We start from the raw sequence: 112,444 nt of genomic DNA, 5'->3' as shown, positions 1-112,444 counted from the left end.
CCTGGCGCTGCTCGGCGCCCTGCTCGCCGTCGCTCCACCCGCGCCGGTGCGCGCAGCGCCCGTCCGCGCGTCGGCCGCGCCCGTGGCGATCACCGAAGGCTCCGTCACCTGGGGCATCAAGGAGTCCTGGCGTCGCTACATCGGCGCGGGCAGCGAGGCCGCCGACGGCGCGACCGTGACCAGCTGGGTCGACAACATCGCGCAGGGCTTCACCTTCCCGGTCCAGTCCGGGAGCTTCGACGAGGCCACCCGTACGACGACCCTCGACCTGGCCGGTTCGGTCCACTTCACGGCCTGGTACGGCTACGACGAGCCGGGCAAGTACGCCCTCGACACCAAGTTCTCCGACCTGAGCCTGGTGATCGGCCCGGACGTGCAGGAGATCCGCGGCACCCATACCGGCTACCTGCGCGACGACCCGGGCGGCGACCTGCACGAGGATGTCGACGTCGTCCTCGCGCGGCTCGACGTCGCCGAGGCGACCACCGACTTCACCGGCGGCACGGCGTCGTGGAGCGACCTGCCCGCCGTCGCCGGTCCCGGCTTCTCGCTGTACACCGAGGGCACGCCCCTCGACCGGGTCGCCATCGACTACACCGGCCCGGGCGGCGTACCGGACCTCGGCGAGCACTTCGACCGCCCCGGCCTGCCGGTGCTCCGTGCGGGGGCGGAGTGGCTCTCGCGCACCAATGAGCGCTCGTCGCAAGGCGGTGCCCAGGCCCTGGAGGTCTCGGCCGGCAACGACGTCGTCTTCACGATCAACATCTCCCACAGCAACGCGAGGACCGTCTTCGTCACGGCTCACGACCCGGTGACCCTCGAGCAGGTCGGCGAGGAGTTCACCTTCCAGCCGGGCGCCCGGACGGCGAGCGCCAAAGCGCGCCTGGTCCACGGCTTCGACCCGGAGACCGACACGATCTTCTACCAGACCTTCCGCGGCGGACCCGAGTCCCGCGACACCACCGTCCACGCGGCGACGTGGGACCCCGGGGCGGGCCGGTTCACGACCACGGTCGTCGGGGACCTCGAGCCCCGTCCGGTCGGCGGCAGCGTCGACCTGGCCACCGGCCCGATGGTGTGGAACGCGGTCGCGGGCGAGCTCCTGGTGTCCCAGGCGATGCCCTATCCGGCCGCCGACGAGCTCGAGCCCGACAACCTGTTCCGGTTCCGCCGCGACGGCGCCGGCTGGTCGCGATCGGTCACACCGTTCCGCTACCCCGACGGCGGCGCCTTCGCCGGCATCACCGGCACCTCGTCCGCGCTCAGCGACACCGCGTTGCTGCCGGCCCGGAACGTCGGCGTCCTTCCCGACGGCAGCTACCTGGTGGCGACGGGCGCGACGTCCTACAGTCGGCCCCAGGGCGTGGGTCACTGGCCCGCGCTGCGGTTGAGCTTCGACGAGGGCGGAGCGGCGGTCGTGGAGACCGTCGAGGGCACCCTGACCGAGCCCTTCCCGGAGGAGCTCGGTGGCGCCTACTACGGATTCACCGACGTCAGCCCGGGCCCCGACGGCTCACTCGTCCTGCACGGGCCCGGCCAGACCCTCGAGGCCTACGCGATCGTGCGGCTCGAGGACGGGGCGGCGGTCGCCGGCGAGATCGCGATCGGCGAGGACATCCTGCCGCCGTACGGCTTCTCGTTGCTCGGCACCTCGATGGCCTATGACGGCCGGACCGGCCGGCACTGGGCCTGGGACCCGAACAACCCGGACGCCCGGCCGCTGGCGCTCGTCGCGGACGGCGAGGTCGTGGCGACGTACGAGGTGAAGGACTACGCGTCCTTCGGGTACTTCGACAATGCCTACCTGCGGGTCGCCGAGGGTGAGGCGGTGTACGTCCCGGTCAACGACCAGGTGAGCGGCAAGTTCGGCTGGCGGCGGTACGACGACCTGGGCCTCGCGCCGACGATCGAGACCCAACCCGAGGACGTCGCCGTCGACCTCGCACCCGGTGAGGCGACCGAGCGCGTCTCCTTCGCCGCGGAGATCGGGACCGGCGGCGACGCCGCTCTCCAGTGGCAGGCCCGCGGGCCGGGCGAGAGCCGGTTCGCCGACGTCGTGGGTGCGACCGGGCCGACCCTCACCGTGGCGGCCCGTCCGGCCGATGACGGGCGCACCTACCGGCTCGTGGTGACCAACGACGCCGGCCGGGTCGTCTCCGACGAGGCGCGGCTCGACGTGCGCTACGCTCCGCGGATCTCCGCCGACCTCCGCGACGTCACGGTCGCCGAGGGTACCGACGCCTCCTTCCTCGTCGCGGCCACGGCGAGCCCGGAGCAGACGGTCACCTGGCAGCGCCGCATCGGCGGCTACTGGCAGCCGATCGCCGCCGACGACGACAACGTCGTCGTCGAAACCGTCGACGGCACCAGCTCCTTGCGGGTGCTCGCGACGAACGTCGACCAGTCGGGCAGCCTGTTCCGCGCGCGCCTGGCCAACGACGTCGGCGCCGTCCACACCCGGGCGGCGACCCTGCGCGTCGACCCGAGGGTGAGCGTCCCCGACGACGGGCTGTCCCTCGACGGCGTCGTGCTGGAGTGGGCGGGCAGTGAGGAGCTGCAGGCCGCGCCGCCGTTCGGCGGGTCCAACTACCTCTCCGCCGGCGTCTCCGACGGCGACGAGGCGACCTACCGGGCCACCGACGGCGACGTCGCAGTCGTGCATCGCACCACCGACGGCGCGGAGGTCCCGGCGACCTGGGCCACGCGGGCCGCGCCGGTCGCCGGCGACGTGGACCAGCTGGTCCGGCTGTCCGGCGGGCGAGCCGACCTGGCGGCCGACGGCTCGGCGACGGTGCGCTGGGACGGCACGTGGAGCGTCAACTTCTACGGCGGCCTGGTGCCGTTCTGGCTCTCCGACCCCGAGCTCACCGTCGCCGCGGACGGCACCGGCGTGCTCACCGCCGACCTCGACGGCTATGGCTCGAGCAAGGAGCAGCCCGACCAGCGTCATCCGCTCGACGAGACGCCCGACGTCACGATCGCGACGTTCGGCGACGTCGAGATCGATCCGCAGGGTGTCGTCGTGGTCGAGTCCGAGTACGCCGGCGTCGAGGCGCTCCTGCCGGCCGGGGCGACCCCGCAGGATCGGACGTCGCCCGGCTGGGGAGCCTGGCCCCAGGGCTTCGTCGACTTCCACCTGCAGACCGGGCTGTCGTCGTACTGGTACTCCTCGGGTGGGGCGGCGGACGGCAAGAAGACGCCCCGGCCGTTCACGGTCGACCTCACCGGAGCCGAGCCCGTCGAGGGCGGCGGCCCGACGCCGCCCACCGACAGCGGCCCGGCCGCGAAGGTGACGCCGGGCGTGGACCTGGCGCTCCCCAGGAAGGTGCGGATCGGCAGGAAGGCCGTGGCGAGGGTGACCGTCACGCTGCCGAGCGGCGTGGCGTCGTACTCCGGCCAGGTCGTGGTCCGGGCCGGGGGCAGGGTGCTCGGGGTCGAGCGGGTCACGGTCGCGTCGGGCGGGACGGTGTCGGTCAGGCTCGGCAAGCGGGTGGTGCGTCGCCTCGGCCCCGGCCGACACTTCCTGACCGCCGCGGTCCGACCGTCGGCGACCAGCGTGGCCGCCACGAGCGACGTGGTCGTGCTGAAGGTCAGGGAGAAGCGGCGGCGCTAGCGAAGCGGCCGGCGAGCCGGTCGAGCAGCTGCCTGAGCTCGGCCGGCCCCTCCACCTCGAAGTCGCGGTCGAGGTTGGCCAGCACGAGCACCGGCCAGTCCAGGCTGTCGGTGTTCATCGTCATCCGGCAGGCGTGCTCCCCGCGGGCCTCGATGTCGCCCCAGCGGCCGATCACGCCGGCGACCTCCTCGGCGGGCGCCTCGACCAGGATGCTCACGTGGTGGCGCTGCGGCCGCTCGCGCAGGCCGCGACTGACGTAGCGGGCGGCGTCCCCGCCGGGGATCTCGCGGGGCCGGAACCGCTGTCCGGTCGTGGCCGGTACGCCGGCGACCCGGTCGACCCGGAACGAGCGCCAGTCCTGCCGCTCGCGGTCGTGGGCGACGAGATACCAGCGCCGGCCCAGGTTCACCAGCCGGTGCGGCTCGACCCGGCGCGTCGTGCTCGTCCCGTCGTAGGCGGTGTAGGCGAAGGTGACCACCTCGTCGTCGCGGCACGCCTGCGCGAGCGTGGTGAGCACGGTGGGGTCGAGGACCGGGCCACCGGCCCACGGCAGCCCCTCCGTCTGGGTCTGGAGCGCCCCCATGCGGCGGCGCAACCGCGGCGGCATCAGCGCGATCACCTTCGTCAGCGCCTGCAGGGTCGTGTCCTCGAAGCCGGGTACGCCGCCGTTCGCGGCCGCCCGCAGGCCCACGGCCACGGCCACCGCCTCGTCGTCGTCGAGCAGCAACGGCGCCATCGCCCCGCCCGCCCGGAGCTGGTAGCCGCCCGCGGCGCCGCGGACCGCGTCGACGTCGTACCCGAGCTCGCGGAGGCGCTCGACGTCGCGGCGCAGGGTGCGCTCGCTGACCTCGAGTCGCCCCGCGAGCTCGCCGCCGCTCCAGAACCGGTGGGTCTGGAGGAGCGAGAGGAGGCGCAGCATCCGGGCACTGGTGCTCATGGCGTCCAGATTAGGTCCGAATCAGGACAGAAACTGACCGGAATGCTCCCTAGCGTGGTCGTCATGGAGACGAACACGACCCACCGAGGCGGTGGTCCGGTGATCCGCACCGTCGGACTCACCCGCCACTTCACGCGCAACAAGCAGACGATCGAGGCCGTCCGCGGGCTCGACCTGGAGGTGGCGGCCGGCGAGCTGGTCGCCTTCCTCGGCCCCAACGGCGCCGGCAAGTCCACGACCCTGCGGATGCTCACCACCCTGATCGCGCCGACCTCCGGCACGGCGCAGGTGGCCGGCCACGACGTGGTCCGCGACCGTGCCGCCGTCCGTCGCTCGATCGGGTACGTCGGTCAGGGCAATGCCGCCGGCCACCAGTTCCGGGGCCGCGACGAGATCCTGTGCCAGGCCCGGGCGCACCGCCTGTCCCGTCGCGACGCGCGGGCCCGCACCGAGGAGCTGCTCGAGGCCTTCGACCTGACCGAGCACGCCGACCGGCCCGTCGCCCAGCTGTCCGGCGGGCAGCGGCGCCGGCTCGACGTGGCGATCGGGCTGGTGCAGGAGCCGCCGATCCTCTTCCTCGACGAGCCCTCGACCGGGCTGGACCCGCAGAACCGGGTCAACCTGCAGGAGCAGGTCCGCCGGCTCAATGTCGAGCTCGGCACCACCATCGTGCTGACCACCCACTACCTCGAGGAGGCCGACGCGCTGGCCGGCCGGGTGATCGTGATCGACCACGGCGAGGTCATCGCCGACGACAGCGCACCGGCGCTCAAGTCGGCGCTCGGCGACCTGGTCGCGATGGACTTCGGCTCCGCCGAGGACGCGCGTGCCGCGGCCGGGCGCGCGGACCGCATCGACGGCGCCCAGGTCACCGTCACCGGGGCGCACGTCGAGGTGCGGGCCGCGTTCGGCCGCGCCGCGGCTCCGGCGCTGGTCGCCGACCTCGCGGTCGCCGGTACGCCGGTCAGCCGCATCGAGGTGGTCGGACCGACCCTCGACGACGTCTTCCTCAACCTGACCGGGCGCAGCCTGCGCGAGACCTCCACCTCCCCGTCCCGACCCACCGAAGGAGCGGCAGCATGACCATCGAGATCGCCACCGACACCGACGGGGCGGTCGCGCCCACGACCGCGCCGCGGCGTACCCGCGTCGTGTCCCGGCCGGTCGGCGTCGTCGCCGACATCGGGAACGTGCTCCTGCGCGAGCTGCAGCCGGTGCTGCGCCAGCCCGCGTCGGTGCTCTTCGCCATGGTGCAGCCGCTGGTGTTCCTCGGCCTCTTCGCGCCGCTGCTCCCCGACACCGGCACCGGCTCCGCGTTGCAGTGGTTCGTGCCGGGCATCGTGTCGATGACCGCCCTGATGAGCGCGTCGTTCACCGGCGCCAACCTGTCGGAGGAGATCATCAGCGGCTCCTTCGAGCGACTGCTCGTCTCGCCCGTGCGGCGCTCGTCGCTGCTGATCGGCAAGGCCCTGCGCGAGATGGTGCCGCTGGCGCTGCAGACGCTCATCATCGTCGCGGTCGTGACGCCGTTCGGCTTCGACCTGCACCTCGACGGCGTCGTCGTGGGCGTGCTCCTGCTCGTCCCGTTCAGTGTCGGCCTCGGCGCGCTCAGCCTCGCCCTCGCCGTCGCGGCGAAGGAGCAGGCCTGGGTGTTCTGGACCGTCCAGCAGACCGTGATCTTCCCGCTCCTGCTGCTCGCGGGCGTGCTGCTGCCCCTCGACGGCGCCCCCGGCTGGCTGCGGGCCGCCGCCGACCTGAACCCGCTCAGCTACATCGTCGACGCCGAGCGCGCGCTCTTCGCCGGGTCCTTCCCGGTCGACACCGTGCTCTCCGGCCTGGTCGCGTCGCTGGTGGTCGGCGCGCTCGGGCTGGGGGTCGGCGTGCGGCGGATGAACCGTGCCAGCTGACCGCTGGGTGAGCGGCCGATCAGAGGTCGAGCAGGTCGACCGGCGTGATCGTCACCGCGAACGGCTCCGTGGCCGTCCAGGACTCCTGGGCGGCCACGCGGGCCGTCTCGACGTAGTGGCCGTCCTGCAGCGACCAGATCGTGAGCGTGGGCTCCTTCGGCTCGATGGTCCAGTAGCTCGGACAGCCGGCCGCCGCGAGGATCTCCTTCTTGGGACCGAGGTCGTAGCTCTTGGTCGAGGGCGAGTGGACCTCGACCGCGAGCAGGGGTGGCACGTGGATGCCGGACTCGGTGAGGTCGGAGCGTCGGGTCACGAGCACGTCGGGCTCCAGCACTGACCGATCGCCGAGGCGCACGTCGATCGGTGCGCCGAAGACCTTCAGGTCGCGCGGCGCCGCCGCCCGGAGAAGGACGAACAGCTCGCCGACGATGCCCTGGTGTCGCGGGCGCGGCGCCGGCGACATCAGCAGCATCCCGTCGAGGAGCTCATGCCGGTAGCCGTCGTCGGGGATCGCGTCCCGCTCCGCGACCGTGAACGGTCCCTCGCGCACGATCACGTCGCCGAGCTCGGTCGTCGGCGGGCGGACGAGTGTCATGGCTCCCATGGTGCCTCCTTGCCTCCATGCGGACCAGGGTGCAGGAGACCTACGACGGACGCGGACGCTCATCCACAGGGCTCAGCCGACCCACCGCAGCGCCCGTCCGTGACCGTGCGTCTGCGCCACCATCCGCCCGTCGATCCCGAGCACGAAGGTGGGGTGCTCCTCGGGGATCGGCGGCCCGGTGGCGGTGACGGACGGCAGCACCTGCTTGCCCTCGTTGCTCACCCAGTGACACCGGCCGGTGCCGACGAGGCCGCGGACGAGCGTGTCGAACTCGGCCCGGCGCGGCGGCGGGAGATAGGCGATGACGGCACTGTGGAAGACCACGACGGTGCCGTACGACGACGCCCGCTCGACCATGCCCGGCAGCTCCGCGATCAGGTCGCCGCGCACCAGCGTCGGCGGCTCGACGCGGGCGACCTCGATCGCGCGGACCAGCCGGTCCCGGCGCTCGTCCTGCTCGGGCCAGACCAGGGTCTGCAGCCAGTCGGTGTCGTCGGGGTCGGCGACGTCGAGGGGGTGGAGGTCGATGCCGCCGCGCCAGGAGATGTCGGGCAGCCGGGCCGGGAGCGGAGCGGGGCCCCTCACCCGGCAGGGCAGCCGCGGCTCGTCGCCCAGCAGGACCGGCCCGTCGTCCGTCGACCACGCGTAGCCCCAGCGGTCGGGATAGAGGCACAACCCGGCCGAGGCGCCGACCTCCAGCAGGGCCAGCGGCCCGTCGAACCGGGCGAACGCCGGCACGAGGGTCGCGAGCCGGCCCACCTCGTTGGTCTGCGTGGCCCGAGCCAGGATCGTGGCGCGGAGCGGACCGGGGTCGCCGAGGAGCGCGGCCCGCAGGGCGTCGTACGGGCCCGGGGCGGGCACGCCGTGGTGCCGGGCCGCGGCGAACACCAGGTTCGGCTGCTGCTTGAGCTCCGGCAGCGTCCGGATCCAGGCGAGCACCTCGTCGTCCTCGGCCACGGCGGCCGCCCAGTCGGCGAAGGTGGGGGAGTCCGCCGCCTCCACGGCGAACCGGCGGTAGGACTCCGCGACCTCGGCGTACGGCTCCACGAGGGGCGGTCCCGACCTCAGATGCGCGGCACGATGTCGCCGAGCAGGGCGCCCATCCGGGTCGCGGCCAGGCGGCCGGCCTCCAGCACCTCGGCGTGGTTGAGCGGCTCGCCGCTGAGCCCGGCGGCCAGGTTGGTGACCAGGCTGATGCCGAGGATCTCCATGCCCGCCTCACGGGCGGCGATGGCCTCGAGGGTGGTGCTCATGCCGACCAGGTGACCGCCGAGGATGCCGGCCATCCGCACCTCGGCCGGCGTCTCGTAGTGGGGCCCGGTGAACTGGACGTAGACGCCCTCGTCGAGGCTCGGCTCCACCTCGCGGCACAGCTCGCGCAGCCGCGAGGAGTAGAGGTCGGTGAGGTCGACGAAGTTCGCGCCGACGATCGGGGACTGGCCGGTCAGGTTGATGTGGTCGCTGATGAGCACCGGCGTCCCCGGCGTCCACGTCTCCTTCAGCCCGCCGCAGCCGTTGGTGAGCACGATCGCGCGGCACCCCGCCGCGGCAGCCGTGCGCACGCCGTGGACGACGGCGGCGACACCGCGGCCCTCGTAGTAGTGGGTGCGGCTGAGGAACACCAGCAGGTGCCGGTCGGGAGCGCCGTCCCGGCCGGGGATCCGGATCGAGCGGATCTTGCCCGCGTGGCCCTGCACGGCCGACGCCGCGAAGCCCGGGAGGGCGGTCACGTCGATCTCGGTGGTGTTCGCTCCGCCGGCGCCGTCGAGCGCGTCGGCCGCCGGCAGCCAGCCGGAGCCGAGCACGAGCGCGACGTCGTGCCGGGCGACCCCGGTGAGCTCGGCGAGACGGACGGCGGCCTCCTCGGCCAGGGCATACGGCGTGGGGGACTCGGTCACGCGCAGAGCCTACTCATCACCAGGCGGAGACGACCGACTCCGGGACGTAGCCGTGGCGCACCCGCTGCGGGTGGTTGCCGACGGGGAGATAGGCGAGCTCCTCGTGGGTCTCGGTCGACAGGACCGCGACGGCGTCGTCGTCGGACAGCGACACCCAGCAGGTCTCGTCGAGGCCCTCGGTCGTCCAGTACGGCTTGCCGTAGCCGTGGCCCGTCGTCGTCTCGTCGAAGTACGTCGCCTCGCCGGTCGCGGCGTCCACCAGTGCGGCGTAGTCGTCCATGGTCCCGGCCGCGCACAGGGTCTCGCCGTCGGCGCTGATCGACAGCCCGTGATGGGCGGAGTCGTTGACATAGGCCTCGCGGAGCATGCCGGGGACCCGGTTCTCCAGCCGGACGACGTCGACGACGGCGCCGGTGGCGGGCTCGGCGAGGCCGCCGAGCGTGTAGTCGCTGGTGCCGTTGAGGTCGGCAGCCTCGGTGTCGAAGACGACATAGCCGTGCAGGAAGGACACCTGGAGGTAGAGGAGGCGGCCGTCGGGGTGCACCGCGACCGGTCGCACCGCGCCGCTCATCCCGGGGTGACCGGCCTCGGCGAGCTCGTGTGCCAGGTCCCAGCGCTCGAGCACCTCGAAGTCGTCGGCGGCGACGTACTGCAGCCAGCGGTCGCCCTTGACGGCGGTCTCGAGCTCGGACCACGGGAGCCGGCCGAGCAGGCGGTCGAGGCCGAGGAGGTTGAGCCCGAGCCGGTGGAGGGGCAGCCCGAGGAGCTCGCCGTCGCGCGGGTCGAGGTCGTCGAGGGGCGTGTAGACGCGGCCGATGGAGGCGTGCAGGATCCGCTCGCCGTCCTCGGTGTAGTTGCTCTCGTGGGGCGTCTCGCCCGAGGGGAAGGTGCGCAGCCGGTCGCCGAGGCGGACGACCTGCCCGCCCGGGAGGGTCTCGTCGACCATGGAGTACTCGATCACCTGGCGCTGGGTGGAGTCGGAGACGAGCAGCCGGCGCCCGTCGTTGGAGATCTGCATGTGGTCGGTGCGGAAGCCGTCCATCTGCTGCTCGCGCACGATCGAGTCGGTCCGGCCGGCCGTCGCCTTCGCGATGTCGATCCACACGACGTCGGCGAAGCTGGGACGCGAGACGGCGAGGTACTTCCCGTCCATGGTCGTGAACATGTCGTCGACGTACTGGTTGTGGCCCTGGCCGGGACCGGCGTTGATCGCGAGGTAGAACACCGTCGCGACCGGGTCCTTGAAGATGTCGAGCGTCTCCTGGGTCTTGTCCGGGATCAGGTTGACGCCCCGCTTGAGCACCTCGAGCGAGCGGGCGTCGACGATGCTGGCTGTGCCGTCCCAGTTGTTGCCGACCCACATGACCGACCGCAGCCCCGGATCGGCGGGGCGGACCGCGACCGGCAGGTCGCGCGCGTCGTCCGGGGGCACCTCGCGCTCGGTGGCCCGGATGTCCCCGCAGGCGGCGAGGGCGGCGACGGCGATGCTGCCGAGGGTGGCGGAGAGGACGCGGGCGAGCCGGGCGGACGGGCGCATAACGTGACAACGGTTCAGGTTTGCTCGGGGTCACGCCTCCCCGTCTCGCCGGGTCGCGCCCGCGCGGCTCAGAGCCCCGTCGAGCGGCACGCGCGGTTGCGCAGCCCGGTGACGTAGTCCGCCGGCGCGTCCGCGGCCTCGGCGGCGTCGGCCAGCACGCCGAGGTACGACGCCGAGGGGAGTCCGCCCTCGTACGCGTCGAGCACGTAGGTCCAGGCGACGATCTCGCCGGCCATCGTGGAGATCCGCACCTTGGTGCGGCGGTACAGGCCGGAGTCGGCCGACTCCCACTGGTCGAGGTTCGGCTCGTCCTGCGGGCTCACGTCGTAGACCGCGACGAACACCGCACTCATCGGGTCCGGCGCGATGGTCGCGAGCGCGCCGTCCCAGCCGTGCTCCTCACCGCCGAACGTCAGCCGCCAGCCGGTCAGCCACCCGGTGGTCTGCAGCGGTGAGTGCGGACAGCGCGCGCCCATCCGCCGGGGGTCGAGGTTGGTGCCGTAGGCGGCGTACGACGTCACGGGGCTCAGGCTAGTGCGTGGCGCCGAGCGGAGTCGTCGCTGCCGCGTGGTGTCGGCCCCGGCGCTAGACCTTCGCGAGGATCCCCGCGTCGACCGGCAGCGCCACCCCGGTGATGTAGCGCGCCTCGTCGGAGGCGAGGAAGAGGACCGCGTTGGCGACGTCCCTCGACTCCACCCAGGGGACAGGCAGCGCGTTGGTCGCGGCGGACACCTCGACGATGTCGTCGCGCCCCGGTGCCTCCAGGTCGGGCCGGAACATCCGGAAGATCTCGTCGTTCATGATCATCGGCGTGTCGACCTGGGTCGGGTGCACGCTGTTGACGCGGATCCAGTGCGGCGCGAGCTCGTTCGCGAAGGTCCGCATCAGACCCGTCACGCCGTGCTTCGCCGCGACGTAGTGGGCGAGGTTCGGCGTGCCCTGGAGGCCGGCCGCGGAGCTGGTCAGCACGATCGAGCCACCCCGGCCGCCGGCGACGAGGTGGGGCACCGCTGCCTTGACGGTGTGCCACGTGCCGGTGAGGTTGATGTCGATCATCTCCTGCCAGGCGGCCTCGGAGATCTCGTGTCCGGGCGCGTAGCTCGCGATGCCGGCGTTGGCCACGACGACGTCGAGCCCGCCCAGCGCGTCGATGCCGGCCGCCAGCTCCCGGGCGAGCCGGTCGAAGTCGCGGACGTCGACCTGGGCCGCGTGGGCCCGACCGCCCGCGGCTCGCACCAGGGCACAGGTCTCCTCGAGGTCGTCCGGCGTCGCCATGGGGTAGCTCACCGAGGCGACCGGAGCGCAGATGTCGAAGGCGATGATCGACGCGCCCTCCTCGGCCAGCCGGACGGCGTGGGCGCGGCCCTGGCCGCGACCCGCGCCCGTGATGAGCGCGATCTTCTCAGCGACACGACCCATGGTCGTTCCTCCTGCGGGTGTCGGAGCGGGATGGGGGGATGGGGGAGCGCGGACTCAGCGGAGCCCGACGATCGCCTCGGCGATCGAGAGGTAGCGGTCGAGCAGCGGGTCGAAGCTCAGCGGCGCGTCGGGGCGGTACCACGTCGCCACCCCGGCGCACATCGACGCGATGGCGCGTCCGGCGTCGCCCGGATAGGGGGTGTGGAAGACACCGGCCCCGACGCCGCGCTCGATGATCTGGTCGAGCAGCGCCTGCAGCTCGTCGCGGCGGTCGAGGTACTTGCGCCGGTTGCCGGACTCGAGGCTGCGCAGCTCGCTGGTCGACACGATCGCGCCCTTGCGGCGGTAGACGTGGAACAGGAGCATGCTCGAGACCAGGGCGTCGAACTGCGCGCGCGGGTCGTCGTCGGCCTGCGCCACCGCGAAGCGGCTGCGCTCGACCAGCTCGTCGACGATGACCATCATCAGGTCGAACAGGATGTCCTGCTTCGACTTGTAGTGGTGGTAGATGCCCGGCACCGACAGGCCCGAGCGGTCGGCGAGCTGGCGGGTCGTCGTGCCGTGGTAGCCCTTCTCGGCGAACACGTCGAGCGCCGCGGCGAGGACCCGGGGCAGGTCCTGCTCGTGGTAGATCCGCCAGTCCTCGTAGGTGTCGGTCGGCAGCACCGTCGCGGCGGCGGAGTCGCCGTTGCGCTTGCGGGCGAAGTCGATGAGCCACTGGAGGGCATCGACGTCGTCGACGGCCCCCGTGCTCGTGACCCGCCGCGGCGACGTGCCCTGGAGCATGCGCTTGACCGGCACCTCCAGCCGCTTGCCGGTGCGGGTGCGGGGCAGCGCGGGGGCGACGATGATCTCGTCGGGGACGTGCCGCCGCGAGGTCCGGCCCGCGATCGTCTCCACGATGCGCGTGCGCAGCGCGGCGTCGTCCCGGCCCCCCTCGGTCACCACGAAGAGCGGCATCCAGTACCCGCCCTCCGCGAGCTCGACGCCGACGACGAGGCTGTCGAGCACCTCGGGCAGCGACTCCAGCGCCTCGTAGATCTCGGCACTGCCCAGGCGCACGCCGTTGCGGTTGAGCGTGGAGTCGGTGCGGCCGTGGATCATGATCGTGCCGCGGTCGGTGATCGTGATCGAGTCGCCGTGCCGCCACACCCCGGGGAAGACGTCGAAGTACGCGTCGCGGTACCGCTCGCCCTCGGGGTCGTCCCAGAAGGCGATCGGCATCGACGGCATGGGCTGGGTGATGACCATCTCGCCGGTCTCGCCCGCGGGCAGCCGGTTGCCCCGTTCGTCCCACACCTCGAGGGCGACGCCGAGCGCGGTGCCGCTGATCTCCCCGTCGTAGACCGGAAGGTTCGGGGCGCTGGCGACGAAGATGCCGACGATGTCGGTGCCGCCGCTCATCGAGCCGACCTGGAGGTCGGCCCGCACGTGGTCGCGCACCCACTGGTTGCTGCTGGCCGGCAGGACCGACCCGGTGACGCCGATCAGCTCGAGGCCCGACAGGTCCAGGTCACGGCCGGGCTCGATCCCCTCGCGGGCACAGGCCTGGAGGTAGCCCGGGCTGGTGCCGAACACGGTGACGCCGAGATCCTGCACGAGGCGCCACATCAGGCCGGTGTCGGGGTGGGTCGGGCTGCCGTCGAACAGCACGATCGTCGCGCCGTGGAGAAGGCCGCAGATCTGGGCGTTCCACATCATCCAGTTGGGCGTGGTGAACCAGAAGAAGACGTCGGCCTCGTCGACGCCCATGTGGAAGCCGGGGGAGACCAGCTGCTCGAGGAGCGCGCCGCCGTGCCCGTGCACGATGCCCTTGGGCCGCCCGGTGGTGCCGGAGGTGAACAGGACCCACAGCGGGTGGTCGAACGGCACGTCGACCGGGGCCGTGATCGGCTTGCTGAACCGCTGGAGCTGCTCCCAGGCGACGTCGCACGGCGTACTGTCGTCGCGCCGGACACCGCCGGTCTCGACCGAGACGACGAGGGCGTCGACGGGCAGCAGCACCCGCAGCTCCGCCACGGCCTCGCGGCGGTCCTGCTGCTCGCCCTTGAAGAGGTAGCCGGTGCCGGCGATGAACACCGTCGGGTCCAGCTGGCCGAGGCGGTCCATCGCGGCCGTCGGCGCGTAGTCCATCCCGGTCTGCGACCAGACCGCGCCCAGCGTCGCGGAGGCGAGGAAGGCCACGACGCCCTCGATGCAGTTGGGCAGGTAGGCCACGACCCGGTCGCCCTGCCCGACCCCGCGGTCCGCGAGCGCCCCGGCGACCGCGGCGACCTGATCGCGGAGCTGGCCGAAGGTGATCGACTCACGATGGCCGTCGTCGCGGACCAGGATGACGGCCTCCCGCTCGGCCGCCCCGTGCTTGAGCATCTCCCGCGCGAAGTTCAGCGTGGCGCCGTGGAACCAGCGGGCCCCCGGCATCTCGGTGGACGAGAGCACCTCCGTGGCCTCGGTGGCGAAGTCGACCCCGAAGTAGCGGGCGACCGCCTCCCAGAAGGGCGCGGGGTGCTCCGCCGACCAGGCCTGCAGCTCGCGGAAGTCACGCGGGTCGGCCAGGTCGACGATGCCCTCCGTGCCGAGCCAGCGAGCGAAGTCGACCACCCGCGAGCTGTCGATCTGGGCGTCTGTGGGCAGCCAGGCCGCCTCGACAGTCACGGTTGCGCATCCCCTCTCCATTGCCACATCTGCACGTGCGCTGGTCATCGGCGGTTCGGCAGCAGTGACCCGCGGGTGATCACGACGTCGATCGCAACAGCAAGGATAAGGACCCCGCCGGTCGCGAAGCTCTGCACTTCGGTGGACATGCCCAGGAGCTGGACACCGTTGTTGATCGAGCCGATGACGAGGGCGCCCAGCAGCGCCGCCCACACGGTTCCCCGGCCGCCGAAGAGGCTCACGCCGCCCACGACCGCGGCGGCGATCGCGTTGAGCATGAGCGGACCGCCGCCCGACGAGTTGGAGACGGCCAGCAGTCGCGAGGCCTCGACCATGCCGGCCACCGCCGCGCAGACGCCGAGCACGAGGAAGGAGTAGATCACCATCCGGGAGACGGGGATGCCCGCCCGCTGTGCGGCCTCGCGGTTGCCGCCGACGGCGTACAGGTGCGCCCCGTAGCGGGTCCGTCCGGTGAAGTAGGCCGCGATCAGCAGCATCCCGACCAGGATCAGCACCGGCAGCGGGAGCCCCGGTCCCTCGCTGAGGATGGCGACCGAGCCGAAGATGACCACGCCGCTGACGACGGCGGGCACGCCGACGGTCGTCAGCATCGACGACCGCGTGGACGACGGGGCGTCGGCGCCGCGCTCGCGGTGGCCGCGATAGCGGGTCGCGCAGAAGATCAGCCAGCCCGCCGCGCCGAGGGCGAGACTCCAGCCGGCGGGGAGGTAGGTCGACGAGATCTTGGCGTAGTCGGTGCCGGCGACGTTGATCGCGAACTCCGGCGGCAGCACCACGAGGAGGAGGCCCTGCAGGATGACCATGCCGCCGAGAGTGACGATCAGCGACGGCACCCCGAAGATGACCGCGAGCACCTCGGCCAGGACGAAGGCGACGCCGACGGCGATGCCTCCCAGGACGGCCAGCCACAACGGCCACTCGCTCTTGATCGCGAGCTGGGCCGTGACGGTGGCGCAGACCCCCGAGAGCAGCGCGGAGGACAGGTCGATCTCTCCGACCAGCAGCACGAAGACGACGCCCAGCGCGAGGATCGCGGTGGTCACGATCTGCAGCGTCAGGGTGGTGATGTTCCCGGAGGTGAGGAAGGCGGAGTTCTGGGAGTAGAAGTACAGCCAGATCAGCCCGAGGACCAGCAGCACCGGGATGCTGCGGTACTGGCCGCCGAGGCCCTCGACGACCCGCGAGAGCAGAGGGGTGCCGGGCTCGCTCGGGGCGCTCGGCGGGACGGTCCGGACCTGCTGCGTGCTCATCGGATGCCCTCGACGGTGAGCGGAGCCTCGTGGGCTCCGGTGATGGCGGCGACCAGGTCGCCGGACGTGTAGTCGCCGCGCTCGAACTCGGCGACCTTGCAGCCCAGCCGCATGACCACGACGCGGTCGGCCACCTCCTGGACGTCCTTGAGGTCGTGCGAGATCACCAGCACGCCGCGGTTCTGCGACTTCAGCCGCAGGATGAGGTCGAGCACCTCGGCCCGCTGCGTGACGCCGAGGGCGGCGGTGGGCTCGTCCAGCAGGACCAGGCTCGGGTCCGAGATGAGCGCCCGGCAGATGGCGATGCCCTGGCGCTGCCCGCCCGACAGCCCGCCCACCGGCGTGGTCAGCGAGCGGAGCTTCACGGCCAGGCTGTCGAGGACCTTCCTGGCCTCCACCTCCATGCGGTGCCGGCTCAGGGGGCGGCCGCGCAGGAGACCGCCGGTGATCTCCTGGCCGAGGAAGAGGTTGCGGACCGCGTCGAGGTTGTCGCACAGCGACAGGTCCTGGTGGACCGTGTGGATCCCCGCGCTCTGCGCCGCCCGCGGCGTCTCGAGGCGGACCGCCTCTCCGCGCACGCGGATCGCGCCCGAGTCGGGGTGCTCGACTCCGGAGATGACCTTGATGAGGGTGGACTTGCCGGCTCCGTTGTCGCCCACCAGGGCGACGACCTCCCCGCGGTGGAGCTCGAGGTCGACCTCGTGGAGCGCACGGACGCCGCCGAAGTACTTGGAGACCTGGCTCAGCTGCAGCAGCAGCTCACCAACGTCGGGCATGGGATTCCCTTCTTGGATGGGGCTGGGCGGGGTGTGGCCGCCGGAGGGGGCGGCCACACCCCGGTCGTGATCGGTCAGCCGGCCTTCGCCTGGCAGGTCGGCGTGCTCTCGGCGGGACCGCCGTCGCAGATCTGCTCCCAGGTGAAGATGCCGAGGTCGACCGCCTGCTGCACGACCTCGCCCGGGTCCTTGCCGTCCTCGAGGTGGATCAGCGTGGTGTCGAGCTTGGCCGTCGGGATGTCGTCGGTGCCGTTGTTGACCTCGTCCTGGACGAGGTCGGACGGCGGCTCCTCCCCGTTGATCGCCGCCAGCGCGATCTTGGCGGCCGCCTCGGCCTCCACGGAGAAGGCCTTGAGGACGGTGTCCTCCTGGTCGCCGGTCAGCATGTACTGCAGGCCGGTCAGCTCGGGGTTCTGGCCTCCGTAGACGGGGATGTCGACTTTCTGGCCCTTGAGCGCGGCGATGATCCCCGAGGCGTTGCCGTCGTAGAAGCCGAGGAACGCGTCGAGGTCGCTCTGCGTCTTGGTCAGGCACTGCTCGGCGGCCTTCTGGGCGTTGTCGGGCGCCCAGTCCTTGATGTAGTCCTCGCAGACGACGTTCAGGGTGCCGTCGTCGATGAGCGGCTGGAGGATCTCGTCCTGGCCCCGGAGCATCTCGGTCGTGTAGACGTCGCCCTTGTTGCCGTACTGGCGGGCCAGGTCGACCGGGCCGTCGCCGAAGGCGCCGCCCTCGACCCGGCTCTTGAAGTACTCGGCCTGCTGGACGCCGACCTTGTAGGGGTCGAAGATCACCTGGGCGTACATCGGCCCGTTGAGCGGCGGGTTCTCGTAGCCGATCACGGGGACCTTCGCGGCGGCGGCCGCCTGGAGCAGGCCGGCGCTCGTGTTGGGGTCGGCGGCCACCACGACGAGGGCCTTGGCCCCGGCCGAGATCGCCGAGTTCGCCTGCGACAGCTGGGTGGCGGAGTCGCCGCCGCCGTTGACGAACTTCACCTCGACGTCCGGGTCGAGCGCCTTCATGGCCTTCTCGAAGTCCGGGCCGTCCTGCTGGATGTAGCGGGTCGGGGTGGTGTTGGGCGCCATGAAGTAGACGAGCTTCTTGCCCGAGGACGAGCCGTCCCCGGAAGCGCCGCCGTCGTCGCCGCCGCAGGCCGCCGTCACCAGGCTGAGCCCGGCCACGATCGCGACGAGGCCGACCTTGGCCCGGGCCTTTCTACTGCCTTGCATCATTTTCTCCTTCGAGGGGACGCACCCGGCCGGGTGGCAGGGATGTCGCTGTCGCCCAGAGCCCCCGAGTCGACTCATGGGATGCGCCGGACCGCAGTGGTCAGGAGCGCACGTCGTGCAGGTCGGCGGTGATCTGGAGGGCGAGGTGCTTGGAGTACACCCGCACCCACGCCAGGGGACCGCCCATGAACCAGAAGCCCGGCTGACCGGTACGGCGGTACAGCCCGCCGATCTCGCCGTCCTCACCGATGCCCAGGACCAGGGGGAGCCGCTCGGCCACGGCGTCGCCGAAGAGGCGGCGCGCGGTCTCGCGCATGTTCGAGTAGCCGGTGGCGAGCACCACGAGGTCCGCGTCGAGCTCACGACCGTCCTCGAGCCGGATGCCCGTCGGGGTGAACGCGGCGAGGCCCGAGCCCTGGGCCAGACCGATCCGACCCTCGGCGATCAGGCCGGACGCGCCGACGTCGATGTAGTAGCCGCCGCCCTTGGCGAGGGCGAAGCCCATCAGCCCGGTGCCGTCGGGGCCGTCGTTGAGCCGGAAGCCCACCGCCTCCAGCGAGGCCAGCAGCTCGGCGTCCTTCTCGGCGGTGCGCTTGACCCCCTCCTTGGCGTCCTCGAGCACCAGGGGCCACGGATAGGCGCTCGCCAGGAGGTCGGCGTACTCCGTCGGCGGCCCGGACTCGGTGAAGTTGGCGCCGAAGATCGCCGGGATGCCGTGCTCCTGGCTGATGATGTGGGTCGAGGAGCGCTGCACCAAGGTGACGTCGGCGCCCGCCTCGTACAGGTCCTGGGCGATGTCGTGCCCGCTGTTGCAGGCGCCCACGACGACGGCCTTCTTGCCGGCCCAGCTGCCGCCGGCGCCGTGCTTGCTGGAGTGGTAGACCGTGCCGGTGAACTCGTCGCGGCCGGGGAAGTCGGGGACGTGGGGCTCGCCGGCCGCTCCGGTGGCGAGGACGACGTGGCGCGGGCGGAGCGTCCGCTCGCCCTCCGGGGTCGTGACCGCCAGGGTCCACGCGCCGGCCTGCTCGTCGTACGCGGCGTCGGTCATCTCCGCCGCGCACCAGACGTTGAGCTCCATGGCCTCGGCGTAGAACTCGAACCAGTCGGCGATCTTGTCCTTGGGGGAGTAGATCGGCCACGAGCGCGGGAACGGCAGGTAGGGGAGGTGGTCGGCCCAGACCGGGTCGTGCAGGACCAGGGAGTGGTACCGCCGGCGCCAGCCGTCGCCGACCCGCTCGCTCTTCTCGAGGATGAGCGCGTCGACGCCCATCAGGCGCAGGTTGGCCGCGAGGGCGAGGCCGCCCTGGCCGGCACCGAGGATGACGACCTCCGGCTCACGGTCGGCGTAGGCCCGCGCGTCCTCGCGCTTGTCCTTCCAGTTGCGCTGCGTCGTCGCGCCGGCCTCGTGCCGCGGGCCGGTGGGCCGCCGGCTCCCGAGGGCCCGCTCGTGGCCCTTGAGGTCCTCGACGCCGGTCATGACGGTCCAGGCGCGCCACCCGTCGTCGCCCTGCCGGATGCGGGCCACGCCGCGGCACCAGGCGCCGGGCGTCTCGAAGGTGAAGAAGCCCTCGATCGTGCCGCTGCCGCCCTCCTCCGCGACGAAGCGCGGACCGAACTCGGTGACGATCCGGACGTCGGAGACCTGCGCCCGGCGCAGGTGCTCGTCGAGGAGCCCGGCGATGCGATCGGTGCCGTGGTAGGTCCCCAGGTCCCAGCTGAGCGCGAGGAGGTCGCGCCACCAGCAGCCTCCGTCCAGCAGCTTCGTGGTCGCGGCGGTGTCCGCCGTCGCCAGTGCGTCCGCGAAGTCGGCGAGCCAGGCCGCGAAGGCCGCCTTCACCTCGTCCGGCGACGAGTGGGTGTCCACGCTCACGTGCGTCCCTCCTTCCGGGCCGCGGCCCAGATCGTCCGACCGAGCGATCGCTCGGTCGGACGGGAGTGTTGCACACGTCACACGGTCAGGGGAAGGGTTTCGGCGCGATCGGTCCGCGTGGACGCCACCTCCGGCCGGCCCCGGAGGGCGCCCCCGGCGACGTACCCGCGAGTAGTCGCGCCCGGGGGCGAGCGTGCTGTCGGCCCCGCGAGCGCCCCTACTACGCTGGCACCGTGACCCACTTCGATGTCCTCGTCCTCGGTGCCGGCCCCGGTGGGTACGTCGCCGCGATCCGCGCCGCCCAGCTCGGCAAGTCCGTTGCCGTGATCGAGAAGAAGTACTGGGGCGGCGTCTGTCTCAACGTCGGCTGCATCCCGTCCAAGGCGCTGCTCAAGAACGCCGAGCTCGCCCACACGCTGACCCACGAGAAGACCAAGTTCGGCATCGAGGGCGACGCCACGATGGCCTTCGGCCCGACGCACGCGCGCTCCCGCCAGGTGAGCGCCGGCATCGTCAAGGGCGTCCACTTCCTGATGAAGAAGAACAAGATCACCGAGATCGACGGCTGGGGCACCCTGACCGGCCCGAAGTCCGTCTCCGTCGCGCTCAACGACGGCTCCACGGCCGACTACACGTGCGACAGCCTGATCCTCGCCACCGGCGCGACCGTGCGCACCGTCCCGGGCGTCGAGGTCAACGGCAAGAACATCGTGTCCTACGAGGAGCAGATCCTCGACGAGAACCTGCCGTCCTCGATCATCATCGGCGGCTCCGGTGCCATCGGCGTCGAGTTCGCCTACGTGATGAAGAACTTCGGCGTCGACGTCACCATCGTCGAGTTCCTCGACCGGATGGTCCCGACCGAGGACGCGGACGTCTCCAAGGAGCTCGCCAAGCACTACAAGAAGCTCGGCGTGAAGGTGCTGACCTCGACCGCCGTCAAGGGCGTCGAGGACACCGGCTCCGGCGTGAAGGTCCGGGTCGCGCCGGCCGCGGGCGGCGACGAGCAGGTGCTCGAGGCCGACAAGTTCCTCGCGGCCTTCGGGTTCGCCCCCCGCGTCGAGGGCTACGGCCTCGAGGCCGCGGGCGTCGCGCTCACCGACCGCGGGGCGATCCAGGTCGACGAGTACTGCCGCACCAACGTCGAGGGCGTCTACGCCATCGGCGACGTCACCGGGAAGATGATGCTGGCCCACGTCGCGGAGGCGATGGGCATCGTCGCCGCCGAGACCCTCGCCGGCGCCGAGACCATGCCGGTCGAGTACGACTTCATCCCGCGCGCGACGTACTGCCAGCCGCAGATCGGCTCGTTCGGCTACAGCGAGGCGCAGGCCAAGGAGAAGGGCTACGACGTCAAGACGGCCTCGTTCCCCTTCACCGCCAACGGCAAGGCGATGGGCCTGGGCGAGGCGGTCGGCTTCGTCAAGATCGTGGCCGACGCGGAGTACAACGAGATCCTCGGCGCCCACATGATCGGCCCCGACGTCACCGAGCTGCTCCCCGCGCTGACCCTGGCGCAGAAGTGGGACCTCACCGCCGACGAGGTGGGCCGCAACGTGTTCGCCCACCCCACGCTGTCCGAGGCCGTGAAGGAGGCGATCCACGGGATCGCCGGCCACATGATCAACCTCTGATCACCGCTCGACCGGACCCCGTCTCCTGCAGGAGGCGGGGTCCGGCGCGTTCGGGCCGTGCGGTCACGGGCCGCAGTTCGCGAGGAGTGCCAGCAGGGCGCGGTTGAGCGGTGCCTCGACGCCGTGCCGATCAGCGGCCCGGACGACGGCTCCGGTCAGCCCCTCCCATTCCAGCGGCCGGCCGCGTTCGCGGTCCTGCAGCATCGACGTCGCCGCATCCGGCGGCAGCGCGTGCACCCAGTCGGCGACGCGCGCGACGATGTCCGGTCCGAGACGGGCGCCGGCGGCGCGGCCGACCTGTGCGGTCTCGGTGAGCAGGTCACGGACCAGGGCCGCGACCCGTTCGTCGCGAAGCACCTCGCAGCGGCGACCGGTGAGGGCGGTCACCGGGTTCACGGTGACATTGGTCAGCAGCTTCGACCATGCCTCGGTCACGAAGTCGGGCGTGCACTCGACGGTCAGCTCGCTGGCGGCGAGGAGCGCCTGGACCCGCCGGCCGCCGTCGTCGTCCGGGACGACCAGGTCGCGGCCGGTACGGCGCACGAAGGCTCGGCCCGGGCCGAGATGGTCGACATTGAGGTAGACGAGCGTCGGCACGACCCGCCCGGCGAGGCCCGCCGCGCGCTCGGCATGGTCGATGCCGTTCTGGGCCAGCAGCACCGGGGTCGTCGCGTCACACCAGGCGCTCAGCCAGGACCGTACGCCCGGCGTGTCCTGCGCCTTGGTCGCGACGACGACGGCCGCGGGGCGGTCGTCGCTCTCGGCGGGTCGGCGGACCCAGGTGCAGGTCGCCGACCGCTCGCCGGTCGCGGTGACCACACTGACGGTCCCGGACCCTGATCGGGTGCGCTGACAGGCGAGCAGGGGGTGGCCGGCGAGCGCGAGATGGGCCGCGATCGCCGTGCCCACGGCTCCCATCCCGACGACCGCGACCGTCGGCCGCGTCGTCACGAGGACGGTGCCGGATCCACGGACACCGACAGCGACGCCGGGGCTCGACCGAGCGCGGCCTGGCGTCGCTCCAGCGCGGCCGCGACGACGGCGCCCACGACGAGCACGGCCGGCGCGAACCGGACCACCGACGCCTCGCTGCCGACGATGAGGCCGTAGTTGGTGAGGACGAACCACAGCACGGCCACGAAGCAGGTGATCGCGAGGACCGGGGCGACGCGCCCGACCAGCGCGGAGGTGTCGCCGAGGCGTCCGCGCAGCGAGGCTGCCAGGACGCTCAGGGAGAGCATGATCAGGCCGGAGACGTAGGCGACCGTGTTGATCCCGGCGATCGCGGGGAAGAGCTCGGTCAGCGGTTCGTAGCCCGCGAGCGCGAACGGTGCGAGGACGGCGAGGACCAGCGCGACCTGCGCGGTCACGGCGACGACGGGGATGCCGCGGCCGTCGGTGCGGACGAACGCCCGGGGGAGCAGGCCGCTGCGGCCGAACGCGAACATGTAGCGCACGGCGGCGTTGTGCCAGGCGACCGCTCCCGCGCCGAAGCTGAGCACGGCGGTGCCGGAGATCACCGGACCGGACCAGGACCCCAGGTAGGTGTCGGCGGCGAGGGGGACCAGCATGCCGGGGTCGGCGCCGGCCGCCGCGCCGAGGTCCTCGAAGGCCGCGACGAGGGACCAGGTCGAGAAGAGGTAGATCGCGCAGAGCGCGGCCAGCGCGGTGTAGATGGCGGGGCCGATGCTGCGGCCGCCGTCGCCGGTCTCCTCGCCGTAGGACGCGGTGGTCTCGAAGCCGGCGAAGGACACCGCGATCATGGCCATCGTGAAGCCGATCGCCGCGGGGGAGAGCGCGTCGTCACCGAGGCCGAGGGTCGGTGCGGTCGGTCGTTGGACCACCACGGCGACGCACAGGGCGACGAGGATCGTGAAGCCCACGCACGAGATCACGGCGAAGACGCGCTTGGTGTCGACCAGTCCCCGGTAGCCGCACCAGGCGACACCGGCGAGGACGAGACCGCCGTAGCACCACCAGGGGAGGTCCAGCGAGAGGTACTGCTGGCCGAAGACCACGGCGAAGTAGCCGGCGCCCGCGGTCATCGCCGCGGCAGCGAGGTTGTAGGCGATGAACAGGGCCATCGCCGTGGCCGCGCCGGCAGGTCGCCCCAGGCCGTAGGCGACGAAGGCGTAGCCCGACCCGGCATTCACGACGTGCTTGCTGATCGCGATGTAGCCGGCCGCGAACAGCGCGAGGACGCCGGTCAGCAGCAGGGTCAGCCCGAAGGTTCCCGGCCCGGCGCCCAGAACCAGGCTGAGGGAGTAGTTCGAGGACATCGTGGTGAGGGGGGCGGTGATCGCGATGACCACGAACACCAGCCCGGGATAGGCGATGGCGTTGGTCCTCAGCCGGGCGCGCCCGGGGCTTGCGGGGCCGTCGGGCGGCATCTGGTCGGTCATGCGCACTCCTCTGGGTGCCGGTGGCGGGCAGGGCGGTTCCCGGCCTCCGTCCACCGCGGTGATCTTGGTCACTGACCAAGCTGAGCGCTCTTTATAGTGGGTCAGTGACCAAGAAGCAAGCATCCTTGTCGCGGGCCAGCAAGGACCTGACGCCGAAGGCCGTCCTGCGGGCGGCGCTGGAGGTCCTCGACGAGCGCGGCATCGCCGGGGTGTCCACCCGTGCCGTGGCCGATCGGCTCGGCGTTCGGATGAACACGGTCCTGTGGCACGTCAAGACCAGGGCTCACCTGCAGGACCTGATGGCCGACGCGATCCTCGGCGAGGTCGATCTCGACGGGCTCGACGGCGACGGGCGGCAGCGCGCGTTCGAACTGATGACGCGGTTGCGCCGGACCCTCCTGGCGCACCGGGACGGTGCCCTGGTGCTCTCGGGCACCTTCCCGTCGATGCCGAGCACGTTGCGCTTCGCCGACCGGCTCCTCGCCGCGCTCCTCGAGGATGCGCCGACGCCCAAGGTGGCCGCGTGGACGGCCTGGGGCCTCGCGTACTTCACCGTGGGCCTGGTCCAGGAGGAGCAGTCGGCTCCGGCTCAGCTGCCTGAGGAGGTGGCGGCCCGGCTCTCCGATGGGGCGTATCCCGCGCTGGCCGCGGTGGTGGAGGACTTCGCTTCGACGGACTTCGACGAGCGGTTCGCCCACGGCGTCGGCGCGCTCCTCGACGCGGTGACGCGCGCGCCCTGAGGCTCTCGGCCGCGGCAGATCTCTTCGGCGTACCCCTTGCGTCCGCGTCCCTCGACTGCTGTACTCCTCACTCATTGGTCACTGACCAAGAACGAATCGTCGAGTGAACGGAGTGCGCATGAGCACGGGAACCGAATCCGCCCCGCAGCAGGAACGGCTCGCCGAGATCGACCTGTCGCTGCATCTGCTGATCGACGGTGAGCTGGTCGCGGGTGCCGAGACGATGCCGGTCGTGAACCCGGCGACCGAGGAGGTGATCGTCGACTGCCCCCGCGGCTCGGTCCGGCAGTTCGACCGGGCCGTCGGCGCCGCCAAGGTCGCGTTCCGGTCGTGGTCGCGCAGCCCGGTGGAGGCGAGGCGTCAGGTACTGCTGCGCATCGCCGAGGTGATCGACGCCCATGCCGAAGAGCTGGCCGCCGTGCTGACCGCCGAGCAGGGCAAGCCCCTCGCCGACGCCCGTCACGAGGTGGCCGGAACGGCCGCCTTCTTCCGGCACGTCGCCGGGCTGGAGGTGCCCTCGGAGGTCGTCGAGGACAGCGACGAGCGTCGCGTCGAGATCCGGCGCCGGCCGCTCGGGGTCGTGGCGGCGATCCTGCCGTGGAACGCACCGCTGCTGGTCATCGCGTTCAAGGTCCCCGCCGCGTTGCTCACCGGGAACACGGTCGTGGTGAAGCCCGCGGCGACGACCCCGCTGGCCACGCTCCTCCTCGCCAGGCTCGTCGCCGGCCTGGTTCCTCCCGGCGTCGTCAACGTCGTGACGGATGCCAACGACCTGGGCGGTGTGCTCACCAGTCACCCCGATGTCGCGAAGGTGACCTTCACGGGCTCCACCGCAACCGGGCTCAAGGTGCTTGCCAGTGCCTCGCGCGACCTGAAGCGGGTCACCTTGGAGCTGGGCGGCAACGACGCGGCCATCGTCCTCGACGACGCCGACCCGAGCACGGTCGCGGCCGGCATCTTCCGCGGCGCCTTCTGGAACTGCGGACAGGTCTGCCTGGCGATCAAGCGACTCTACGTCCACGACTCGATCTACGAGGAGGTCTGTCGCGAGCTCGTCGCGTTGGCGGAGGGCACCGTGGTCGGTGCGGGTGTCGAGGAGGGTGCGCAGATGGGCCCCCTGCAGAACCGGATGCAGTTCGAGAAGGTCAGGGCGTTCCTCGCTGATGCCGAGGAGCACGGTCGCGTCCTGTGCGGTGGCGAGGTGGCCGGTCGCGCCGGCTACTTCGTCGCCCCCACCGTCGTCGCCGACATCGCCGAGGGCAGTCGTCTCGTGGACGAGGAGCAGTTCGGTCCGATCCTGCCGGTCCTGCGCTACGCGACGACCGACGAGGCGATCCGCCGTGCGAACGCCAGCGCGTACGGCCTCGGTGCGTCCGTGTGGAGCTCCGACCTCGAGCGCGCCACCGAGGTCGCGGACCAGCTCGAAGCGGGCACCGTGTGGATCAACAAGCACATCGACGTCGCCCCGCACATCCCTCAGGCGGGTGCGAAGCACTCCGGGCTCGGCGCTGAGCTCGGCGACGTCGGGCTCCTGGAGTACACCCAGGTCCAGGTCCTCAACATCGACAAGTGACCCCTTCCCCTCATCCCAAGGAGCCAGCCATGACCGCCACTTCGAGGTCCAAGCTCGACGTCCTTCGTCCCGAGCTCGATGCCGAGCTCTCCGGCCTTCCCTGGACGCTGCGCGAGCGCATCGCCCTGACCTGCCGGATCCTCGCCGCCGAACGGCACTGCTTCGCCCTCGCGGGACAGGTCACCGCCCGCGCCGACGAGCCCGGGACGTTCTGGACCGTCCCGTGGACGCCGGCGTTCGACGCGGTCGGGACTCGCGACGTGATCCGCATCGACGACGACCTCAACCCGCTCGAGGGCGACGCACAGCCGAACCCGGCGGTGCGCTTCCACTACTGGATCTACGAGGCCCGGCCCGACGTCGGGTGCGTCGTGCACACGCACCCGCCCGCCATCGCCGCGCTGTCCATGCTGCGTCGGCCGCTCGTCATCGCGCACATGGACACCATGCCGCTGTACGACGACGTCGCGTTCCTCCCGGACTGGCCGGGTGTCCCTGTCGCCGATCAGGAGGGTGAGATCATCTCGGCCGCCCTGGGTGACAAGCGGGCGGTCCTGTTGGCCCACCACGGCCTCGTCGTCACCGGACGCACGGTCGAGGAGGCCGCGGTCCTCGCCTTGATGATGGAGCACGCGGCCGACCTCCAGCTCCGCGCCGAGGCGACGGGCGGCGCCATCGCGGCCACGCCGGAGGCGTTGGCGCGCGAGGCGCAGGAGTTCCTCCTGCAGCGCAGCATCATCGAGGCGACGTTCCGGTCCTTCGCCGACCGCGCCCTCCGGCGTGACCCGTCGGGACTGTCCGACTAGTCCGTCCGTCAGCACGCCGCCGGGCGGCGGCGCCCACCGGCGCGGTCCGGCCCTCACCCGCGCGGGCGAGGGTGGACTGCCGCCGGCATCTATTGGTCAATGACCAAGTCAACCGAAATGAGGAGATCGAATGGACCGAAGAGTCGTCATCGCGGGCGGCGGCCCGGTCGGCATGTGGCTGGCATGCGAGCTGAGCCTCGCGGGCGTTCCTGCCGTCGTGCTCGAGGAGACCCCCGCCATCTCGCCGCACTCGCGAGCCCTGACCGTCCATCCGCGGACGGTCGAGACCTTCGCGTTGCGCGGGGCGCACCACCCCATGCTCCGCGAGGGAGGACAGCTCCCGAGCGGGCACTTCGCCGTCCTCGACGAGCGCCTGGAGTTCACCTCGCTCGACACCGACTTCCCGTTCACGCTCACCATCCCGCAAGCACGGACGACCGAGCTGCTCCAGGAGCGGGCGATCGCTCAGGGGGCCGACGTCCGGCGAGGACACCGCTTCGTCGCGATGGAGGAGACGGAGACGGGCGTGACCGTGACGGCGGTCGGACCGGACGGTGAGTACGAGCTCGACGCGACCTTCCTGGTCGGCTGCGACGGCACCCGCAGCGCGGTGCGCGAGGCGGCCGGCATCGCGTTCGACGGCACGGCGGCGACGGCGCTCGGCGCGCTGGGCGACGTGCGGCTGGCCGAGCCGCCCGAGTCCCCGGTCGTCAGCAGGTGGTCGCTGGAGGGCGTCTTCATGTGTGTCGCGATCCCGGGCGGGCTGCACCGCATCGCCGTCCACTCGCCGGAGGACCTGCGGACGGACTGGCCGGGCGAGTTCACCCTCGAGGAGCTGCGCGGTCGGATCCAGCGCATCGCCGGCACCGACTACGGCATGCACAGCCCCGCCTGGCTCTCGCGCTACGGCAACGCGAGCCGGATCGCGCGGACCTATCGCAAGGGCCGCGTCATGGTGGCCGGCGACGCCGCCCATCAGCACATGCCGGCGGGCGGCGTCGGGCTCAACGTGGGGGTCCAGGACGCCATGAACCTCGGCTGGAAGCTCGCCGCGGTGTTCAACGGCTGGGCGTCGGAGGCGCTGCTCGACAGCTACCACACCGAGCGGCACGCGGTCGGCGTCGAGCTCCTCGAGCAGAGCCAGGCGCAGACCGCGCTCTTCATGGACTTCACGGTCCAGGGTCAGGAGATGCGGGCGTTCATGACCCGCCTGATCGGCGAGCGCCCCCAGCTCAAGGAGGCGCTCACGGAGCGGCTGTCCGGTCTGCACGTGCGGTACGACGCGCCCGACGGCGCCCACCCGCTGACCGGCTGCCGGGTGCCGAACCTCCGACTCGGGCCGGACGCCGATCTCCGCTCGCTGCTCGAGCAGGGCACCTACGTTCTGCTGGACCTCGCCCGCGTGCCCGGATTCGACGTCCGGGGACTGACGGCGGCACGTCGGACCCACGTGCGGATCTTCCGTCCGGCCGCCGCGCCGGCCGAGCCTCGCCCGGCGTGGGGCGAGATCACCGCGGCCCTGGTGCGGCCGGACGGGTATCTGGCCTGGGCGTCCGGGGAGCGCGACGCCGAGGCGCTGGCCCGCGACGTCGCCGCTGCGATGGACGCGCTCGGGTCCGGTCGCGACGCGTCCGGGCCCGTCGCGGACGACACCCTGGTCCCGGCCCGTTGAGAGAGAGGAGCGGCATGATCGAGAGGATCGAGCCCACCGGGCTGTTCGGCCTGCCCGACCTGGCCGCGCAGGCCTCCGTCGTCACGGGAGGCCGGCTGGCGTTCCTCAGCGGCCAGCTCGCCTGGGACGACGAAGGCGGCATCGTCGGTGCGGGGGACCACGCGGCCCAGGTCGCGGTGATCGCGGACCGCATCGACCGGACCCTCGCCGCGCTCGGCGTCGACCGGTCGGCGGTGGTCAAGGAGACCATCTACGTCGTCGACTATCGGCCGGACCTGGTGCCGGTCCTCCTCGGCGGCCTGCACGGGGCCACGCCGCCGTCGTCCACCCTGGTGGGCGTCGCGGCGCTCGCCGACCCGGCGGCGGTGGTCGAGGTGGAGTGCGTGGTCGCCGTGCCCTAGGCGAGGACCCGGCGCAGGAACTCCCGCGTCCGCGCCTGCTCCGGCGCGCCCAGGACGTGCGCCGGCGGGCCCTCCTCGACGATCCGGCCGCCGTCGAGGAAGCAGACGTGCGAGGCCACCTCGCGGGCGAAGCCCATCTCGTGGGTGGCCAGCACCATCGTCGTCCCGGCCTCTGCGAGGTTGCGCACGATGTCGAGGACCTCGCCGACCAGTTCCGGGTCGAGGGCGGCGGTGATCTCGTCGAGCAGCAGCAGCGCGGGGTCCGTGCACAGCGCGCGGACCAGGGCCACCCGCTGCTGCTGCCCGCCGGAGAGGCGATCGGGGTGCTTGTCGACGTGCTCGCCGAGCCCGAACCGGTGGAGCAGCTCGCGGGCCTTGTCGCGCGCCGCCGCCGCCGACATGCCGTGGACCTTGCGCGGGGCGAGGGTGCAGTTGTCGAGGACGCTCAGATGGGGGAACAGGTTGTAGGCCTGGAAGACCATGCCGATGTCGCGGCGGACCTGGCGCGGATCGACGAGCGGATCGGAGATCTCGCGGCCCTGGAACTCGATGACGCCGTCGTCGATCGGCTCGAGCAGGTCGAGGCAGCGCAGCAGCGTCGACTTGCCGGAGCCGGACGAGCCGATCAGGCACACCACGTCGCCCGGCGCGACGCTGAGGGAGAGGTCGTCGAGGACCACGCGGCGGCCCGGCTCGTCGTGGCGTGGGTAGGTCTTGCGGACGTTGCGGACTTCGAGCAGGGCAGGGGACGGGACCGACATCAGCGCACTCCTGCCCGCTCGCGCCGGGCCAGCCGCCGCGCGAGCACGTCGCACAGGCGGGCCAGCGGCACGGTCATCGCGATGAAGAACAGCGCCGCGACGACGTACGGCGTGAAGTTGAAGTTGAAGTTGCCGTAGTCGGCCGCGGCGAACAGCGCGTCGAACAGGCCGACGGAGGCGACCAGGGCGGTGTCCTTCTGCAGTGAGACGAAGTCGTTGAGCAGCGGAGGCACGACGCGGCGCACGGCCTGCGGCACGATGACGTGCCGCATGGTCTGGCCGCGGGAGAGGGCGAGCGCCTCGGCGCTGGCGAGCTGCGACGGGTGCACCGACTCGATGCCGGAGCGGAACACCTCGGCGACGTACGCCGAGTAGGACACCACCAGCGCCACGGTGGCCCAGAAGAAGATGCTGGTCGGGATGCCCTCCAGACCCAGGGCCGGCATGCCGAAGACGAACAGGAACACCAGCAGCAGTGTCGGGATGCCGCGCACGACGTCGGTGTAGACCACCGCGAGCCCACGCAGCGGGACCAGCCACGCGGACCGCGCCTGCCGGACCAGGGCCAGCGCCAGGCCCAGCGCCAGGATGATCGGCTCGGCGATGAGGAACATCCGCACGTTGAGCCAGAAGCCCTCGACGATGGTCGGCAGCGACTCCTTCGCGTGGTGCGGGTCGAGGAAGGTCGCGCGCACCCGCGGCCAGCCGGGCGAGAGGACCAGCGCCGTGAAGAGGCCGCCGATCACCACGACCGTGGCGATGCTGGCGACGACGACGCGATGCCGACGCTGCCGGGAGCGGGTACGGCGCCGGGCGAGCTCGCGCTCGCTGGGTCGCCAGTCCGACGCGGCGGCGCCGGCCGCGGGCGCGCCGGTGCTCACGGGAGCTCGGGCACGCTCACGACGTCGGACAGCCACTTCTGCTCGAGCTCCGCGAGCGTGCCGTCCTCCTGCAGCGCGGCGATCGCGCCGTTGACGCACGGCAGCAGCTCGTTGCCCTGTTCGAACAGCAGGCCGAACTCCTCCGGCTCGCCGCCGTCGTACTGGAACTGGCCCAGCAGCGTGCTGTTCTCGATCTCCGCCGCGCTGATGTAGAACGCCGTGGGCAGGTCGGCGATGATCGCGTCGACCTGGCCGTTGAGCATGGCCTGCTTGGCGTTGTTGGTGTTCTGGAAGACCAGCGGGTCCTGCTCGGGCTGGATCACGTCGCGGATCGCGGTCAACGAGGTGGTGCCGGTCTGGGCGCCGATCTTGAACTTCGCGAGGTCGGCCAGCGAGGTCGCCTGCGCGGCCGGGCTGTCCGCGAGCACGATCACGGCCTGCGCGGCGGAGTAGTAGCCGTCGGAGAAGTCGACCGCCTTCTCCCGCTCCGGGTTGACCGAGATCTGGTTGATGTCGAAGTCGAAGTCCTTCTTGCCCGGCTTGTAGGAGTTGTTGAAGGGCACCGTCACCCAGGCGACCTGGTCCTCGGAGAAGCCGAGCTCCTCGGCGATGGCGTAGGCCACCGCGGACTCGAAGCCCTCGCCGTTGGTGGGGTCGTTGTCCACGAACCACGGCTCGTAGGCGGGGGTGTCGGTGCCGATCGTCAGCCTGCCCGCCTGGACCAGCGGCAGGTCGGCGACCGCGCACTCGTCGGCGGTCGCGCTCTTGCCGCTCTGCTCCTCGGGCTCGTCCTCGGCGGGGGCGCACGCGGCGACAGCGGTGGCGAGGAGGACGGCGGCGACGGGGGTGACGACTCGGGACAGACGCATGGCGGAATCGTAGAGCGAGCGCCGCGCTTGCAAGAATGGCGGGCATGACGCGCGTGGTGATCGTCGGTGGGGGACCCGGTGGCTACGAGTCGGCCCTGGTGGCCGCCCAGCTCGGGGCGGAGGTCGTGGTCGTCGACTCCGACGGCGTCGGCGGTTCGGCGGTGCTGACCGACTGCGTGCCCAGCAAGACGCTCATCGCGACGGCCGAGGTGATGACCGATCTCAGCGAGGCCGGCGAGCTCGGCATCGACATCGCGGCACCGCGGGTCGACCTCGCCCGGGTCAACGCCCGGGTCAAGGCGCTGGCGCTCGCGCAGTCCGCCGACATCGGCAGCCGGCTCGCCGGCGAGGGCGTGACGGTCGTCGCCGGCCGCGGCCGCCTCGACGGCCCCGCGCGGGTGGTGGCGACCCTCGCCGACGGCACCGAGGCGACGTACGACGCCGACGCGGTGCTGGTCGCGACGGGCGCCACCCCGCGGGTGCTGCCGACGGCCCAGCCCGACGGTGAGCGGATCCTCACCTGGGAGCAGGTCTATGACCTCGACGAGCTGCCCGAGCACGTGATCGTGGTGGGCTCGGGCGTCACCGGCGCGGAGTTCGCCAGCGCCTACCAGTCGCTCGGCATCCCGGTCACCCTGGTCTCCTCGCGGGACCGGGTGCTCCCGGGCGAGGACCAGGACGCCGCGCAGGTGCTCGAGGACGTGCTCACGCGGCGGGGGATGACGGTGCTGTCGCGCTCCCGGATGCAGTCGGTCGCGCGCGAGGGGGACGTCGTCACCGTGACGCTGGCCGACGGTCGCGAGGTCACCGGCTCCCACTGCATCCTCGCGCTCGGCTCGGTGCCCAACACCGCCGGGCTCGGGCTGGAGGCGGCCGGGGTCGCCCTCGACGACGGCGGCTTCGTCACGGTCGACCGGGTCTCGCGGACCTCGGCGCCCGGCGTCTACGCCGCCGGCGACTGCACCGGCGTGCTCATGCTCGCCTCGGTCGCGGCCATGCAGGGTCGCATCGCGATGGCCCACGTGCTGGGCGACGCGGTCCAGCCGCTCGACCTCGGCGTCGTCGCCTCCAACGTCTTCACCTCCCCGGAGATCGCCACCGTCGGCGTGACCCAGCAGCAGGTCGACGCCGGCGAGGTCCTCGCCGACGTGATCGTGCAGCCGCTCGCGACCAACGCACGGGCCAAGATGCAGGGCATCGTCGACGGCTTCGTGAAGCTCTTCGTCGCCCCGGGCTCGCGCAGCCTCCTCGGCGGCGTCGTGGTCGGCCCCCGGGCGTCCGAGCTGATCCACCCGGTCGCGCTCGCCGTGACCGAGCGGCTCACCGCCGACCAGCTCGCCCAGACCTTCACCGTCTACCCGTCGATCAGCGGCTCGATCGCCGAGGCCGCCCGCCGCCTGCACCGTGCCTGACGCCGGGCGAGCGCGTCTCCGGGGCGCCCGGGCCACGCGCGTCCGCGAAGCGCCGCCTCCCGCCGCGCCGCCGACGCACTCCTGAGAGGATGGGACCATGCGCGTTCACCTCGGCTGCGACCATGCCGGCCTCGAGCTCAAGTCCCACCTCACCGGCTGGCTGACCGAGCACGGCTACGAGCCGGTCGACCACGGCCCGTTCGTCTACGACGCGCTCGACGACTATCCGGTGTTCTGCCTGCGCGCGGCCGAGGGTGTGCGCGCCGATCGTGAGGCGGGGCTCGACAGTCTCGGCGTCGTGATCGGCGGCTCCGGCAACGGCGAGCAGATCGCGGCCAACAAGGTGCGCGGCGTCCGCGCCGCCCTCGCCTGGTCGGAGGACACCGCCGCCCTGGCCCGGGAGCACAACGACGCCTGGGTCGTCGCCGTCGGCGGCCGGATGCACACCCTCGACGAGATGACGCGGCTGGTGGAGGTCTTCTTGACCACCCCGTTCCCCGGCGACGAGCGCCACGTGCGGCGCATCGGCCAGCTGTCGTCGTACGAGACCACCGGCGACCTGCCGCCCCTGCCCGCCTCAGCCCTGGGGAAGGGGCAGCTCGGGCCCGGCCGGGCCTGATGCCCGAGGGGCACACCCTCCATCGCCTCGCCGGCGAGCTGACCGCGGTCTTCGGGGGGAGCCGCGTGCGCGTCGGCAGCCCGCAGGGCCGCTTCGCCGAGTCGGCGGCCCAGCTCGACGGCGCCCTCCTGGTCGACGCCGAGGCCTGGGGCAAGCAGCTGTTCGTCCGCTTCGAGGGCGAGCGGTTCGTGCACGTCCACCTGGGCCTCTACGGCACGTTCGCGGTCCACGACGACCTCGAGCCCGGCGCGGAGGTCCCGCCGCCGGTGGGCCAGGTGCGCCTGCGCCTGGTGCGCCCGGCGACGGGCACCCGGCCGGCGGCGTACGGCGACCTGCGCGGCGCGACCACCTGTGCGCTCGAGACGGCGGCCCAGCGCGACGCCGTCGTCGCCCGCTCCGGCCCCGACCCGCTGCGTCCCGATGGCGACCCGGACCGCGCCTGGGCGCGGATCAGCCGGAGCACCGCCCCGATCGGCACGCTGCTGATGGACCAGGCCGTCCTGGCCGGAGTCGGCAACGTCTACCGTGCCGAGATCCTGTTCCGGCACCGCATCCATCCCCTGCGCCCGGGTCGCACGCTTCGCAGCACGCAGTGGCGCGCGATCTGGGACGATCTGGTCGTGCTGATGCGGGAGGGCGTGCGGACCGGGCGGATCGACACCGTCCGGCCCGAGCACACCCCGGAGGCGATGGGCCGGGCCCCGCGCGTCGACGACCACGGCGGCGAGGTCTACGTCTACCGGCGGACCGGCCAGGCCTGTCACGTCTGCGGCAGCGCCGTCCGCTCCGAGGTCCTCGGTGGGCGCAACCTGTTCTGGTGCGCGCGCTGCCAGCCGGTGTTCCGGTCGCGGGCCGGTCGCTCATGATGGGCGCCGGGCGGCGATGGGCGCTGACCGACATCGGCACCGCCTGCGCACTCGGCGCACTGGCGGTCGCGATGGTCGTGGCGATCGGGATGTTCCCCGACGACGTGCCGGTCAACCTGGTGTTCGTGCCGCTGGTCCTCGGCGTGCTGTTCCTCAACAACCGGATCCTGCCCTGGTTCGGCGGGTTCATCGTGGCGGCGCTCACCTGCGCGGCCGTCCTGGAGCGCGAGATCTCGGCGCGCATCGCCGTCGCCCTGCTGGTGATGTACGTGATCACCTTCCTGGTGATCGGGCTGTCGCTGCGCCGCGGCGCGGGCGGGGTGGGGCCGCTGCGGGGGCAGTCGATGCTGGTCGACCTGCGCGACCGGATCCTCGCCCAGGGCGAGATCCCGGAGCTCCCGGACTCCTGGCTCGTGGAGTCGGCGCTGTCCTCGGCCGGCGGCTCGCCGTTCGCCGGCGACTTCGTGGTCGCCACCGGCGCCGACCGCGGCCGGCGGATCGAGCTGGTCGTCGTGGACGTGTCGGGCAAGGGGGAGGCGGCCGGCACCCGCGCCCTCCAGCTGTCCGGCGCGATGGGGGGCCTGGTCGCCGCGCTTCCTCCCGAACGCTTCCTCCCGGCCGCCAACGACTATCTCCTCCAGCGATCGTGGGAGGAGGGCTTCGCGACGGCGGTCCACGTCTCGGTCGACCTGGCGACCGGCGCCTTCGAGCTCCGCTCGGCGGGGCACCCGCCCGCGCTCCAGCGCGAGGCGGGCTCGGGCCGGTGGAAGCCGCTGCGCCCCGAAGGACCGGTCCTCGGCATCGTCGAGGACGCCGAGTTCGGCTGCCACCGTGGCCGGCTGGCACCGGGCGACAGCCTGCTGCTCTACACCGACGGCATGGTGGAGGAGCCCCGGCGCGACATCGACCTCGGCATCGACCACATGATGGGGGAGGCGGAGTCGCTGCTGCGCGGCTCCTGGGACGGACTGGCCCGGCGCCTGGTCGGCGCCGTCGGCTCACCCGACGACGACCGCGCCCTGCTGGTCGTCCACCGGCGGCCCTAGGCCGGGAGGCACACCCGAGGGATGGTCCGGGTGGCGGCCTCGGTTGGGGCGGGCACCCGGCGGTGTGGCACGATTGCGCGTGGTCATCGGCCGCGCGTGAGCGCGGCCCGACGTCCGGGGATGTAGCTCAATGGTAGAGCCTCAGTCTTCCAAACTGATTACGCGGGTTCGATTCCCGTCATCCCCTCGAAGTGCGGTCCGGCGGCCCGACCGGCGGGCCGTTCCGCGGGGCGTAGCGTAGTGGCTAGCGCGCCTGCTTTGGGAGCAGGAGACCGCAGGTTCGAGTCCTGTCGCCCCGACAGATCAACCCCGATCAACCCGATCGCGGCGGGCACCCACGGCCCGCGCACCACCCACTGACAGTAGGAGAACACCTGTGAAGAGCGCCGTCGAGACCTTGAGCCCGACCCGGGCCAAGCTGACCGTCGAGGTGCCCTTCGAGGAGCTCAAGCCGAGCCTCGACGCGGCGTACCAGAAGATCGCGAAGCAGATCAACGTCCCCGGCTTCCGCCGTGGCAAGGTGCCGCCGCAGGTCATCGACCGCCAGATCGGCCGCGGCGTGGTCCTCGACGAGGCCGTCAACGACGTGCTGCCGAAGGCCTACGTCGAGGCGCTGCAGGAGAACAGCCTCACCCCGCTCGCGCAGCCCGAGATCGAGGTGACCAGGTTCGAGGACAACGACGCGCTCGAGTTCACCGCCGAGGTCGACGTCAAGCCCGAGATCGAGCTGCCGGCGTACGACGGACTCGAGGCCGGCGTCGAGGACCTCGCCGTGACCGACGACGACGTCGCCGAGCAGGTCGACGCGCTCCGGGAGCGCTTCGGGACCCTCATCGACGTCGAGCGCCCGGCCCAGGACGGCGACTTCGTCGTCATCGACCTGGTCGCCACCAACGACGGCGAGGTCGTCGAGGGCGCCGAGATCTCCGGTTTCTCCTACAAGGTCGGCAACGGCGGCATGATCGAGGGCCTCGACGAGGCGCTGGCCGGCATGGCGGTCGACGAGGAGAAGACCTTCACCACCCAGCTCGTCTCCGGCGACCTGGTCGGCCAGGACGTCGAGGTCACGGTCAAGGTCACCCAGGTCCAGGAGCAGGAGCTCCCCGAGCTCGACGACGACTTCGCCCAGGAGGCCTCGGAGTTCGACACCCTCGATGAGCTGCGCGAGGACGTCCGCGAGCGGCTGACCCGCGGCAAGCGGCTCGAGCAGGCCGCGGCCGCTCGCGACGCCGTGCTCGAGGCGCTGCTGGAGAAGGTCGAGATCCCGCTGCCCGAGTCCATGGTCACCGAGGAGCTCAACGCCCGCCGCGCCAACCTCGAGCAGCAGCTCGTCATGGCCGGCATGACGCTCGAGAAGTACCTCGAGGACGAGTCGCAGACCCAGGAGGAGTTCGAGGCCGACCTCGAGCGCCGGGTGCGTGACGCGGTCGCCGCGCAGTTCCTCCTCGACGAGATCGCCGACAAGGAGGAGATGGGCGTCGACCAGGGCGAGCTGACCCAGCACATGATGCGCCGCGCCCAGCAGTCCGGCCAGGACCCGCAGGAGTTCGTCAACCACATGTTCGAGCACAACCACGTGCCCGAGCTGGTCCAGGAGATCCGCCGCGGCAAGGCGCTCCAGCTCCTCGTCGAGGGGGCGACGGTCAAGGACGGCTCCGGCAACGTCGTCGAGCTGAAGAACCTGCAGGCCGACGGCACCATCGGCGAGCCCGCCGAGGAGACCGAGGAGACCGAGGCTCCCGCCGAGGCCTGACCGGCACCCGTTCCACCGTTCGCACCCGGCATTCGGGTCGTGCTCCCCGCGGAGTCGCGACCGGGATGCCGGGTGCGGCGTTCTCGGGATCAGCGCCGGGCTTCCACCAGGTGCCGCGTCGCATGCGCGACGAACGGCCGACCCGCGCGTAACTGCTCGTCGAGCGCCAGCAGTCGGTCCCGGTAGCGCTCGACGGTGAAGTCGGACACCCACCACACGCACTTCCGCAGCAGCCACACGACCGCGCCGACGTCGTACAGCTCCATCCGACAGTGGGCGGCGCGCAGGTCGACCACGGTCAGCCCGGCCTGCTCGGCGGCGCGCCGCTCGTCCTCCGGGTCCCGGGCCCGTCGCTCCTCGGGGAGCGGGCCCAGGAACCACTCGATCAGCTCGAACGCCGACGCCGGGCCGACGTGCTGGGCGAGGTACTGGCCGCCGGGCCGCAGCACGCGGGCGATCTCGGCCCAGTCGGGCGCCACCGGATGGCGGGCGGTGACCAGATCGAAGGAGGCGTCCGGGAAGGGCAGTGGCTGTCCGGCCGCGACCTCGACGACCTCCACGCCTCGCGGACCCAGGAGCCTCCTGGCGCGTTCGGCGTTGGGCGGCCACCCCTCGGTCACCACCATCCGGCCGGGCAGTGCGGGTGCCTCGGCGACCACCTCGCCGCCGCCGGTGTCGAGGTCCAGCGCAGCGCCGTGGTCCCCGATGCCGGCGAGACGGTCGGCCAGCAGACGGGCGTAGCCCCACGGCGGACGCTCCTCGCTGGCCCGGCCGTCCAGCCAGCCGAAGCCCCAACCGCTCACGTCGGCCCGATCCGCCTCCGCCACCAGCTCCTCGAACGCGCGCACCCGAGCGAGGGTGTCACATCGTAGTGAGTGTACGACTGTGCACTGGGATCGCTAGGCTGTCCGGCGTGACCACCGCCCCGACCGTCGTCGACGCACTCTCGCTGGGCGCGGCCGTCCTCGACGACCTGGTCGTGGCCACCGCTCGCGACACCCACGGCGCGATCTCCCGCCGCGCCCACGCCGTGGTCGGCCGCGGTCTGGGTCCGGCCGGACGTCCGGCCGAGGTGCTGCACCGGGGCATCACCGGCGTCGTGTACGGCGCCGTGGGGATCTCGCTGCGCGGTGCGAGTGCCGGGCTCGCGCGCCTGGCGGAGTCGGGCGCCGGCCCGGCGCTGGAGGAGGGGCCCCGGGGCCGGTTCGTCAACGCCGCGGTCAACGGCCTGATCGGCGAGGAGCTGCGCCGGGACCGTCCGCGGCTCGCGATCGAGATGGGCGTGCGCCGCGAGGGACGCGACGTCCCGCTCACCCCGGAGGGCGTCGCCGCCGCCTTCCCGGAGGCCACCGGGCGGCTCGTGGTCTTCCTGCACGGTCTGTGCGAGAACGAGGACTACTGGCGCCGCCACCGGGATCGGGTCGGCGCGACGTACGGCGAGCGCCTGGCCGCCCGCGGCTGGACGCCCGTCTACCTGCGCGCCAACACCGGCCTGCCGCTGCGCGAGAACGGCGTGGTGCTGGCCTCCCTGATGCAGCGGCTCGTCGACGCCTGGCCGAGCGAGGTCGGCCGGATCGCGCTGGTCGGCCACTCGCTCGGCGGGCTGGTCCTGCGCGCCTCGTCGGCTGTCGTCGCCGAGGGCGCCGCCCCGGCCCCCTGGACCCGCCTGGTGAGCGACGTGGTCACCCTCGGCACCCCGCACCTGGGGTCGTGGTTCGCGGTCGGGGCCGATCACGCCAGCCGTGCGCTGGCCCGGGCTCCGGAGGTGGCCGCCTTCGGGCGGATCATCGACCGCCAGGCACCCGGCATCCACGACCTGATCGAGGGCCTCGCCGAGGACGTGCCCCCGCTGCCGCACGCCCGCTACCGGCTGGTCACGGCCACCCTCACCCGCTCGCCGCGGCATCCGGTGGCGCGGGCCGTCGGAGACCTGCTCGTCACGCCGCGCTCGGCGGCCGGTCGCGACCGGTGGGGGACCGAGCTGTTCCCCGGCGCCGAGGTCCTCCACCTCGGCCGCACCGACCACTTCGGTCTGCTCAACCACCCCGAGGTCCACACCGCGCTGGACCGCTGGCTGGCATCTCCTCCCGTGGCAGGTGGTGGCACCGGACGCGCGGGGCCATGATGGCGAGCATGACGACGAACGCCGCGCGCGAGCTGCGCGCCGAGGCCGTGATCGACGCGCCACCGGCGCACGTGTGGGCGCTGTTGACCGACTTCGGGCAGCTGGCGGATTGGAGCCCGGAGACGGTGCGGATGGTGCCGCTCAAGCGGGGCGGCCTGCGGGTGGGGCAGTGGTACCTCGGCATCAATCGCCGCAAGGCCGTCGTGTGGCCGACCCGCTCGGTCGTCGCCGACGTCCGGCCGGAGCGCCGGCTTGTGTGGGACACGCCGTCCAGCGGCACCCAGTGGGTCTGGGAGCTCGAGCCCGACGCCGCCGACGCGGGGCGGACCCGGGTGGTGCACCGCAGGCCGGTGCCCCGCACGCTGAGCCTCGGCAGCCGGATCGTGGCGCCGCTGCTGCTGGGCGGCACCGACGCCCACGCCGACGAGCTCGAGGCCGGTATGGCGACCACCCTCGCCGGGCTCAAGGCCGCGGCGGAACGCTAGCGCCGCCGCGCCCCGAGGGCCTCAGCCGGGGAAGTCCGTGAACCCGACCAGGGTGGTCGCGCCCAGCGCCCACACCGCGCCCGCCGAGACATAGGGACCCCCGAGCGGAAGCCCGTCCTCGTTGCCCGCGCGGGCGGCCTCGGACACGTCCTCCGACCACGCGACCTCGCCGGTGACGCGGTCGATGGCGTGGACGAACCACGAGGACTCGAAGTCGGTCTCGACCTGGACGAAGGCGTCGGGGGTCTCGGTCGGCGCGACGTCGCTGCCCGGGCCGGACCACAGCGTCTCGCCGGTGGCGGCGTCGAGGTAGGTCGTGGTCATCTTCCCCGCCTTGGTGTCGAAGCCGGTCACGGCGACCTGGGCGCGGTCGGCGGTCCAGCGCCAGCCGGACAGCTCGTCACCGAGGTCGGGCCGCTCCCAGACCGCCTCGCCGGTGGCGACGTCGTAGAGCGTGGAGCCGACCCCGATGCGGCCCTCGGGGGAGACCAGGCGGTCGTCCTGGCTGTCCCACGGCTGCCCGGACCGCTCGAACAGGACCTGGCCGTCGCGGGAGACCTCGATCCGGTCGTTGCCGAACCCGCGGCGGACCGTCCACGGCCGATCGAGGAAGGAGCTCTTGCCGAGGTGGGCGCTGCCGAGCACCTCGCCGGTGGCCCGGTCGAGCTCGAACTGGGTCGCGTCGGGCTGGCCGGACGGGGTGTCCTTCCAGGCGGCGACCGAGACGGCCTCCCCGCTGAGGTCGAGCGCGGGCGACCCGGCACCGAGGCCGGTCAGCTCCTCGACGGCGGCCGGTCCGTCCGGCCACACGCTCGCGAGCGTCGTGGCGTCGAGGGCCGCGACCGCGAACGGCGGGGGATAGGCGCTCTCGTCGGCACCGGGGGGCGTCACGACGAGATAGAGGACGCCGTCGTCGAGCACCGGTGCGCTGCCCGGGGCCGGGGTCACGTCGGCGCCGGTGCCGGCGCCGCCCGACGTGGCGTCGACGCGGACCAGCGCGTCGCCGCGGGTGCAGTAGAGCGACGCGTGGTCCGGGGTCCAGCAGCTGCCGAAGTCCGTGCCGCGCCACAGGACCGTGCCGTCCGCGGAGACGCCGACCAGCAGCGGAGGCGCGTCGCCACTGCTCTGGTCGGCCACCGCGGTCACCAGCACATCGCCCACGACGACGGCCGAGGGACCGGCGACCTCGTCGTCGCCCGCGGGCGTTAGCGGGGCGAACCGGCCGTTCGGGACGACGTCGTCGGCCCGCAGCTCCCAGGTCGTCCCGGGCTCGTGGAGCACGGCGGCCGCGGCCGCCGTGGGGCTCTCGGCGCCGTCGCCGGTCCGATCGGGGCCGTCGCCGCCCGGGTCCCCGCCCCCGTCGCAGGCGCCGAGCGCGAGGCCGGCCCCCAGCGTGAGGGCGGCGACCAGCCGCCCGGTGGGTGAACCCGTGGACATGGGACCTCCTGAGACGGTCGGGCGCTGCGTCCCGGCAGGCTACCGGTGCGCACCCGATCACAAATCTGCTGTCGGCGAACAGTGGCGCCCAACGCGTGGATCTGTCTCCCGCTCCGGCTAGTGTCACCCGCGTGACTCAGTTTTCCGCTGGCCCCGCGCGTGGGCCCGAGATGAACGGTGGAGCCGGTCTCAACCTGCTCGACGACAACATCTACAGCCGGCTGCTCCGCGAGCGGATCGTGTTCCTCGGCTCCGAGGTGCGCGACCAGAACGCCAACGCGATCTGCGCCCAGCTGCTGCTGCTCTCGGCGGAGGACCCCGAGGCGGACATCTTCCTCCACATCAACTCCCCGGGCGGCTCCGTCGACGCCGGCATGGCGATCTACGACACCATGAACTACATCCCCAACGACGTCGCCACGGTCGGCATGGGCCTGGCCGCCTCGATGGGCCAGTTCCTGCTCTGCGCCGGCGCGAAGGGCAAGCGCTACGCGCTCCCGCACGCGCGTATCATGATGCACCAGCCGTCGTCGGGCATGGGCGGCTCGGCGTCCGACATCAAGATCCAGGCGCAGCAGTCGCTGCACATCAAGAAGGTGCTCCTCGACCTCATCGCCGAGCACACCGGCCAGAGCGTCGAGCAGGTCACCGAGGACGCCGACCGCGATCGCTGGTTCACCGCGCAGGAAGCGCTGGAGTACGGCCTGGTCGACAAGGTGGTCAAGAGCGCCAAGGAAGCCTCCGACGAGGGCCGCCCGGCCCACAAGAAGGACTGAGTGATCAAGGCATGAACTACTACATCCCGCAGTGGGAAGAGCGGACCTCCTACGGCTTCCGCCGGATCGACCCCTACGCCAAGCTGTTCGAGGACCGCATCATCTACCTCGGCACGCCGATCTCCGATGACGTCGCCAACGCGGTCATCGCCCAGCTGCTGTGCCTGCAGTCGATGAACCCCGACCAGGACATCAGCATCTACATCAACAGCCCCGGCGGCTCGTTCACGGCGCTGACCGCGATCTACGACACGATCCAGTTCATCAAGCCCGACGTGCAGACCGTGTGCATCGGCCAGGCGGCCTCGGCGGCGGCGATCCTGCTCGCCGCGGGTGCCAAGGGCAAGCGACTCGCGCTGCCCAACAGCCGGATCCTGATCCACCAGCCCTACACCGAGGGCACCTTCGGCCAGACCTCGGACATCGAGATCCAGGCCAACGAGATCCTCCGCATGCGCGAGCTGCTCGAGAAGATGATCAGCGACCACTCCGGGAAGTCGATCGACGAGGTCAGCCGCGACATCGAGCGCGACAAGATCCTCACCGCCCAGGGCGCGATCGAGTACGGCCTGATCGACGCCGTGCTGGAGTCGCTCAAGCAGACCCCCGCCCTGGCCTGAGTCCGGACGGACCAGGCGACCGAGACGACGACGAATGACCCGACCGTACCCCTCGTGTCACGCTCCCGCGGGAGCGCGTCAGGCGGTACGGTCGGGGAGTTCGATTGTGAGGAGGACCCGTGGCACGCATCGGTGACGGTGGCGACCTGTTGAAGTGCTCGTTCTGCGGCAAGAGCCAGAAGCAGGTCAAGAAGCTCATCGCTGGTCCGGGTGTCTACATCTGCGATGAGTGCATCGACCTGTGCAACGAGATCATCGAGGAGGAGCTCGCCGAGGGCTCCGAGGTCGAGCTCGCCGACCTGCCGAAGCCCAAGGAGATCTTCGAGTTCCTCAACTCCTACGTCATCGGGCAGGAGCAGGCCAAGAAGTCGCTCGCGGTCGCGGTCTACAACCACTACAAGCGGGTCCAAGCCGGCGTCCAGGCGATCGGCGGTGCGTCGGGCAAGCACAGCAAGGACGAGGTCGTCGAGGTGGCCAAGTCCAACATCCTCGTCATCGGTCCGACCGGGTGCGGCAAGACCTATCTCGCCCAGACCCTGGCCCGGATGCTCAACGTCCCGTTCGCGATCGCGGACGCGACAGCGCTGACCGAGGCCGGCTACGTCGGCGAGGACGTCGAGAACATCCTTCTCAAGCTGATCCAGGCCGCCGACTACGACGTCAAGAAGGCCGAGACCGGCATCATCTACATCGACGAGATCGACAAGGTCGCCCGCAAGGCCGAGAACCCGTCGATCACCCGCGACGTCTCCGGTGAGGGCGTCCAGCAGGCGCTGCTGAAGATCATCGAGGGCACCACCGCCTCGGTGCCGCCGCAGGGCGGCCGCAAGCACCCGCACCAGGAGTTCATCCAGATCGACACCACCAACATCCTGTTCGTGGTGGGCGGCGCCTTCGCCGGGCTCGAGCACATCATCGAGCAGCGGGTCGGCAAGAAGTCGCTGGGCTTCACCGCCGAGCCCCGCGGCCAGGCCGAGCGCGACGCCGACGACCTGCTCGCGCAGGTCCGGCCCGAGGACCTCACCAAGTTCGGCCTGATCCCCGAGTTCATCGGCCGCCTGCCGCTGATCGCCAGCGTCAGCCCGCTCGACCAGGACGCGCTCGTCCAGATCCTCACCGAGCCGCGCAACGCCCTGGTGAAGCAGTACAAGAAGCTCTTCGACCTCGACGGCGTCGAGCTGGAGTTCACCGACGACGCCGTCGCCGCGATCGCCGACAAGGCCCTCGAGCGCGGCACCGGCGCGCGCGGCCTGCGCGCCATCATCGAGGAGGTCCTCCTCCACGTGATGTACGACGTCCCCAGCCGTGGCGACGTCGAGAAGGTCGTGGTGACCAAGGAGGTCGTCGAGGACGACGTGGCGCCCACGCTGGTGCTGCGGGAGACCAAGAAGAAGAAGTCGGCCTAGCGGCTCACCCGGCGGCGACCTCGAGTCGCCGCGCGCGCAGTGGCCAGCTCCCGGAGCTGAGCGCCGACCACCGGGTCGGCGATCCGGGCCACGGCACTCGTGTCGACGGTCAGCCCTCGGCCGGCTCCTCAGCGATCTCGGCGGTGACCGACAGCTCGGTGGCGCCCTCGACGACCGTGAAGACGAGCTCGCCGACCACGTTGCCGCTGCGGCGCAGGTCGTCGGCCGCCTTCTCGGCCGCCTCGACCAGACGGGCCGGTCCGGTGACCTCGACGCGGGCCAGCGGCGCGCGCATCTTGACCTTGGCGGCGGACTTGGCGCCGCGGATGCCGGACAGGGCACCCGCCACCGCGTCGATGAGCGAGCCGTCGGAGGCGGCGGGGGAGCCGAGCTCGGCGACGGTCGGCCACGCCGCGCGGTGCACCGAGCCCTCCTGCCACCACGACCACACCTCCTCGGTCACGTAGGGGAGGAACGGCGCGAGCAGGCGGAGCTGGACCTGCAGCGCGAAGGCCAGCGTGGCCTTCGCCGAGGACGACGCGTCGCCGTCGTCGGCGTACGCGCGCTCCTTGACCAGCTCGAGGTAGTCGTCGCAGAACTCCCAGAAGAACTTCTCGCTGACCTCGAGCGCCGTCGTGTAGTCGTAGGCCTCGAACGCCTCGGTGGCACGGCGGACGACGCCGGCGAGGCGGCCCAGCAGCGCGGTGTCCACCGGCTGGCTGACGGCGGCGGCGCTGAACGTCGTCGCGCCGACGCTGCCGAGGACGAACTTCGACGCGTTGAGCACCTTCATCGCCAGTCGGCGGCCGACCTTCATCTGGGTCTCGTCGAACGGCGAGTCCAGGCCGGGGCGGGCGATGGCGGCGCGCCAGCGGACCGCGTCGGCGCCGTACTTGTCGAGGATCTCGTTGGGCACGACGACATTGCCCTTGGACTTCGACATCTTCTTGCGGTCGGGGTCGACGATGAAGCCGGAGATCATCGCGTGCGACCACGGCGCGACCTGGTTCTCGAAGTGCGCCCGCACGACGCGGCTGAACAGCCAGGTGCGGATGATGTCGTGGGCCTGCGTGGCGAGGTCCATCGGGAACACCCGCGACCACAGGTCGGGGTCGGACTCCCAGCCGCCCGCGATGTGCGGGGTGAGCGACGAGGTCGCCCAGGTGTCCATGACGTCCGGGTCGCCGATGAAGCCGCCCGGCTTGCCGCGCTGCTCCTCGGTGTAGCCGTTGGGCGCCTGGGTCGAGGGGTCGATCGGCAGCTCGGCCTCGGTGGGCAGCAGCAGCCGGGTGTAGTCGGGCTCGCCCTCGGCGTCGAGGGGGTACCAGACGGGGAAGGGGATGCCGAAGAAGCGCTGCCGTGAGACCAGCCAGTCGCCGTTGAGGCCGCCGACCCAGTTGTCGTAGCGGTGCTTCATGTGCGGCGGCAGCCAGTCGATCTCGGCGCCGCGCTCGAGCATCTGCTTGCGGATCTCGCCGTCGCGCCCGCCGTTGCGGATGTACCACTGGCGGGTGGAGACGATCTCGAGCGGCTTGTCGCCCTTCTCGTAGAAGTTCGCCATCCGCTGGGTGGGCTTGGGGTCGCCGTCGAGGTCGCCGGACTCCTTGAGCTTGGCGACCATCGCCTCGCGCGCCGAGTGGACGGTCTTGCCCTGGAGGTCCTCGTACGCCGCCGCGGCGGTCTCGCCCGACAGCCACTCCGGGGTCTCCCGGGTGAACCGGCCGTCGCGGCCGATGACCGTGCGCACGGGCAGCTGCAGCTCGCGCCACCACTGCACGTCGGTGAGGTCGCCGAAGGTGCAGCACATCGCGATGCCGGCGCCCTTGTCCTTCTCGGCGGCGGCGTGGGCCAGAACGGGGATCTCCACGCCGAAGACGGGGGAGGTGACCGTGGTGCCGAACAGGTCCTGGTAGCGCTCGTCGTCGGGGTGCGCGATGAGCGCGACGGCGCTGGCGATCAGCTCGGGGCGGGTCGTCTCGACGTACACGGGGCTGCCGTCGGGCTTGTGGTAGGCCACCCGGTGGTAGGCGCCGGCGTAGTCGCGGGCCTCCAGCTCGGCCTGCGCGACCGCGGTCTGGAAGGTGACGTCCCACAGGGTCGGCGCCTCCTGGAGGTAGGCCTCGCCGCGGGCCAGGTTGCGCAGGAAGGCCCGCTGGCTGACGGTCTGCGCCTTCGGGCCGATCGTGGTGTAGGTGGTGTTCCAGTCGACGCTGAGGCCGAGGGTGCGCCAGAGGTCCTCGAAGACCTTCTCGTCCTGCTCGACCAGCTGCTCGCACAGGGCGATGAAGTTGGGCCGGCTGATCGGGATCTGCCGCTTCGGGTCGGGCTTCTCGGGCGGCGTGAAGTCGGGGTCGTACGGCAGCGAGGGGTCGCAGCGCACGCCGAAGTAGTTCTGGACCCGGCGCTCGGTGGGCAGCCCGTTGTCGTCCCAGCCCATCGGGTAGAAGACCGACTTGCCCTGCATCCGCTGGAAGCGGGCGATGAGGTCGGTGTGGGTGTAGGAGAACACGTGCCCGACGTGCAGGCTGCCGCTCACGGTCGGCGGCGGGGTGTCGATCGCGTAGACGTTCTCGCGGGGCTGGGTGCGGTCGAAGCCGTAGGTGTCGGCGTCCTTCCACCGCTCCGCCCACTTCTCCTCGAGGCCCTCCAGCGCCGGCTTGTCCGGTACGACGACGGCGCCGGGGGCGCTGGTCGGGTCCGGGGTCTGCGTGCTGTCGAGCTCGGTCATGTTCCCAGCCTATTGCGAGCGGGTGTCCGGGGTTTAACCGGCGGCTACTCTCGGACGATGCGCCTGATCCCGGGAACCGTCACCACTCTCGTCACCGGCCTCGCGCTCGGCGTCGCCCTGCCGGCCGCCCTGCCCGGCTCGCCGCCGGCAGCCTCGGCCGCCCCTGCTGCTCCCGCGGCGGGGCCGGAGACGGTCACGCTGAGCGGGAGCGGCTGGGGGCACGGGAAGGGGCTCTCCCAGTGGGGCGCGCGGGGCGCCGCGAGCCAGGGCCTGAGCGCGGCGCAGATCCTGGACTTCTACTACCCCGGCACGCAGCCGGGGCAGGCGGGCGGCTCGGTGAAGGTGCTCATCACCGCCGACACGTCCAGCAATGTCGTGGTCCAGCACCGGGCGCGGCTGAAGGTCCGCAGCCTGGAGACCGGTCGGTCCTGGAAGCTCGGCAAGCGCGGCGCGAAGCGCTGGAAGCTGACCGCCCACGGCGGCGACACGAAGCTCTCGGTGCGGACCAACCGCTGGCGCAAGGTCCGGATCATCCCGGGGCAGGCCGAGTTCACGGCCCGGGGCGGGGCGATCCGGCTCTACGTGCCCGGCGGCTCCGCCGACTACCGCGGCCGGATCCGCTCGGTCGTCCCCACGGGTGGTCAGGGCCGCGACACGGTCAACGTCGTCGGCGTCGAGAAGTACCTGCGCGGTGTCGTCCCCTCCGAGATGCCCGCGACCTGGCACCCGCAGGCGGTGCAGGCGCAGGCGGTCGCGGCGCGCACCTACGCGATCTTCGAGCGCGACAACAACGACCGCGGGCCCTTCGACGTCTACGACACGATCCAGTCCCAGGTCTACCGCGGCGTCGCCGCCGAGCAGCCGGGTTCCGACGCGGCGATCAAGGCGACCGCGCGGCAGGTCCGCACGTACGGCGGGGCGCCGGCGTTCACCCAGTTCTCCTCGAGCAACGGCGGCTGGACGGCGCCGGGCACGCTGCCGTACCAGGTCGCGAAGGCGGATCCCTACGAGGCCGGCTCGGGCAACCCCAACAACTCCTGGTCGGTGCCGCTGACCGATGACGCGATCGAGGCGCAGTTCCCGGAGATCGGGGACTTCGAGCGGTTCGAGCTCGTCACGCATCCCGACCCGAACGCCGGCGGTCGGGTCACGGGCGTGAAGGTGGTCGGTGCCACGACCAGCACGCCCCTGACCGGCGACCAGTTCCGGGTCAGGTTCGGGCTGAGGTCGACGCTCTTCCGGCTGGCCTGAGCCCGGGTCGGCCGGCGCGTAGGAAGGCCCGCAGGAGCAGGCCGACCACGAGCGCCCAGAACGCGGCACCGATCCCGAGCACGCTGATGCCGGAGGCGGCGACGAGGAGTGTCGCCGCGGCCGGCTCCCGCTCCGCGGGCTCGGCGAGCGCGTCGCCCAGCGCGGCGCCGAGCGTGCCCAGCAGGGCGAGCCCGGCAGCCGCCTGCATCACGCCGTCCGCCGCGGCGACCACCAGCGTGGCGAGCGCCGTACTCGCGACGGCGAGCACGAGGTAGGCCACCGATGCGCTGACCGCGGCGATCCAGCGCCGGCGCGGGTCCGGTCCGGCGCCCGGCCCGGCGGCGAGAGCGGCCGTGATCGCGGCGAGGTTGATCGCGTGTCCGCCGGTCGGGGCGCCGACCACGGTGCCGATGCCGGTGACGGCGAGGGACTCCCGCCAGGGCACGCGGAAGCCGAACCCGCTCATCACCGCGGCGCCGGGCACGTTCTGGGAGGCCATCGTGACGACGTAGAGCGGCAGGGCGATGCCGACCAGCGCCGACAGGGACCAGGTCGGCGTGGTCCAGGTCAGGTGCGGCGCGAGGTCGGCGCTGTCGATGCGCGCGGTGGCGACGACCGTGACGAGGGCCACCACGAGGGCTCCGGGGACCGCCCAGCGCGGCGCGATCCGCAGGAGCAGCAGCCAGGTCACGACCAGGGGAGCGACGGCGGCGGGGGAGTCGACGAGCGCGGTGACCGGTGCCAGGCACAGCGGCAGCAGGACCCCCGCGAGCATGGCCCGCGCCAGGCTGGGCGGGATCGCCGCGACCAGGTCGCCCACCCGCGGGATCAGTGCGGTCAGCACGATGAGCACGCCGGTCGCGACGAAGGCACCGACCGCGGCCGGCCAGCCCCCGGTGACTCCCGCCGACGTGGCCAGCAGGGCCGCGCCGGGCGTCGACCAGGCCAGGGTCACCGGGATCCGGTGCCGCACGGAGAGCCAGAGCATGCCGAGGGCCTGGGTGACGAGCAGGGTGGCGAGCCCGGACGCCGCCTGCCGCGGCGTCGCCCCGACGGCGGTGAGGCCGGCGAGGCAGACGACGAAGGAGCTGCTGAAGCCGACGAGCGCGGTGACGACACCGGCCAGCACCGGGCCGTGAGTACTCTGCTCGGACACGCCGCCTCCTCGTGAACACCGACGCGGCGTTCTGTTTACAGAACACCCTAGACGGAGGAGGGCCGATGGCGCGAGCCGCAGAGGCGCCCGGCGCGGGCGCCGGGGTCGGCGCCCGGATCCGGGTCCTGCGGGAGGCCCGCGGCCTGTCCCTCTCCGCCCTGGCCGCGCAGGCCGGCATCGGCAAGGGATCCCTCTCCGAGCTGGAGACGGGCCGGCGCAACCCCACGCTCGACACGCTGTACGCCGTGGCGGCACCGCTCGGCGTACCGCTCGCCGCGTTGCTCGACGACCACGACGGCGCCGTGCTCGCCGACGACGGGATGGTCACCACCCGGGTCCGCGTGCTGCGCGAGCCCGACCGCACCACCGAGGTCTACCTGATCCGCCTCGCTCCTGGCGCCGCACGGATCTCGCCCGCGCACTCCTCAGGCGTCGAGGAGCAGCTCGTCGTGCTGTCCGGCGTCGGCGTCGTGGAGCACGACGGCCGGGCGGTGCCGGTCGGCCCCGGCGACCACGTGCGCTTCGCCGCCGACCGTCCGCACGCCTACCGGGCGGGACCCGACGCCGAGCTCGAGGCCGTCAACGTGATCGTCACACCTGTCCCACGAGTATGAGTCGGGACGAGAAAACTCACGCTGGGACGAGGAAGCTTCCTCGTCCCAGCGTGAGTTTCACCGGCCGGCCGGTGAAACTCACGCGGCGCTCAGAACGGCGGCCGCCCCGTCCCGCTCACCCGGAACCGACCCCAGGGATCGACGTCGGCGACCTTGCCGGCGGCCTCGCCGTGCGGGGTCCGCAGGGTGACGGGCGAGCCGCTGCGGACGCTGTCGAGGCGGGCGGTGGCGGCGATCCGGCCGTACCAGTGGAAGTGGCCGTCGAGGGGCTGGAAGGCGCCGCGCAGGGTCACGGTGACGGCGTGCTCCGCGCCGTCGGCCACGAGCGTCGCCGGCCCGTCGTACTCGGCCTGCGGCTCGTGCGCGACGGCCGGGTCGGTGGCGGCCGGGTCGGTGGCGGCCGGGTCGGTGGCGGCCGGGTCGGTGGCGGCCGGGTCTGTGGAGGGCGTGCTCACCGGCGTCGCTCCGTCCGGAGGGGCGTGACGCTGCCGGCGCCGCGGCCGGCGTCGAGGCGGGCCAGGTCGACGCCGCTCTCCGCTGCCGCGCCGGAGAGCGCGTGCCAGATGAAGTCGCTCAGGTAGGCCGCGGCGGCGCTGCGGGAGACGGTGTGCCGCTCCAGCCACCAGTGGCCGACGGACGTGCTGAGGCCGACCACGGCGTGTGCCCAGGGCTCGGCCGCGCCGGTGTCGCCGCCGAGATGGCGCAGCGCGTCGCCGAGCAGGCGGGTCAGCTTGGTGGCGACCTGGTCCTTGCCCGCGGCCAGCGGGTCGGTGCCGCCGGCGGGCCGGCTGAGCAGGAGGAAGGCCTGGGGATGCTCGGCGAGGGTGTCGAGGTACGCCGCCACGCCCGCGCTGACCCGGTCGCGCGCGGAGGCGGGGGCGAGCACCGCGGTGAGGACGCGCGCGAGCACCAGGTCGGCCGCCCAGGCGCCGACCGCGGCGTGCAGCTCGCCCTTGTCGGCGAAGTAGCGGTAGAGGACCGGCTTGCTCACGCCGGCCTCGGCGGCGATGTCGGCGACGGACGCGTCCGGGCCGAGCGTGTCGATCGCGCGCACGGCCGCGAGGACGAACTCCTCGCGCCGTTCGGTGCGGTGTCGGTCCCAGCGGGTCGTGCGCCCGTCGTGCTTGACGTTGGAGGCCATGGGGACCAGGGTACTAGTATCCGTTACCAGCGGTAATATGTAGTCATCACTGAGGAGCCAGGAGGCAGACCGTGACCCTCGTCGACGACGTCACCGGTGCCAGCGGGTCGGACGCGCTGGCGCAGCGCTTGCTGCGCTCGACCGCGCGCCAGTCCTACGACCCCGAGGTCGATCTCGACTGGAGCGCACCGCCCGTCCCGGGACTGTGGTGGATGCAGCCGGAGCGGATGTCGCTGTACGGCACGCCGATGTGGAAGCGACTCAGCGAGGAGCAGCGGATCACGCTCTCCATGCACGAGGTGGCGAGCATCGCCAGCGTCGGCATCTGGTTCGAGATCGTGCTCATGCAGATCCTGCTGCGCGACGCCTACAGCGCGGACCCCCGCTCGGCGCGGACCCAGTTCGCGCTCACCGAGGTCGGCGACGAGACCCGGCACACGGTGATGTTCGGCCGCGCGATCGGCGCGATGGGCGTGCCCGCCTACGGTCCCCGCCCGATGCCCCGCCGGCTCGCGAAGCTGGGACCGCTGACCTTGCGGGGCGCCAGTGCCTACGCCGGCATCCTCATCGGTGAGGAGCCGGTCGACCGCTGGCAGCGCGAGATGATGCGCGACGAGCGGATCCAGCCGCTGACCCGGATGGTCGCCCGGATCCACGTCACCGAGGAGGCCCGGCACGTCACGTTCGCACGCGACGAGCTGGAGAAGGCGGTGCGCGGCCTGAGTCGCGCGAAGCTGCGCTGGCACCAGGCGATGACCGCCCAGGTCGCCTACGTCACCATGCGCTCCCTGGTCCATCCCGACGTGTACGCCGCCGTCGGGCTCGACCCCGCCGAGGCCCGCCGCCAGGCGCTCGGCAACGAGAGCTACCGCGAGACCATCGCCTGGATGGGCGAGAAGGTGATGCCGGTGCTGCAGGCCAACGGCATGGTCGCCGAGCGCGACCGCAAGGTGTGGCGGGCCTCGCTGCTCATGCGCTGACCGCGTTGCCCGCGTCGGTCCGCGCCCGCCACCACCCGACCGTCGCGCGCATCGCGGCGTCGAAAGGCGTCGGCCGGGAGTCGAGCACGAACGGCGCCGTGAACTGGAAGCTCATCTCGGCCAGCTCGCGGGTGTCGCGGTGCACCAGGCCGAGCGTGCGCAGCGCCCCGGCGGGGATCGACCTCCCCGACGAGGTCCTCGTCGTCGGCGACCCGGCGGCGCTGTTCGAGCCCACCTCGCGACGCTCGCCGCGGACCTCGGGCTCAGCGCGTGAACCGCTGGCGGGCGGCGATGACCTCCGCGTAGATGTCGGGGCCGAGCGCGGCGCCCTCGCGTCGTACTTCCCGCGGGTCGAGGACGAGCAGCCGGTTGAGCCGGACCTCGCTCGGGCGTCCCCGCGGGTCCCAGGCGCCGGTGCCCACGTCGAGCCAGTACCGCCCCGCGGCGGCCTCCTGGGCCTCGTCGCGGTCGTGGTCCTTGCTCGTCATGACGAGGCAGTGCAGCACCGGCCGGCCGTCCCGACCGGTCGCGGTCCCGATCACCAGCACCGGCCGGTCCTTGCCCTGGCGCGGGTCGTCCTCGTAGGGCACCCAGGCCCAGACCACCTCCCCGGGGTCGGGGCGGCCGTCGGCCACCGGCGCGTAGGTGCCGTCGGGCTGTCCGCTCATCGGGGTGCGCCTTTCGTCTCCGCGCTCGGCCGGTCGGTGCAGAACTGGCCGAGAAGGCCGGGGGTGGCCGCCTCGGCGAGGCCGACCGCCGCGGTCACGGGGACGTCGGGGACGTGGACGCGTCCCTTGCCACCGGCCGTGGTGGCGGCCAGCGAGACCAGGCCGGCCCGGCGCTGGAACCAGGTCGCGCGCTGGTTCCAGCCGATCACGTGGTCCGCGGCGAGGGCGTCGCGGGTCCGCAGCACCGAGCCCGACCGCATCACGACATGGCCGTCGAGGAAGGCGTGCCCGAGCGCCCGGGCCCGGTCCGCGGCGAGGGCGAGGGCGACGGCGACCGGGATCGCCGCGGTCGGGATCAGCCAGGCCGGGGCGCCGGCGAGCACGGCGGCCACGGGTGCCGCGACGAACGGCAGCGCACCCAGCAGGGCGCGGCTGAAGCGCCTGGTGCGTGCCGCCGGCCCGTGGGGGAGCAGGTCGCCGGTCACCGGTGCCGTCGTGCCGAGCACCGCCGCCGCGACGTCGTACCCGGTCGCCCGCGGCGCGGGCGGCAGCAGCACGGCCGAGCTGGCCTGGTCGCCGCTGAGGCCGGTGACGATCGCGCCGACCCGCCGTCCCCGGGCGAGCCGCAGCGCGGCGGGCTCGCCGAGACTGACGCCGGCCAGCCGCGCGACGTCGATGCTGGTCTCGCGGCGGGTGAGCAGGCCGCGCCGCACGTGCCAGGCGGCGCCGTGCCTGCCGAGCACGAAGCCGCCGTTGGTGACGAGGTAGCCGCCGACCGCGAGCAGCGTCACCAGGAGGGCCGCGCCGACGACCAGGGTGAGGACGAAGGACTGGCCGATGGCCGCGAGATCGTCCTCGCTCACCCGGATCTCGACCGACTCCATGAGCTGGAGACCGACGCCGACGATCGCACCGAGACCGACGAGGACGGTGCCGCTGAACGGGGCGTACCACAGCCAGCGTGGCGAGAAGCGGGCCACGACGTGCTCCGGCTCGGCGGCGGCGCCGGGCGCCACCGCGTCGGCGGCCGTCGCGGTGCGCAGGAGTCCCGCCCGCAGGCGCGCCGCCTCCTCGTGGGGCAGTGCGTCGAGCTCGAGCCGCTCGTCGCTGTCGCTGACGACGCTGCCGGTCCCGATGACGACGGTCGCCAGGCCGAGCACGCGGTGGATCGGCGAGGCGCTCAGGTCGACGGTCCGGACCCGGTCGACCGGGGTGGAGAGCGTGTGCCGCTGCAGCAGGCCGCGACGCAGCTCGACCCGCCCGCCGGCGATCCGGTAGGTCGTCGTGAGGTAGCGGACGACGCCGAGCCCGACCGGCACTCCGACGCCGAGCAGGGCCCACGGGCCCACCCCGGACGCGCTGCCGGCCACGACCAAGCCGAGCAGCACCGGCAGGAACTTGCCGACCTCCTTGATCGGGTGGACCAGGAGCATGCGGGGGTCGAGGCGATGCCAGCCGTCGGGATCCGCCGCCCGCGGGGCGGCCGGAGGCGGCGGTGGTGGCGGAGGCGGTGGTGGCGGGAGGCTCACGTGGCGTCGCCCTCGACCAGGTCGGCCTTGCGGGTCAGCTCGTCGACGAGGGCGAGCGCGACCGTCCGGTCGAGCCCCTCGATCTGCAGCGGGCCAGCGGCGGAGGCCGTGGTCACGGTGACGGTCGCGAGTCCGAAGAGCCGAGCCAGCGGTCCCTGGGCGAAGTCGACGGTCTGGACCCGCGACATCGGGGCGATCCGCCGTTCGCGGGCCCACCAGCCGCGTTGGGTGTAGACCGCGTTCGCCGACACCTCCCAGCGGTGTACCCGGTAGCGCCATTGCGGTACGACGACCGCGGCGCTCGCACAGCCGACCACGGTCAGGCCCACGAGCCACCAGCGCAGCGCGTCGGGGCCGGCGAGCACCGCGGCGACGATGAGCGCGGTCGCCACCAGCAGGCCGGAGATCGCCGACTCGACCTGCCACATCAGCCGGGCCCGCGGGCTGACGCGGTGGGCGGGGTCACGCAGCTGGCTCACGCTGGCGAAGCCTAGTCGTGCGCGCGAAGGTGCCCGGACGGGACTACGTCCCGGGCGCCGGGCGGAGACTCCACCCGAAATGACCATGGCGTACCAGCCTTCGGTCAGGTTCGTCGCGCTCCCGCGTGCGCGCGCTCGAGCGGTCCTAGCCTGATGAGCATGCTGGACACGGTGACCCTGCGCGTGGCCTTCGGGCTCGTGGCGATCTGTGTCCTCGTGCTCTTCTACGGCGTGACCTACCGCTCGACGCGCTCGTCCTACAGCGGCTGGTGGTGCGCCTCGCTGGCCTTCTTCGTCGTCAGCGCCCTGCTGTTCCTCTGCAACGGCACACCCGCCCAGGTCGTCGCGAACCCCCTCGGCAACACCACGGGCGTGCTCGGCGCCGCCTGCGTGTGGGCAGGTGGACGCTCCCTGCGCGAGCTCCGCCTGGGCAGGTGGCAGCTGGCGGCGGTGCCGGTCACCGTCCTGGTCGCCTCCCTCGCGGACGATCCGCGCTCGGACATCTGGTCGGGAGGCGCGGTCTACCTGGCCGGCATGGCGCTCCTGATCGGCGCGTCGGCCCGAGAGCTCGGCCTGGTGCTGCGCGAGCTCGACGCCGGCCCGGCCACGCGCGCCCAGTTCCGGTTCGTGCTCACCGCGATGGCCGTGGTCTCGGCCGCGATCGCGCTGTTCTACCTGGCGCGCACCGTCGCCTTCGTCGCCGTGGGCCCGTCCCACCCGTTCTTCCAGGCGGTCTTCGGGGGGCAGGTCACCACGCTGCTCATGATGGTGCTTCTCGTCGTGGTGACGTTCAGCATGTCGGCGCTCAGTCACGAGCAGCAGACCTCGGAGCTGCGAGTGCGCGCCACCCGCGACGGGCTGACCGGCCTGCTCAACCGGTCCGAGTTCCTGCGCGCGGCCCAGCGCGAGCTCGACCGCGGCCCGGCCGGCCGCGACGCGGCGGTCGTCGTCGCCGACCTCGACCGGTTCAAGAGCATCAACGACGGCCTCGGTCACGCTGCCGGCGACCGTGCCCTGACGGCGTTCGCCGCCGCCTGCCAGGAGGTGGTCGGAGTCCGTGGCCTGCTCGGCCGGCTCGGCGGCGACGAGTTCGTCCTGCTCGTCCGGGGTGCCGTCGCGGAGGACGTGGTCGAGAAGATCGCGCGACGCTACCGCGGTGGTGACGCGGCCGCGATGCCGACGGTCAGCTTCGGCATCGCGACCGTCCTGCCCGGCGACGACATCGACCGCGCGATCGCCGACGCCGACGGCGCGCTCTACGCCGCCAAGTCGGCGGGCCGCGCCCGGGCGGTGCGCGTTCCGGGCCCCGACGACCGACGGGGCCCGGTCGAGGACCGGCGTACGGCGTAGCCGGGTCAGCCGCGGGGCAGCCGCGGGGACAGCCTCAACTGGTGCCCGACCGTGCGGCTGAACCCGTCGTCGGCGGTGTAGCGCTGGGCCCCGAACCGGACCACGCCGACGCCGACCCGCACCCATGCGGGGTCGCCGATGCAGGGCGTAGGGATGGTGAAGGTGATCGTGCGGCGACCGCGGTCGGTCACGAAGCCCGGGCAGGGGACCGCGGTGTCGCCGAACGTCAGCCCGGACTCGGTGGCGCCGGCGAACCGCATGTGCTCGAGGTTGTAGACGCCGCCAGGCGTCCGGACCGCGCCGGTGACGACGAAGCTCTTGCGGGGAAGCCGTCCGCGGGTCCGCAGGTGGAGGACCAGCGCCTCGGTGCCGTGGCTGACCCGCACCTTCCGGATGTCGAGGCCGCGCTCGCGGGGTGCGGGCTGCGCCTTGTCCTCCGGGAGGGTGGCGCTCATGACGTCGCGCGCCGGGTCGGTGTGGACCAGGTCGGCGGCGGAGGCGAGGCCGGGGCCGGAGAGGACGAGCCCGGTCGCGCCCGCGAAGGCGGCGGCGAGGCGGAGGACGGTGCGCTGAACGGGGGTCATGGAAGTCATCCTCTGACGGATCCGTCGTCGGGGTGGCGGAAATCGACGGGCCCGCCGGTTAACAAACGTTAACCTCGTGGCCTACCATGGAGCCATGACCCACTTCGAGCTGTCGCGTGAGCACGAGGAGTTCCGGCGGACCGTCCGGGACTTCGCCGAGTCCACCATCCGTCCGCACGTGGCGGAGTGGGACAAGGCCCATCACTTCCCGACCGACGTGGTCCAGAAGATGGGGGAGCTGGGGCTCTTCGGCCTGACCGCACCGGAGGAGTACGGCGGCGCCGGGCTCGAGGCCGCCGACGGTCCCTTCACCTCGCTGTGCCTGGCGATCGAGGAGCTCGGCCGCGTCGACCAGTCGCTGGGCGTGACGCTCGAGGCGGGGGTGGGACTCGGCATCAACCCGATCCTGACCTACGGCTCCGACGAGCAGAAGAAGACCTGGCTGCCCGACCTCGTGGCGGGCCGGCGGCTCGCCGGCTTCGGGCTCACCGAGCCGGGCGCGGGATCCGACGCCGGCGCGACCAAGACCCGGGCGGAGCTCGACAACGGCGAGTGGGTGATCAACGGCGGCAAGCAGTTCATCACCAACTCGGGCTCCGACATCACCAGCCTCGTGACCGTCACCGCGCGCACCGGGGTCTCGGAGTCGGGCCGGCCCGAGATCTCCGCGATCATCGTCCCGGCGGGCACGCCGGGCTTCGTGGCGGAGCCCGCCTACGACAAGCTCGGCTGGCACATCTCCGACACCCACCCGCTCTCCTTCATCGACTGCCGGGTGCCCGAGGACCACCTCGTCGGCGAGCGCGGCCGCGGCTACGCCCAGTTCCTCGCGATCCTCGACGACGGCCGGGTCGCCATCGCGGCGCTGGCGGTCGGCCTGATCCAGGCCTGCGTCGACCTGTGCGTGGAGTACTCCCTCGACCGCCACACGATGGGCGGCCCGATCGGTCGCAAGCAGGGCGTCGCCTTCCAGATCGCCGACCTCGAGGTGATGCTGCACGCCTCGCGGATGCTGACCTATCGCGCCGCGGCGATGAAGGACGCGATGGAGGGCGGCCGGGGCCCGTCGATGAAGGAGTTCAAGCAGGCGGCGTCGGTGGCCAAGCTCTACGCGAGCGAGTCGGCCGTGACCGCCACCCGGATCGCCACGCAGGTCTTCGGCGGCTACGGCTTCATGGAGGAGTACCCGGTCGCGCGGTTCTACCGCGACGCGAAGATCCTCGAGATCGGCGAGGGCACCTCCGAGGTGCAGCGGATGCTCATCGCTCGCGGCCTCGGGCTCCCCGTCGAGTAGGGACCGGCCGTGCCGCGCGTCAGCGGGCCCAGAGGTCGGTCCAGGAGTGACCGAGCTCCCGGACCATCGCGCGCACCAGCGGCAGGCTGACCCCGACGACGTTGTGGTGGTCGCCCTCGATGCCGGTCACGAAGCCACCGCCGAGGCCGTCGACGGTGAACGCGCCGGCGACGTGCAGCGGCTCACCGGTCGCGACGTACGCCGCGATCTCGTCGTCGGTGACCTCGGCGAAGTGGACGGTCGTCGACGCGGTGGCCGCGACCTGATGTCCGTCGGCGCGATCGTGCAGGCAGTGCCCGGAGTGCAGCACGCCCGAGCGACCGCGCATCGACTCCCAGCGCCGGACCGCCTCGTCGGCGTCGGCGGGCTTCCCGAGCGCCACGCCGTCGAGCTCCAGGACGGAGTCGCAGCCGAGCACGAGCGCGTCGCCGGGCAGGTCGTCACGTCCGGCGACGGCTCCGCACTTGAGCTCGGCCAGTCGTAGCGCCAGCTCGGCCGGAGGCACGTCGCGGACCTGGGACTCGTCGACGCCGGAGACCACCACCCGGGGGTCGAGGCCGGCGCTGCGCAGGGTCGCGAGGCGGGCGGGGGAGGCGGACGCGAGCACGAAGGTCGGCACGCGCCTCACCCTAGATGAGCAGCTCCACGGGAGAAGCGGACGGCTCAGCCGACGACGCGGGCGAGCTGCTGGGCGGCGTCGACGACGGCACCCCCGAGCGTCTCGACGTCGCCGACGTCGAAGACCGACACGCCGACGCTCATCGGTACGCCGTCGGCGCGGCTCGGCACCGGTGCGGAGACGCCGTGCACCGACGGGACGACCTCGGAGTAGCTGACGGCGTAGCCGCGGGCGCGGGCGGTGCCGATCTCGTCACGCTCCCCGGGCCGGGGCGGCTGCCCGGCGAGGATGGCCATGCCGGCCGAGCCGCGGTCGATCGCGTCGAGCTGGCCAGGGCGGAAGGCGATGTGGGCCGACGCGTTGCGCGGCTCGACCACGAGGAGCGCGCGGACCCGGCCCGCGTCCTCCTGCACGACGAGGTGGGCGGTCGCGCTGACCCGGTCGGCCAAGTCCTCGAGGAGGGGGAGCGCCGCCGCGCGCAGGTCGCGCTCGACCGGTTCGGCGAGGGGGACGAGCCCGGCGCCGAGGTGGAACAGCTTGGCCCGGTCGCGGCGCAGCAGCCGGTGTGCCTCGAGGGTGCGCAGCAGGCGGTGGGCGACGGTCCGGTGCACGCCCACGGCGTCGGCGATCTCGGTGATGGTCATGCCGCCACCGTGGGCGCACAGCACCTCCAGCACGCGCAGTCCTGAGTGGAGCGTCTTCGACATCGAGCCGTCGAGGACCACCTCGTCTGCGTCGCTCATGCGCCTCATTGTGACGACCTCCTGTGCCGTGACGTGCTCCGGGTCACGCCGAGGGCTTGACCCCGCGACTGTGACGTGCTTAACCTCATGCCCGGTTATAGCACTAAGCGTGCGAATAACGCACAATCCAGGACGAAGGAGGCGTGATGGTCGAGGTTCCCGACGAGGTCGTCGCGGCGCTGACGCGGCTCTACGCCCGTCAGTCGCGGCTGATCGACGAGGGGGACGCGACCGGCTGGGCGGCCACGTTCACGCCGGACGGCAGCTTCGACTCGCCGTCGTACCCGGCGCCGGTGCGCGGGACCACGGCGCTGGTCGCCTTCGCGGCGGACTTCCGTGACAGCTGCGCCGCGACCCGGACCCGTCTGCGTCACGTCGTCACGAACGTCGACGTGCTGCCCGGGGCCGACGCCGACCGGGCCCGCGCCCACGCCTACCTGCAGATCGTCGCCACGCCCGAGGGCGCGGAGAGCCGGCTGGTCCGGCTGACCGTCCTCACCGACGACCTCGTCCGCACGGACGGTGCCTGGCGGGTCGCCCACCGGCAGGTCCGGCGCGACGACGACACGCCGATGCCGAGCTCGAGCGACCCGACCGACCCGACCGACCCGACCGACCCGACCGACCCGACCGACCCGACCGACACCGTCCAGCGAGGAGCCTCCGCATGACCCAGCCCACCACCACCGACCACCCCGGACGCGTCCGGGGGACGCCGATGGTCGTCGACCACCCGGACCTGCGGGGCAAGGTGGCCGTCATCACCGGAGCCGGCCGCGGCATGGGTGCCCGGTTCGCGGCGGCCCTCGCCGCCCGCGGCGTCCACGTCGTCGGTGCTGACCTCGACGCGGACCTGATGTCCGCGACCGCCGAGGCGCTCGCCGTCGAGAACGCCGGTGTCGCGGACGCCGGCCAGGTCGTCGGCACCGCGGTCGACGTGCGCGACCGCGACGCCCAGCAGCGCGTCGCCGAGCTCGCGGTCGAGCGGTTCGGCGGGGTCGACCTGTGGATCAACAACGCCGGCGTCTTCCCCGAGGCCCCCGCCACCGACATCCCCGTCAGCCAGATCCAGGCGACGCTGTCGATCAACGTCGAGGGCGTGCTGTACGGCGCGCAGGCCGCCGCCTCCGTGATGGCCGAGGGCGGTGCGATCGTCAACATGGCCTCGGTGGCGGCTGTCCGCGTGCGCCGGGGGCGGGCGGCGTACTGCTCGTCCAAGGCTGCCGTCGCCCACCTCACCGAGTGCCTCGCCGTGGAGTTCGGCGACCTCGGCATCCGGGTCAACGCGATCGCGCCCGGCTTCGTCGACACCGAGATGACCCGCTGGGTCCAAGACGACCCGCCGGCGCTGGCCAAGGCGCTCGACAGCATCCCGCTCCACCGGCTGGGCTCCCCGGAGGAGATCGTCGGTCCGATGCTGTTCCTGCTCTCCGACAGCGCCCGCTACGTGACCGGCCACATCCTGGCCGTCGACGGCGGCTCCCGGCATGTCTGAGACTCCCCGCGGCGACCGGGTCGTCCTCGTCACCGGCGCCGCCGGTGGCATGGGAGCCGGCCACGCCCGGGCGCTCGCCGCGGCCGGATGGTCCGTCGCGCTGGCCGACGTCGCCGACTGCACGCCCGTCGTGGAGGAGATCCGCGCGGCCGGTGGTGTCGCCGAGGGCCACCGGCTCGACGTCACCGAGCCGGCGGCATGGGCGAGCGTCGTCGCGCGGCTCCACTCGACGTACGGCGCCCTGCACGGGCTGGTGAACAACGCCGGGATCTCCCGGCGGCTGCGGTTCCTGGACACCACCCACGACGTGTGGCGACAGGTCATGGCGATCAACGTCGACGGCCCGTTCTACGGCATCCAGGCGTGCGCGCCGCTGATGCGGGAGTCCGGCGGCGGCTCGATCGTCAACATCTCCTCGATCGCCGGGCAGATCGGCTACTTCTCGCCGTCGTACTCGACGTCGAAGTGGGCGCTGCGCGGTCTGACCAAGTCGGCGGCCGGCGAGCTGGCGGACTGGGGGATCCGGGTCAACTCGGTGCACCCGGGCCTCGTCGAGACCCCGCTGCTCGCCGGCTCCGACGGCTTCGTGGACTCCGCCGTCGCCAGCATCCCGTTCGGCCGGATGGGCCGACCCGCCGAGATCACCGAGGTGGTCGCCTTCCTGCTGGGCGACGGGGCGTCGTACATGACGGGCGCGGAGCTGACCGTCGACGGCGGGCTGGTGTCCAACGGCACGTACCACCGCATCCTCACCGAGATGGAGGGCGAGCTCTGATGAGCGACCACGACTACGACGTCATCGTGATCGGTGGCGGCGGCGCGGGCCTCGCGGCCGCCGCGTCCGCGGCCGAGCGCGGTCGCAGCGTCATCCTCTTCGAGTCCGAGGGCGAGCTCGGCGGCTCCACCCAGCTGTCGGCGGGCATGTTCACCGCCGCCGGCACCAGCGTGCAGAAGGCGCTCGGCATCGACGACTCCGTCGAGCGCTTCTTCCAGCACTACATGGACCTCAACCAGTGGCTGCTCAAGCCCGGCCTCATCCGGCGCTTCTGCGAGCTGGCCGCCCCCACCCTGGAGTGGCTGCTCGACCTCGGCGTCGAGATCCCCGCCCAGGTGTCGCCCGACGCCCACACCCCGGGGCTCACCCGCGCCGGCGTCGAGGACGTGTGGCGCGCCCACGTCCCCAAGGACCAGGGCTACGGTCTCGTGCAGGTCCTCGACCGGGCCCGCAAGGCGCACGGCGCCGAGGTCGTGCTGCACACCCGGGTCGAGCGGCTCCTCGTCGACGGCGGCCGGGTCGCGGGCGTCGTGGCCGACGGCGTGGAGCTGCGCGCCGGCGCCGTCGTCGTCGCCTCCGGAGGGCTCGCGCAGGACCCGGCGCTCGTCGAGCGCTGGTTCCCCGACGCCCTGCGCGCCGGCGACTCGCTCTTCGTCGTCGCGGCCCCCGGCTCGCGCGGTGACCACCTCGCCTTCGGCCACCAGGTCGACGCCGCCGTCGCCGGCGAGGGCTGGGGCCTGATGCTCCCGACCGCGCAGTTCGTGCGCCACCACCACTGGCAGGCCGGCTTCCCGCCCCGCTCCCGCGTGCACGTGAACGACAGCGGCCGCCGCTTCATGGACGAGGACGCGTCGTACGCCGTGTCCGGGGGCCAGATCGACGCCCAGGGCGGGCCGGTGTGGATGGTCTTCGACGAGACGGCCCGTCGCGCCCTCCCCGAGGGATATGCCGACTGGACGCCGGGCCGGGTCGACGAGCTCGTCGCCACGGGCGCGATCCTCCGGGCCGACGACCTCGCCGCGCTCGCGGCGCGCATCGACGTGCCCGCCGACCGGCTCGAGGCCACCGTCGAACGGTGGAACGACCAGCTGCCGCACGGCAGCGACCCCGACTTCCAGCGCGACCAGACGCTGGCGGCGAAGGGGGCCACCGAGCCCCCGACGCCCATCGCGACGCCGCCGTTCCACGCCACGCGCGTGTTGCCGGCGGAGCTCGTGTGCACCCATGCCGGGCTCGAGATCGACGCCGGTGCGGCGGTCCTCGACGAGCGGGGCCGGACGATCCCGGGCCTGTTCGCCGCCGGGGAGGCCGGAGGCGGCGTCCTGGGCAACCGGTACGTCGGCGGCGGCAACGCCGTCGCCAACGCCCTGACCATGGGCCGCCTGGCCGGTCAGAACGCCGCCGCCTCCTGCTGAGGCTTCGCCCGCTGCGGCTGCGCAGCAGTACCATCCCAACCACTGGATCACTGGAGTACCTATGTCCACCAGCACCCCCGCGGCACGCTCGGGCGCGGCCGTGAACGGCGCCACCGTCCTGAAGAAGGTGCAGCGCTCCGTGCTGCCCGCGGCCTTCCTGCTCTACATGTTCAACTACATGGACCGGGCGGCGATCGGCTACGCACAGCTGCAGATGTCGACCGATCTCGGCATCAGCCTCGCGACGTACGGGACCATCGCGGCGATCTTCTTCGTCGCCTACACCGTGCTCGAGGTGCCGAGCAACATCATCATGAAGAAGGTCGGCGCGCGGATCTGGCTGGCCCGGATCGCGATCTCGTGGGGCATCATCACGATCCTCACCGGCTTCGTGCAGAACACCACGCAGCTCTACATCGCCCGGATCGCCCTGGGCGTCGCCGAGGCGGGCCTGTTCCCGGGCCTGCTGCTCTACATGACCTTCTGGTTCCGCTCGCAGGAGCGCAGCCGAGGCATCGCGGGCTTCTCCCTGGCCCAGCCCGTCGCGCTGCTCATCGGCAGCGCGTCCGCCGGCGTGATCCTCGACCACGTCGACTGGTTCGGTCTCGCCGGCTGGCAGTGGGTGTTCATCCTGCAGGGCCTGCCGCCCGTGCTGCTCGGCGTGTGGGTCCTCGCCTACCTCGCCGACCGGCCGAGCAAGGCGCGCTGGCTCAGCAAGGAGGAGTCCGACTGGCTCGAGGGCGAGATCAGCAGCGAGTACGACGCCGAGGACGACGGTCACCTGGAGATCTCCCTCGACGCCGTCAAGAACCCCAAGATCCTCTACCTGGCGTTCATCAACCTGCTCTACGCCGTCGGCCTCTACGGCATGACCTTCTTCCTGCCGCAGATCGTCGCCCAGCTCAACCCCGACTACTCCTCGACGAACATCGGCCTCGTCGGCGCGATCCCGTACGTCTTCGGCGCCGTCGCGATGCTGCTCGTCGCGCGCTACTCCGACCGGCTCGGCAGCCGCAAGCCGGTCGTGATGACGACCCTCGCCGTCGCCGTCGTCGGCCTGGTCGTGACCATGGTCTTCAAGGAGACGCCGGCCCTCGGCATGGTCGGACTGTGCCTGCTCGCCATCGGCGTGTTCTCCTACCTCGGCCCCTTCTGGGCGCTGGCGGCGGAGGCCCTCACCCGCTCGCAGACCGCGGTCGGCCTGGCCACGATCAACGCGATCGCGGCCGCGGGCGGCTTCTTCGGCCCCTATGTCATCGGCAAGACGGCCGCCGCCGACGACGTCATCTTCAGCCTCACCTTCCCGGCGGCCTGCATGACCCTGGCCATCGTGCTGCTGATCTGGGTCAAGCCCGCGAAGGGCACTCCGGCGGCGCTGACCGAGACCGTCTGAGGCGAGCCTGTCGCCCACGCCGACCCGGCGGGACCCGACCGTGAGCCGGTCGGCCCGCCGGGTCGGTCGTTGCCGGTTCCGGGCGCGTTCAGGGCGCGCAGGGCGCGCTCAGGCGAGCGCGGCGGAGATCGTCGCGACGGCCCGTCGCACCGGCTCGACCGCGGAGACCATCAGGTCGGGCCGGGAGGTCACCACGTTGACCGCGGCCAGCACGTGCCAGCCCGGCAGGGGAGCGGCGATGCCGTACGCCCCGGGGTTGAGCTCGGCCTCGGTCGTGACGTGCCCCGCGGCGCGGACCTCGGCGACCCGTGCGGGCTCGCCGGGACGCGGCGGGCCGGACGCGAGCGCGGCCAGGCCGCCGGCGCCGCGGTCGAGGGGGTCACGGTTGCCGAGACGGTAGGAGAAGCGCGGGCCGTCGGTCGGCGGCTCGGCGACCACCGTGGTCACGGCCGCGTCGCCGCTGATCTCGACGAGACTCGCCGTCGCGTCGATCTCCAGCGCCAGTTGGTGCAGGACGGGCTCGGCCACGTCCCGCAGCCGCGGCCGGCTGTGCTCGGCGAGGTCGGCCGTGGTCGGGCCGACGGTGTAGCGGCCCTCCTCGTCGCGCGCCGCGAAGCCCGTGCGGTGGAGCGAGACCAGCAGGCGATAGGTGATCGAGCGGTGCAGGCCGCAGGCGGTGGCGGCCTCTGCCACGGTCAGGCCCTCCGGGTGCCGGCCGAGCTCCAGCAGCACGGCCAGGCCGCGCTCGAGCGTCTGCGAACCCGAATCCGACACCCGTTCCTCCTCATGCCTCGATCCGTGGCGCCGCTCAGCTGGTCGGCAGGATCCTGCCACGGACCTCGCCGAGACCGATCCGCCCCCGGGCGCCGGGGGCCGTGTAGCGCAGGACGACCTCGTCGCCGTCCTCGAGGAAGGTGCGCTCCACGCCGCCGGCGGTGAACGGCTCACGGCCGCCCCACGACAGCTCGAGGAAGGAGCCGCGCTGCTCGCGCTCCGGTCCGCTGATCGTCCCCGAGGCGTAGAAGTCGCCGACCCGCAGCGACGCGCCGTTGACGGTGAGGTGCGCCAGCATCTGTGCCGGTGACCAGTACATCGAGCGGTACGGCGGCCGCGCGACGACGGTGCCGTTGAGCTCGACCTCCACGTCGATGTCGTAGCCCGAGGGGCCCTCCTCGCGGAGGTAGGGGAGGAGGGGGACGTCCTGGCCCGGAAGCGGCACCCGGGCCGCCTCGAGCGCGGCGAGCGGCGTCACCCAGGCGCCGATCGACGTCGCGAAGGACTTGGCGAGGTTGGGGCCGAGCGGGACGTACTCCCAGGCCTGGATGTCGCGTGCCGACCAGTCGTTGACGCCGGTCACGCCGAAGACGGTCTCGGCGAACTCGCTGGTGCCGACCCGGGTGCCGAGGGGCACGGTGCGGCCGACGACGAAGCCGAGCTCGGCCTCGATGTCGAGCCGGCGGCTCGGGCCGTACGTCGGCGCCGCCTCGTCGGGCGCCTTGCGCTGACCGGCGGGCCGGCGGATGTCGGTGCCGGAGACCACGATCGAGCCGGCGCGGCCGTGGTAGCCGACGGGCAGGTGCTTCCAGTTGGGGAGCAGGGCGTCGCCGTCGGGGCGGAAGATCCGGCCGACGTTGGTGGCGTGGTGCTCGGAGGCGTAGTAGTCGACGTAGTCGGCGACGGCGAACGGCAGCGCGCAGGTGACGTCGGCCAGCGGCAGCAGGCTGAGCTGCTCGCGCCGGCTGGGGTCGGTGAGCAGCTCGACCACCCAGGCCCGGACCTCGGCCCAGGCCGCCGGCCCGGCCGCGAGCAGCGGGTTGAGGGCGGGGACGTCGAGCAGGGAGCTCCACTCCGGCCGCAGGGAGCGGGCCGCGGCGCCCAGGTCGAGCACCAGGTCGCCGATCCGGACGCCGATCCGGCCGGGGCCGTCGCTGCTGGTCGTGGTGACGACGGCGTAGGGCAGGTTGTCGACGTCGTACAGGCTGCCGGCGGCGCCCGGGACCCAGGTCTGCTGGTCGGTCATCGGCGGATCTCCTCGGTGGTCTCGTGGATCGGTGCGGGGGCGACCAGGCCGAGGGCGACCAGGTCGTCGTAGGGCTCGGCGACGCTGCACGAGCCGTAGGAGGTGAAGGCGGCGCGGGCCGCGGCGAGGTCCGCGTCGGCGCGCACGGCGTCCGCGAGGGTGGTGGCGTCGCGCTCGGCGAGCGTGGCGACCAGCGTCGCGTGGTCGGCGCCGGCGACGGCGCGGGCGGTCGCGAGCAGGATGTTCAGGTAGCCGTGGTGCTCGAAGCCGGTGTCCCGGCCGGTGTGGCGCACGGCGTTGTGCAGCCCCGCCGTGCACTTGAACGGGATCGCGCGCGCGACCGCGGCGGCGATCCACGTGGCGACCTCCTCCTCGGAGGGGAACGCGGCCGCCTCGGTGCCCCCCGTGCGGAACTTCAGCCGCAGGCCGTGGGTGGCCACGGCGTCCAGCACCTCCGCCCAGCCGGTGCCGCCGGGGCGGGGGACCTCGACATGGGTCGGCGGTCCGGCGGGGGCGGCGGCCGCGATGGCGGCGACCTGCGCGGCCGGCCCCGCGGTGCCGCCGAGCTTCACCTCCAGGCCGGCGAGGGCCACGCCCGCCGCGGCGGCGCGGGCGGGCACGCCGGCCACCTCGTCGGGGCCGGGCACGACCACGCTGACCGCGACGCCGGTGGCGTCGAGCGCGGCGAGCTCGTCGAGCCGCGCGGTGTCCACGACGAGGGGACCGACCAGGTCGGCGTAGGGACGCTCCGGGTGGGCGCAATGGGCACGAACCGCCTCGGGGAGGGGGGCCAGGCCGGGCGGGAAGATCGCGGCGTCGTCGACGAGGTGCTGGAACGGCGGAGGGATGGACACGCCCCCACTGTAGCGTCTAGTGTTCGGAATGAGAACAAGCGTGTTCTGATATCGAACGCAACGCACGAGGTGCACCAGGAGGGTGGCGATGGCGTACTACCGGCAGGTCGGAGAGGTCCCGCAGAAGCGGCACACGCAGTTCCGGGACGCCGATGGGCGGCTCTACTACGAGGAGCTGATGGGCGAGGAGGGCTTCTCCTCCGACTCCTCGCTGCTCTACCACCGCGGTGTGCCGTCGGCGATCACCTCCGCCGAGACGTGGGAGCTGCCCGACCAGACCCGGGTGCCCAACCATCCGCTCACAACGCGCCACCTCCGGCTCCACGACCTCACCACCGGCACGGACGCCGTCACCGACCGTCGTCTGGTGCTCGGCAACGCCGACGTGCGGATCTCCTACGTGGTCACCGGCGGTGCCGACGCCGGCCCGTCCCCGCTCTACCGCAACGCGATCGGCGACGAGTGCGTCTACGTCGAGACCGGCGCCGGCACGGTCGAGACCGTCTTCGGCGTCCTGCCCTACCGCGCGGGCGACTACGTCGTCATCCCGCGTGCCACCACCCACCGCTGGGTGCCCGCCGAGCCGTCGCGGCTCTACGCCATCGAGGCCAACAGCCACATCGCACCGCCGAAGCGCTACCTGTCGCGCTACGGCCAGCTGCTCGAGCACGCGCCGTACTGCGAGCGCGACCTGCACGGACCGACCGCCGTCCACCTGGCCGACGACCACGCTGCCGGCAGCGGAGCGAGCGACGTCGAGGTCCTCGTGAAGCACCGGGTCGGCGGCCAGGTCGTCGGCACCCGCTACACCTACGCGACCCACCCGTTCGACGTCGTCGGCTGGGACGGCTGCCTGTACCCCTACACCTTCAACATCGACGACTACATGCCGATCACCGGCAAGATCCACCAGCCGCCGCCGGTGCACCAGGTCTTCGAGGGGCACAACTTCGTGATCTGCAACTTCCTGCCGCGCAAGGTCGACTACCACCCGCTGGCCGTTCCGGTGCCCTACTACCACTCCAACGTCGACTCCGACGAGGTCATGTTCTACGTCGCCGGCGACTACGAGGCGCGCAAGGGCTCGGGCATCGGACTCGGCTCGATCTCCCTGCACCCCGGCGGCCACGCCCACGGGCCCCAGCCCCAGGCGATCGAGGCGTCGCTGGGCGCGGAGTACTTCGAGGAGTCGGCCGTCATGGTCGACACCTTCGCGCCGCTCGACCTCGGCGAGGGCGGGCGGGCCGTCGAGGACCCGGACTACGCCTGGACCTGGGCCCGCGCGCTCGACTGACCGAACCCGCGGTCCCGGTCAGCCGGCTCAGAGGCGGGCGAGCGCGGCCTGCAGCGGGTCGAGGCCGAGGCCGCCGAGGTCGAGCGCGGCGGTGTGGAACGCCTTGAGGTCGAAGGCCGCACCATGGCGGGTCCGGGCGTCCGCGCGCGCGTCGAGCCAGATCCGCTCGCCGACCTTGTACGACGGCGCCTGGCCCGGCCAGCCGAGGTAGCGGTTGACCTCGAACCTCAGCGAGCCGTCGTCCATCCGCGAGTGCGCACGCATGAACTCGTAGGCCAGGTCGGCGTTCCAGGTCTCGCCGGGCCGCCAGCCGAACGGGTTGTCCGCCGGCACGGTCAGCCCGAGGTGCACGCCGATGTCGACGACCACGCGCGCGGCGCGGAAGCCCTGCATGTCGAGGAACCCGAGTCGATCGCCCGGGTCGGCGAAGTAGCCGAGCTCGTCCATCAGCCGCTCGGCGTACAGGGCCCAGCCCTCGCCGTGGCCGCTGACCCAGCACAGCAGCCGCTGCCAGCGGTTGAGCAGGTCGGCGCGGTGGACGGCCTGCGCGACCTGCAGGTGGTGGCCGGGCACGCCCTCGTGGAAGACCGTCGTCGTCTCGCGCCAGGTCGAGTAGCGCTCGTGGTCGTCGGTGAACGAGAACCACATGGTGCCGGGCCGGGAGAAGTCCTCGGTGGGCGGGGTGTACCAGGCGCCGCCGTCGTTGATCGGCGCGACCTTGCACTGCAGCGTCCGGATCGGCTCGGCGATGTCGAAGTGCACGCCGTCGAAGTCGGCGAGGATCGTGTCGGACCTCTCCTGCATCCAGGCCTGGAACGCCTCGCGGCTGCCGCAGTCGCGCTCCGGGTCGGCGTCGAGGGCGGCGACGGCGTCGGCCACCGAGCCGCCGGGGACGATCCGCGCGGCGGTGGCGGCCATGTCGTCCTCGATCCGCTTCAGCTCCTCCCAGCCCCAGCGGTAGGTCTCCTCGAGGTCCACGCTCGCGCCGAGGAAGTAGCGGGACGCCAGCGAGTAGTGGTCGCGGCCCACGCCGTCGACGTCGCGGCCGCGGGGGAGCAGGTCGGTCTCGACGAACCGCCCGAACTCCGCGTACGCGGCCGAGGCGCTCGCCGCCGCGGCGGCCAATGCGTCGCGGACACCCTCCGGGGCGGAGGCGACGACGCCGGCGAAGTAGTCGCCGGCAGCCCCCTCCTGCCCGGTCCAACCGCGCACCTGGCCGGCCACCTCGGCGTACTGCCGCTTCGCGGACACCCGGCCGCCGGCCGCCTCCTCGAGCAGCGTGGCGCGGTAGCCGTCGAGCGCGGCCGGCACCGCGGCCAGCCGGTCGCCGATCGCCTCCCAGTGCTCCGGGGTCTCGGTCGGCATCAGGTCGAACACCTCGCGCACGGCGTGGATCGCGCTCGAGATCACGGAGAACTCGCTGCGCTCGACGCCGGCCTCGGCGCGCTCGACGGTGAGCCCGACGCGCTCGACGAAGGCGGCCTTGGCGACCGCCTCGCGCTCGTCGACCGTCTCCAGCGCCGCGACCTCGGCCAGGGCCCGGCGGTGCAGCTCCTCGGTGGCGGCGAAGCCGTCGGGGGAGAGATCGGGCAGCTCGCCGTCGTGGCCCGGGATGCCGGCGTAGGTCGCCGTCAACGGATCGAGGGCGGCGAGGTCCTCGACGAAGCGGTCGGTGCGGTCGTCCACGAGTCGCGTCATGTCGGAACCCTAGGACGCGCTCCCGACGACGGCATCCGCATATCGCCGCGCCAGGACGCGCAGGTGGCCGACCAGGGCGGCCGGGGACTCCACCGTGAAGTCGAGCCCGAGCATGCCGATCCAGACCGCCACGATCTCCAGGCTGTCGCCGCCGGTGACCAGCACGCAGCGGCCGTCGGGACGGGACTCGACCACGCCGACGGCCGGATTGATCCTGGCGAGCACCTCCTCGGCGGGAGCGTCGACGACCAGCCGGGCATGGACCGACCAGCCGGTCCGGGCCACCTCGCGGACCACGAGCTCGGTGAGGTCGTCGGGCTGAGGCGAGGGGCGGAACGAGCGACCGCCCGGCATCCGCAGGGTCAACCAGTCCACGCGGTACGGCGCCCACGAGTCGGTTCCGGGGGAGCGGCCGACCACGAACCACCGTCGTTGCCAGGCCACCAGCCGGTAGGGCTCGATCTCGATCCGGTCCTGCTCCGCGCCGTAGAACGCGCGCAGGCCGCGGTGGTCGCGGATCGCGTCGGCGATCTCGGCGAGCACGCTCGCGTCGACCGCGGGGTCCTCGACGTTGGAGTCGGTGTTGGCGGGGCCGGCCTCGGTGGCGTCGCGCAGTGCGGCGATGCGGCGGCGGAGCCGGTCGGGCAGCACGTGCTCGAGCTTGGTGAGCGCCCGGCCGCCGCTCTCCTCGAAGCCGGCCACGCCCGTCACGGTCCGCAGGCCCACCGCCACGGCGACGGCCTCCTCGTCGTCGAGCAGCAGCGGGGGGAGCTTCGCGCCGGCGCCGAGACGGTAGTGGCCGGACCGCCCGCGCACCCCGTCGACGGGGTAGCCGAGCTCGCGCAGCCGGGTGACGTCGTTGCGCACCGTCCGCTCGGTCACGTGGAGCCGGGCGGCGAGCTCGGGCGCGGTCCACGCGACCCGGGACTGCAGCAGCCCGAGCAGCTCGAGCAGGCGTTCCGAGGTCGTCCTCATCGCCCTGATTAAACAGGAACGTTCTGTTCCGGTATGCGTCCTAGCGTCGGAGACACCCAGAGGCACCACCACCACCGACCGAGAGGCCCGACCATGTCCGAGCAGATCACCCCCTTCGTCATCGACGTCCCCCAGGCCGAGCTCGACGACCTCCGCGCCCGCCTCGACCGCACCCGCTTCGCCCCGGCCGCGCCCGGCGACAGCTGGGACCACGGCACCCCGGAGTCGTACCTGCGCGCCATGGTCCGACGCTGGCAGGCCTTCGACTGGCGCGCGGTCGAGGCCCGACTCAACGCCTACGACGGCTACGTCACCGAGATCGACGGCCAGCGCATCCACTTCCTCCACGTCCGCAGCCGCCACGCCGACGCCATCCCGCTGCTCCTCGCGCACACCTACCCGGGATCGCAGCTGGACTTCCTCGACATGATCGAGGCCCTCGTCGACCCCGAGGCCCACGGCGGCACCGCCGAGGAGGCGTTCCACGTGGTCATCCCGTCGCTTCCGGGCTTCGGCTTCTCGACGCCGGTCGCCGACGGAGGCTGGACGACGCGACGTGCCGCGGCGGCGTACGACGTGCTCATGCGCCGGCTCGGCTACGACTCCTACGGCGTCCACGGCAGCGACCTGGGAGCGATGGTCGGGCGCGAGCTCGCCGTGCTGGACCCCGAGGGCTTCCGGGGTGCGCACGTGCTCCAGCTGTTCTCCTTCCCGAGCGGCGACCCGGCGGAGTTCGCCGCCTTCGGTCCGAAGGAGTACGCCGCGCTCGAGCACATGCAGTGGTTCCAGTCGGTCGGCGGCTACAACCAGATGAACGCCAGCCGCCCGCAGACGATCGCCGCGGGCCTCGCGGACTCTCCCGTCGCCGTGCTGGCCTACGGCGAGCTGTTCGAGAGCTTCGGCAACGGCACCAGCCTGGTGACTCCCGAGCAGGTATTGGCGCAGGCGACCCTCTACTGGCTGACCAACACCTACGGCTCGGCCGCCCGCTACTACTACGACGAGCAGCGCGCCGGCACCGACCCGGTCGTCAGCACGGGACGGATCGGCGTGGCGGTGTTCAAGGACGACTTCCAGACCATCCGCTCGCTCGCCGAGCGGGACAACACCGGTATCGCGCATTGGTCGGAGCACCCGCGCGGCGGGCACTTCGCCGCGCTGGAGGTGCCCGCGGACGTGGTCGCGGACCTGCGGGCGTTCTTCGCCTGAGACCGCCGCGCGGGCCGGGCCCCGGGCTTTCCTCCGGGGCGTGGCTGCGCCAAGGTAGAGCCCGTGACTTCCGGTTCCACCCCGATGCCCGTCCGTGGACCGCTCGACGGCGACCGTCTCGCCGCTGCGTCCGAGCTGACCCCCGACCTCGCCTTCGAGCTGCTCAGCGAGGCGCCGTCGACCAACGAGGTCGCGGCGGAGCGTGCCCGCGCGGGTGCGCACGAGGGCCTCGTCGTGGTGGCCGACCACCAGTCGTCGGGCCGGGGCCGCCTCGACCGCACCTGGCAGACGCCCCCCGGCACGGCGGTGACCTTCTCCCTGCTCCTGCGCCCCACGGTGCCGCCGGCGTCCTGGCCGTGGCTGCCGCTGCTCGTCGGCCACAACGTGGCGAAGGCGCTCGTCGCGCTCGGGTACGACGCCTCGGTGAAGTGGCCCAACGACGTGCTGCTCGACGCCGATCGCAAGGTCGCGGGCATCCTCGTCGAGCGCGTGGAGACGCCGACCGGACCGGCGGCGATCGTGGGCGTCGGCATCAACGTCGGCATGAGTGCCGAGGAGCTCCCCGTCCCGACCGCGACCAGCCTCGCCGTCGCCGGGACCGACGTGCCCGACCGGACCTCGGTGCTGCTCGGCGTGGTCGCCGCGGTCCGCGAGGGGTACGACATGTGGCAGGCCGGTGGCGAGCAGGGCACCGCGCGCCTCGCCGCGTCGTACCGCGCCCAGTGCGCGACGCTCGGCCGCGACGTGCGCGTCGAGCTGCCGGGCTCCGGGGAGCTGCTCGGGCGGGCGACCGACATCGACGACGACGGGCGCCTGGTGGTCGAGACCGCCGCCGGGACCGAGCGGGTCGGCGCGGGCGACGTGATCCACGTCCGCCCGGCCTCGGCCTGAACCGTCGCGTTTGGTGGGATGATCGGGCCGTGGCCATCTCGAAGAAGCTGCTCAACCCCGGCGAGCGCCTGATCATCAGCACCCGTCAGCACCCCAAGGCGCTGTTCGGGCCGATCCTCGCGCTCGTCGTCCTGCTCGCCATCGGCGTCGCGGCACAGGTGATCCTCGAGGACACCGGCTTCCAGCGCGTGCTCACGCTCATCGTGTGGGTGCTCGCGATCCTCGGGATCCTGTGGTTCTCGGTGCGTCCCTTCCTCGACTGGCTGACCACCGTCCACGCCTTCACCGACCGCCGGCTGATCACCCGCAACGGGATCATCACCCGCCGTGGCCACGACATCCCGCTGGCCCGGGTCAGCGACATCGCCATGGAGATCAACCTGATCGACCGTCCCTTCGGCTGCGGCAGCCTCCTGATCTCCGACGCCTCGACGTTCGGCACCGTGCGGCTCAACGACATCCCGCACGTCGAGGCCACGCAGCGCCGGCTCAACGAGCTGCTCCACGAGCTCCACAGCGGACAGGCCCCCCGTCGGGACGAAGGTGTCTGACACCGCCCCGGAGCGGGCCTGCCTCGGGGAGGAGCCCCAGCTCACCGCGGCGGAGGTCGCCGAGCGGGCCGGCCTGCCGCTCGACCAGACCCGCCGGCTGTTCCGCACGCTCGGCTTCGCCGAGCACGGCGACGAGCGCGCCTACACCGGCGCCGACGTCGCCGCCATCCGGTTGATGACGCAGATCCTCGAGGACGGCGTCATCGACCTCGACGTGGCGCTCAACGTCACCCGGGGGGTCGGCATCACCATGGCGCGCCTGGCCGACTGGGAGGTCGGCGAGCTGGTGCAGCACGTCGCGGACGGCGCACCCGAGGGCGAGCCGGTCGCCGAGGACCCCGGCGCCTGGGTGCTGGCCCGCCTGGGCGAGCGGTTCGAGGGCCTTCTCGTCTATGCCTGGCGCCGCCATCTCGCCGCCGCGGTGGCCCGGATGGAGTCGGTGCGCGCCCTCGACGACGATCCGCACACCACGGACCTCAGCGTCGGCTTCGCCGACATCGTGGGCTTCACCGCGCTGTCGAACGAGGTCTCCCGCGAGCGGATCGGCGAGCTCGTCGAGGTCTTCGAGGCCCGCTGCGGTGACGTGATCGCCCGCGAGCAGGGCCGGCTGATCAAGAGCATGGGCGACGCGGTGCTGTTCGTGAACGACGACCCGATGGCCGCCTTCGCGACCGCCGAGGGCATCATCAACGTCATCGGCCGCGACCCCCGGATGCCCGACGTACGCGTCGGCCTCGCGTCCGGCGGCGTCGTGCTGCGCATGGGCGACGTCTTCGGCCCGCCGGTCAACCTCGCGGCCCGGCTGACCCAGGTCGCGCGCCGCAACCGGATCATCGTCGACCACGCGACGGCCGACCTGCTCCCGGCCGACCAGGTGGAGTCCCGGCCACTGCCGGCGCGCCCGGTGCGCGGCTTCGGCGTGGTGGAACCTGTTGCAGTCAGGCGTGCCTGACCTTTCACCTTGACCGAATTCCCTGGTCAGCGCCAGTTTTGGGGTGGCTTCTCAAGGCAAAATTCTCGCCATTCCGTATCCCGGACGCGGTCATTTCCTTACGTTGAGCCCTGTGATCGAGGTGCAGGATGTTCGGGTCGACCCGTCGACCCGGCGCATGTGGCGTGGGGACCGCGAGATCCTGTTGTCGCGCAAGGAGTTCGACCTGGTGCACGCGCTCATCGCGCGCGCCGGCTCGATCGTCACGCGTGAGGAGCTGATGCGCGACGTGTGGGGGGTGACCTTCTGGACGTCGTCGAAGACGATCGACGTCCACCTCGGCTGGGTACGACGCAAACTCGGGGACGACACCCGCCAGCCCCGGCTCATCACGACGATCCGTGGTCAGGGCCTGCGCTTCGAGCTCGACGAGGCCGTGGAGGCCGGCTCGGCGTAGACGGCCCGGACTGCGTAGGGTTTCGGCCGTGTCGACGACCGAACCCGCGCCCCGGATCGCCGTGATCGGCGGCGGTCAGCTCGCCCGGATGATGGCGCAGCCCGCCGTCGCCCTCGGCGTACCGCTCCGTCTGCTCGCCGAGGCCGCGGGCGTCTCGGCCGCGCAGGTGATCCCGGACCAGATGGTCGGCGACTACCGCGACCTCGCCACCCTGCGCACAGTCACCGAGGGCTGCTCGGTCGTCACCTTCGACCACGAGCACGTCCCGACCGAGCACCTGCGCGCTCTCGCCGCCGACGGCGTGATCGCGCACCCGGGCCCCGAGGCACTGGTCCACGCGCAGGACAAGGTCGTGATGCGCGAGGCGATGGGTCGTCTCGGCGCCCCGCAGCCGCGCTGGGCGGTCGTCGCGTCCGAGGCCGACGTCGAGGCGTTCGGGCTGCCGTGCGTCCTCAAGGTCTCCCGGGGCGGGTACGACGGCAAGGGGGTCTGGGTGGTGCGCTCGCTCGCCGACGCGGCCGAGCCGCTGGCCGCCGCCGAGGCGACGGCGTCGATGGGGGTCCGGCTGCTCGCCGAGGAGCTCGTCGATTTCCGGCGTGAGCTCTCCGCGCTGGTGGCCCGGGCCCCCAGCGGCCAGGCCGCGGCGTACCCGGTCGTCGCGACCCTCCAGGTCGACGGCGTGTGCCGCGAGGTGATCGCACCGGCGCCCGACCTCGATCCCGCCCTCGCGACATCGGCGCAGGAGCTCGCGCTCCGGATCGCCGGCGAGCTGGACGTCACCGGCATCCTGGCCGTCGAGCTGTTCGAGGCGACCGACGCCGACGGACGCCCGGTCGTCTACATCAACGAGCTCGCGATGCGGCCGCACAACACCGGCCACTGGACCCAGGACGGCGCGGTCACCAGCCAGTTCGAGAACCACCTGCGCGCGGCCCTCGACCTGCCCCTCGGCTCGCCCGCACCCCGAGCCCGGTGGACGGTGATGGTCAACATCCTCGGCGGCGACCGCCCCGACGTGGCTCGCCTCTACGACGGGTACCCCCACGCGCTGGCCCGCGACCCGCAGCTGCGGGTGCATCTCTACGGCAAGGAGCTGCGCCCGGGCCGCAAGGTCGGCCACGTCAACGTCTACGGCGACGACCTCGAGGACTGCCTGGAGCGGGGGCGGCACGCCGCCGCGTGGTTCCGCGGCGACCTGGGCGACGAGAGCGAGTAGTCCGACACTAGGCTCGCGCCCATGACTGCGCGCGTGGGCATCGTGATGGGCTCCGACTCCGACTGGCCGGTGATGAAGGCCGCGGCCGAGGCGCTCCAGGAGTTCGGCGTCGCGTACGAGGCCGACGTGGTCTCCGCGCACCGCATGCCCACCGAGATGCTGGCCTACGGGCAGCAGGCGGCGGGCCGCGGCCTGTCGGTGATCATCGCCGGCGCCGGCGGCGCAGCGCACCTGCCGGGCATGCTCGCGGCGGTGACCCCGCTGCCGGTGATCGGCGTGCCGGTGCCGCTGAAGTACCTCGACGGCATGGACTCGCTGCTCTCGATCGTGCAGATGCCGGCCGGGGTGCCGGTGGCCACCGTCGCGATCGGCGGCGCGCGCAACGCCGGCCTCCTCGCCGTCCGCATCCTCGCGGCGACCGATCCCGCGCTGCAGAAGCGGATGACCGACTTCCAGGCCGAGCTGAAGGCCGTCGCCGAGGCGAAGGGCGCGGTCGTCCGCGACCAGTAGGGGCTCAGGCGCCGCGCCGGCGCCATTCGATCGCCGGGCAGGTGTCCATGACCATCGGGACACCGGCCGCGCGGGTCCGCTCGAACGCGTCCTGGTCTACGACGCCGAGCTGGAACCACACGCCGCCGGCGCCGATCGCGACGGCCTCGTCGGCGAACCGGCCGGCGTCCTCGGAGCGGCGGAACACGTCGACCACGTCGATCGGGAAGGGCACGTCGGCCAGCGTGGCGTAGCCCTGCTCGCCGAGCACCACGGGCGCCGAGGGATGGATCGGCACGATCTTCTTGCCCCGGCGCTGGAGCAGGGCCGCGATCTCGTAGGCGGTGCGGCCCGGGTTGCCGGACAGGCCGACGATCGCCCAGGTCGTGGTGTCGTCGAGCATCCGGTCGATGACGGCGGGGTCGAGGTGCGCGGGAGTGCTCATGACGACCCAAGGTCCTCGGCGCCCGGGTTCTTCCCGCCGAGCGCCTCGCGCACCCGCCGCACCACCTGCTCGACGTCCTGCTGCCCGCCGGTGATCACGATCGTGGCGGGTCCCGCCGCCGCGCCGCGCAGCAGCGCGACCGCGTGGCCCAGCGCCCGGTCGACCAGCGCCTCCGCCGTCGCGGCATCGTCGACGTCGCCGCGCAGCCACTGGCGCAGCACGTGGTTGTGGCCGATGACGACGGCCGAGGCGACGAGCTCGGCGCGCAGCGGGCCGTCGGGCTCGGCGTCGAGCCAGCCGTGCACGTGCCGGGCGAAGAGTCGGACGTAGCGCTGCACGCTCGCGATCTCCCGGTCGCGGATCGCCGGCACCGTGCTCGCGAGCCGGTAGCGGGCGCGCGCGGTCGGGCCCTCCGCCAGGTAGTGGGCGAGCACGATGCCGGCGGCCTCGCGCAGGGCGAGCTCCCGCCCGGCGGGGGAGGCCGTCGCGAGGCGGCTGTCGATCCGGGTCAGCAGCGCGTCGTGGTCGGGCAGGACCACGTCCTCCTTGCCGCGGAAGTGGCGGAAGAAGGTGCTGCGGCCGGTGGCCGCCCGGCTGGCGATGTCGTCGACGGTGGTGCCGTCGTACCCCTGGGCCTCGAAGAGCTCGAAGGCGGCGGCGACGAGGCGGTCGCGGGCGGTGGCGGGCACCGGCGCAGCCTAACTCGACGGGACGGAGTCTCGCGAGTACGATACTGAGTACCAGCCCGATCCGGGAGAGCCCGTCCAGGAGAGCCGTCGTGAGCGACCACCCGATGTACGCCCTGTCCGAGGAGCACCAGGCCGTCCGCGAGGCCGTCCGGGCGCTCTGCGACGCGAAGGTCGCACCCTTCGCCGCCGAGGTCGACGAGGAGGCGCGCTACCCGCGCGAGGCGGCCGAGGCGCTCCAGGCCGCCGACTTCCACGCGCCCCACGTCCCGGAGGAGTACGGCGGCGCCGGCGCCGACGCGCTCGCCACCGTCCTGGTCATCGAGGAGATCGCCCGCGCCGACGTCTCGGCCTCGCTCATCCCCGCCGTCAACAAGCTCGGCTCGCTGCCGCTCATGATCGGCGGCTCGGAGGACCTCAAGAAGAAGTACCTCGGCCGACTGGCCGCCGGCGAGGGCTTCTCCTACTGCCTCTCCGAGCCCGACGCGGGCTCGGACGCCGCCAACCAGCGGACCCGCGCGGTGCGCGACGGGGACGGCTGGGTCCTCAACGGCACCAAGCGCTGGATCTCCAACGCGGGGGAGTCGGAGTTCTACACCGTCCTCGCCACGACCGACCCCGAGGCCCGCTCCAAGGGCATCTCGGCGTTCGTCGTGGAGAAGTCGGACGCCGGCGTCTCGTTCGGCGCACCCGAGAAGAAGCTCGGCATCAAGGGCTCGCCGACGCGCGAGGTCTACTTCGACAACGTCCGCATCCCCGGCGATCGGATCATCGGAGACGAGGGGAAGGGCTTCGAGTACGCCATGAAGACCCTCGACCACACCCGGGTCACCATCGCCGCCCAGGCTGTCGGCGTCGCCCAGGGGGCGCTCGACTACGCGCTCGGCTACGCCCAGGAGCGTCAGCAGTTCGGCAAGGCGATCGCGGACTTCCAGGGCCTGCAGTTCCTGCTGGCCGACATGGGCATGAAGGTCGAGGCGGCCCGCCAGCTGACCTACGCAGCCGCCGGCCGCTCCGAGCGCGGCGACAGCGACCTCACCTTCTTCGGCGCCGCGGCCAAGTGCTTCGCCTCCGACGTCGCCATGGAGGTCACCACCAACGCGGTGCAGGTCCTCGGCGGCTACGGCTACACCCGCGACTACCCGGTCGAGCGGATGATGCGCGACGCCAAGATCACCCAGATCTACGAGGGCACCAACCAGGTGCAGCGGATCGTGATGGCCCGCCAGCTCCTCGCCGGGGTGCAGAGCACCCTCTGACAGGCACCCCCGGACGCGCCGACGCGCCCGGCGCCGTACCGCATCCGTGGCCGGGTGTCACGCGACCGCGCAAAATTCTCCCCCTCGAGCCGTAACGAAGTTCACAGCACGCCGGTTGGGTGATACAGGTTCGCCTGTCGCCATCCGGGGTCGGGCGGAGCGTCACATTCATCCTCTCGGGAGAGATGAGGTTCGATGCGTCGTCACGTGGTGCCGTGGAGTGCCCTGGTGGCACTCGCCGTGTTCCTGCTCGCCCTGCTGGGGATCGTCGGCAGTCCCGCGAGCGCCGATCCCTACACGCCTGCCGTGCCGACGTCGTGCCGGATCACGGTGCCGGCCACCGTCGCCGGCGACCGCGTGGTCGTGCGGGTGGACGTCACCGCCGCCGGCAGCGTCCAGCCGCGGGGCACCGTGACCGTCGACGGCGATCGCGTCTCCCCGGGCGGCTCCGCCGCGGACCGCTGGAGCAGGACGGTGCGCTACGAGGGCTCCCGGGTCGAGATCGTCGGCCCGCGCCTCGAGCGCGGGAAGCACCAGGCGACCGCCACCTTCGTCCCCGACGACCCGACCCGCTTCCTGCGCTGCAGCGACAACGTCAGGTTCGAGGTCGACGCCGTGGACGAGTCCGGTGGGGGCAACGGTGGCAGCGGCGGCGGTGGGCTGCCCAACACCGGGGGCCCGCACCTGGGATTCCTCCTCGCCGGGATCGGGCTCGTGGCCGTCGGCGGCGGACTCGCGGAGCGAGCGCGCCGCCGGACGTGACACACGCGTCCGCCTCGCGTTGGATGGGGTGGGGCTGTCCGACGCGAGGCCCCGCCGAGGAGGGATTCCATGACGCAGACCGACGCGCCCGACAGCCCCGACAGTGACGAGCAGTCGGCGCCCAACCGGGTCCGCCGGCGCCGGTCGCGGCCCGCGGACGGCTCGTCGGGCCAGGCGGCGCCGACCCGGCGACGGGTCACCTTCTGGCTCGGCTGCGGCCTGATCGCCGCCGGGCTGGCCGTGCTCGGCTGGGTCGCGTGGCAGTTCTGGGGCACCAACTGGCAGTCCCAGCAGCGTCAGGGCGAGGTGCGGCGGGCGCTCGAGGCCGGCTGGGGTGACGGCCAGGACGTCGTGCGGACCGAGTTCGGCAACGCCACGGCCATCGTGCACATCCCGCGGTTCGGCAAGGACTACTCCGTCCCCGTGCTCGAGGGGTCCAGCGACGCCGTGCTCGCCGCCGGCATCGGCCACATGGAGGACACCGAGGCGGGCGGCGTGGGCAACTACGTCCTGGCCGGTCACCGGGTCACCCACGGTGAGCCGTTCGCCGAGCTGCCGTCGCTCGAGCCGGGCGACGAGGTGATCGTGGAGACCCGCGCGGCGACGTACACCTATGTCCTCGACACCGGCGGCGAGGACCTGATCGTGCCGTTCACCGAGACCTGGGTGCTCGACGAGGCGCCGGTCAACCCGTCGGGCGGCACCCAGCCACCCGCGGACGTCGGCAACCAGCTGATCACGCTGGTCACCTGCTCGGAGATCTTCCACACCGACAACCGATCCGTCGTGTTCGGCCACCTGGTGAAGTCGACTCCCGCGGGTGGCGGCGAATCAGGCTAGGATCGGTGACGCACTGCCCGCCACCTTGAACGAGCCGGGTCGTTGCATGGGGAAGTTCAAGGAGGACACGTGCTCAAGAAGCTGGCTGCGCTCGCCATGCTCACGGCGGCATTCGCCGTCGCGCCGTCGACGCCCGCTCAGGCCGACGGCTACACGCCCAAGATCCCGACCGTCACCACGATCAAGGTGATCGCCAACGAGGCCGGCAAGCCGGTCGTGCTCGAGGTCAGCGCCAGCGCCAACCACCCGACGCCGCCGGCCGGCACCATCGCCATCACGCTGGCGACCGGTGGCACCGCCGCGCGGGGGGCGCGCGCGGTCGTCGCCGCTCCGGTGTTCACCACGTCGGTGCACTTCGTCGACCGGCCGATCCGGTTCGAGGGGCCGCGCCTGCCGAAGGGCCGCTACGTCGCGACCGCGGCGCTGACGCCCGACAACGCCGCGCTGTTCCTGCCGTCGTCCGGCACCACCCAGACGTTCCGCGTCGCGAGCGACGACGACAACGGCGGCGGTGGCGGCGGGGGCGACCAGGGCGCCGGCCTGCCCAACACGGGTGGCCCGGACCTGCTCTGGCTGCTCCTCGGCGGCGGCCTCGTCGTCGCCGGCGCCGGCGGCGTCAGCTACGGACGTCGCCGCGCCCCGGCGGCCGCCTGATCGACCACCCGGCGCAGCGTTTCCCTAGGGCGCGAACCACGACGTGCTGCGGGCCATCCCGAGCGCCCGGGCCGGGCCGTGCCAGTTGGCCTGCATGTGCAGCCAGGGCCGGGCGAACCACAGGAAGCCGTCGACATGGCGCTTCGCGGCCCGCGTCGTCTCGGCCGACAGCCCCCAGCGCGGGTCGCCGACCCGTGAGGTCGGCGGGATGCCGAGGGTGACGCAACCCCGGCGGTCCGTGGCCGACCCGCACACCCGGGCGTTGTCGTTGACCGGACCCTCCGCGTCGACCTCGGGCCAGGTCATCCCGTTGCCGTTCTGCGCGGTGTCGACGACGAAGTGGACGCCCTTGACCCCGCGCTCGCGGAGGATCTCGACTAGCTCGGTGCCGTAGGCGACCGACTCCTCGGTGCCGACGTAGTGGGTGGCGTTGAGCGCGAAGCCGCGCGCGTCGGCGATGCCGTTGGCGAGCAGCAGATCGGCCGCCTGCGACGCGCGGGGTACGCCGACCTGGGGTGTGCTGCTCCAGTCGGCGGCACCGGCGTCCAGGTAGACGCTGGTGTTCGGCTGGGCGGAGAAGGCCCTGACCGCGTGCTTGATCAGCGCGCTGGTGACGGCGCGGTTCGAGCACCACCAGAACGGCAGGTCGGGCTGCAGGATGACGGCGGCGTGCTGCTTGCCGAGCGCGCGGGCGGCGTTGGTGATCCAGCGCCGGTACTCCTCCTGCGCGCCGGCGGAGGGCGTGCGGCTGCACACGGCGTGCTCCCACGGATCCATCCGGAAGACGGCGAGCTGGACGAGGACCTTCGGGTCGCCGCCCGAGGCGTTCTCGACGTACTCCTCGACGACCGACCCGATCCGCTCCGGCGATCCGCTCCACGTGCCGAGCCACAGCGACTTCGGGCGCAGCGCGATCCGCGCCAGCTGTCGCCTCGCCTCGCCGCCAGCCGCCTGGTAGGCGGTCCAGGTCTGCTCCAGCCCACCGCGGTAGACGCCCCAGCGGCGCTCGGCGAGCGGATTGCGCAGGTTCTGGGCATGGGCCGGCTGTGCCCGCTGCCAGACCTCCTTGTCCGGCCGGTAGGTGCGCCGCGGCGGTGGAGGCGGCGTCGTCGGCTGCGCAGCGGGGTGCGGGACCGCCGCCGGTGGGGGCGGGGTGGGCGCGGTGCTCGTGGCGGGGGCGGCCGGCGTCGGCTCGGGGCTCGGCCCGGCGGCCGGCGACTCCTCGGCCCGACAGCCCGCGAGGGCCAGCAGCGCCAGCAGGGTCACCACGGTGACACCCGCCAGCAGCACGGCGCGAGGACGGGGTGCGGTGGTTCCCGGGGTCTGCAGCATCGCGCCGAGGCTAACCCGGACCGCTGCCGAGCCCGTAGTTCTAGACTGGAACGCGTTCCCTGTCCCGTCCCCGGAGGTCACCATGCCCTCGCTGCGCTGCCCCTGCGACACCACCCTGCGTGCCGACACCGACGACGAGCTCGTGGAGAAGGTGCAGGCGCACCTCGCGGCCGAGCACCCGGGACGGGAGTACAGCCGCGAGGAGATCCTGTTCATGGCGATGTGAGTCGCCCGGTCGCGGTTCAGGTCAGCCGGGGGAGCTCCGAGGCCTTCCCGGAGAACCGCGGGGTCCGCTTCTCCAGGAACGCCGCGACGCCCTCCTTGCCGTCCCCGATCGAGGTCCAGAACATCGCCAGCGAGTCGGTGAGGTGGGCCTCGAGCGGGTCGGCGGCCGCGCTGTTGCGGTAGAGGAGCTGCTTGGCCAGGCCGAGCGCGACCGGCGAGCGGTCGGTGACGAACGAGCGCGCCAGCTCGTAGGCCGCCGGCAGCAGGTCCTCCGGCTCGTGCAGGCTGCGCACCAGGCGGCCGGCGTGGGCCTGCTCGGCGGTGAGGATGTCGGCGGAGTAGACCCACTCCAGGGCCTGCTGGATGCCGACGATGCGCGGCAGGAACCACGACGAGCAGGCCTCGGGCACGATGCCGAGCCGCCCGAAGACGAAGCCGATCCGGGCCTTCGTCGACGCCAGGCGCAGGTCCATGGCGAGCGTCATGGTGGCGCCGATGCCGACCGCGGGCCCGTTGATCGCCGCGATCACGGGCTTCGGCAGCGCGTGGATCGCCAGCGTGATCTTGCCGCCCGTGTCGCGCACGCCCTCGGCGAACGGCGGCTCGTCGTACGCCGAGCGGAACTCCGCGGGCGTGGGGGACAGGGACTCGTCGAGCCCGAACACGTTGCCCTCGGCCGAGAGGTCCATGCCGGCGCAGAAGGCGCGGCCGGCGCCGGTGACGACGACGGCTCGGACGGCGTCGTCGCGGGCGTCGGTCACGAAGACCTGCAGCAGCTCCCGGGCCATGGTCAGGTCGAAGGCGTTGAGCGCGTCCGGCCGGTCCAGCGTCAGCGTCGCGATGCCGTCGTCGTCGACCTGCCAGGTCAGGGTCTCGTACACGGCTGTCCTCCGGTCGGGTCGGTCGGGTCGGTCGGGTCGGGTCAGTCGGCCAGACCGGTGGCGGTGCACAGGTCGGCGGTGATCTCGTCGGTCCGGTCCTCGGCGATCCTGCCGAAGAGCCGCTTCGAGCGCTCGGCGTCCCACGTGGTGTCGGCGCGCGCGAGCGGCACCGTGCAGGACTTCTCGACCTTGGTCATCGCGAGCGCCCAGCGCCCCGCGTCGACCGGGCCGGTGCTGTCGCCGAAGCGGAAGAAGTCCGGGACCGAGCTGTTCAGTCCCCACCAGCGCAGCGGGTTGAGCACCGACCAGGGGGAGAGCACCTTGTCGCCGACCGCGGCGATGACCTCGCGCTGCTGCTGGACCCGCGCCAGGTCGGAGATCGGGCTGTACTTCCGTGCGCGGGAGTAGGCCAGCGCGGTCGCCCCGTCCACCTCCTGGCAGCCCTTCTTGACGTTGAGCCCGGAGTCCTTGTCCTTGATCCGCTGCTGGGGGCAGATCTCGATCCCACCGACCGCGTCCACGACGCCGACGAGCCCGCCGAAGCCGATCTCGACGTACTGGTCGACCCGCAGGCCGGTCGCCTTCTCGAGGGTCTGCACGAGCAGCGGCGTCCCGCCCTTGGCGTAGGCGGAGTTGACCTTGCTCACCCCGAAGCCCGGGATGTCCAACGGGGAGTCGCGGGGGATCGACACCAGGGTCGTCGGCCCGTCGCCGGTGTGCAGGAGCAGGATGGTGTCGGTCAGCTCGGAGGCGGCGTCGCCGGTGTGGAGCCGCTTGCGCTCCTCGGGCGAGAGCCCGGCCCGCGAGTCGCTGCCCACGAGCAGGTAGGTCGTGCCCGGCTGCTCGGCGGGGCGCTCGGCGCTCGGCTCGAAGTCGACCTTGTCGACGCGGTTCCAGGCCACGAACGGCACGGCGACGGTGTAGACCAGCCACAGGACCAGCGCGAGCAGCACGAGCCGGACGTAGGTGCGCGGGCGCGACCAGCGACCCCGCCGCGGCGGACGCGGACCCCCGGGCGCTGGGGAGGCCGGGGCCGGTCGGCGTCCGGGAGGCGGCGGCGTGCCGCCGTACTGCTCCGCGGGAGGCAGGCGCCGCGGCGCCGGGTGCGCCGCCGGGGGCGGGGGCGGAGCGTCGCCGGGACGCCGTTGCACGGGGATCCGCCGGGTCGGCTCGGGATCGGAGCCGCCGCGGGGCGTGCCGTAGATCCAATCGAACTGCCCGTCGGGGTCCTCGCCACTGGGGCGACCGGAGCCACCGGTGCCGTCGCCACGCCCTGCCATGCGCATGACGCTACCGTCAGCCCGTGAGCGAAATCGTCGCGGCACGCACGCCGTCGTACTCCCGCATCGAGCTGGCCACGCTGACGTCGCGTGCGCAGGCCAACCTCCTGGGCAACATCCACGGCGGCGAGGTGGTCAAGCTGGCCGACTCGACCGCGGGGGTCGTGGCGCAGCGCCACAGCGGCGGGCCCGCGGTCACGGCGGCGCTCGACGAGATGGCGTTCCTGGAGCCGGTCCGGGTCGGCGACATCATCCGGACCTTCGGCCGGGTCAACTGGGTCGGCACGTCGTCGATGGAGATCGGGGTGCGCATCGAGACCGAGCCCTGGGACGCCGCGGGAGAGGTGCGTCACGTCGGCTCGGCGTACTTCGTGTTCGTCGCGGTCGACGCCGCGGGCCGCGGCCGGCCGGTGCCCGCCCTCGAGCCGGAGACCGACGAGGACCGGCGCCTCCTGCACGAGGCGGAGGTACGCCGGGCCCACCGGCTCGCGCGGCGCCAGCAGATCGACGAGATCCGCGCCCGCGGCTGATCGTCACGGGCGCTCGGCGACCTCGCTCAGCGCCGCCGCGACGGCATCCACGGCCGCGGGCCGCGGCGGAGCGCCGTAGGTCGAGAGCTGGACCCGGCGGTGCGCCGCCAGCCGGCGGCGTACGACGTCGCGGTGCTGGTGCGCGCGCAGGGCCAGGCCGGGCAGCACCGTCACCCCGAGGCCGCTCGCGACGAGGGACTGCACCGCGACGTAGTCGTCGCTGGCGAAGGCGATCGCCGGCGTGAACCCGGCGTCCGCACACAGGGTCAGCAGCTCCCGGCGGCAGCGCTCGCAGCCGGTGACCCAGCCGGTGGCGGCATAGTCGGCGAGGTCGACGGCACCCTCGGGCGCCCGGTCGGCGGGGGTCACCAGATAGAGCGGGTCGTCGACGACGGGCACGACGGTGATCTGCTCCGGCTCCGGCTGGTCGGGATAGGCGAAGGTGAGCGCGAGGTCGATCTCGCCCGCCCGCAGCAGCTCGTGCGCCTCCGGCGGCTCGGCCTCCACGAGGTCGAGCTCGATGCCGGGATGACGGGTCGCGAGCAGGGCGAGCGCGTCGGGGACGAGGGTCGCGGCGCCCGACGGGAAGGCCGCCAGCCGGACCCGTCCCGACTGGAGGCTCGTCGCGGCCGCGAGCTCGGCCTCCGCCCGGGCCAGCAGGCCGAGGATCTCCTCGCCCCGGCGGGCCAGCCGCTCGCCCTCGGGTGTGAGGCGGACGCCGCGCCCGACCCGCTGGAGCAGCACCGCGCCGGTCTCCGCCTCGAGCCGTCGCAGATGGTGGGAGATGGTCGGCTGCCCGTAGTGCAGCGCGGTCGCCGCGGCGGACACGGAGCCGGTGCGGTGCACGGCGACGAGGGCCTCCAGCCGACGCAGGTCGATCACCCGACCATGCTATCGATGTCGTCGATGGTTCTCGTCGAAAGGAACTATTGGACCGATGGGTGATCGCTCGCGGAGGATGGGAGCATGCTGGCCACCGACCTGACGTTCGACGCGATCCTCGCCGCCGCCGAGATCGTGGGCCGCGAGCTGCCCGCGACACCCCTGCAGTCCCACCCGCTGCTCGACCGGGCGCTCGGCCGCCCGGTCCTCGTCAAGCACGAGAACGTGCTCCCGACGGGCGCCTTCAAGGTCCGCGGCGGGGTCCACCTGGCGGCGCGGCTGGAGGCTGCCGAGCGCGCGCACGGCCTGGTCACCTGCTCGACCGGCAACCACGCCCAGTCCGTGGCGTACGGCGCCCGGCTGGCCGGCGTCCGCGCCACGATCGTGATGCCCGCCGGTGCCCCCGCCGCCAAGCGGGACGCGGTGCGGGCGCTGGGCGCCGAGGTGGTGCTCGCCGGCGCGAGCCTGGGCGAGGCCGGCGAGCACGCCCGGGCCCTGGCGGCCGACACCGGCGCCTCGTTCGTCTGCCCGACCGACGAGCGGATCGTGCTGGGACACGCCACGGCGTACCTCGAGCTGTTCGGCCAGGCGCCCGAGCTGGGCACGCTCTTCGTCCCCGTCGGCAGCGGCACCGGCGCCGCGGGTGCGTGCCTGGTGCGCGACACGCTGGCACCGCGGTGCCGCGTGGTCGGCGTCCAGTCCGCGGCGGCTCCGGCCGGCTGGCGGTCCTGGCGAGCCGGCACGATCGAGACCGCGGCCGCGACCACCCGCGCGGCCGGCCTGGCCACCACGACCGGGTACCCGCGCACCCAGGCGGTCCTGCGTGATCGCCTCGACGACTTCGTGCTCGTCGACGACGACGCCATCGACGCCGCCGCGGGGCTGCTGGCCACCTGTGCCCACACCCTCGCGGAGGGTGCCGGCGCGGCCTCGCTCGCCGGCGCGGTGGCGGCGGGGGACACGGTGCACGGGAGCGGCCCGGTCGCCGTCGTCTGCACCGGTGCGAACGCGTCGGCCGACGAGATCGCCCGGCTGGCCGGCTCGGTCGCCGCCGCCTGACCCATCGCGGCCCTGACCCATCCCGGCCCTGACCCGTCGCGGCCGGCCTCGCCGCTCGCGGCGCGTCGTCACCGGAGTGACCCGTGGGACTGGTGATACTGGGCGGGTGCAGGAGAGGACCCCCGTCGACGACCGCGCCGCCCGGGTGCGGTTCCGCCGGGCGCTGACGCTGATGGCGTTCACGCTGGTCGTGCCCGGCTCCGCGCAGCTCATCGCCGGCAACCGCGCGATCGGCCGGGTCGCGGTGCGGATCTGGCTCGCCTCGCTCGGCACCCTTCTCGTCGTCGCCGCCTGGAGCTGGCTCGACAACGGCTTCGCGCTCTCCCTCGCGTTCAGCCCGACGGTCATGCTCGTCGTCCGGCTGTACCTGATCGTCGGCGCGATCTGCTGGGCGGCGCTCTTCGTCGACGCCTGGCGGATCGGACAGCCGCTCAGCCTGCGGCTCCCGCACCGTCGCGCGGTCGTCGGCATCAACGGCATCCTCTGCTTCTCCGTCGCGGGCACCCTGCTCTTCGGCGCCCACCTGGCCGCCGCACAGCGCGAGTGGCTCACGATGTTCGCCGACGGCGACCTCGGCAGCGCCCACGGCGGGCGCTACAACATCCTGCTCATCGGTGGCGACTCCGGCAACGACCGCTGGGGCCTGCGCACCGACTCCATGACGGTCGCCTCGGTCGATGCCACCACCGGCCGCACCGTGATGATCGGCCTGCCCCGCAACATGCAGAACTTCCCGTTCCGCGAGGGCAGCGTGATGGACGAGCAGTTCCCCCGGGGGTTCGACTGCGACGGCTGCTACCTCAACGGGGTCAGCACCTGGGTCGGCGACCACGCCGACCTCTTCAAGGGCTCCGAGAACCCCGGCATCGACGCCACCGTGTCGGCGGTCGAGGGGATCACCGGCCTCGACCTGAACTACTGGGTGATGGTCAACATGCGCGGCTTCGAGCGCCTGGTCGACGCCTTCGGCGGCGTCACCCTCAACGTCCGCCAGCGGATCCCGGTCGGCGGTCTCGGCAAGGACGTCACCGGCTACATCGAGCCCGGCGAGCGCAAGCTCGACGGGCACGACGCCCTGTGGTACGCCCGCGCCCGCGAGGGCTCCGACGACTACTCGCGGATGGCACGCCAGAAGTGCGTGTTCTCGGCGCTCGTCTCGCAGGTCAGCCCGGCACAGGCGCTCACCAACTTCCAGGAGATCGCCCAGGCGTCCAGCGCCATGATCCAGACCGACATCCCCGGCGGCGCGCTCAGCGACTTCGTCCAGCTCGCCCTGCGGGCGCGGACCCAGAAGATCTCCTCGGTCTCCCTGGTGCCCCCGCGCATCGACACCGCCCGGCCCGACATCGACCTGGTCCAGCAGATGGTCGCCGACGCGATCGACCGGGCCGAGGGCGACCTGAAGGCGGCCAAGAAGGGCAGCGGCGGGTCCACCGGCGGCGACGAGAAGCCGGCCGACAAGGCGCCCGCCGGTGGGGCTCCGTCGGGCGACGAGCAGGCGAGCGACGACGCGGGCACCGTCACCGGCGGCTCGCTGGGCTCGCGCAACGAGGGCTACAAGGCCAACGAGACCGACGACGTCGCCGCCGCCTGCTGACCGCTCTCGCCGCTACCAGGCGGTCGCGCTGAGAGCGGCCACCGCGGCGTCGTACGTCGCCCGGTCGGGTGCCGCCACGATCCCGCCGGCCAGCGCTTGGGGGACGAGCGGCCCCCCGTCGTGCCGGCCGATGGCGCCGCCGGCCTCGGTGAGGATCAGCGCGCCGGGGAGGTGGTCCCACGGCATGCTGCGGCTGTAGACGAGGGCGCGGGCGTCGCCGGCGATCAGGTGCGGGTAGTCCACGCCGCAACAGGCCCAGGTCAGCTCCAGGGTGCCGAGGGCGCCGAGCTCACGGCCCACCCACGACCGCCGGGCGGTGCGGAAGGGCGTGGTGGCGCTCGGCGCGGCGACGGTCAGCCGCTCACCGTCGCGCCACGCGCCGGCGCCACGCTCGGCGACGTACGACGTCGCGTGCTGGGGCTGCCAGATCCAGCCGCGGGTCACCTCGCCCGCGCGCACCTCGGCCACCATGACCGCGTGGTCGGGGGAGCCGTGGACGAAGTTCTTCGTCCCGTCGACCGGGTCGACGGTGAAGGCATGGTCGGCGCCGGCGAACCGATCGATCAGCGTGGGATCGGCGCTCATCGCCTCCTCGCCGAGCACCAGCGCGTCGGGATAGGCCGCCCGCAGGGCGGCGGTGATGAGGGCCTCGGACTCGTGGTCGGCCACCGTCACGAGGTCGCCCGGGTTCTTCTCCGTGACCTGGTCGTCGGCGAGGGCGCGGAACCGGGGGTCGATCACCTCCGCGGCGACGTCCTGGAGCAGGGTCAGCACGGCGGCGGTGTCCACGGGGCCACCGTAACGGGACGTGTCGACGAGACAGTGCCAGGGTCGGTGGGGTTGGCTAGCGGCATGCGCTTCACCGAGCACGAGCTCACCGCGGCCCTCGCCGGCGCCGCCAAGGTCGTCCTGGCCGCCGACCGCCGCCACCGCAAGCGTGGGGTCGACATCGACACCGCCTGGGACCAGATGGACCGCTACCAGCGCTTCAAGGTCCTCGACGCGCTCGGCGACCAGGTGCTGCCGGTGCTCGTGGCCCTCCCCGACGTCGACGTCGCCCCCGGCACCCGGGCGACCTACGACGACGCGGTGGTCGCCGGGGTCGTCGACGGTCTCGTAGGGCAGCGTCGCGGCCGGCTGCGGCGCGCGGTCGAGGTCAAGGCCCGCACCGCGCTGGTCCAGGCGGCACTCGCGGCGATCCCGCCCCGGCTCGACCCCGACGCGCTGCTGAGCGACGAATCCTGATCGGGCCCGCACGGACAGTAGGGTCGCCCTCGTGCGCGTGCAGGCCGTGGTGGTGACCTTCAACCGGCTGGCGATGCTGCGGCGCCTCGTCCCGCGACTCCAGGAGATCGACGGACTGGAGCGGATCCTGGTCGTCGACAACGCGTCGACGGACGGCACGGGCGAGTGGCTCGCCGCTCTCGGCGACCCGCGGGTGCGCCACGAGACGCTGGCCACCAACACCGGTGGAGCGGGTGGCTTCCACCACGGCCTGGGCTGGGCGGTGCGCGAGGGCGCGGACCTGGTGTGGCTGATGGACGACGACGGCCTCCCGGCGCCCGACTGCCTCGACCTGTTGCTGGCGCGCGTCGAGCGCGACGGCCTCGAGTTCTGTGGGCCGGCGGTGCTGGCCGAGCAGGACCCGGCGCGGCTGTGCTTCCCGATCCGGCTGCCCGGCGGGACCCGGGTGGTCCACGACATGGCGGCCGTCGAGGAGGCGGCCGCGGACGGCCTGATCGACCACGTCGTGATCCCCTTCAACGGCGTGCTGGTCACCCGCGACCTGGTGGAGCGGATCGGGCTGCCCCGCGAGGAGTTCTTCATCTGGGGCGACGACGTCGAGTACCTCTGGCGTGCGCAGCGGGCCGGCGCCCGGATCGCGACGGTGGTCGACGCGCACTTCCTGCACCCGGCCACCGACGATCTCGGCACGCCGATGATGTTCGGCCGCACCACCTACAACCACACGCCGAGCGACCTCAAGCACTACTGCATGGCCCGCAACAACACGCTCAACCTGCGCGCCTACCGGGGCTGGCCGCACGTCCTGCTCTTCTGGCTGAAGACGGTGTGGTTCTACCTGTTCACCAAGCCCCGGCCCGCGCGGATCCCGCTGAGCGCCCGCGCGGCGGCGGCCGGCCTGCGCGGCGACTTCACCGGGCACCGGCGGTACCTGCCGTGAGCGGCCCGCGCCCAGGCGAGCGGGTCGCGGTCGTCGTCGTCACCTACAACCGCGCCGACCTGCTCGAACGCATGCTGGCCGGGCTCGCCGACCTCGACCGCGCACCCGACGCGGTGTTCGTCGTCAACAACGCCAGCACCGACCACACCCGCGACGTGCTCGCCCGCAGCACGCTCGCCGGCCTGGTGCCGATCCACACGGCCGACAACCTCGGCGGCGCGGGCGGCTTCCGGCTCGGCCTGCAGACCGCCTACGAGCGCGGCTTCGACGTGATGTGGCTGATGGACGACGACGTCGTCCCGGCGCCCGACTGCCTGAGCAGGCTGCTGGCGGCCGACGGCTCGTGCCTGATCGCGGTGCGCGAGGACCGGTCGGGAGCGCTCGTCGAGAAGGCGGCCGTCCGCTTCGACCTGCGCAACCCGCTCGCGATCCGGCCGAAGACGGCCAGCATCGACTCGACGTACCCCAGTCGGGCCGCGATGCCGGAGACGGTCGAGGTCGAGAACGTCGCCTTCGAGGGCTTCCTGGTCCGTCGCGAGGTGGTCGACCGGATCGGCCTGCCCGACGCGTCGTACTTCATCTTCTACGACGACGTCGACTTCGCCATCCGGGCCCGGCGCGCGGGCTTCCCGATCCGGGCCGTGCGCGACGCGGTGCTCGTGCGGCAGCTGGACTTCGACCAGCAGCACGACCTCGCCGGCTGGAAGGGGTACTACATGTACCGCAACCTGTTCGTCGTGCACTTCCGGTACGGCGAGAACCCGCTCGTGCGGCTCAAGCCGGTGCTGATCGCGCTGGCCGTCGTGGCCCTCAGTCCGCTGCGGGGTGGTCGGGCTGAGGCACGGAACGTGTCGCGAGCGCTTCGGGATGGGTGGCGGATGCGCTCCCTGCCGGCGCGCTGAGCCCGGCGACCGGGTCCGGCACCAGCCGGGCCCGCAGACCGACGCGGTTGCCGGTCGCGATGCCCGCGATCCACACCGCGAAGGCGCCCAGTGCCGCTCCGGCGATCACGTCGACGAAGAAGTGCCAGCCGAGGTAGACGGTGGCGAGCACGGTCAGGCCGAAGAAGGTCCAGGCGCTGATCCGCACCCAGCGGGCGAGCTTCACCAGCTGCACGATGAGGCAGATCGTCATCATGATGCCGACGTGGAGCGACGCGAAGGCCGCGATGGTCTGCAGTGTGCCCGCGCCCACGGGGTCCGCGAGGACGGCGACGCGGTCGTCCCACATCGAGCTCGCCAGCCTGCTGACGTAGGTGTCGGGGAGCGCGGCGAAGGTCCGCGGGTCGGAGTAGATCGGGCCGACCGTCGGGAGGAGCACGTAGAGCACGGCGCCGAGCGCCCAGTCGACCGCCACGGCCGTGACGTACCACTCACCTGCCCGGGTGTGCCGGGTCCAGACCAGGGCGATCGCGATCGAGACCGGCACCAGGGCGATCCACACGATGTAGACCGCCGAGAAGAAGTGGGCGGCGAGGCCGGTGCCGAACCAGGCGTGCAGGATGGCGGCCGGGTCGTGACCGGCGAAGAGGAACTTGTCGAGGTCGGCCAGCGGGTCGTCGTAGATCTTCTCGTGGACGAACGGCGCCATGCTCTTCACGTTGCGGAAGGCGGCGTAGCAGAGATACCACGCGATGACCCCGTTGAGCGCGAACTTCCAGTGCGACAGCGGCCAGCGCTCGCGCAGCACCGTGCGGAAGGTGCTCCCGATCCGGCGCGGCCAGCCGCCGCCGGGCCGGCCGGCCGCGATGAGCGTGCGGGGCACGACGTCGATCGCGATCGCGCCGAGCACGATGGCGGGGAACCGGATGTAGCCCGGGATCAGGCTGTCGGGGTCCTGGATCGGGATGTTCTCGACGAGGGAGAAGACCACGGTGAGAACGGCCAGCCCGAGTCCGGCGAGCCATGCGAGGGCGAAGGATGGCGCGCCGCGTCCGGTCGTCTGGTGCGTGTACACCAGAACAGGATATGCGCCCTCTCCCTGGGGCGCTGGACACACCCGACCGCGCGTTGCGAATGGGGAAGCCAGGGGAACATCCGTAAACTGACCGATCGTGTCTGTCACCTCGTCGAACTCCGGCCTCCCCGATGTGGTCGTCGTCGGCTCGGGCTTCTTCGGTCTCACGATCGCCGAGCGCTGCGCCGCCGACCTCGACCTGAAGGTCCTGGTGATCGAGCGCCGCTCCCACCTGGGCGGGAACGCCTACAGCGAGCCCGAGCCCGAGACGGGGATCGAGGTGCACAAGTACGGCGCGCACCTGTTCCACACGAGCAACGAGCGGGTGTGGGAGTACGTCAACCGGTTCACGTCGTTCACCGGCTACCAGCACCGGGTCTACTCGACGCACAACCAGCAGGTCTACCCGCTGCCGATCAACCTCGGGACGATCAACCAGTTCTTCGACGCGGCCTACACGCCCGCCGAGGCGCGTGCGCTGATCAAGGAGCAGGCGGCCGAGCTGGGGGACAAGGAGCCGGAGAACTTCGTCGAGAAGGGCGTGTCCCTCATCGGGCGCCCGCTCTACGAGGCGTTCATCGCCCACTACACCGCCAAGCAGTGGCAGACCGCGCCCGAGGAGCTCTCGGCCGACATCATCAGCCGGCTCCCGGTCCGCTACACCTACGACAACCGCTACTTCAACGACAAGTACGAGGGCCTGCCGACCGACGGGTACGCCGCCTGGCTGGCCCGGATGGCCGACCACCCGAACATCGAGGTCGTGCTCGACACCGACTTCCTCGCCGACGGCGTCGCCGAGCGCTACAAGGGCAAGGTGCCCGTCGTCTACACCGGCCCGGTCGACGAGTACTTCGGCAACAGCGAGGGACGCCTGTCCTGGCGCACGGTCGACCTGGTGCCCGAGGTGCTCGACGTCGACGACTTCCAGGGCTGCGCCGTCATGAACTACCCCGACCCGGACGTCGACTTCACCCGGATCCACGAGTTCAAGCACTTCCACCCCGAGCGCGACTACCCCGCGGGCAGGACCGTCATCGTGCGCGAGTACAGCCGCTTCGCGGAGGACACCGACGAGCCGTACTACCCGGTCAACACCGCCGAGGATCGTGAGAAGCTGTTGAAGTACCGCGACCTGGCCGAGCGCGAGCCGATGGTCCTCTTCGGCGGCCGCCTCGGCACCTACAAGTACCTCGACATGCACATGGCGATCGCCTCGGCGCTGTCGATGTACGACAACCGGCTCCGACCGCACTTCGCCGACGGCGCCGAGCTCAAGAGCGGCGGGGTCGACGCATGAGCGCGGTCGCGACGGACTCGACCACCGAGGGGACCGTGCAGCGGCTGCTCCAGCGCCAGATCCTGCCGCTCGACACCGACCCGGACGTCCTGCCGCTCTACCTCGACTGCGAGGAGCCCAACCTCGACGAGGACAAGTACGTCGTCGGCGGCTCCCGCGCGGCCAAGGAGCTCAACAACGCCTCGATCCGGCAGAAGACCTCGACCGGGCGCGCCGTACGCCCCGACCAGGTGCTCTCCCGCACGGCCGTGCTGGTGCCGTCGGGGGAGAAGGTGTCCTTCGGCACCTACTTCAACGCGTTCCCCGCCAGCTACTGGCGCCGGTGGAGCGTCGTCACGTCCGTGACGCTGACGGTGACCGTGCGCGGCTCGGGCGCCACCGTGATCGTCAACAAGTCGATGGCCAACGGCCGCCAGCAGAAGGTCGACAGCGGCGTCACCGAGGCCGAGGGCCCGACCACGCTGACCTTCGAGCTCACGCTCGGCCCCTTCATCGACGGCGGCTGGTACTGGTACGACGTCGTGGCCGGCCACGGCGACGTCACCGTCGAGTCGGCCGAGTGGACCGCGTCGGTCCCGGCCGACCGCGAGCGGCACGGCACCGTCGACCTGGCCATCACCACGATGAACCGCCCCGACTTCTGCGCCAAGCTCCTCGCGCAGCTCGGGACCCCGGAGCTGCTGCCCTATCTCGACACGGTCTTCGTCATGGAGCAGGGCACCCAGCTGGTGCGGGACAGCGCGTTCTTCCCCGGCGCCGAGGCCGGTCTGGACGGGCGGCTGCGGGTGATCCAGCAGGGCAACCTCGGCGGCTCGGGCGGCTACGCCCGCGGCCAGCTCGAGTCGGTCCGCAAGGGCACCGCGACCTACGCGATGATGATGGACGACGACGTCGTGTGCGAGCCCGAGGGCATCATCCGCGCCGTCACCTTCGGCGACCTCGCCAAGCGGCCCACGATCGTCGGCGGCCACATGTTCAGCCTGTACGCCAAGAGCCGGCTGCACAGCTTCGGCGAGATCGTCCAGCCCTACCGGTTCTGGTGGATGTCGCCGCGCGACGGCTTCCAGGACTGGGACTTCGGCGCCCGCAACCTGCGCTCGGCGCGGTGGCTGCACAAGCGGCAGGACGTCGACTTCAACGGCTGGTTCATGTGCATGATCCCGCGCCAGGTGCTCGAGGACATCGGCCTGTCGCTGCCGCTGTTCATCAAGTGGGACGACTCCGAGTACGGCCTGCGCGCCAAGGCCGCCGGCGTACCGACCGTCACCTTCCCCGGAGCCGCGGTCTGGCACGTGCCGTGGACCGACAAGAACGACGCGCTCGACTGGCAGGCCTACTTCCACCAGCGCAACCGGTTCGTGGCCGCCCTGCTGCACTCGAACTATCCGCGCGGCGGCCGGCTCCTGCACGAGAGCTTCGCGTTCGACCTGGCCCACCTGGTCTCGATGCAGTACTCCACGGTCGAGCTGCGGATCCAGGCGCTCGAGGACGTGCTGGCCGGGCCCCACGGCCTGCACGGGATGCTCGGGACCCGCCTCGGCGAGGTGAACGCCTTCCGCAAGCAGTTCACCGATGCACAGCTGCACGCCGACCCGGACGACTTCCCGCCGGTGCGGCGCGAGAAGCCGCCGCGCAAGGGCAAGGACCTCAGCGACGTGCCGGGCCGGCTCTCGAAGGTGATCACCGCCGGCCTCGCGCCGATCCGCCAGCTGAAGAGGCCGCGGGACCTGTCCCGCGAGTTCCCCGAGGTCGAGATCCGCGCGATGGACGCGAAGTGGTACCGCATCGCGAGCTTCGACTCCGCGATCGTGTCGATGAACGACGGTACGTCGGCGGCGCTCTACCGGCGCGACCGCGAGCGCTACAAGGCGCTGGTGCGTCGTACCGTCCAGCTCCACAACCGGTTCCGCCGCGACTGGGACGAGATCGCGGCGCAGTACCGCGCCGCGCTCGGTGACATCACGTCCCCGGAGACCTGGGAGAAGACCTTCGCGCCGTGGGCGGAGGGCGAGGGCCGATGACCGCGACGACGCCCGACGAGGCGGATCTTCCGCCGCTGCGTCCCCCGTCGGCCGACAACGGCCTGATCGGGGTCCTGCGCCGGCGCTACCTGCTCAAGCTGCTGGTGCGCCGCGAGATCAGCGCGCGCTACCAGGGCTCGTTCCTCGGCCTGATCTGGTCCTACATCAACCCGCTGACCCAGTTCTGCATCTACTACTTCGTGGTCGGCTTCATCTTCAACCTGCATGCCGACATCCCGAACTTCGCGATCCACCTGTTCGCCGGCCTCACCGTCGTGCACTTCTTCACCGAGACCTTCGGTGCGGGCACCCGGTCCATCGTGCGCAACCGGGCGCTGGTCGTGAAGATGGCGATGCCGCGGGAGATGTTCCCCGTCGCCACCATGCTGGTCTCGCTCTACCACGTCGTCCCACAGATCGTGATCCTGATCATCTCGGCGCTGCTGTCGGGCTGGACGCCCGAGCCGGTCGACCTGCTCGCGCTCCTGCTCGGCCTGCTGATCTGCGGTCTCCTGGGCCTGTCCGGCGCCCTGTTCTTCAGCGCCGCCAACGTCTTCTTCCGCGACTTCGGCAACATCGTCAGCGTCTTCAACAACTTCGTGCGCTGGGGCGTGCCGATGATGTACTCGTACGCGATGGTCGACGAGCGCTTCGGCAGGTTCGCCCAGTACTACCTCTTCAACCCCCTGGCCGACGCCGTCCTGCTCTTCCAGCGAGCGTTCTGGGTCGGCACGGTCGACGACCCGGAGCACAAGGCCGTCGTGGCGATGCCCGACCACCTGCTGCTCAACGGCGCCATCATCGTGGCCATCTCGGCGCTCATCCTGTGCGTCGCCCAGTTCGTCTTCACCCGGCTCGAGAACAAGATCCCGGAGCGCCTCTGATGGCCACATCGATCGTGGTGGAGAACGCCACCAAGTACTTCACCCTCCGCTACCACCGCACCTTCAAGGAGGTCGCGGTCGCGAAGGCCAAGGGACGGCAGACGACGGAGACCTTCAAGGCCGTCGACGACGTGTCCTTCACCGTCGAGCAGGGCGAGTCGATCGGCATCATGGGCCTCAACGGCTCCGGTAAGAGCACCCTGCTCAAGATGATCAACGGCGTGATGAAGCCCGACGAGGGATCGATCCTCACCCGCGGCCGGATCGCCGGCCTGATCGCCACCGGCGCCGGCTTCCACAACCAGCTGACCGGCCGCGAGAACCTCTACCTCAACGCCGCCATCCTGGGGATGACCGAGCAGGAGATCCGGCGCAAGTTCGACGACATCGTCGAGTTCGCCGAGCTCGGCCCCACCCTCGACGGCCCGGTCGGCCACTACTCCTCGGGCCAGAAGGCCCGGCTCGGCTTCGCGATCGCCATCCACGTCGACTCCGACATCTTCCTCGCCGACGAGGTCCTCGCCGTCGGCGACAAGCCCTTCCGGGTCAAGTGCATGAAGCGGATGCGGCAGATCCGCAAGAGCGGCCGCACCCTGTTCTACGTCAGCCACTCGCCGGACTCGGTCATCAAGATGTGCAACCGGGTGCTCGTGCTGGAGAAGGGCCGCCTCGGCTTCGACGGTGACCCGGTCGAGGCCGTGCACTACCTGCGCTACGACGAGGGCGACGACGTCGACGACGACGAGATCGCCAACGACATTTAGGACTGGGCCGAGCGTGTCGCAGATCGGGTTCGCCGCACGGTCCTCGCTGCGCTCGGACCGCGGGCTTCACCCGATGCGCTGCGCGCATGCGCCACGCTGCCGGCCGCGCGGTCGAGTCCGGTAGGTGGTCCCGTTCGCGTGGCGGCCACCCTGCTGCCACGGCGATAGCGCCGGCCTTGTCGTAGCCGCGCGCTGATTGGATGGCGCGAGCGCGGTCGGTGACCCGGCGCAGTTTGAACTCGGGAGGTCGTCGACCCGGCGCAGATTGAACAGGGCGTTGCGCGGGACGGGAGTCCCGACTTCCCCCGTTTTGCTGCGCGGGGGAGCGGCGGGGCGGGAGGATCGGAGCCACGACGCGAAGGAGGGCGCGCGTGGTCACCTCCGTATCACCTGAGATCTCATCCGAGCCGTCGTCCCGCGCGGCCGCGATGACGCCGGGTGCTGCGCCGACGCCGGTGGACGACCCGATGCTGGCCTATGCGGACGCCGCGATCGCCCACGCTCTCGCCGCGCTCGACGAGAGCGCCGATCGGTCGGTCGACACCGCGGGCGCGCTGGAGCGCGCACGTGTGCGCCTGCGAGGCGAGTCCTCGCCGTTCGCGACGCTGTGCGCCAACGCCGCAGCGAGCGAGGAGGCCGCCGAGCTGCTGGCCCTGGTGGTCGCGGTCGAGGTCGACCCCGCGCGAGCGGCGCAGGTGGCGGTCCTCGACGGGACTGGGCGGAGCGCCCGGCTGAGTCTCGGCGCGGCGGCGCGGCTGCTCGGCGACGTCAGCCGGTGTGCCGCCGCGATCGGGCCCGGGTCGGCGCTGCTGCGGGCGGCGTTGGTCGAGCTGAGCGAGGAGGGGACCTGGGCCGCGACCCGGATCCGTCTCGCGCCCGGCGTCGTCTGGGCGCTCGCCGGCGACACGGCACCGGACCCCGATCTCCCCCTCGGCAGTCACTGGGCCGCCGGCGACGCCACGGCGGCGCAGGCGCCCGGTCTGGTCCTCGTCACCGGCCCCGACCGGGTACGACGGCGCGAGCTCGGCCTGCGGCACTGCCCGGTCGCGACCGTGCTGGTCAGCCCGGCACCGACCGAGGCAGCCGGGTGGGCCGCGCTGGTCCGGGAGGCCACGATCGCCGGCGGCGGGATCGTGCTCGAGCTCGACGACGACCTGTCCGAGCCGGGCCGGCGGTGGGTCGAGCGCGCGACCCATCTGCGCTGGGTGGTCACGAGCCGGGACGAGCTCGTGCTGACCGCGATGCCGGCCCGACACCGGGTCGAGCTGACGGCGAGCGACGACGTCGTCGACGAGGACGAGTGGCGCGCGGCCCTCGGCGACGTGCCGCACACCCACCGGCTCAACGCGACGCAGCTCGACCAGGTGCGGCGTACCCTCCCCGCGGTCGACGGCGATGTCGACGCCGCCGTGCGCCGCCTGCTCGGTGGCCCGCTGGCGCGGCTCGCCCATCGCGTGCGACCGCGCAAGAGCTGGGACGACCTGGTGCTGAGCGAGGCCAAGAGCGCCCAGCTGCGCGCGGTGGTCGGCCGCTACCGCCACGGCCCCACGGTGTACGACGAGTGGGGGGTCACGACCGCCTCCGGACGTGGCGTCGTCGCGCTGTTCACCGGCCCTTCGGGCACCGGCAAGACGCTGGCGGCGGAGGTCGTCGCGCACAGCCTCGACCTCGACCTCTACCGGATCGACCTGTCGACCGTGGTCAGCAAGTACATCGGCGAGACCGAGCAGAACCTCGACCGACTCTTCGACGCGGCCTCCGCCGGCAACGCGGTGCTCTTCTTCGACGAGGCGGACTCGGTCTTCGGCAAGCGGGCCGAGGTCAAGGACGCCCGTGACCGCTATGCGAACCTCGAGGTCTCCTACCTGCTCCAGCGGCTCGAGGAGTACGACGGCGTCGTGGTGCTGGCGACGAACCTGCCGGGCAACATCGACGAGGCGTTCCTGCGCCGGATCCACGAGGTCGTCCACTTCTCCGAGCCCAGTGTCGACGAGCGGCGCGCGATCTGGCAGCGCCACCTCGCCGACGGCCGGATGCCGGTGGACGAGATCGACGTCGGGGGTCTCGCCGCTCGCTTCGACCTCACCGGTGGCCAGATCCGCAATATCGTGCTCGCCGCTGCGTTCCGGGCCGTCGACGAGGGGACCCGTGTGTCCCTGGCGCACGTCAACGCAGCGATCGCCGGGGAGCTCCGCAAGCTCGGCCGGATGGTGAAGACGGAGGACTTCGATGAGTGACCACCACGACCGGACCCATGCCGGCCACGAACACGACGCCTCGACGCCGGTGGCCGAGCAGCCGATGCGGGTGGGCGCGGCCGACGATCACGCCGAGCACGAGGCGGAGTCCCGTGCCCAGGCCGCCCTGGCCCGGCTCGCGTCGCGCGGTGGGACGCTGGCGCTGAGCGGTGCACGCGGGGCTGCTGACAGCACGGGAGGCGACGACGGCGGGCGGATCCGACGCGCTCCCAGCGCGACGACCCCGGGCCGGATCGGTCTCGCCGGCGGCGAGCTCGACCCGGACGCCCACCAGGAGATCCGTGCCCGCCGTGGCGGCGGGGAGCCGCTGCCGGAGGCCGTCAGGTCGTCGATGGAGTCCGCGTTCGGCTGGTCGTTCGGCGACGTCCGCATCCATCGCGACGCGACCGCCGCCCGGCTGTCCCGGTCGATCTCGGCCGACGCCTTCACCACGGGCACGGACATCTACTTCGGCGAGGGGATGTTCGACACCGGCTCGGAGCACGGCCGCCACGTCCTGGCCCACGAGCTCGGGCATGTCGTCTCCGGCGGGTCCGGCGTCCACCGCTGGAACCCCTTCAAGAAGAAGGAGAAGTCGCCGGAGGAGCTCAAGAGGGCGGAGGACGCGAAGCAGCGCAAGGAGGCGCTGATCAAGGCCCGCGCCGAGCTCAAGGCCAAGGACAAGGCCACGCGGCAGAAGGCCAAGGAGGTCAACGCCAAGAACAAGGAGGTCTCGGCGTCGATCAAGGGCGAGTACTCCGGCAACACCGATCCCCGGTTCAAGCCGCAGGCGCTCAAGGACCTGGAGATGAAGCTCAAGGACCAGCTCGACCTCGAGCGCTACGTGCGCTCGAAGGCGCGCCACGAGGTGATCCAGGGGCAACCGGAGACCGACGAGCTGCGGGCCCAGGCCGACCTCGCCGAGGAGCAGGCCGTCGACGAGCTGTGGGCCAAGGCGCCCGAGGACCTGCGGGCGTTCCGGCCGCTGCGCTACGACGAGTTCGACAGGGCGCTCAACGAGGTGCGCGAGGCGATCAACGAGGCCCGGGCCCAGGAGCAGGGCGACATCGCGAAGAAGCTGGAGGAGAACGAGTCCTCGTTCGGCGCGCCGATGTCACCCAAGGACGCCGCCAAGAAGGTCGCCGAGCAGCGCGAGCTCGAGCGACGCCGTGCCCGCAACGTCCAGAGCAAGGGCGAGACCCTCGAGCAGCGGGGTCAGGAGGACGAGCAGCGTGCCCGGCAGAAGGGTATGGACAAGGTCGCGGAGATCGCCCAGGAGCGCCCCGTCGGCAAGGGCGAGGAACAGCAGGTCAAGAAGGACGCCGCGCGCAAGGGGTTCGAGGAGCGCTACGGGCACGACCAGGACCTGCTCGATGCCAAGGACGGGCTCAAGACCACCGCGAAGGTGACCGGCTATGTCGGCAAGGGCGACAAGGCCCTCAACAAGCAGCTGATCAGCCGCGGCTACCTCGAGAAGGAGGGCGTGCCCGGAGAGGCCAACGAGCTCGCCGCCAAGAGCGTCGGCGGTCTGGCCGAGATCTTCAACCTCCTCTCGCAGTTGCTCGGGCTCGCCGACCAGATCCGCGACATCAAGAAGGGGATGGCCGACCCCGGAGCCAGGCTGAAGGCGACCCAGACGGCGGTCGGCGCCTTCAGCTCGGGCGCCAAGATCACCCGGATCACCTTGCGCGCCGCGCGCGAGGGCGTGGAGAAGTTCGGCGGACAGGCGCAGGTGATCAGCGACGTGGGGACGGCCCTCCCGATCGTCGGTCTGATCACGGCCTCCCTGGGCACCATCGACAAGGCGATCGAGCTGGTGCCGCTGGGCCAGCGGCTCGGTGAGGGCCTGGTCACCGTCGACGAGGCCGTTCTCGAGCGGAAGGGGCCGCTGGCGGCGTCGTTGCAGCGGGTCAACTCCCGCAACGCGCAGCTGGTCGAGAAGGCCAGCTTCGGCCTGGCCAAGAACATCACCATGCTCGGGCTGCACGTCGCCGAGATCGCGAGCGCGGGCGGCTTCGGTATCCCCGCCGCCGCGAAGCTGACCTTGACCATCACCGACTACGCGCACCAGCTCGGGCACAAGATCTACGACACCGTCAACGAGAGCCAGTCCTCCACGGCCAAGAAGGACTTCGGGGTCAAGCACAAGGAGGGCGCGTCCCGCGACGTCCTCAAGTACGACATCGGCACCTCGATCGACGTCATCATCGTCTCGGCCCAGAAGCACAAGCTCGACTACGCCCGCAAGCTGCTCAAGGGCTACGGCATCCGGGACAACGAGATCGACGGCATGCGGCACTACGAGATCCGCGACAAGGTGCTCGACGGCCTCGACGCCGAGGGCGACCCCAAGACGGTCACCGAGAAGGTCGAGTCGGCCAAGAACGCCGTCAAGGAGAAGCTCGGCCTCGACGACGGTCCCGGCGGCGGCAAGAAGGAGGAGAAGGGCACCCTCGACAAGATCAAGGAGCTGCCCTCGAAGGTCGCCGGCGCCATCACCGGCCTGCCCGACAAGATCGCCAAGAAGGTCGCCGAGCTGAAGGCGAAGCATGCCGACGCGAAGCAGCTGGTCGACGAGAAGAACAAGCTCGGCTACCACGGCAAGAAGGACCGCGGCAAGGGATCGGTGCTGTTCAACCTCCTGCGCGGCGAGGACAAGACGGAGAAGTCGTTCGCCAAGGTCCGCGGCGAGCAGCATGTCAACGGCGTCGCCCCCGACCAGCTGTCCCGCACCAGCTCCGACCGCGACAAGCGGGCCAAGCTCGCCGAGCAGAAGCAGGTCGCTCGGCAGGTCGCGCCGGTGCACCAGTTCGACCCGGCGTTCGCCGCCAAGGTGGCGAAGGCGAACATGGCCGAGCTCTACCAGCTCGTCGGTAGCCTGCCGAAGACCGATCCGTTCTACGAGGGCAACCTCGAGTACGTCGACTTCGAGGTGGCGCGCCGCGTCCAGGAGGGCATTGCATGAACATCGACCCCGTCGCCGAGGTCGTGCGCCACGGGCCCGTCCAGCGCGCGGCGGCCCGCGTCTACGACAAGGGCGGGTGGCCGGTGACCGAGCTCGACGACGGCACCGGGTTCACCGTGGAGGTCGAGGGCACCGACGGCTCCTGGTCGGCCCTCGCGATCACCGACGACGACGCGGACCGCTTCGTCTTCTACTCGCTCTCGCCCGTGGACCCGGCCCCGGAGCGGTGGGCCGCGATGGCCGAGCTGCTGCACCGGATCAACCACGGCCTGGTGGCGGCGACCTTCGAGTTCGACCACGACACGGGCGAGGCGCGGCTGCGGACCGGCATCGAGCTGATCACGCTGCCCCGGCAGGTCCTCGAGGACGACGACCTGCTCGACGCGATCATCAACGACCTCTCCGCGGCCAACGTCGAGATCTTCGACCGCTACCTGACCGGCCTGGTCGCCGTCTCCCTGGGGGCCGATCCCGCGGAGGTCGTCGCGGCGATCGAGGCCGACCCCGAGGACGACTGAGGGCCCGGATCGACCCGGCGCGTTCAAACCCGCCGGGTCGGCGGTCCCAGGACGTTCAGATGCGCCGGGTCGGTGGGAGCCGGTCAGGCCACCCGCCACCACACGAGCAGGGCGACCAGGAGCAGCGCCGTCGACCCCAGCAGCGCCCAGGCCCACCACAGGGAGTGCGGCTCGGGCTCCGGCACGGGCGGGGGAGGTACGACGAGCACGGGCTCCGGCTCCGGATCGGGCTCCGGCGGCGGGGCGACCACCATCGGCAGGCCGCACCGGGTGCAGCTCTCGGCCGCGAGCGGGTTGACCTCGCCGCAGTGCGGGCACGGGACCGACGCGACCGTGACCTGACCGGCCGTACCGGGCAGGCGCCGCAGCGTGGCTCCGTCGGTCTCCCGGTCGCCGAGCTGGATGGTCTGCGGGGTCCAGAAGAGCGGGTAGTCGCAGCGCGCGCAGAAGTCCGCCGCGTCGCGCTGACCCAGCGCGACGGTGGCCTGGGTGCCGCACTCGGGGCAGGTCACCGGCGATCCGTTCGACGTCTGCTCCCCGGCGGTCACCGACCGGCCTCCTTGTCGTCGTCCGCCGAGGACCACAGGAGCCGCCCGGCCACGAGGAGCTCGGTGCGGGCGTGGGCGGGCACCTCGTCGCGCACCACCTCGACCAGCTCGGCCTCGGACATCATGCCGGTCGACTCCAGTCGCAGACGCACCCAGGCGGTGTCGGTCGGCGCGTCGCCGGCGGGCCAGATCCCGCCACCCTCCTCGATGGTCACGGCCGACCCGGTCACCAGCTCCAGGTAGGTGCGCAGCCCGTGGCTGGTGCCGCGCCAGGCCAGTGTCTGGGCGGCACTGGAGACGATCCGGCGCTGGAGGGTGATCGGCAGGGACGCGTCGAGCGCGCCGAGGCCGATCCAGGAACCGAGCCAGCGCACCATCTCCGGGGGCGCGACGCTGAGGTCGAGGAGGTGCTCGACGGTGTCGGCGTCGTCCAGCAGGGTGGTCCCGACGTGCTGGAAGATCGAGACGAACCGGACGAAGAAGTCCTCGCCGGTCATGGCCACCGGGAGCTGCTGGAGCATCCAGTTCGGGTCACGGCGGGGCCGGACGCGTGCGTCCGGCACCCGGGTCACGAGGGGGGACAGGGTCATCGCACGATCACCTGGGGCGCGGCGGCGAGGAACAGCGAGCGGCGGTCGAGACGGACGACCTCCTTGGCCGAGCCGAGCCGGCGGCCGGTGCGCAGGTCGTACTCGTAGAGCAGCGTCTCCTCGACCCGGGCGACCCCCTCGACGGACTCGAGGAGCTGGGTCACCGCGGCTCCGTTGAGGTCGCTGTCGAACGGCCAGCCCGCGCCGTCGGTGCCGCCCACGAGCGGATTGACGAAGCGACTGATCGCGTCGACGGCACGCTGGCGCACCAGGGCCGGGGGCCGGCCCGGCTCGCCGTGCACGAGGGCCACCACGGAGACGCCCTGGTAGTAGGGAGTGCCGATCTCGACGGCGGTGCCCACGATCCGGTGCCGGTCCAGATGCCGGGAGACGGTCTCGGTCAGGGAGGGGGGCAGCGCGTAGTCGTCCAGCGTGTGCTGGGTCGCCTCACCGCGCACCCGGGGCACGATGAGGAGCTGGACGGCACCGTTGTCCCGCTGCGCGCTCTGGCATCGGGCCCGCGCGACCTCGGTGGACGACTCGAGCGTGAGCCGCTCGTAGTCGTCCGCGGTCACGGCGCGCTGGCCGGTGCGCAGGGTCAGCGGCGCCCGTTCCTTGGCCTCGGCGACGGTCTCGGCGTCGACCCCGCCGCGTGCCGGAGCGAGGTTGACCACGCCCGACACGTAGGGCACCGAGGACCGCATCACCGAGAGGGTGCGCACGCCGACGTTGGCGGCGCGGCCGCCCCCGGACCGGTAGCCGGACACCCGGATCCACGCGCCGTCGCGCGGGATGGCGCCGTGCTGGCGCGTCGAGCCGTCGGGATAGCGGATGCGCGGGCCGAACCGGACGGTGCCCGTGCTGTCGTCCCACACGACGTGCAGGTCGTCGGGACCGGATCCGGAGAAGTCGGGCACCTCGGTCCATCGCGCGGTCCGGTCACCGTCGACGACCTCGACCACCTCCTCCGTGGTGCGAGGCAGCACCGGGGCGTGCCCGACGGCGAACGCCTGGCCGGGTGAGCCGTCGCTGCGGCCGAGCTGCTCGGCGGGGAAGCGCTCGGCATGCTCGGCGGTCACCGTGCCACCCATCGCCGCGGCACTGACCGCACGCACCCGGGGCGAGGCGCGATAGGTGGGCTCGCCGGGCGAGGGCGCGAGCAGACGTGCCCGGAGCCAGTACGCCGCGAGGTTGCCCACCGCGTTGGGGGCGTGCTCGACCGGCACCAGGAGGGAGATCGCGCCGGCCCGGTTGAGACCTCCCGTCGTGTCCTCGAAGACCCGGCAGCCGATCCATCCCTCACCGTTCCAGATCTCCCAGGCGAGCGGCGGGTTCGTCGGGTCGACGCCGATGCCCTCGGCCTCGGCGTCGATGTCGAGGCGGAGCACGACGCCGGCCAGGGTGTCGCGGAAGCCCAGGCAGAAGGTGTCGCCCGGGGACAGGTCGGGGGAGGCGAAGCAGCGGACGCCGGCGGGGTCGAAGCGGACGTCGTCCCAGACGTCCGTCACGGTCCGTCCACCGTCGCTGACCGTCATCGCGGCGTCCAGGCGTGGAGGAGCGATGGTCAGGTCGCGCAGCGTGCTGAAGACCACCGTGTCCGACTCGCCCGTCGTGAGGGTGGACACCTCCGTGGCGGCGGGTACGACGACGGGGACGTCGAGCGCCGTCGACAGCCAGAAGGTCAGGTCGGTCCGGGCGACCGAGGGCGCGAACGGCTCGATGCCCACGAGGTTCAGGAAGTGCGAGTAGAGCCGGTCCGGCACCTGGTTGACCCGGTAGAGGACCATCTCGCTCATCCAGGCGAACAGCTCGATGAGCGCCACACCGGGATCGGAGACGTTGTGGTTGGTCCACTCCGGGCAGTACAGCGGGATCAGGCGCTTGGCCTCGTCGACGATGTCCTGGAAGGTCCGGTCGTCGAGGCTGGGGGTGGGCAGGGGCATGGGTCGGGATCCTCAGCTCACTCGGCGTCGTGCGGGATGACGTAGAACGGGTACACCAGGTTGCGACGGTCGTTGGTCGCGCGCACCCGGTAGCTGATCGCGACCCGCACCAGCGACGGCTGCGCCGGGTCCGGAGCGGCCACGACGTCGTCGACGTCGACGCGCGGCTCCCAGCGGGCGAGCGCCTCGCGGACGTACTGCGCGATCAGTCCGAGCAGGTTCCCGGTGATCGGCTCGAAGAGCAGCTCCGAGATCCGGCAACCGAACTCGGGCCGCATCAGACGCTCCCCGGGCGCGGTCATCAGCACCAGGGTGATCGCCCGGTCGAGCGACTCCGGGCCGTCCGCGAGACGGATCGTGCCGGTCTGGTCGACGCCGAGCGGCCAGGCGAAGCCGCGGCCGACGAAGGAGGAGTCGTCCTCGTTCGGGCGTCCGGTCCTGGGGGTGGTGGTCATCAGTTGATCAGCACCGTCCCGCCCTTGATCGTCGTCATCCCGCCCTCCAAGGTGGCGTTGCCCTTGCCCTTGACGGTGGTGCTGGCGCCTTCGGCGGTGAGCGGCCCCTGGGCCTTCAGATCGGCCGAGGCGCCGGCGTCCAGGGACAGGTTGCCCCTGGTCTTGACCTTCAGGCTGGTGCCCTCGATGGTGATGTCACCGTTGTTGGCGAGGGTGATCGTGGCCTGGCCGTTGGTGAACGTCAGATCGCCGCCCTTGGCCTCGACGGTCAGGGTGTTGGATGCCTCGTCGAGCTTGATCGACATCTCCTTGCGGCCGTGCTTGAGCAGCACCGCCTCCTTGCCCGTCTCGTCGACCATCTCGAGCGCGTGGCCGGTGCGCGACGTCAGCCGACGGGTGTTCACCCGCCCCTGCCCGAGGAGGCGTCCGAGCTCGGGCTGCTTGTTCTTGCCGCCGAAGACCGAGCCCAGGACCACGGGCCGGCGCAGACTTCCCTCCTCGAAGCCGACCAGGACCTCGTCGTCGATCTCCGGCAGGAAGGTCGCGCCGCGCCCGTTGCCGGCGTCGAACGTCGAGACCCGGGCCCAGGCCGACTCCACGTCGTTGCCGAGCAGGGAGGGGAGCTTGACCCGGACCCGCCCGAGCTGCTCCGGATCGCTGATATTGGTCACGATGCCGACCTGGATGCCGTCGACCCGGGCCTCCGGGCGGTTCCCGCCCAAGGTGTCGACGAGCCCGCGCGGCCGGTGACTGCCGGTGTGGAACGTCGTGTGGAAGCCGCGCCGGTCGTACACGTGCTCGACCCGGGTCACGAGGTACTTGCCCGAGGCGGGGCCCACGTCGGCGATCTCCACGACCACGCCGGGGCGGATCCGCGGGTCGGCGAGCGCTGTGCCGCGCCCGATCAGGGCGTCGGAGTCCATCGAGGTCTGGATCGCCGCGGCCAGGGTCGCCGCCTCGGCCTGGACCTGCGGTGCCCCGGCGTTGGTGCGCATGGCCGTGCCGCTGATGCCCGCCACCGTGCGACCGGTGAGCAGCGCGAAGTGGTGCTGCTCGCCCCGGTCCGCTCGCGCCGTGCCCTCGATGGTCTGCTTGCTCTTGGGGTCCCAGCCCGTGACCTGGGTCTGCCGGGGCGTCCCCGCCGTGGCCTTCACCGAGAACGCGAGCAGGCGCTGGTCGGGCGTGGCGTTGCCGTCGGTGCGGGGGAACGCGAGCCGGACGGCGGCGGGCGTGATCGCGCCGACCGGGTCGACGTGCACCTTGTTCGGTGCCTCGAACCACCACATCGCGTTGTGGGCGCGCACGATCTCGTCGAGGTGGGCGAGCGAGGACCCCAGCTTCGCGGTGTACTCCGGGATCAGGCGGGAGAGCGCCGGCTCGCCGTTGACCAGGGTGAGACCCGCCTGACGGAGCAGCCGCGAGAGGACGTCGGCCGCCGACATCTTCTCGTAGGTCCCGATCGAGGTGTCCCGCGCCAGCCGCCAGGTCGGCTCCTCGGCCACCACCACCAGCTCGGGCACCTGGCCGGCCGAATGGTCCAGGGCGATGCTCTTCACGTTGCCGTGGAAGAGCACCTGCTGGGCGCCGGGAACGGTCACCCGCAGCGCCGCGTCGATGCCGAACACCTCGCCCGTGGACAGCTGGTAGCCGGCGTCGGCGAAGCGCAGGGTGAGCCGTCCGACCAGGTTGACCGCGGTCTCCACCCGCAACGAGGTGAGCAGCTCGAGGCGCTGCGCGCTGAGGGGAGCGCCCGCGACCTCGAGAGCGGCCGGGACGGGCATCGTCGACGCGGAGCCGGCCATCAGCTCTCCCGCGGGATGTCGAGCAGGGCGCCGGGACGGAGCGCGAGCGGATCCTCCACGTTGTTGGCCACGGCCAGGCGGCGCCACTGGGTCGCGTCGCCGTAGTAGCGCGCGCTGATCCGGTCCAGGGTCTCGCCCGGCTGGACGCGGTGCACGCGGCTCGGCTTCGGTGTCCCCGAGGTCGGGTTCTGCGGGCCGAGCGCGTCCGAGCTCTCGTACTGCCGCAGCTCGAGCTGGATCTCGGCGCGCAGCGGCACGCCGCCGGAGGAGAAGTAGGTGAAGCTGAGCTGGATGTCGGAGACCACCGCACGGAAGGAGTGCAGGTCCCCCCAGTGGAAGACGACGGTCGGCGGCCGGGCGTTGTTGCGCTCCAGGTCGGTGCCGGGGAGGTTCGGGTCGACCTCCATCAGCTTCAGGATCCTGCCGGTGTGCTTCGTCACCGGACTGCCGTCGGCGGTCGTGTCGAAGCGGAGGTCCATCCGCATCCACCCACCGCCGGCGCCGGCGTACTGCAGGGTCGGCACGCCCTTGCCCGGCATCGGGTTGGAGACCCAGTTGTTGCGTCGTCCGACGCTGAGGGTCTCCGGGTTGTAGAGGCAGGGCAGCCGCTCGCCGCCCTCGAGCTCCAGGAAGGCCTTCTCCAGCTCGGCCATCTCAGACCACCCGCCATTCGTGCCGGCCGCGGCGTTCGAGCTCGTCGATCACCCGGTCCTCGATCCGCTCGACCACCGCGTCCACGATCCGGTCGAGCGTGGCGCCGGTCGGCTCCGGCTCGTGGCCGTCGGTCCACGGGTCGGGTACGCCCGCCCGCCACGGATCCGGCCGGGACGAGGCCACCGCGTGGCTCTCGGTGCTGGTCTGGTGGAACACGGCAGGACCTCCCGTGGTGCGGTCGATCGGCTCGCCGGCACCGGAGCCGCGGACGAGGGACGGGCTGAGGGCGGCGCCGGGCACCGGCGCCGCGGTGAAGAGGTCGGCGGTGCGCTCGAGCAAGGAGCCGGTGCCGCCGCGGATCCGCTCGATCTCGGCCGCGGTGAACGTCGCGGGGACGCCCGGCGGCGTCGCCGACGGAGGTGGTGCCGACGGAGGTGGTGCCGGCAGCGCGGGCATCTCCCGCGCGACGGGGCCGGTGCGCGGCGGCGCGACCGGCAGCGCGCTCAGGAGCTCGGTGGACGCGGGCCCGCCCGCCGATGCCGGGACTGCCGGGCCGGGGGGCACCGATCGGGGAGCGATGACGCCCGGTGGCGCGGTCGGGAGGCCGAGGGCGGCGGCGCCCGTTCGGTCGCCGGGCGCGGCGGCCCATGCTCCCCCGACGATCGGTGGGTGCGCCGGTGGGCCGGCCGGGCCGCGGCGCCCGATGCGGGGGCCGGGCCGGGCCGGGACGTCGCCGCCGGTGGTCGCGGCCACCCACGGGGCCGTCGCGAAGCCGGCGGGAGCGGTGGATGGACTCGCCGTGCCGTTCGCGGTCGTCGGCACGATCGAGGCGGGCGCGCTCCCCGTCGGCGGTGCCGGCGAGCGAAGGGCGCCGGCCGTCGCCGGACGGATCGGGGTGTCGACGCCGAAGCCGGTCGCCAGGGCGGTGTTCCGCCGGCCGTGCCGGGTCCAGCGCCGCACCACGAGCTGGTCCGGCATCGCGATCGCCGGCCGGGACGCGGTCGGCGTGGCCGGCGGCCGGCGGCGGGCATGCCGGCGGGCGGCCGGAGTCGTCGACGAGACGGACACGGCGGAGCCGACCGGTGCCGACGCGGCCGGTGCCGACGCGGCCGGTGCCGACGCGGCCGGTGCCGACGCGGCCGAGGCGGGCGCGGTGGAAGTCGGGGCGGTGGAAGTCGGGGCGGTGGAAGTCGGGGTGGTGGAAGTCGGGGTGGTGGAAGTCGGGGTGGTGGAAGTCGGGGTGGTGGGCGTGGGAGTGGCAGACGGGGGAGTGACGGCTGTCCCTGGTGTCGGCGGCGGCGAGCTCGGCGGCTGCGCGGTCGGTGTCGCGGGCACCGTCGAGGTCGGCGACGCCGACGACGCCGAGCGTGCCGGCGGTGCTGCCGGGGCTGCCCCAGCGGGCGGAGCGACGGCCGCGGGGCGCGGCGCGACCACCGTCCCGGCCCGGTGCGGCGCGGCGCCCGCTGTCCGTGCGGCGATCGGCAGCGGGTGCCCGGGCAGCGCGGGGGCGCGGTCGAGCAGGCCGACGGCGGCGGCGCGGACCGGGGTCGCCGGGGTGAGGGCCGTGGCTGTCGGCCCGCCGGCCGGGCCGAGCCGGGCCCCCGGCGTGGTCGCGGTCCGCAGGCTGCGGGTGAAGCGGGTCGGTCCGGCCGGGAGGCTCCAGGGTGCCCGCGGTCCCGCGGCCCCGGCGACGGACGGCCGGGAGCCGGTCGGCGTGTCACCCGCCGAGGCGGACGGCGTGAGGGTGGGGGAGATGCCCGGAGGCGGCGCCGCGGGCGTCCCGGAGGCGGGTGTCCCGGTGGCGGGTGTCCCGGCGGGGGCGGCGGGGGACGGGCCGGCCATCGAGCGATGGGGGGAGCGGCGGATCACCGGTGCGGCGGCCGTCGGGGGCCCGGTCGCTGGACTGGGGGCCGCGGGCTCCTCGACCGGAGGGCGCCGTACGGCGGTCAGCCGCTGGCGATCGGCCTGGGTGAGCATCGGACCCGACGCGGTCACCTCGGCATGGCGGCGTACCCGGGCCTCGACCGAGGTCAGGTTCGACAGCATCCCGCCCGGCGTGTAGGTCTGCTCGTCCTCGACGGCCCGAGCCGCACGGGGCAGGCCGCGAGCCGGGAGCGGGCCGGCGCCGACCGGCCGCGTGCCCCGCAGCCACGGGGCGGGCGTGTCGGCCGTGCCGCCGCCGGCCGCGTCGCGCGACGCGTCGTCGGGAGTACTGGCGGGAGTGCTGCCGCCGTCCGTGACCGGATCCGCGACCGGATCCCTGGGGTGCGGCGCGATCGGTGTCCACCAGCGGGGCGGACGCATCTCGCTCGGGGAGAGGCCGGGGCCGCGCAGAGCGACCCGGACGTCGGCCGGTCGGGACACGCCACTGGCGAAGCGGCCGACGGAGCGGGC

105 protein-coding genes and 2 tRNA genes (2 of these 107 running past the window's edge) are annotated in these 112,444 nt (G+C 72.6%); 57 read left to right on the top strand and 50 right to left on the bottom strand.

Going from position 1 to position 112,444, the window contains the following annotated elements; translation table 11 throughout:
* Positions 1-3,613 carry the 3' portion of an HtaA domain-containing protein gene (locus tag ACPZVR_RS10485; RefSeq protein ID WP_436699520.1) on the top strand. The gene continues 50 nt to the left of window position 1, outside the view, so the window shows 3,613 of its 3,663 coding nt (coding positions 51-3,663); its start codon lies off the left edge, out of view; its stop codon occupies positions 3,611-3,613.
* Here ACPZVR_RS10485 and ACPZVR_RS10480 read toward each other — a convergent pair.
* On the bottom strand, positions 3,591-4,550 hold the full coding sequence (locus ACPZVR_RS10480; protein ID WP_436699519.1) for a helix-turn-helix transcriptional regulator: 960 nt from the start codon (positions 4,548-4,550) through the stop codon (positions 3,591-3,593). The two genes, ACPZVR_RS10485 and ACPZVR_RS10480, sit on opposite strands and share 23 nt — an antisense overlap.
* Before the next feature lie 63 nt (positions 4,551-4,613).
* Between ACPZVR_RS10480 and ACPZVR_RS10475 the strand changes: the two genes are divergently transcribed.
* Together ACPZVR_RS10475 and ACPZVR_RS10470 are read left to right on the top strand one after the other, a co-directional pair.
* Positions 4,614-5,633 carry an ABC transporter ATP-binding protein gene (locus tag ACPZVR_RS10475; protein WP_436699518.1) on the top strand — a complete coding sequence of 340 codons (1,020 nt, stop codon included), beginning with the start codon at positions 4,614-4,616 and terminating at the stop codon, positions 5,631-5,633.
* Entirely contained in the window at positions 5,630-6,457 is an 828-nt protein-coding gene (locus ACPZVR_RS10470; protein WP_436699517.1) for an ABC transporter permease, read from the top strand. The genes ACPZVR_RS10475 and ACPZVR_RS10470 overlap by 4 nt, the downstream gene beginning before the upstream one ends.
* A 19-nt stretch (positions 6,458-6,476) precedes the next feature.
* Here ACPZVR_RS10470 and ACPZVR_RS10465 read toward each other — a convergent pair whose 3' ends face one another.
* The 11 genes from ACPZVR_RS10465 to ACPZVR_RS10415 form a co-directional block, all read right to left on the bottom strand.
* Positions 6,477-7,052, bottom strand: coding sequence for a Uma2 family endonuclease (locus tag ACPZVR_RS10465; RefSeq protein ID WP_436699516.1), 576 nt, complete (start codon positions 7,050-7,052; stop codon positions 6,477-6,479).
* Positions 7,053-7,133: 81 nt separating this feature from the next.
* Positions 7,134-8,108 carry a DUF2332 domain-containing protein gene (locus ACPZVR_RS10460; protein WP_436699515.1) on the bottom strand — a complete coding sequence of 325 codons (975 nt, stop codon included), beginning with the start codon at positions 8,106-8,108 and terminating at the stop codon, positions 7,134-7,136.
* Between the two features lie 17 nt (positions 8,109-8,125).
* Entirely contained in the window at positions 8,126-8,965 is an 840-nt protein-coding gene (locus ACPZVR_RS10455) for a purine-nucleoside phosphorylase (RefSeq protein WP_436699546.1), read from the bottom strand.
* A 10-nt stretch (positions 8,966-8,975) separates the two neighbouring features.
* Positions 8,976-10,496, bottom strand: coding sequence for a YncE family protein (locus tag ACPZVR_RS10450; protein ID WP_436699514.1), 1,521 nt, complete (start codon positions 10,494-10,496; stop codon positions 8,976-8,978).
* A 68-nt stretch (positions 10,497-10,564) separates the two neighbouring features.
* Positions 10,565-11,017, bottom strand: coding sequence for a gamma-glutamylcyclotransferase family protein (locus tag ACPZVR_RS10445; protein ID WP_436699513.1), 453 nt, complete (start codon positions 11,015-11,017; stop codon positions 10,565-10,567).
* A 64-nt stretch (positions 11,018-11,081) separates the two neighbouring features.
* Positions 11,082-11,915, bottom strand: coding sequence for a mycofactocin-coupled SDR family oxidoreductase (locus ACPZVR_RS10440; protein WP_436699512.1), 834 nt, complete (start codon positions 11,913-11,915; stop codon positions 11,082-11,084).
* 54 nt (positions 11,916-11,969) lie between these two features.
* Positions 11,970-14,570, bottom strand: a complete 2,601-nt coding sequence (locus tag ACPZVR_RS10435) for an acetoacetate--CoA ligase (RefSeq protein ID WP_436699511.1) — start codon at positions 14,568-14,570, stop codon at positions 11,970-11,972.
* Between the two features lie 44 nt (positions 14,571-14,614).
* On the bottom strand, positions 14,615-15,841 hold the full coding sequence (locus ACPZVR_RS10430) for a sugar ABC transporter permease (protein WP_436699510.1): 1,227 nt from the start codon (positions 15,839-15,841) through the stop codon (positions 14,615-14,617).
* Positions 15,838-16,617: an ATP-binding cassette domain-containing protein gene (locus tag ACPZVR_RS10425; RefSeq protein ID WP_436699509.1), complete on the bottom strand. Its 780-nt coding sequence runs from the start codon at positions 16,615-16,617 to the stop codon at positions 15,838-15,840. Before ACPZVR_RS10425 ends, ACPZVR_RS10430 begins: the two co-directional genes overlap by 4 nt.
* A 74-nt stretch (positions 16,618-16,691) precedes the next feature.
* Positions 16,692-17,843, bottom strand: a complete 1,152-nt coding sequence (locus ACPZVR_RS10420) for a substrate-binding domain-containing protein (protein ID WP_436699508.1) — start codon at positions 17,841-17,843, stop codon at positions 16,692-16,694.
* Positions 17,844-17,943: 100 nt separating this feature from the next.
* Positions 17,944-19,713, bottom strand: coding sequence for a flavin-containing monooxygenase (locus ACPZVR_RS10415; RefSeq protein WP_436699507.1), 1,770 nt, complete (start codon positions 19,711-19,713; stop codon positions 17,944-17,946).
* A gap of 233 nt (positions 19,714-19,946) precedes the next feature.
* Here ACPZVR_RS10415 and lpdA point away from each other — a divergent pair, with 233 nt between their 5' ends.
* Positions 19,947-21,347, top strand: coding sequence for a dihydrolipoyl dehydrogenase (gene lpdA / locus ACPZVR_RS10410; RefSeq protein ID WP_436699506.1), 1,401 nt, complete (start codon positions 19,947-19,949; stop codon positions 21,345-21,347).
* Between the two features lie 63 nt (positions 21,348-21,410).
* Here lpdA and ACPZVR_RS10405 read toward each other — a convergent pair whose 3' ends face one another.
* The gene (locus tag ACPZVR_RS10405; RefSeq protein ID WP_436699505.1) at positions 21,411-22,298 is read right to left on the bottom strand and encodes a 2-dehydropantoate 2-reductase; all 888 of its coding nucleotides are present in this window, start codon (positions 22,296-22,298) and stop codon (positions 21,411-21,413) included.
* Positions 22,295-23,749 carry an APC family permease gene (locus ACPZVR_RS10400; RefSeq protein WP_436699504.1) on the bottom strand — a complete coding sequence of 485 codons (1,455 nt, stop codon included), beginning with the start codon at positions 23,747-23,749 and terminating at the stop codon, positions 22,295-22,297. The genes ACPZVR_RS10405 and ACPZVR_RS10400 overlap by 4 nt, the downstream gene beginning before the upstream one ends.
* 104 nt (positions 23,750-23,853) lie before the next feature.
* Between ACPZVR_RS10400 and ACPZVR_RS10395 the strand changes: the two genes are divergently transcribed.
* The 5 genes from ACPZVR_RS10395 (at position 23,854) to ACPZVR_RS10375 (ending at position 28,941) form a co-directional block, all read left to right on the top strand.
* The gene (locus ACPZVR_RS10395) at positions 23,854-24,489 is read left to right on the top strand and encodes a TetR/AcrR family transcriptional regulator C-terminal domain-containing protein (protein ID WP_436699503.1); all 636 of its coding nucleotides are present in this window, start codon (positions 23,854-23,856) and stop codon (positions 24,487-24,489) included.
* A gap of 118 nt (positions 24,490-24,607) precedes the next feature.
* Positions 24,608-26,062: an aldehyde dehydrogenase family protein gene (locus ACPZVR_RS10390; protein ID WP_436699502.1), complete on the top strand. Its 1,455-nt coding sequence runs from the start codon at positions 24,608-24,610 to the stop codon at positions 26,060-26,062.
* A gap of 29 nt (positions 26,063-26,091) precedes the next feature.
* Positions 26,092-26,868: an aldolase gene (locus ACPZVR_RS10385; protein WP_436699501.1), complete on the top strand. Its 777-nt coding sequence runs from the start codon at positions 26,092-26,094 to the stop codon at positions 26,866-26,868.
* Between the two features lie 130 nt (positions 26,869-26,998).
* Positions 26,999-28,540, top strand: coding sequence for an FAD-dependent monooxygenase (locus ACPZVR_RS10380; RefSeq protein WP_436699500.1), 1,542 nt, complete (start codon positions 26,999-27,001; stop codon positions 28,538-28,540).
* A gap of 14 nt (positions 28,541-28,554) precedes the next feature.
* Positions 28,555-28,941, top strand: coding sequence for a RidA family protein (locus ACPZVR_RS10375; protein WP_436699499.1), 387 nt, complete (start codon positions 28,555-28,557; stop codon positions 28,939-28,941).
* Here ACPZVR_RS10375 and ACPZVR_RS10370 read toward each other — a convergent pair.
* The 3 genes from ACPZVR_RS10370 to ACPZVR_RS10360 are packed head-to-tail and all read right to left on the bottom strand — an operon-like array spanning position 28,938 to position 31,452.
* A complete protein-coding gene (locus ACPZVR_RS10370) occupies positions 28,938-29,702 on the bottom strand; it encodes an amino acid ABC transporter ATP-binding protein (RefSeq protein WP_436699498.1) in 765 nt (254 codons plus the stop codon). The genes ACPZVR_RS10375 and ACPZVR_RS10370 overlap by 4 nt on opposite strands.
* Positions 29,702-30,583 carry an amino acid ABC transporter permease gene (locus tag ACPZVR_RS10365; protein ID WP_436699497.1) on the bottom strand — a complete coding sequence of 294 codons (882 nt, stop codon included), beginning with the start codon at positions 30,581-30,583 and terminating at the stop codon, positions 29,702-29,704. The genes ACPZVR_RS10370 and ACPZVR_RS10365 overlap by 1 nt, the downstream gene beginning before the upstream one ends.
* A complete protein-coding gene (locus ACPZVR_RS10360; RefSeq protein ID WP_436699496.1) occupies positions 30,580-31,452 on the bottom strand; it encodes an ABC transporter substrate-binding protein in 873 nt (290 codons plus the stop codon). Before ACPZVR_RS10360 ends, ACPZVR_RS10365 begins: the two co-directional genes overlap by 4 nt.
* A gap of 44 nt (positions 31,453-31,496) precedes the next feature.
* Between ACPZVR_RS10360 and ACPZVR_RS10355 the strand changes: the two genes are divergently transcribed.
* From ACPZVR_RS10355 to tig, 7 genes are all read left to right on the top strand, one after another.
* Positions 31,497-32,864 (top strand): NAD(P)H-quinone dehydrogenase, encoded by a 1,368-nt coding sequence (locus ACPZVR_RS10355; RefSeq protein ID WP_436699495.1) that lies wholly within the window; start codon positions 31,497-31,499, stop codon positions 32,862-32,864.
* A 97-nt stretch (positions 32,865-32,961) separates the two neighbouring features.
* The gene (locus ACPZVR_RS10350; protein WP_436699494.1) at positions 32,962-33,483 is read left to right on the top strand and encodes a ribose-5-phosphate isomerase; all 522 of its coding nucleotides are present in this window, start codon (positions 32,962-32,964) and stop codon (positions 33,481-33,483) included.
* Positions 33,483-34,349 (top strand): Fpg/Nei family DNA glycosylase, encoded by an 867-nt coding sequence (locus tag ACPZVR_RS10345; protein ID WP_436699493.1) that lies wholly within the window; start codon positions 33,483-33,485, stop codon positions 34,347-34,349. The genes ACPZVR_RS10350 and ACPZVR_RS10345 overlap by 1 nt, the downstream gene beginning before the upstream one ends.
* Positions 34,301-35,395, top strand: a complete 1,095-nt coding sequence (locus tag ACPZVR_RS10340) for a PP2C family protein-serine/threonine phosphatase (protein WP_436699492.1) — start codon at positions 34,301-34,303, stop codon at positions 35,393-35,395. The genes ACPZVR_RS10345 and ACPZVR_RS10340 overlap by 49 nt, the downstream gene beginning before the upstream one ends.
* Before the next feature lie 116 nt (positions 35,396-35,511).
* Positions 35,512-35,582: transfer RNA gene (locus ACPZVR_RS10335), tRNA-Gly, on the top strand.
* A 39-nt stretch (positions 35,583-35,621) separates the two neighbouring features.
* Positions 35,622-35,694: transfer RNA gene (locus tag ACPZVR_RS10330), tRNA-Pro, on the top strand.
* Positions 35,695-35,771: 77 nt separating this feature from the next.
* The gene (tig, locus tag ACPZVR_RS10325) at positions 35,772-37,148 is read left to right on the top strand and encodes a trigger factor (protein WP_436699491.1); all 1,377 of its coding nucleotides are present in this window, start codon (positions 35,772-35,774) and stop codon (positions 37,146-37,148) included.
* Positions 37,149-37,237: 89 nt separating this feature from the next.
* Here tig and ACPZVR_RS10320 read toward each other — a convergent pair whose 3' ends face one another.
* Positions 37,238-37,996: a class I SAM-dependent methyltransferase gene (locus ACPZVR_RS10320; protein WP_436699490.1), complete on the bottom strand. Its 759-nt coding sequence runs from the start codon at positions 37,994-37,996 to the stop codon at positions 37,238-37,240.
* Between the two features lie 65 nt (positions 37,997-38,061).
* Between ACPZVR_RS10320 and ACPZVR_RS10315 the strand changes: the two genes are divergently transcribed.
* Together ACPZVR_RS10315 and ACPZVR_RS10310 are read left to right on the top strand one after the other, a co-directional pair.
* On the top strand, positions 38,062-39,273 hold the full coding sequence (locus tag ACPZVR_RS10315; protein ID WP_436699489.1) for an esterase/lipase family protein: 1,212 nt from the start codon (positions 38,062-38,064) through the stop codon (positions 39,271-39,273).
* Positions 39,274-39,281: 8 nt separating this feature from the next.
* Positions 39,282-39,758, top strand: a complete 477-nt coding sequence (locus ACPZVR_RS10310) for an SRPBCC family protein (protein WP_436699488.1) — start codon at positions 39,282-39,284, stop codon at positions 39,756-39,758.
* A gap of 21 nt (positions 39,759-39,779) precedes the next feature.
* Here the strand turns inward: ACPZVR_RS10310 and ACPZVR_RS10305 are convergent, their stop codons facing one another.
* Positions 39,780-41,195 (bottom strand): hypothetical protein, encoded by a 1,416-nt coding sequence (locus ACPZVR_RS10305; protein ID WP_436699487.1) that lies wholly within the window; start codon positions 41,193-41,195, stop codon positions 39,780-39,782.
* Positions 41,196-41,365: 170 nt separating this feature from the next.
* Here ACPZVR_RS10305 and ACPZVR_RS10300 point away from each other — a divergent pair, with 170 nt between their 5' ends.
* The 3 genes from ACPZVR_RS10300 (at position 41,366) to clpX (ending at position 43,997) form a co-directional block, all read left to right on the top strand.
* The gene (locus ACPZVR_RS10300) at positions 41,366-41,971 is read left to right on the top strand and encodes an ATP-dependent Clp protease proteolytic subunit (RefSeq protein ID WP_282403626.1); all 606 of its coding nucleotides are present in this window, start codon (positions 41,366-41,368) and stop codon (positions 41,969-41,971) included.
* An 11-nt stretch (positions 41,972-41,982) separates the two neighbouring features.
* Complete coding sequence (locus tag ACPZVR_RS10295) at positions 41,983-42,591, top strand: ATP-dependent Clp protease proteolytic subunit (protein ID WP_282403627.1); 609 nt, start codon at positions 41,983-41,985, stop codon at positions 42,589-42,591.
* Between the two features lie 119 nt (positions 42,592-42,710).
* On the top strand, positions 42,711-43,997 hold the full coding sequence (clpX, locus tag ACPZVR_RS10290; RefSeq protein ID WP_436699486.1) for an ATP-dependent Clp protease ATP-binding subunit ClpX: 1,287 nt from the start codon (positions 42,711-42,713) through the stop codon (positions 43,995-43,997).
* A 109-nt stretch (positions 43,998-44,106) separates the two neighbouring features.
* On the opposite strand, the gene valS is transcribed toward clpX, so the two are convergent.
* Entirely contained in the window at positions 44,107-46,725 is a 2,619-nt protein-coding gene (gene valS / locus ACPZVR_RS10285) for a valine--tRNA ligase (protein ID WP_436699485.1), read from the bottom strand.
* 57 nt (positions 46,726-46,782) lie between these two features.
* On the opposite strand from valS, the gene ACPZVR_RS10280 reads away from it, so the two are divergent.
* A complete protein-coding gene (locus ACPZVR_RS10280) occupies positions 46,783-47,976 on the top strand; it encodes a SpoIID/LytB domain-containing protein (protein WP_436699484.1) in 1,194 nt (397 codons plus the stop codon).
* On the opposite strand, the gene ACPZVR_RS10275 is transcribed toward ACPZVR_RS10280, so the two are convergent.
* On the bottom strand, positions 47,936-49,132 hold the full coding sequence (locus ACPZVR_RS10275; RefSeq protein WP_436699483.1) for a benzoate/H(+) symporter BenE family transporter: 1,197 nt from the start codon (positions 49,130-49,132) through the stop codon (positions 47,936-47,938). The genes ACPZVR_RS10280 and ACPZVR_RS10275 overlap by 41 nt on opposite strands.
* 65 nt (positions 49,133-49,197) lie before the next feature.
* On the opposite strand from ACPZVR_RS10275, the gene ACPZVR_RS10270 reads away from it, so the two are divergent.
* A complete protein-coding gene (locus ACPZVR_RS10270; protein WP_436699482.1) occupies positions 49,198-49,746 on the top strand; it encodes a helix-turn-helix domain-containing protein in 549 nt (182 codons plus the stop codon).
* Between the two features lie 89 nt (positions 49,747-49,835).
* On the opposite strand, the gene ACPZVR_RS10265 is transcribed toward ACPZVR_RS10270, so the two are convergent.
* Entirely contained in the window at positions 49,836-50,201 is a 366-nt protein-coding gene (locus ACPZVR_RS10265; RefSeq protein WP_436699481.1) for a DUF4873 domain-containing protein, read from the bottom strand.
* Positions 50,198-50,887 carry a TetR/AcrR family transcriptional regulator gene (locus ACPZVR_RS10260; RefSeq protein ID WP_436699480.1) on the bottom strand — a complete coding sequence of 230 codons (690 nt, stop codon included), beginning with the start codon at positions 50,885-50,887 and terminating at the stop codon, positions 50,198-50,200. Before ACPZVR_RS10260 ends, ACPZVR_RS10265 begins: the two co-directional genes overlap by 4 nt.
* A gap of 71 nt (positions 50,888-50,958) precedes the next feature.
* On the opposite strand from ACPZVR_RS10260, the gene ACPZVR_RS10255 reads away from it, so the two are divergent.
* A complete protein-coding gene (locus tag ACPZVR_RS10255; protein ID WP_436699479.1) occupies positions 50,959-51,867 on the top strand; it encodes an AurF N-oxygenase family protein in 909 nt (302 codons plus the stop codon).
* Here ACPZVR_RS10255 and ACPZVR_RS10250 read toward each other — a convergent pair.
* The 4 genes from ACPZVR_RS10250 to ACPZVR_RS10235 form a co-directional block, all read right to left on the bottom strand.
* Positions 51,857-52,102, bottom strand: coding sequence for a hypothetical protein (locus tag ACPZVR_RS10250; RefSeq protein ID WP_436699478.1), 246 nt, complete (start codon positions 52,100-52,102; stop codon positions 51,857-51,859). The two genes, ACPZVR_RS10255 and ACPZVR_RS10250, sit on opposite strands and share 11 nt — an antisense overlap.
* A 28-nt stretch (positions 52,103-52,130) precedes the next feature.
* Positions 52,131-52,535: a type II toxin-antitoxin system PemK/MazF family toxin gene (locus ACPZVR_RS10245; protein ID WP_436699477.1), complete on the bottom strand. Its 405-nt coding sequence runs from the start codon at positions 52,533-52,535 to the stop codon at positions 52,131-52,133.
* On the bottom strand, positions 52,532-53,968 hold the full coding sequence (locus ACPZVR_RS10240; protein ID WP_436699476.1) for a PH domain-containing protein: 1,437 nt from the start codon (positions 53,966-53,968) through the stop codon (positions 52,532-52,534). Before ACPZVR_RS10240 ends, ACPZVR_RS10245 begins: the two co-directional genes overlap by 4 nt.
* 92 nt (positions 53,969-54,060) lie before the next feature.
* Entirely contained in the window at positions 54,061-54,543 is a 483-nt protein-coding gene (locus ACPZVR_RS10235) for a PH domain-containing protein (protein ID WP_436699475.1), read from the bottom strand.
* Between the two features lie 159 nt (positions 54,544-54,702).
* Here ACPZVR_RS10235 and ACPZVR_RS10230 point away from each other — a divergent pair, with 159 nt between their 5' ends.
* Positions 54,703-55,893, top strand: a complete 1,191-nt coding sequence (locus tag ACPZVR_RS10230) for a GGDEF domain-containing protein (RefSeq protein ID WP_436699474.1) — start codon at positions 54,703-54,705, stop codon at positions 55,891-55,893.
* A gap of 5 nt (positions 55,894-55,898) precedes the next feature.
* Here ACPZVR_RS10230 and ACPZVR_RS10225 read toward each other — a convergent pair whose 3' ends face one another.
* Positions 55,899-56,477, bottom strand: a complete 579-nt coding sequence (locus ACPZVR_RS10225; protein WP_436699473.1) for a hypothetical protein — start codon at positions 56,475-56,477, stop codon at positions 55,899-55,901.
* Between the two features lie 94 nt (positions 56,478-56,571).
* Here ACPZVR_RS10225 and ACPZVR_RS10220 point away from each other — a divergent pair, with 94 nt between their 5' ends.
* Positions 56,572-57,771 carry an acyl-CoA dehydrogenase family protein gene (locus tag ACPZVR_RS10220; RefSeq protein ID WP_436699472.1) on the top strand — a complete coding sequence of 400 codons (1,200 nt, stop codon included), beginning with the start codon at positions 56,572-56,574 and terminating at the stop codon, positions 57,769-57,771.
* A 19-nt stretch (positions 57,772-57,790) separates the two neighbouring features.
* Here the strand turns inward: ACPZVR_RS10220 and ACPZVR_RS10215 are convergent, their stop codons facing one another.
* Positions 57,791-58,390, bottom strand: a complete 600-nt coding sequence (locus ACPZVR_RS10215; protein ID WP_436699471.1) for a Maf family protein — start codon at positions 58,388-58,390, stop codon at positions 57,791-57,793.
* Between the two features lie 44 nt (positions 58,391-58,434).
* Positions 58,435-59,133, bottom strand: a complete 699-nt coding sequence (locus ACPZVR_RS10210; protein WP_436699470.1) for an IclR family transcriptional regulator — start codon at positions 59,131-59,133, stop codon at positions 58,435-58,437.
* Positions 59,134-59,279: 146 nt separating this feature from the next.
* Between ACPZVR_RS10210 and ACPZVR_RS10205 the strand changes: the two genes are divergently transcribed.
* The 5 genes from ACPZVR_RS10205 (at position 59,280) to ACPZVR_RS10185 (ending at position 64,211) form a co-directional block, all read left to right on the top strand.
* Complete coding sequence (locus ACPZVR_RS10205) at positions 59,280-59,804, top strand: nuclear transport factor 2 family protein (RefSeq protein WP_436699469.1); 525 nt, start codon at positions 59,280-59,282, stop codon at positions 59,802-59,804.
* Positions 59,801-60,628: an SDR family NAD(P)-dependent oxidoreductase gene (locus ACPZVR_RS10200; protein WP_436699468.1), complete on the top strand. Its 828-nt coding sequence runs from the start codon at positions 59,801-59,803 to the stop codon at positions 60,626-60,628. Before ACPZVR_RS10205 ends, ACPZVR_RS10200 begins: the two co-directional genes overlap by 4 nt.
* Positions 60,621-61,403, top strand: coding sequence for an SDR family NAD(P)-dependent oxidoreductase (locus tag ACPZVR_RS10195; protein ID WP_436699467.1), 783 nt, complete (start codon positions 60,621-60,623; stop codon positions 61,401-61,403). The genes ACPZVR_RS10200 and ACPZVR_RS10195 overlap by 8 nt, the downstream gene beginning before the upstream one ends.
* Positions 61,403-62,818: an FAD-dependent oxidoreductase gene (locus ACPZVR_RS10190; RefSeq protein ID WP_436699466.1), complete on the top strand. Its 1,416-nt coding sequence runs from the start codon at positions 61,403-61,405 to the stop codon at positions 62,816-62,818. The genes ACPZVR_RS10195 and ACPZVR_RS10190 overlap by 1 nt, the downstream gene beginning before the upstream one ends.
* Before the next feature lie 61 nt (positions 62,819-62,879).
* A complete protein-coding gene (locus ACPZVR_RS10185; protein WP_436699465.1) occupies positions 62,880-64,211 on the top strand; it encodes an MFS transporter in 1,332 nt (443 codons plus the stop codon).
* 108 nt (positions 64,212-64,319) lie between these two features.
* On the opposite strand, the gene ACPZVR_RS10180 is transcribed toward ACPZVR_RS10185, so the two are convergent.
* Genes ACPZVR_RS10180 through ACPZVR_RS10170 form a run of 3 tightly spaced genes read right to left on the bottom strand, consistent with a single transcriptional unit; the run spans position 64,320 to position 67,085 of the window.
* A complete protein-coding gene (locus ACPZVR_RS10180) occupies positions 64,320-64,985 on the bottom strand; it encodes an IclR family transcriptional regulator (protein ID WP_436699464.1) in 666 nt (221 codons plus the stop codon).
* 34 nt (positions 64,986-65,019) lie between these two features.
* Entirely contained in the window at positions 65,020-66,231 is a 1,212-nt protein-coding gene (gene fahA / locus ACPZVR_RS10175) for a fumarylacetoacetase (RefSeq protein ID WP_436699463.1), read from the bottom strand.
* Positions 66,228-67,085: a hypothetical protein gene (locus tag ACPZVR_RS10170; protein WP_436699462.1), complete on the bottom strand. Its 858-nt coding sequence runs from the start codon at positions 67,083-67,085 to the stop codon at positions 66,228-66,230. Before ACPZVR_RS10170 ends, fahA begins: the two co-directional genes overlap by 4 nt.
* Before the next feature lie 88 nt (positions 67,086-67,173).
* Between ACPZVR_RS10170 and ACPZVR_RS10165 the strand changes: the two genes are divergently transcribed.
* A complete protein-coding gene (locus tag ACPZVR_RS10165) occupies positions 67,174-68,379 on the top strand; it encodes a homogentisate 1,2-dioxygenase (protein WP_436699461.1) in 1,206 nt (401 codons plus the stop codon).
* A gap of 27 nt (positions 68,380-68,406) precedes the next feature.
* Here ACPZVR_RS10165 and ACPZVR_RS10160 read toward each other — a convergent pair whose 3' ends face one another.
* Positions 68,407-70,077, bottom strand: a complete 1,671-nt coding sequence (locus tag ACPZVR_RS10160) for a DUF885 domain-containing protein (protein WP_436699460.1) — start codon at positions 70,075-70,077, stop codon at positions 68,407-68,409.
* 9 nt (positions 70,078-70,086) lie between these two features.
* On the bottom strand, positions 70,087-71,052 hold the full coding sequence (locus ACPZVR_RS10155; RefSeq protein WP_436699459.1) for a helix-turn-helix transcriptional regulator: 966 nt from the start codon (positions 71,050-71,052) through the stop codon (positions 70,087-70,089).
* A 93-nt stretch (positions 71,053-71,145) separates the two neighbouring features.
* On the opposite strand from ACPZVR_RS10155, the gene ACPZVR_RS10150 reads away from it, so the two are divergent.
* The 7 genes from ACPZVR_RS10150 (at position 71,146) to purE (ending at position 76,817) form a co-directional block, all read left to right on the top strand.
* Positions 71,146-72,261 (top strand): epoxide hydrolase family protein, encoded by a 1,116-nt coding sequence (locus ACPZVR_RS10150; protein WP_436699458.1) that lies wholly within the window; start codon positions 71,146-71,148, stop codon positions 72,259-72,261.
* Between the two features lie 63 nt (positions 72,262-72,324).
* Positions 72,325-73,152, top strand: coding sequence for a biotin--[acetyl-CoA-carboxylase] ligase (locus ACPZVR_RS10145; RefSeq protein ID WP_436699457.1), 828 nt, complete (start codon positions 72,325-72,327; stop codon positions 73,150-73,152).
* Between the two features lie 29 nt (positions 73,153-73,181).
* A complete protein-coding gene (locus ACPZVR_RS10140; protein WP_436699456.1) occupies positions 73,182-73,703 on the top strand; it encodes a PH domain-containing protein in 522 nt (173 codons plus the stop codon).
* Positions 73,696-74,655 carry an adenylate/guanylate cyclase domain-containing protein gene (locus tag ACPZVR_RS10135; protein ID WP_436699455.1) on the top strand — a complete coding sequence of 320 codons (960 nt, stop codon included), beginning with the start codon at positions 73,696-73,698 and terminating at the stop codon, positions 74,653-74,655. Before ACPZVR_RS10140 ends, ACPZVR_RS10135 begins: the two co-directional genes overlap by 8 nt.
* Positions 74,656-74,767: 112 nt before the next feature.
* The gene (locus ACPZVR_RS10130) at positions 74,768-75,091 is read left to right on the top strand and encodes a winged helix-turn-helix domain-containing protein (RefSeq protein ID WP_436699454.1); all 324 of its coding nucleotides are present in this window, start codon (positions 74,768-74,770) and stop codon (positions 75,089-75,091) included.
* A 28-nt stretch (positions 75,092-75,119) separates the two neighbouring features.
* Complete coding sequence (locus tag ACPZVR_RS10125; RefSeq protein WP_436699453.1) at positions 75,120-76,307, top strand: 5-(carboxyamino)imidazole ribonucleotide synthase; 1,188 nt, start codon at positions 75,120-75,122, stop codon at positions 76,305-76,307.
* A 21-nt stretch (positions 76,308-76,328) separates the two neighbouring features.
* Positions 76,329-76,817 (top strand): 5-(carboxyamino)imidazole ribonucleotide mutase, encoded by a 489-nt coding sequence (gene purE, locus ACPZVR_RS10120; protein WP_436699452.1) that lies wholly within the window; start codon positions 76,329-76,331, stop codon positions 76,815-76,817.
* A gap of 4 nt (positions 76,818-76,821) precedes the next feature.
* Here purE and ACPZVR_RS10115 read toward each other — a convergent pair whose 3' ends face one another.
* Both ACPZVR_RS10115 and ACPZVR_RS10110 read right to left on the bottom strand, forming a co-directional pair.
* On the bottom strand, positions 76,822-77,241 hold the full coding sequence (locus ACPZVR_RS10115; RefSeq protein WP_436699451.1) for a CoA-binding protein: 420 nt from the start codon (positions 77,239-77,241) through the stop codon (positions 76,822-76,824).
* Positions 77,238-77,930: a TetR/AcrR family transcriptional regulator gene (locus ACPZVR_RS10110; RefSeq protein ID WP_436699450.1), complete on the bottom strand. Its 693-nt coding sequence runs from the start codon at positions 77,928-77,930 to the stop codon at positions 77,238-77,240. The genes ACPZVR_RS10115 and ACPZVR_RS10110 overlap by 4 nt, the downstream gene beginning before the upstream one ends.
* A 104-nt stretch (positions 77,931-78,034) precedes the next feature.
* Between ACPZVR_RS10110 and ACPZVR_RS10105 the strand changes: the two genes are divergently transcribed.
* The 4 genes from ACPZVR_RS10105 to ACPZVR_RS10090 all read left to right on the top strand — a co-directional run bounded on the left by ACPZVR_RS10105 (position 78,035) and on the right by ACPZVR_RS10090 (position 81,442).
* On the top strand, positions 78,035-79,186 hold the full coding sequence (locus tag ACPZVR_RS10105; RefSeq protein ID WP_436699545.1) for an acyl-CoA dehydrogenase family protein: 1,152 nt from the start codon (positions 78,035-78,037) through the stop codon (positions 79,184-79,186).
* A 195-nt stretch (positions 79,187-79,381) separates the two neighbouring features.
* Positions 79,382-79,948 (top strand): hypothetical protein, encoded by a 567-nt coding sequence (locus tag ACPZVR_RS10100; protein ID WP_436699449.1) that lies wholly within the window; start codon positions 79,382-79,384, stop codon positions 79,946-79,948.
* Between the two features lie 69 nt (positions 79,949-80,017).
* Positions 80,018-80,788, top strand: a complete 771-nt coding sequence (locus tag ACPZVR_RS10095; protein WP_436699448.1) for a class E sortase — start codon at positions 80,018-80,020, stop codon at positions 80,786-80,788.
* Between the two features lie 69 nt (positions 80,789-80,857).
* Complete coding sequence (locus tag ACPZVR_RS10090) at positions 80,858-81,442, top strand: LPXTG cell wall anchor domain-containing protein (protein ID WP_436699447.1); 585 nt, start codon at positions 80,858-80,860, stop codon at positions 81,440-81,442.
* Positions 81,443-81,466: 24 nt separating this feature from the next.
* On the opposite strand, the gene ACPZVR_RS10085 is transcribed toward ACPZVR_RS10090, so the two are convergent.
* Positions 81,467-82,774: a glycoside hydrolase family 6 protein gene (locus ACPZVR_RS10085; protein ID WP_436699446.1), complete on the bottom strand. Its 1,308-nt coding sequence runs from the start codon at positions 82,772-82,774 to the stop codon at positions 81,467-81,469.
* A gap of 82 nt (positions 82,775-82,856) precedes the next feature.
* On the opposite strand from ACPZVR_RS10085, the gene ACPZVR_RS10080 reads away from it, so the two are divergent.
* Complete coding sequence (locus tag ACPZVR_RS10080; protein WP_308085895.1) at positions 82,857-83,000, top strand: DUF1059 domain-containing protein; 144 nt, start codon at positions 82,857-82,859, stop codon at positions 82,998-83,000.
* A gap of 16 nt (positions 83,001-83,016) precedes the next feature.
* Here ACPZVR_RS10080 and ACPZVR_RS10075 read toward each other — a convergent pair whose 3' ends face one another.
* Positions 83,017-83,880: a crotonase/enoyl-CoA hydratase family protein gene (locus ACPZVR_RS10075; protein ID WP_436699445.1), complete on the bottom strand. Its 864-nt coding sequence runs from the start codon at positions 83,878-83,880 to the stop codon at positions 83,017-83,019.
* A gap of 41 nt (positions 83,881-83,921) precedes the next feature.
* Positions 83,922-85,160, bottom strand: a complete 1,239-nt coding sequence (locus tag ACPZVR_RS10070) for an LCP family protein (RefSeq protein WP_436699444.1) — start codon at positions 85,158-85,160, stop codon at positions 83,922-83,924.
* A gap of 23 nt (positions 85,161-85,183) precedes the next feature.
* On the opposite strand from ACPZVR_RS10070, the gene ACPZVR_RS10065 reads away from it, so the two are divergent.
* The gene (locus tag ACPZVR_RS10065; RefSeq protein ID WP_436699443.1) at positions 85,184-85,690 is read left to right on the top strand and encodes an acyl-CoA thioesterase; all 507 of its coding nucleotides are present in this window, start codon (positions 85,184-85,186) and stop codon (positions 85,688-85,690) included.
* 3 nt (positions 85,691-85,693) lie between these two features.
* On the opposite strand, the gene ACPZVR_RS10060 is transcribed toward ACPZVR_RS10065, so the two are convergent.
* On the bottom strand, positions 85,694-86,572 hold the full coding sequence (locus ACPZVR_RS10060; RefSeq protein WP_436699442.1) for a LysR family transcriptional regulator: 879 nt from the start codon (positions 86,570-86,572) through the stop codon (positions 85,694-85,696).
* Between the two features lie 84 nt (positions 86,573-86,656).
* On the opposite strand from ACPZVR_RS10060, the gene ACPZVR_RS10055 reads away from it, so the two are divergent.
* Both ACPZVR_RS10055 and ACPZVR_RS10050 read left to right on the top strand, forming a co-directional pair.
* Positions 86,657-87,631 carry a threonine ammonia-lyase gene (locus ACPZVR_RS10055; RefSeq protein WP_436699441.1) on the top strand — a complete coding sequence of 325 codons (975 nt, stop codon included), beginning with the start codon at positions 86,657-86,659 and terminating at the stop codon, positions 87,629-87,631.
* A gap of 106 nt (positions 87,632-87,737) precedes the next feature.
* Complete coding sequence (locus ACPZVR_RS10050) at positions 87,738-89,228, top strand: LCP family protein (RefSeq protein ID WP_436699440.1); 1,491 nt, start codon at positions 87,738-87,740, stop codon at positions 89,226-89,228.
* 12 nt (positions 89,229-89,240) lie between these two features.
* On the opposite strand, the gene ACPZVR_RS10045 is transcribed toward ACPZVR_RS10050, so the two are convergent.
* On the bottom strand, positions 89,241-90,017 hold the full coding sequence (locus ACPZVR_RS10045) for an inositol monophosphatase family protein (RefSeq protein ID WP_436699439.1): 777 nt from the start codon (positions 90,015-90,017) through the stop codon (positions 89,241-89,243).
* A gap of 63 nt (positions 90,018-90,080) precedes the next feature.
* Here ACPZVR_RS10045 and ACPZVR_RS10040 point away from each other — a divergent pair, with 63 nt between their 5' ends.
* From ACPZVR_RS10040 to ACPZVR_RS10030, 3 genes are read left to right on the top strand one after another with little or no spacing between them, the layout of a single operon-like run.
* The gene (locus ACPZVR_RS10040; protein ID WP_436699438.1) at positions 90,081-90,473 is read left to right on the top strand and encodes a hypothetical protein; all 393 of its coding nucleotides are present in this window, start codon (positions 90,081-90,083) and stop codon (positions 90,471-90,473) included.
* Between the two features lie 31 nt (positions 90,474-90,504).
* Positions 90,505-91,413 (top strand): glycosyltransferase family 2 protein, encoded by a 909-nt coding sequence (locus tag ACPZVR_RS10035; RefSeq protein ID WP_436699437.1) that lies wholly within the window; start codon positions 90,505-90,507, stop codon positions 91,411-91,413.
* Positions 91,410-92,315 (top strand): glycosyltransferase family 2 protein, encoded by a 906-nt coding sequence (locus tag ACPZVR_RS10030; RefSeq protein ID WP_436699436.1) that lies wholly within the window; start codon positions 91,410-91,412, stop codon positions 92,313-92,315. The genes ACPZVR_RS10035 and ACPZVR_RS10030 overlap by 4 nt, the downstream gene beginning before the upstream one ends.
* Here ACPZVR_RS10030 and ACPZVR_RS10025 read toward each other — a convergent pair.
* Positions 92,224-93,369: a phosphatase PAP2 family protein gene (locus ACPZVR_RS10025; protein ID WP_436699435.1), complete on the bottom strand. Its 1,146-nt coding sequence runs from the start codon at positions 93,367-93,369 to the stop codon at positions 92,224-92,226. The genes ACPZVR_RS10030 and ACPZVR_RS10025 overlap by 92 nt on opposite strands.
* Positions 93,370-93,466: 97 nt before the next feature.
* On the opposite strand from ACPZVR_RS10025, the gene glf reads away from it, so the two are divergent.
* The 7 genes from glf to ACPZVR_RS09990 all read left to right on the top strand — a co-directional run bounded on the left by glf (position 93,467) and on the right by ACPZVR_RS09990 (position 104,058).
* On the top strand, positions 93,467-94,669 hold the full coding sequence (gene glf, locus ACPZVR_RS10020; RefSeq protein ID WP_436699434.1) for a UDP-galactopyranose mutase: 1,203 nt from the start codon (positions 93,467-93,469) through the stop codon (positions 94,667-94,669).
* Positions 94,666-96,690 carry a glycosyltransferase gene (locus tag ACPZVR_RS10015; protein WP_436699433.1) on the top strand — a complete coding sequence of 675 codons (2,025 nt, stop codon included), beginning with the start codon at positions 94,666-94,668 and terminating at the stop codon, positions 96,688-96,690. The genes glf and ACPZVR_RS10015 overlap by 4 nt, the downstream gene beginning before the upstream one ends.
* Complete coding sequence (locus tag ACPZVR_RS10010) at positions 96,687-97,574, top strand: ABC transporter permease (protein WP_436699432.1); 888 nt, start codon at positions 96,687-96,689, stop codon at positions 97,572-97,574. Before ACPZVR_RS10015 ends, ACPZVR_RS10010 begins: the two co-directional genes overlap by 4 nt.
* Positions 97,574-98,338 (top strand): ABC transporter ATP-binding protein, encoded by a 765-nt coding sequence (locus ACPZVR_RS10005; protein WP_436699431.1) that lies wholly within the window; start codon positions 97,574-97,576, stop codon positions 98,336-98,338. The genes ACPZVR_RS10010 and ACPZVR_RS10005 overlap by 1 nt, the downstream gene beginning before the upstream one ends.
* A 371-nt stretch (positions 98,339-98,709) precedes the next feature.
* Positions 98,710-100,575, top strand: coding sequence for an ATP-binding protein (locus ACPZVR_RS10000; protein WP_436699430.1), 1,866 nt, complete (start codon positions 98,710-98,712; stop codon positions 100,573-100,575).
* Positions 100,568-103,540 (top strand): eCIS core domain-containing protein, encoded by a 2,973-nt coding sequence (locus tag ACPZVR_RS09995; RefSeq protein WP_436699429.1) that lies wholly within the window; start codon positions 100,568-100,570, stop codon positions 103,538-103,540. Before ACPZVR_RS10000 ends, ACPZVR_RS09995 begins: the two co-directional genes overlap by 8 nt.
* Positions 103,537-104,058 carry a YbjN domain-containing protein gene (locus tag ACPZVR_RS09990; RefSeq protein WP_436699428.1) on the top strand — a complete coding sequence of 174 codons (522 nt, stop codon included), beginning with the start codon at positions 103,537-103,539 and terminating at the stop codon, positions 104,056-104,058. Before ACPZVR_RS09995 ends, ACPZVR_RS09990 begins: the two co-directional genes overlap by 4 nt.
* A gap of 83 nt (positions 104,059-104,141) precedes the next feature.
* Here ACPZVR_RS09990 and ACPZVR_RS09985 read toward each other — a convergent pair whose 3' ends face one another.
* The 7 genes in view from ACPZVR_RS09985 to ACPZVR_RS09955 are tightly spaced (at most 17 nt apart) and all read right to left on the bottom strand, a layout consistent with a single transcriptional unit that may run on beyond the window.
* Positions 104,142-104,606, bottom strand: coding sequence for a hypothetical protein (locus ACPZVR_RS09985; protein ID WP_436699427.1), 465 nt, complete (start codon positions 104,604-104,606; stop codon positions 104,142-104,144).
* A complete protein-coding gene (locus tag ACPZVR_RS09980; RefSeq protein ID WP_436699426.1) occupies positions 104,603-105,196 on the bottom strand; it encodes a phage tail protein in 594 nt (197 codons plus the stop codon). The genes ACPZVR_RS09985 and ACPZVR_RS09980 overlap by 4 nt, the downstream gene beginning before the upstream one ends.
* Positions 105,193-107,139, bottom strand: a complete 1,947-nt coding sequence (locus ACPZVR_RS09975) for a putative baseplate assembly protein (protein WP_436699425.1) — start codon at positions 107,137-107,139, stop codon at positions 105,193-105,195. Before ACPZVR_RS09975 ends, ACPZVR_RS09980 begins: the two co-directional genes overlap by 4 nt.
* Positions 107,140-107,156: 17 nt before the next feature.
* Positions 107,157-107,594, bottom strand: a complete 438-nt coding sequence (locus tag ACPZVR_RS09970) for a GPW/gp25 family protein (protein ID WP_436699424.1) — start codon at positions 107,592-107,594, stop codon at positions 107,157-107,159.
* Positions 107,594-109,396 (bottom strand): phage baseplate assembly protein V, encoded by a 1,803-nt coding sequence (locus ACPZVR_RS09965; RefSeq protein WP_436699423.1) that lies wholly within the window; start codon positions 109,394-109,396, stop codon positions 107,594-107,596. The genes ACPZVR_RS09970 and ACPZVR_RS09965 overlap by 1 nt, the downstream gene beginning before the upstream one ends.
* Positions 109,396-110,049 carry a CIS tube protein gene (locus ACPZVR_RS09960; protein ID WP_436699422.1) on the bottom strand — a complete coding sequence of 218 codons (654 nt, stop codon included), beginning with the start codon at positions 110,047-110,049 and terminating at the stop codon, positions 109,396-109,398. The genes ACPZVR_RS09965 and ACPZVR_RS09960 overlap by 1 nt, the downstream gene beginning before the upstream one ends.
* A gap of 1 nt (position 110,050) precedes the next feature.
* On the bottom strand, positions 110,051-112,444 hold the 3' portion of the coding sequence (locus tag ACPZVR_RS09955) for a hypothetical protein (protein ID WP_436699421.1). Its footprint extends 120 nt past the window's final position; 2,394 of the gene's 2,514 nt are visible here — the last part of the coding sequence; its start codon lies beyond the right edge, outside the window; it ends in the stop codon at positions 110,051-110,053.

Source organism: Nocardioides segetis, assembly GCF_051390595.1.
GTDB lineage: Bacteria > Actinomycetota > Actinomycetes > Propionibacteriales > Nocardioidaceae > Nocardioides.
This window is presented reverse-complemented; position numbering and strand designations above follow the sequence as displayed.

What these genes read in the sequence shown, in the direction of transcription:
- ACPZVR_RS10200 (WP_436699468.1), top strand. Translation starts at nt 59,801, where the DNA reads ATGACCCAGCCCACCACCACCGACCACCCCGGACGCGTCCGGGGGACG.
- ACPZVR_RS10100 (WP_436699449.1), top strand. Translation starts at nt 79,382, where the DNA reads ATGCGTCGTCACGTGGTGCCGTGGAGTGCCCTGGTGGCACTCGCCGTG.
- ACPZVR_RS10350 (WP_436699494.1), top strand. Translation starts at nt 32,962, where the DNA reads ATGCGCGTTCACCTCGGCTGCGACCATGCCGGCCTCGAGCTCAAGTCC.
- ACPZVR_RS10390 (WP_436699502.1), top strand. Translation starts at nt 24,608, where the DNA reads ATGAGCACGGGAACCGAATCCGCCCCGCAGCAGGAACGGCTCGCCGAG.
- ACPZVR_RS10475 (WP_436699518.1), top strand. Translation starts at nt 4,614, where the DNA reads ATGGAGACGAACACGACCCACCGAGGCGGTGGTCCGGTGATCCGCACC.
- ACPZVR_RS10230 (WP_436699474.1), top strand. Translation starts at nt 54,703, where the DNA reads ATGCTGGACACGGTGACCCTGCGCGTGGCCTTCGGGCTCGTGGCGATC.
- ACPZVR_RS10080 (WP_308085895.1), top strand. Translation starts at nt 82,857, where the DNA reads ATGCCCTCGCTGCGCTGCCCCTGCGACACCACCCTGCGTGCCGACACC.
- ACPZVR_RS10160 (WP_436699460.1), bottom strand. Translation starts at nt 70,077, where the DNA reads ATGACGCGACTCGTGGACGACCGCACCGACCGCTTCGTCGAGGACCTC.
- ACPZVR_RS10165 (WP_436699461.1), top strand. Translation starts at nt 67,174, where the DNA reads ATGGCGTACTACCGGCAGGTCGGAGAGGTCCCGCAGAAGCGGCACACG.
- ACPZVR_RS10400 (WP_436699504.1), bottom strand. Translation starts at nt 23,749, where the DNA reads ATGACCGACCAGATGCCGCCCGACGGCCCCGCAAGCCCCGGGCGCGCC.
- ACPZVR_RS09960 (WP_436699422.1), bottom strand. Translation starts at nt 110,049, where the DNA reads ATGGCCGAGCTGGAGAAGGCCTTCCTGGAGCTCGAGGGCGGCGAGCGG.
- ACPZVR_RS10240 (WP_436699476.1), bottom strand. Translation starts at nt 53,968, where the DNA reads ATGCTCCTGGTCCACCCGATCAAGGAGGTCGGCAAGTTCCTGCCGGTG.
- ACPZVR_RS10465 (WP_436699516.1), bottom strand. Translation starts at nt 7,052, where the DNA reads ATGACACTCGTCCGCCCGCCGACGACCGAGCTCGGCGACGTGATCGTG.
- ACPZVR_RS10440 (WP_436699512.1), bottom strand. Translation starts at nt 11,915, where the DNA reads ATGGGTCGTGTCGCTGAGAAGATCGCGCTCATCACGGGCGCGGGTCGC.
- ACPZVR_RS10150 (WP_436699458.1), top strand. Translation starts at nt 71,146, where the DNA reads ATGTCCGAGCAGATCACCCCCTTCGTCATCGACGTCCCCCAGGCCGAG.
- ACPZVR_RS10430 (WP_436699510.1), bottom strand. Translation starts at nt 15,841, where the DNA reads ATGAGCACGCAGCAGGTCCGGACCGTCCCGCCGAGCGCCCCGAGCGAG.
- ACPZVR_RS10295 (WP_282403627.1), top strand. Translation starts at nt 41,983, where the DNA reads ATGAACTACTACATCCCGCAGTGGGAAGAGCGGACCTCCTACGGCTTC.
- ACPZVR_RS10385 (WP_436699501.1), top strand. Translation starts at nt 26,092, where the DNA reads ATGACCGCCACTTCGAGGTCCAAGCTCGACGTCCTTCGTCCCGAGCTC.
- ACPZVR_RS10085 (WP_436699446.1), bottom strand. Translation starts at nt 82,774, where the DNA reads ATGCTGCAGACCCCGGGAACCACCGCACCCCGTCCTCGCGCCGTGCTG.
- valS (WP_436699485.1), bottom strand. Translation starts at nt 46,725, where the DNA reads ATGACCGAGCTCGACAGCACGCAGACCCCGGACCCGACCAGCGCCCCC.
- ACPZVR_RS09990 (WP_436699428.1), top strand. Translation starts at nt 103,537, where the DNA reads ATGAACATCGACCCCGTCGCCGAGGTCGTGCGCCACGGGCCCGTCCAG.
- ACPZVR_RS10305 (WP_436699487.1), bottom strand. Translation starts at nt 41,195, where the DNA reads ATGTCCACGGGTTCACCCACCGGGCGGCTGGTCGCCGCCCTCACGCTG.
- ACPZVR_RS09970 (WP_436699424.1), bottom strand. Translation starts at nt 107,594, where the DNA reads ATGACCACCACCCCCAGGACCGGACGCCCGAACGAGGACGACTCCTCC.
- ACPZVR_RS10310 (WP_436699488.1), top strand. Translation starts at nt 39,282, where the DNA reads ATGACGACGAACGCCGCGCGCGAGCTGCGCGCCGAGGCCGTGATCGAC.
- ACPZVR_RS10105 (WP_436699545.1), top strand. Translation starts at nt 78,035, where the DNA reads ATGTACGCCCTGTCCGAGGAGCACCAGGCCGTCCGCGAGGCCGTCCGG.
- ACPZVR_RS10260 (WP_436699480.1), bottom strand. Translation starts at nt 50,887, where the DNA reads ATGGCCTCCAACGTCAAGCACGACGGGCGCACGACCCGCTGGGACCGA.
- ACPZVR_RS10225 (WP_436699473.1), bottom strand. Translation starts at nt 56,477, where the DNA reads ATGACCCCCGTTCAGCGCACCGTCCTCCGCCTCGCCGCCGCCTTCGCG.
- ACPZVR_RS09975 (WP_436699425.1), bottom strand. Translation starts at nt 107,139, where the DNA reads ATGCCCCTGCCCACCCCCAGCCTCGACGACCGGACCTTCCAGGACATC.
- ACPZVR_RS10425 (WP_436699509.1), bottom strand. Translation starts at nt 16,617, where the DNA reads ATGCCCGACGTTGGTGAGCTGCTGCTGCAGCTGAGCCAGGTCTCCAAG.
- ACPZVR_RS10355 (WP_436699495.1), top strand. Translation starts at nt 31,497, where the DNA reads ATGACGCGCGTGGTGATCGTCGGTGGGGGACCCGGTGGCTACGAGTCG.
- ACPZVR_RS10245 (WP_436699477.1), bottom strand. Translation starts at nt 52,535, where the DNA reads ATGAGCGGACAGCCCGACGGCACCTACGCGCCGGTGGCCGACGGCCGC.
- ACPZVR_RS10345 (WP_436699493.1), top strand. Translation starts at nt 33,483, where the DNA reads ATGCCCGAGGGGCACACCCTCCATCGCCTCGCCGGCGAGCTGACCGCG.
- ACPZVR_RS10040 (WP_436699438.1), top strand. Translation starts at nt 90,081, where the DNA reads ATGCGCTTCACCGAGCACGAGCTCACCGCGGCCCTCGCCGGCGCCGCC.
- fahA (WP_436699463.1), bottom strand. Translation starts at nt 66,231, where the DNA reads ATGACCGACCAGCAGACCTGGGTCCCGGGCGCCGCCGGCAGCCTGTAC.
- ACPZVR_RS10280 (WP_436699484.1), top strand. Translation starts at nt 46,783, where the DNA reads ATGCGCCTGATCCCGGGAACCGTCACCACTCTCGTCACCGGCCTCGCG.
- ACPZVR_RS10015 (WP_436699433.1), top strand. Translation starts at nt 94,666, where the DNA reads ATGAGCGCGGTCGCGACGGACTCGACCACCGAGGGGACCGTGCAGCGG.
- ACPZVR_RS10095 (WP_436699448.1), top strand. Translation starts at nt 80,018, where the DNA reads ATGACGCAGACCGACGCGCCCGACAGCCCCGACAGTGACGAGCAGTCG.
- ACPZVR_RS10450 (WP_436699514.1), bottom strand. Translation starts at nt 10,496, where the DNA reads ATGCGCCCGTCCGCCCGGCTCGCCCGCGTCCTCTCCGCCACCCTCGGC.
- ACPZVR_RS10055 (WP_436699441.1), top strand. Translation starts at nt 86,657, where the DNA reads ATGCTGGCCACCGACCTGACGTTCGACGCGATCCTCGCCGCCGCCGAG.
- ACPZVR_RS10480 (WP_436699519.1), bottom strand. Translation starts at nt 4,550, where the DNA reads ATGAGCACCAGTGCCCGGATGCTGCGCCTCCTCTCGCTCCTCCAGACC.
- ACPZVR_RS10070 (WP_436699444.1), bottom strand. Translation starts at nt 85,160, where the DNA reads ATGGCAGGGCGTGGCGACGGCACCGGTGGCTCCGGTCGCCCCAGTGGC.
- ACPZVR_RS09965 (WP_436699423.1), bottom strand. Translation starts at nt 109,396, where the DNA reads ATGGCCGGCTCCGCGTCGACGATGCCCGTCCCGGCCGCTCTCGAGGTC.
- ACPZVR_RS10190 (WP_436699466.1), top strand. Translation starts at nt 61,403, where the DNA reads ATGAGCGACCACGACTACGACGTCATCGTGATCGGTGGCGGCGGCGCG.
- ACPZVR_RS10380 (WP_436699500.1), top strand. Translation starts at nt 26,999, where the DNA reads ATGGACCGAAGAGTCGTCATCGCGGGCGGCGGCCCGGTCGGCATGTGG.
- ACPZVR_RS10420 (WP_436699508.1), bottom strand. Translation starts at nt 17,843, where the DNA reads ATGCAAGGCAGTAGAAAGGCCCGGGCCAAGGTCGGCCTCGTCGCGATC.
- ACPZVR_RS10005 (WP_436699431.1), top strand. Translation starts at nt 97,574, where the DNA reads ATGGCCACATCGATCGTGGTGGAGAACGCCACCAAGTACTTCACCCTC.
- ACPZVR_RS10470 (WP_436699517.1), top strand. Translation starts at nt 5,630, where the DNA reads ATGACCATCGAGATCGCCACCGACACCGACGGGGCGGTCGCGCCCACG.
- ACPZVR_RS10155 (WP_436699459.1), bottom strand. Translation starts at nt 71,052, where the DNA reads ATGAGGACGACCTCGGAACGCCTGCTCGAGCTGCTCGGGCTGCTGCAG.
- ACPZVR_RS10300 (WP_282403626.1), top strand. Translation starts at nt 41,366, where the DNA reads ATGAACGGTGGAGCCGGTCTCAACCTGCTCGACGACAACATCTACAGC.
- ACPZVR_RS10185 (WP_436699465.1), top strand. Translation starts at nt 62,880, where the DNA reads ATGTCCACCAGCACCCCCGCGGCACGCTCGGGCGCGGCCGTGAACGGC.
- ACPZVR_RS10375 (WP_436699499.1), top strand. Translation starts at nt 28,555, where the DNA reads ATGATCGAGAGGATCGAGCCCACCGGGCTGTTCGGCCTGCCCGACCTG.
- ACPZVR_RS10360 (WP_436699496.1), bottom strand. Translation starts at nt 31,452, where the DNA reads ATGCGTCTGTCCCGAGTCGTCACCCCCGTCGCCGCCGTCCTCCTCGCC.
- ACPZVR_RS09995 (WP_436699429.1), top strand. Translation starts at nt 100,568, where the DNA reads ATGAGTGACCACCACGACCGGACCCATGCCGGCCACGAACACGACGCC.
- ACPZVR_RS10210 (WP_436699470.1), bottom strand. Translation starts at nt 59,133, where the DNA reads ATGAGCGACGCAGACGAGGTGGTCCTCGACGGCTCGATGTCGAAGACG.
- purE (WP_436699452.1), top strand. Translation starts at nt 76,329, where the DNA reads ATGACTGCGCGCGTGGGCATCGTGATGGGCTCCGACTCCGACTGGCCG.
- ACPZVR_RS10195 (WP_436699467.1), top strand. Translation starts at nt 60,621, where the DNA reads ATGTCTGAGACTCCCCGCGGCGACCGGGTCGTCCTCGTCACCGGCGCC.
- ACPZVR_RS10220 (WP_436699472.1), top strand. Translation starts at nt 56,572, where the DNA reads ATGACCCACTTCGAGCTGTCGCGTGAGCACGAGGAGTTCCGGCGGACC.
- ACPZVR_RS10370 (WP_436699498.1), bottom strand. Translation starts at nt 29,702, where the DNA reads ATGTCGGTCCCGTCCCCTGCCCTGCTCGAAGTCCGCAACGTCCGCAAG.
- ACPZVR_RS09980 (WP_436699426.1), bottom strand. Translation starts at nt 105,196, where the DNA reads ATGACCCTGTCCCCCCTCGTGACCCGGGTGCCGGACGCACGCGTCCGG.
- ACPZVR_RS10205 (WP_436699469.1), top strand. Translation starts at nt 59,280, where the DNA reads ATGGTCGAGGTTCCCGACGAGGTCGTCGCGGCGCTGACGCGGCTCTAC.
- ACPZVR_RS10010 (WP_436699432.1), top strand. Translation starts at nt 96,687, where the DNA reads ATGACCGCGACGACGCCCGACGAGGCGGATCTTCCGCCGCTGCGTCCC.
- ACPZVR_RS10270 (WP_436699482.1), top strand. Translation starts at nt 49,198, where the DNA reads ATGGCGCGAGCCGCAGAGGCGCCCGGCGCGGGCGCCGGGGTCGGCGCC.
- ACPZVR_RS10115 (WP_436699451.1), bottom strand. Translation starts at nt 77,241, where the DNA reads ATGAGCACTCCCGCGCACCTCGACCCCGCCGTCATCGACCGGATGCTC.